This is a genomic window from Shimia sp. R9_2, assembly GCF_017743735.1.
In the GTDB taxonomy this organism is placed as follows: Bacteria; Pseudomonadota; Alphaproteobacteria; order Rhodobacterales; family Rhodobacteraceae; genus Shimia.
In genome coordinates this window covers 55923-166427 of sequence record NZ_JAGHRO010000004.1, presented here as the reverse complement: position 1 = coordinate 166427, position 110505 = coordinate 55923, and the positions used below count along the sequence as shown (strand labels likewise).

114 protein-coding genes, 1 tRNA gene, 1 pseudogene and 1 riboswitch (1 of these 117 cut by a window edge) are annotated in these 110505 nt (G+C 58.8%); of the genes and pseudogenes, 61 read left to right on the top strand and 55 right to left on the bottom strand.

Annotated elements, in window-relative coordinates; genetic code table 11:
- Window positions 1-163: 163 nt before the first annotated feature.
- The gene (locus J7400_RS11745; RefSeq protein ID WP_209063380.1) at window positions 164-2614 is read left to right on the top strand and encodes a heavy metal translocating P-type ATPase; all 2451 of its coding nucleotides are present in this window, start codon (window positions 164-166) and stop codon (window positions 2612-2614) included.
- Window positions 2611-2997, top strand: a complete 387-nt coding sequence (gene cueR / locus J7400_RS11740; RefSeq protein WP_209063378.1) for a Cu(I)-responsive transcriptional regulator — start codon at window positions 2611-2613, stop codon at window positions 2995-2997. The genes J7400_RS11745 and cueR overlap by 4 nt, the downstream gene beginning before the upstream one ends.
- Window positions 2998-3059: 62 nt before the next feature.
- Here cueR and J7400_RS11735 read toward each other — a convergent pair whose 3' ends face one another.
- Window positions 3060-4628 carry a 2-isopropylmalate synthase gene (locus J7400_RS11735; protein ID WP_209063375.1) on the bottom strand — a complete coding sequence of 523 codons (1569 nt, stop codon included), beginning with the start codon at window positions 4626-4628 and terminating at the stop codon, window positions 3060-3062.
- Window positions 4629-5228: 600 nt separating this feature from the next.
- Here J7400_RS11735 and J7400_RS11730 point away from each other — a divergent pair.
- Entirely contained in the window at window positions 5229-5915 is a 687-nt protein-coding gene (locus J7400_RS11730; protein WP_209063373.1) for an SDR family oxidoreductase, read from the top strand.
- A gap of 74 nt (window positions 5916-5989) precedes the next feature.
- On the opposite strand, the gene J7400_RS11725 is transcribed toward J7400_RS11730, so the two are convergent.
- Window positions 5990-7399, bottom strand: coding sequence for a 2-isopropylmalate synthase (locus tag J7400_RS11725; protein WP_209063372.1), 1410 nt, complete (start codon window positions 7397-7399; stop codon window positions 5990-5992).
- 236 nt (window positions 7400-7635) lie between these two features.
- Between J7400_RS11725 and J7400_RS11720 the strand changes: the two genes are divergently transcribed.
- The 3 genes and pseudogenes from J7400_RS11720 (at window position 7636) to J7400_RS11710 (ending at window position 10322) form a co-directional block, all read left to right on the top strand.
- Window positions 7636-9294: an NAD+ synthase gene (locus J7400_RS11720; protein WP_209063369.1), complete on the top strand. Its 1659-nt coding sequence runs from the start codon at window positions 7636-7638 to the stop codon at window positions 9292-9294.
- 39 nt (window positions 9295-9333) lie between these two features.
- Window positions 9334-9681: pseudogene (locus J7400_RS11715) on the top strand (RidA family protein).
- Window positions 9682-9803: 122 nt separating this feature from the next.
- Entirely contained in the window at window positions 9804-10322 is a 519-nt protein-coding gene (locus J7400_RS11710) for a hypothetical protein (protein ID WP_209063368.1), read from the top strand.
- A 116-nt stretch (window positions 10323-10438) separates the two neighbouring features.
- Here the strand turns inward: J7400_RS11710 and gltX are convergent, their stop codons facing one another.
- On the bottom strand, window positions 10439-11764 hold the full coding sequence (gltX, locus tag J7400_RS11705) for a glutamate--tRNA ligase (protein ID WP_209063365.1): 1326 nt from the start codon (window positions 11762-11764) through the stop codon (window positions 10439-10441).
- A gap of 229 nt (window positions 11765-11993) precedes the next feature.
- Here gltX and J7400_RS11700 point away from each other — a divergent pair, with 229 nt between their 5' ends.
- Window positions 11994-12926, top strand: a complete 933-nt coding sequence (locus tag J7400_RS11700; protein ID WP_209063364.1) for an MBL fold metallo-hydrolase — start codon at window positions 11994-11996, stop codon at window positions 12924-12926.
- Window positions 12927-12992: 66 nt separating this feature from the next.
- Here the strand turns inward: J7400_RS11700 and J7400_RS11695 are convergent, their stop codons facing one another.
- Window positions 12993-13556 (bottom strand): gamma-glutamylcyclotransferase family protein, encoded by a 564-nt coding sequence (locus J7400_RS11695; protein ID WP_209063362.1) that lies wholly within the window; start codon window positions 13554-13556, stop codon window positions 12993-12995.
- 108 nt (window positions 13557-13664) lie between these two features.
- On the opposite strand from J7400_RS11695, the gene J7400_RS11690 reads away from it, so the two are divergent.
- The 4 genes from J7400_RS11690 (at window position 13665) to gcvP (ending at window position 19006) form a co-directional block, all read left to right on the top strand.
- On the top strand, window positions 13665-14126 hold the full coding sequence (locus tag J7400_RS11690; protein ID WP_209063360.1) for an Rrf2 family transcriptional regulator: 462 nt from the start codon (window positions 13665-13667) through the stop codon (window positions 14124-14126).
- Between the two features lie 93 nt (window positions 14127-14219).
- Window positions 14220-14307, top strand: a riboswitch (glycine riboswitch).
- A 164-nt stretch (window positions 14308-14471) separates the two neighbouring features.
- Window positions 14472-15608, top strand: a complete 1137-nt coding sequence (gene gcvT, locus J7400_RS11685) for a glycine cleavage system aminomethyltransferase GcvT (RefSeq protein WP_209063358.1) — start codon at window positions 14472-14474, stop codon at window positions 15606-15608.
- A gap of 18 nt (window positions 15609-15626) precedes the next feature.
- Complete coding sequence (gcvH, locus tag J7400_RS11680; RefSeq protein WP_209063356.1) at window positions 15627-15986, top strand: glycine cleavage system protein GcvH; 360 nt, start codon at window positions 15627-15629, stop codon at window positions 15984-15986.
- 170 nt (window positions 15987-16156) lie between these two features.
- Window positions 16157-19006, top strand: coding sequence for an aminomethyl-transferring glycine dehydrogenase (gene gcvP, locus J7400_RS11675; RefSeq protein WP_209063354.1), 2850 nt, complete (start codon window positions 16157-16159; stop codon window positions 19004-19006).
- 93 nt (window positions 19007-19099) lie between these two features.
- Here gcvP and J7400_RS11670 read toward each other — a convergent pair whose 3' ends face one another.
- The gene (locus J7400_RS11670) at window positions 19100-21625 is read right to left on the bottom strand and encodes an FtsX-like permease family protein (protein WP_209063352.1); all 2526 of its coding nucleotides are present in this window, start codon (window positions 21623-21625) and stop codon (window positions 19100-19102) included.
- Window positions 21622-22329 carry an ABC transporter ATP-binding protein gene (locus J7400_RS11665; RefSeq protein WP_209063350.1) on the bottom strand — a complete coding sequence of 236 codons (708 nt, stop codon included), beginning with the start codon at window positions 22327-22329 and terminating at the stop codon, window positions 21622-21624. Before J7400_RS11665 ends, J7400_RS11670 begins: the two co-directional genes overlap by 4 nt.
- Before the next feature lie 15 nt (window positions 22330-22344).
- On the opposite strand from J7400_RS11665, the gene J7400_RS11660 reads away from it, so the two are divergent.
- Both J7400_RS11660 and J7400_RS11655 read left to right on the top strand, forming a co-directional pair.
- Window positions 22345-23022, top strand: a complete 678-nt coding sequence (locus J7400_RS11660) for an arylesterase (RefSeq protein WP_247738768.1) — start codon at window positions 22345-22347, stop codon at window positions 23020-23022.
- Between the two features lie 3 nt (window positions 23023-23025).
- Complete coding sequence (locus J7400_RS11655; RefSeq protein ID WP_209063348.1) at window positions 23026-23637, top strand: SOS response-associated peptidase; 612 nt, start codon at window positions 23026-23028, stop codon at window positions 23635-23637.
- Here J7400_RS11655 and xth read toward each other — a convergent pair.
- Window positions 23634-24413 (bottom strand): exodeoxyribonuclease III, encoded by a 780-nt coding sequence (gene xth, locus J7400_RS11650; protein WP_209063346.1) that lies wholly within the window; start codon window positions 24411-24413, stop codon window positions 23634-23636. The genes J7400_RS11655 and xth overlap by 4 nt on opposite strands.
- 78 nt (window positions 24414-24491) lie before the next feature.
- Window positions 24492-24815, bottom strand: coding sequence for an iron-sulfur cluster assembly accessory protein (locus tag J7400_RS11645; protein ID WP_209063344.1), 324 nt, complete (start codon window positions 24813-24815; stop codon window positions 24492-24494).
- Between the two features lie 93 nt (window positions 24816-24908).
- On the opposite strand from J7400_RS11645, the gene J7400_RS11640 reads away from it, so the two are divergent.
- The 7 genes from J7400_RS11640 to J7400_RS11610 all read left to right on the top strand — a co-directional run bounded on the left by J7400_RS11640 (window position 24909) and on the right by J7400_RS11610 (window position 31813).
- The gene (locus J7400_RS11640; protein WP_209063342.1) at window positions 24909-26048 is read left to right on the top strand and encodes a deoxyguanosinetriphosphate triphosphohydrolase; all 1140 of its coding nucleotides are present in this window, start codon (window positions 24909-24911) and stop codon (window positions 26046-26048) included.
- A 73-nt stretch (window positions 26049-26121) separates the two neighbouring features.
- Window positions 26122-27867, top strand: coding sequence for an arginine--tRNA ligase (gene argS / locus J7400_RS11635; protein WP_209063340.1), 1746 nt, complete (start codon window positions 26122-26124; stop codon window positions 27865-27867).
- Window positions 27868-27958: 91 nt separating this feature from the next.
- Complete coding sequence (locus J7400_RS11630; RefSeq protein ID WP_209063338.1) at window positions 27959-28993, top strand: SPOR domain-containing protein; 1035 nt, start codon at window positions 27959-27961, stop codon at window positions 28991-28993.
- A complete protein-coding gene (gene nagZ, locus J7400_RS11625; RefSeq protein ID WP_209063336.1) occupies window positions 28990-29973 on the top strand; it encodes a beta-N-acetylhexosaminidase in 984 nt (327 codons plus the stop codon). Before J7400_RS11630 ends, nagZ begins: the two co-directional genes overlap by 4 nt.
- Before the next feature lie 12 nt (window positions 29974-29985).
- A complete protein-coding gene (locus J7400_RS11620; RefSeq protein ID WP_209063334.1) occupies window positions 29986-30798 on the top strand; it encodes a ScpA family protein in 813 nt (270 codons plus the stop codon).
- Window positions 30791-31501: an SMC-Scp complex subunit ScpB gene (gene scpB / locus J7400_RS11615; RefSeq protein WP_209063332.1), complete on the top strand. Its 711-nt coding sequence runs from the start codon at window positions 30791-30793 to the stop codon at window positions 31499-31501. Before J7400_RS11620 ends, scpB begins: the two co-directional genes overlap by 8 nt.
- An 87-nt stretch (window positions 31502-31588) precedes the next feature.
- The gene (locus J7400_RS11610) at window positions 31589-31813 is read left to right on the top strand and encodes a hypothetical protein (protein ID WP_209063330.1); all 225 of its coding nucleotides are present in this window, start codon (window positions 31589-31591) and stop codon (window positions 31811-31813) included.
- Between the two features lie 21 nt (window positions 31814-31834).
- Here the strand turns inward: J7400_RS11610 and J7400_RS11605 are convergent, their stop codons facing one another.
- The 8 genes from J7400_RS11605 to J7400_RS11570 all read right to left on the bottom strand — a co-directional run bounded on the left by J7400_RS11605 (window position 31835) and on the right by J7400_RS11570 (window position 37877).
- On the bottom strand, window positions 31835-32911 hold the full coding sequence (locus J7400_RS11605; RefSeq protein ID WP_209063328.1) for a 2'-deoxycytidine 5'-triphosphate deaminase: 1077 nt from the start codon (window positions 32909-32911) through the stop codon (window positions 31835-31837).
- A 58-nt stretch (window positions 32912-32969) separates the two neighbouring features.
- A tRNA-Pro gene (locus J7400_RS11600) sits at window positions 32970-33046 on the bottom strand.
- Between the two features lie 72 nt (window positions 33047-33118).
- On the bottom strand, window positions 33119-34423 hold the full coding sequence (locus J7400_RS21195; RefSeq protein ID WP_247738767.1) for a MerR family transcriptional regulator: 1305 nt from the start codon (window positions 34421-34423) through the stop codon (window positions 33119-33121).
- 15 nt (window positions 34424-34438) lie between these two features.
- A complete protein-coding gene (gene ihfA, locus J7400_RS11590; RefSeq protein ID WP_209063326.1) occupies window positions 34439-34741 on the bottom strand; it encodes an integration host factor subunit alpha in 303 nt (100 codons plus the stop codon).
- A 123-nt stretch (window positions 34742-34864) separates the two neighbouring features.
- Window positions 34865-35839, bottom strand: a complete 975-nt coding sequence (locus J7400_RS11585; protein WP_209063324.1) for a beta-ketoacyl-ACP synthase III — start codon at window positions 35837-35839, stop codon at window positions 34865-34867.
- Between the two features lie 23 nt (window positions 35840-35862).
- Window positions 35863-36951, bottom strand: a complete 1089-nt coding sequence (plsX, locus tag J7400_RS11580; protein WP_209063322.1) for a phosphate acyltransferase PlsX — start codon at window positions 36949-36951, stop codon at window positions 35863-35865.
- A 20-nt stretch (window positions 36952-36971) separates the two neighbouring features.
- Window positions 36972-37178 (bottom strand): 50S ribosomal protein L32, encoded by a 207-nt coding sequence (rpmF, locus tag J7400_RS11575; RefSeq protein ID WP_058311355.1) that lies wholly within the window; start codon window positions 37176-37178, stop codon window positions 36972-36974.
- Window positions 37179-37316: 138 nt separating this feature from the next.
- Entirely contained in the window at window positions 37317-37877 is a 561-nt protein-coding gene (locus J7400_RS11570) for a DUF177 domain-containing protein (protein ID WP_247738766.1), read from the bottom strand.
- 110 nt (window positions 37878-37987) lie between these two features.
- On the opposite strand from J7400_RS11570, the gene bamE reads away from it, so the two are divergent.
- The 3 genes from bamE to J7400_RS11555 all read left to right on the top strand — a co-directional run bounded on the left by bamE (window position 37988) and on the right by J7400_RS11555 (window position 41156).
- A complete protein-coding gene (gene bamE / locus J7400_RS11565; protein WP_209063320.1) occupies window positions 37988-38461 on the top strand; it encodes an outer membrane protein assembly factor BamE in 474 nt (157 codons plus the stop codon).
- 94 nt (window positions 38462-38555) lie between these two features.
- Window positions 38556-39284: a GNAT family N-acetyltransferase gene (locus J7400_RS11560; RefSeq protein WP_209063318.1), complete on the top strand. Its 729-nt coding sequence runs from the start codon at window positions 38556-38558 to the stop codon at window positions 39282-39284.
- A 60-nt stretch (window positions 39285-39344) separates the two neighbouring features.
- The gene (locus tag J7400_RS11555; protein ID WP_209063311.1) at window positions 39345-41156 is read left to right on the top strand and encodes an ATP-binding cassette domain-containing protein; all 1812 of its coding nucleotides are present in this window, start codon (window positions 39345-39347) and stop codon (window positions 41154-41156) included.
- A gap of 199 nt (window positions 41157-41355) precedes the next feature.
- Here J7400_RS11555 and J7400_RS11550 read toward each other — a convergent pair whose 3' ends face one another.
- Together J7400_RS11550 and J7400_RS11545 are read right to left on the bottom strand one after the other, a co-directional pair.
- The gene (locus J7400_RS11550; protein WP_209063309.1) at window positions 41356-42876 is read right to left on the bottom strand and encodes a TIR domain-containing anti-phage reverse transcriptase; all 1521 of its coding nucleotides are present in this window, start codon (window positions 42874-42876) and stop codon (window positions 41356-41358) included.
- Window positions 42877-43148: 272 nt separating this feature from the next.
- Window positions 43149-44165 (bottom strand): ribose-phosphate pyrophosphokinase, encoded by a 1017-nt coding sequence (locus J7400_RS11545; RefSeq protein ID WP_209063307.1) that lies wholly within the window; start codon window positions 44163-44165, stop codon window positions 43149-43151.
- Window positions 44166-44272: 107 nt separating this feature from the next.
- On the opposite strand from J7400_RS11545, the gene J7400_RS11540 reads away from it, so the two are divergent.
- Complete coding sequence (locus J7400_RS11540) at window positions 44273-44872, top strand: 2-hydroxychromene-2-carboxylate isomerase (protein ID WP_209063305.1); 600 nt, start codon at window positions 44273-44275, stop codon at window positions 44870-44872.
- A gap of 3 nt (window positions 44873-44875) precedes the next feature.
- Window positions 44876-45688 carry an alpha/beta hydrolase gene (locus J7400_RS11535; RefSeq protein WP_209063303.1) on the top strand — a complete coding sequence of 271 codons (813 nt, stop codon included), beginning with the start codon at window positions 44876-44878 and terminating at the stop codon, window positions 45686-45688.
- Window positions 45689-45761: 73 nt separating this feature from the next.
- Here J7400_RS11535 and J7400_RS11530 read toward each other — a convergent pair whose 3' ends face one another.
- Window positions 45762-46244 carry an ester cyclase gene (locus tag J7400_RS11530; protein WP_209063301.1) on the bottom strand — a complete coding sequence of 161 codons (483 nt, stop codon included), beginning with the start codon at window positions 46242-46244 and terminating at the stop codon, window positions 45762-45764.
- 85 nt (window positions 46245-46329) lie between these two features.
- On the opposite strand from J7400_RS11530, the gene J7400_RS11525 reads away from it, so the two are divergent.
- Window positions 46330-46689 (top strand): helix-turn-helix domain-containing protein, encoded by a 360-nt coding sequence (locus tag J7400_RS11525; protein WP_209063299.1) that lies wholly within the window; start codon window positions 46330-46332, stop codon window positions 46687-46689.
- 34 nt (window positions 46690-46723) lie between these two features.
- Here the strand turns inward: J7400_RS11525 and J7400_RS11520 are convergent, their stop codons facing one another.
- From J7400_RS11520 to tyrS, 12 genes are all read right to left on the bottom strand, one after another.
- Complete coding sequence (locus J7400_RS11520) at window positions 46724-47356, bottom strand: Fic family protein (RefSeq protein WP_209063297.1); 633 nt, start codon at window positions 47354-47356, stop codon at window positions 46724-46726.
- Window positions 47349-47678, bottom strand: coding sequence for a hypothetical protein (locus tag J7400_RS11515; RefSeq protein ID WP_209063295.1), 330 nt, complete (start codon window positions 47676-47678; stop codon window positions 47349-47351). The genes J7400_RS11520 and J7400_RS11515 overlap by 8 nt, the downstream gene beginning before the upstream one ends.
- A gap of 157 nt (window positions 47679-47835) precedes the next feature.
- Window positions 47836-48456 carry an RNA ligase family protein gene (locus J7400_RS11510; RefSeq protein WP_209063294.1) on the bottom strand — a complete coding sequence of 207 codons (621 nt, stop codon included), beginning with the start codon at window positions 48454-48456 and terminating at the stop codon, window positions 47836-47838.
- 78 nt (window positions 48457-48534) lie between these two features.
- Window positions 48535-48753, bottom strand: a complete 219-nt coding sequence (locus J7400_RS11505; protein WP_209063291.1) for a DUF6500 family protein — start codon at window positions 48751-48753, stop codon at window positions 48535-48537.
- 7 nt (window positions 48754-48760) lie between these two features.
- A complete protein-coding gene (locus tag J7400_RS11500; protein WP_209063289.1) occupies window positions 48761-49813 on the bottom strand; it encodes a beta-eliminating lyase-related protein in 1053 nt (350 codons plus the stop codon).
- On the bottom strand, window positions 49813-50289 hold the full coding sequence (locus J7400_RS11495) for a YcgN family cysteine cluster protein (RefSeq protein ID WP_209063287.1): 477 nt from the start codon (window positions 50287-50289) through the stop codon (window positions 49813-49815). Before J7400_RS11495 ends, J7400_RS11500 begins: the two co-directional genes overlap by 1 nt.
- Entirely contained in the window at window positions 50286-51218 is a 933-nt protein-coding gene (locus J7400_RS11490) for a bifunctional riboflavin kinase/FAD synthetase (RefSeq protein ID WP_209063285.1), read from the bottom strand. Before J7400_RS11490 ends, J7400_RS11495 begins: the two co-directional genes overlap by 4 nt.
- A 256-nt stretch (window positions 51219-51474) precedes the next feature.
- Window positions 51475-51918, bottom strand: coding sequence for a MaoC family dehydratase (locus J7400_RS11485; RefSeq protein ID WP_209063283.1), 444 nt, complete (start codon window positions 51916-51918; stop codon window positions 51475-51477).
- A gap of 111 nt (window positions 51919-52029) precedes the next feature.
- Complete coding sequence (locus J7400_RS11480) at window positions 52030-52905, bottom strand: TIGR01459 family HAD-type hydrolase (RefSeq protein ID WP_209063281.1); 876 nt, start codon at window positions 52903-52905, stop codon at window positions 52030-52032.
- 100 nt (window positions 52906-53005) lie between these two features.
- Window positions 53006-53623 carry a hypothetical protein gene (locus J7400_RS11475; protein WP_209063279.1) on the bottom strand — a complete coding sequence of 206 codons (618 nt, stop codon included), beginning with the start codon at window positions 53621-53623 and terminating at the stop codon, window positions 53006-53008.
- Window positions 53624-53693: 70 nt separating this feature from the next.
- Window positions 53694-54449 (bottom strand): SDR family oxidoreductase, encoded by a 756-nt coding sequence (locus J7400_RS11470; protein WP_209063277.1) that lies wholly within the window; start codon window positions 54447-54449, stop codon window positions 53694-53696.
- A 197-nt stretch (window positions 54450-54646) separates the two neighbouring features.
- The gene (gene tyrS, locus J7400_RS11465) at window positions 54647-55900 is read right to left on the bottom strand and encodes a tyrosine--tRNA ligase (protein WP_209063276.1); all 1254 of its coding nucleotides are present in this window, start codon (window positions 55898-55900) and stop codon (window positions 54647-54649) included.
- 63 nt (window positions 55901-55963) lie between these two features.
- On the opposite strand from tyrS, the gene J7400_RS11460 reads away from it, so the two are divergent.
- On the top strand, window positions 55964-57097 hold the full coding sequence (locus J7400_RS11460) for an anhydro-N-acetylmuramic acid kinase (RefSeq protein WP_209063274.1): 1134 nt from the start codon (window positions 55964-55966) through the stop codon (window positions 57095-57097).
- Between the two features lie 146 nt (window positions 57098-57243).
- Here J7400_RS11460 and J7400_RS11455 read toward each other — a convergent pair whose 3' ends face one another.
- The 5 genes from J7400_RS11455 to J7400_RS11435 form a co-directional block, all read right to left on the bottom strand.
- Window positions 57244-58152 carry a fatty acid desaturase gene (locus J7400_RS11455; protein ID WP_209063272.1) on the bottom strand — a complete coding sequence of 303 codons (909 nt, stop codon included), beginning with the start codon at window positions 58150-58152 and terminating at the stop codon, window positions 57244-57246.
- The gene (locus J7400_RS11450; protein WP_209063270.1) at window positions 58149-58574 is read right to left on the bottom strand and encodes a cupin domain-containing protein; all 426 of its coding nucleotides are present in this window, start codon (window positions 58572-58574) and stop codon (window positions 58149-58151) included. Before J7400_RS11450 ends, J7400_RS11455 begins: the two co-directional genes overlap by 4 nt.
- 125 nt (window positions 58575-58699) lie before the next feature.
- Window positions 58700-59974: a phosphopyruvate hydratase gene (gene eno, locus J7400_RS11445; protein WP_209063267.1), complete on the bottom strand. Its 1275-nt coding sequence runs from the start codon at window positions 59972-59974 to the stop codon at window positions 58700-58702.
- A 130-nt stretch (window positions 59975-60104) separates the two neighbouring features.
- Window positions 60105-60974: a DMT family transporter gene (locus tag J7400_RS11440; RefSeq protein WP_209063265.1), complete on the bottom strand. Its 870-nt coding sequence runs from the start codon at window positions 60972-60974 to the stop codon at window positions 60105-60107.
- Between the two features lie 37 nt (window positions 60975-61011).
- Window positions 61012-62316, bottom strand: a complete 1305-nt coding sequence (locus J7400_RS11435) for an HlyC/CorC family transporter (protein WP_209063263.1) — start codon at window positions 62314-62316, stop codon at window positions 61012-61014.
- Between the two features lie 138 nt (window positions 62317-62454).
- Between J7400_RS11435 and J7400_RS11430 the strand changes: the two genes are divergently transcribed.
- Window positions 62455-63159, top strand: coding sequence for a transporter substrate-binding domain-containing protein (locus J7400_RS11430; RefSeq protein ID WP_209063261.1), 705 nt, complete (start codon window positions 62455-62457; stop codon window positions 63157-63159).
- 159 nt (window positions 63160-63318) lie between these two features.
- The gene (locus J7400_RS11425) at window positions 63319-64152 is read left to right on the top strand and encodes a metallophosphoesterase family protein (protein WP_209063259.1); all 834 of its coding nucleotides are present in this window, start codon (window positions 63319-63321) and stop codon (window positions 64150-64152) included.
- Here J7400_RS11425 and J7400_RS11420 read toward each other — a convergent pair.
- The 3 genes from J7400_RS11420 to J7400_RS11410 are packed head-to-tail and all read right to left on the bottom strand — an operon-like array spanning window position 64068 to window position 66746.
- Complete coding sequence (locus J7400_RS11420; RefSeq protein ID WP_209063257.1) at window positions 64068-65066, bottom strand: site-specific tyrosine recombinase XerD; 999 nt, start codon at window positions 65064-65066, stop codon at window positions 64068-64070. The two genes, J7400_RS11425 and J7400_RS11420, sit on opposite strands and share 85 nt — an antisense overlap.
- Window positions 65067-65073: 7 nt before the next feature.
- Window positions 65074-66597 (bottom strand): hypothetical protein, encoded by a 1524-nt coding sequence (locus J7400_RS11415; protein ID WP_209063255.1) that lies wholly within the window; start codon window positions 66595-66597, stop codon window positions 65074-65076.
- Complete coding sequence (locus J7400_RS11410; protein WP_209063253.1) at window positions 66594-66746, bottom strand: hypothetical protein; 153 nt, start codon at window positions 66744-66746, stop codon at window positions 66594-66596. Before J7400_RS11410 ends, J7400_RS11415 begins: the two co-directional genes overlap by 4 nt.
- A 120-nt stretch (window positions 66747-66866) precedes the next feature.
- Here J7400_RS11410 and J7400_RS11405 point away from each other — a divergent pair, with 120 nt between their 5' ends.
- Entirely contained in the window at window positions 66867-67421 is a 555-nt protein-coding gene (locus tag J7400_RS11405) for a shikimate kinase (protein ID WP_209063251.1), read from the top strand.
- Window positions 67418-68530: a 3-dehydroquinate synthase gene (gene aroB, locus J7400_RS11400; protein WP_209063249.1), complete on the top strand. Its 1113-nt coding sequence runs from the start codon at window positions 67418-67420 to the stop codon at window positions 68528-68530. The genes J7400_RS11405 and aroB overlap by 4 nt, the downstream gene beginning before the upstream one ends.
- Window positions 68531-68588: 58 nt before the next feature.
- On the opposite strand, the gene J7400_RS11395 is transcribed toward aroB, so the two are convergent.
- The 4 genes from J7400_RS11395 to ssb all read right to left on the bottom strand — a co-directional run bounded on the left by J7400_RS11395 (window position 68589) and on the right by ssb (window position 74156).
- Window positions 68589-70214, bottom strand: coding sequence for a fasciclin domain-containing protein (locus J7400_RS11395; RefSeq protein ID WP_209063247.1), 1626 nt, complete (start codon window positions 70212-70214; stop codon window positions 68589-68591).
- 137 nt (window positions 70215-70351) lie between these two features.
- Window positions 70352-71593, bottom strand: a complete 1242-nt coding sequence (gene pepT / locus J7400_RS11390; protein ID WP_209063246.1) for a peptidase T — start codon at window positions 71591-71593, stop codon at window positions 70352-70354.
- Between the two features lie 157 nt (window positions 71594-71750).
- Window positions 71751-73373, bottom strand: coding sequence for a peptidoglycan-binding domain-containing protein (locus J7400_RS11385; RefSeq protein ID WP_209063244.1), 1623 nt, complete (start codon window positions 73371-73373; stop codon window positions 71751-71753).
- 261 nt (window positions 73374-73634) lie between these two features.
- Window positions 73635-74156, bottom strand: coding sequence for a single-stranded DNA-binding protein (gene ssb / locus J7400_RS11380; RefSeq protein WP_209063242.1), 522 nt, complete (start codon window positions 74154-74156; stop codon window positions 73635-73637).
- A gap of 216 nt (window positions 74157-74372) precedes the next feature.
- Between ssb and J7400_RS11375 the strand changes: the two genes are divergently transcribed.
- A complete protein-coding gene (locus J7400_RS11375) occupies window positions 74373-74966 on the top strand; it encodes a lytic transglycosylase domain-containing protein (RefSeq protein WP_209063240.1) in 594 nt (197 codons plus the stop codon).
- A gap of 9 nt (window positions 74967-74975) precedes the next feature.
- Here the strand turns inward: J7400_RS11375 and J7400_RS21405 are convergent, their stop codons facing one another.
- The gene (locus J7400_RS21405) at window positions 74976-75929 is read right to left on the bottom strand and encodes an AraC family transcriptional regulator (protein ID WP_209063237.1); all 954 of its coding nucleotides are present in this window, start codon (window positions 75927-75929) and stop codon (window positions 74976-74978) included.
- Window positions 75930-76061: 132 nt separating this feature from the next.
- Entirely contained in the window at window positions 76062-76940 is an 879-nt protein-coding gene (gene miaA, locus J7400_RS11365) for a tRNA (adenosine(37)-N6)-dimethylallyltransferase MiaA (RefSeq protein WP_209063235.1), read from the bottom strand.
- A gap of 117 nt (window positions 76941-77057) precedes the next feature.
- Between miaA and pyrH the strand changes: the two genes are divergently transcribed.
- Entirely contained in the window at window positions 77058-77792 is a 735-nt protein-coding gene (pyrH, locus tag J7400_RS11360; RefSeq protein ID WP_247738765.1) for a UMP kinase, read from the top strand.
- Between the two features lie 74 nt (window positions 77793-77866).
- Here the strand turns inward: pyrH and J7400_RS11355 are convergent, their stop codons facing one another.
- Window positions 77867-78691, bottom strand: a complete 825-nt coding sequence (locus J7400_RS11355; RefSeq protein WP_247738764.1) for a formate/nitrite transporter family protein — start codon at window positions 78689-78691, stop codon at window positions 77867-77869.
- A 117-nt stretch (window positions 78692-78808) separates the two neighbouring features.
- Between J7400_RS11355 and J7400_RS11350 the strand changes: the two genes are divergently transcribed.
- The 14 genes from J7400_RS11350 (at window position 78809) to J7400_RS11290 (ending at window position 90980) form a co-directional block, all read left to right on the top strand.
- Window positions 78809-78976 carry a hypothetical protein gene (locus tag J7400_RS11350; protein ID WP_209063231.1) on the top strand — a complete coding sequence of 56 codons (168 nt, stop codon included), beginning with the start codon at window positions 78809-78811 and terminating at the stop codon, window positions 78974-78976.
- Entirely contained in the window at window positions 78969-79535 is a 567-nt protein-coding gene (frr, locus tag J7400_RS11345; RefSeq protein ID WP_209063229.1) for a ribosome recycling factor, read from the top strand. The genes J7400_RS11350 and frr overlap by 8 nt, the downstream gene beginning before the upstream one ends.
- A gap of 4 nt (window positions 79536-79539) precedes the next feature.
- Window positions 79540-80274 carry an isoprenyl transferase gene (locus tag J7400_RS11340; protein WP_209063227.1) on the top strand — a complete coding sequence of 245 codons (735 nt, stop codon included), beginning with the start codon at window positions 79540-79542 and terminating at the stop codon, window positions 80272-80274.
- Window positions 80271-81053, top strand: a complete 783-nt coding sequence (locus J7400_RS11335; protein WP_348540175.1) for a phosphatidate cytidylyltransferase — start codon at window positions 80271-80273, stop codon at window positions 81051-81053. Before J7400_RS11340 ends, J7400_RS11335 begins: the two co-directional genes overlap by 4 nt.
- 24 nt (window positions 81054-81077) lie before the next feature.
- Window positions 81078-82247 carry a 1-deoxy-D-xylulose-5-phosphate reductoisomerase gene (dxr, locus tag J7400_RS11330; RefSeq protein WP_209063226.1) on the top strand — a complete coding sequence of 390 codons (1170 nt, stop codon included), beginning with the start codon at window positions 81078-81080 and terminating at the stop codon, window positions 82245-82247.
- Window positions 82248-82280: 33 nt separating this feature from the next.
- Window positions 82281-83627, top strand: a complete 1347-nt coding sequence (gene rseP / locus J7400_RS11325) for an RIP metalloprotease RseP (protein ID WP_209063224.1) — start codon at window positions 82281-82283, stop codon at window positions 83625-83627.
- Window positions 83628-83760: 133 nt separating this feature from the next.
- The gene (locus tag J7400_RS21335) at window positions 83761-83892 is read left to right on the top strand and encodes a hypothetical protein (RefSeq protein ID WP_280637737.1); all 132 of its coding nucleotides are present in this window, start codon (window positions 83761-83763) and stop codon (window positions 83890-83892) included.
- A 213-nt stretch (window positions 83893-84105) separates the two neighbouring features.
- The gene (gene bamA / locus J7400_RS11320; RefSeq protein ID WP_209063222.1) at window positions 84106-86451 is read left to right on the top strand and encodes an outer membrane protein assembly factor BamA; all 2346 of its coding nucleotides are present in this window, start codon (window positions 84106-84108) and stop codon (window positions 86449-86451) included.
- Between the two features lie 6 nt (window positions 86452-86457).
- Window positions 86458-87039 carry an OmpH family outer membrane protein gene (locus J7400_RS11315; protein ID WP_209063220.1) on the top strand — a complete coding sequence of 194 codons (582 nt, stop codon included), beginning with the start codon at window positions 86458-86460 and terminating at the stop codon, window positions 87037-87039.
- A 116-nt stretch (window positions 87040-87155) separates the two neighbouring features.
- Complete coding sequence (gene fabZ, locus J7400_RS11310; protein WP_209063218.1) at window positions 87156-87620, top strand: 3-hydroxyacyl-ACP dehydratase FabZ; 465 nt, start codon at window positions 87156-87158, stop codon at window positions 87618-87620.
- A 5-nt stretch (window positions 87621-87625) separates the two neighbouring features.
- On the top strand, window positions 87626-88423 hold the full coding sequence (lpxA, locus tag J7400_RS11305; protein WP_209063216.1) for an acyl-ACP--UDP-N-acetylglucosamine O-acyltransferase: 798 nt from the start codon (window positions 87626-87628) through the stop codon (window positions 88421-88423).
- A gap of 24 nt (window positions 88424-88447) precedes the next feature.
- The gene (lpxI, locus tag J7400_RS11300) at window positions 88448-89248 is read left to right on the top strand and encodes a UDP-2,3-diacylglucosamine diphosphatase LpxI (protein ID WP_209063213.1); all 801 of its coding nucleotides are present in this window, start codon (window positions 88448-88450) and stop codon (window positions 89246-89248) included.
- Entirely contained in the window at window positions 89248-90405 is a 1158-nt protein-coding gene (lpxB, locus tag J7400_RS11295; RefSeq protein WP_209063211.1) for a lipid-A-disaccharide synthase, read from the top strand. Before lpxI ends, lpxB begins: the two co-directional genes overlap by 1 nt.
- Entirely contained in the window at window positions 90402-90980 is a 579-nt protein-coding gene (locus tag J7400_RS11290) for a cadmium resistance transporter (RefSeq protein ID WP_209063209.1), read from the top strand. The genes lpxB and J7400_RS11290 overlap by 4 nt, the downstream gene beginning before the upstream one ends.
- Window positions 90981-91025: 45 nt before the next feature.
- On the opposite strand, the gene mnmA is transcribed toward J7400_RS11290, so the two are convergent.
- A complete protein-coding gene (gene mnmA / locus J7400_RS11285) occupies window positions 91026-92171 on the bottom strand; it encodes a tRNA 2-thiouridine(34) synthase MnmA (RefSeq protein ID WP_209063207.1) in 1146 nt (381 codons plus the stop codon).
- Window positions 92172-92295: 124 nt separating this feature from the next.
- Here mnmA and J7400_RS11280 point away from each other — a divergent pair, with 124 nt between their 5' ends.
- From J7400_RS11280 to J7400_RS21330, 5 genes are all read left to right on the top strand, one after another.
- The gene (locus tag J7400_RS11280; RefSeq protein WP_209063205.1) at window positions 92296-92574 is read left to right on the top strand and encodes a DUF1153 domain-containing protein; all 279 of its coding nucleotides are present in this window, start codon (window positions 92296-92298) and stop codon (window positions 92572-92574) included.
- Window positions 92575-92674: 100 nt separating this feature from the next.
- On the top strand, window positions 92675-93391 hold the full coding sequence (locus tag J7400_RS11275) for a response regulator transcription factor CtrA (protein ID WP_209063203.1): 717 nt from the start codon (window positions 92675-92677) through the stop codon (window positions 93389-93391).
- A 106-nt stretch (window positions 93392-93497) separates the two neighbouring features.
- Complete coding sequence (ligA, locus tag J7400_RS11270) at window positions 93498-95744, top strand: NAD-dependent DNA ligase LigA (protein WP_247738783.1); 2247 nt, start codon at window positions 93498-93500, stop codon at window positions 95742-95744.
- Window positions 95741-97831: an ATP-dependent DNA helicase RecG gene (gene recG / locus J7400_RS11265; RefSeq protein ID WP_209063199.1), complete on the top strand. Its 2091-nt coding sequence runs from the start codon at window positions 95741-95743 to the stop codon at window positions 97829-97831. Before ligA ends, recG begins: the two co-directional genes overlap by 4 nt.
- Before the next feature lie 107 nt (window positions 97832-97938).
- The gene (locus J7400_RS21330; RefSeq protein ID WP_271308124.1) at window positions 97939-98061 is read left to right on the top strand and encodes a hypothetical protein; all 123 of its coding nucleotides are present in this window, start codon (window positions 97939-97941) and stop codon (window positions 98059-98061) included.
- 409 nt (window positions 98062-98470) lie between these two features.
- Here J7400_RS21330 and J7400_RS11260 read toward each other — a convergent pair whose 3' ends face one another.
- A complete protein-coding gene (locus J7400_RS11260; RefSeq protein WP_209063197.1) occupies window positions 98471-98923 on the bottom strand; it encodes an iron-sulfur cluster assembly scaffold protein in 453 nt (150 codons plus the stop codon).
- Window positions 98924-98990: 67 nt separating this feature from the next.
- Here J7400_RS11260 and hisI point away from each other — a divergent pair, with 67 nt between their 5' ends.
- Window positions 98991-99353, top strand: a complete 363-nt coding sequence (gene hisI, locus J7400_RS11255; RefSeq protein ID WP_209063195.1) for a phosphoribosyl-AMP cyclohydrolase — start codon at window positions 98991-98993, stop codon at window positions 99351-99353.
- Window positions 99354-99385: 32 nt separating this feature from the next.
- Here the strand turns inward: hisI and gluQRS are convergent, their stop codons facing one another.
- Genes gluQRS through J7400_RS11240 form a run of 3 tightly spaced genes read right to left on the bottom strand, consistent with a single transcriptional unit; the run spans window position 99386 to window position 102486 of the window.
- Window positions 99386-100246: a tRNA glutamyl-Q(34) synthetase GluQRS gene (gluQRS, locus tag J7400_RS11250; protein WP_209063192.1), complete on the bottom strand. Its 861-nt coding sequence runs from the start codon at window positions 100244-100246 to the stop codon at window positions 99386-99388.
- Between the two features lie 47 nt (window positions 100247-100293).
- Window positions 100294-101649 (bottom strand): methylenetetrahydrofolate--tRNA-(uracil(54)-C(5))-methyltransferase (FADH(2)-oxidizing) TrmFO, encoded by a 1356-nt coding sequence (gene trmFO / locus J7400_RS11245; RefSeq protein WP_209063190.1) that lies wholly within the window; start codon window positions 101647-101649, stop codon window positions 100294-100296.
- A 51-nt stretch (window positions 101650-101700) separates the two neighbouring features.
- Window positions 101701-102486, bottom strand: coding sequence for an enoyl-CoA hydratase (locus J7400_RS11240; RefSeq protein ID WP_209063188.1), 786 nt, complete (start codon window positions 102484-102486; stop codon window positions 101701-101703).
- A 56-nt stretch (window positions 102487-102542) separates the two neighbouring features.
- On the opposite strand from J7400_RS11240, the gene J7400_RS11235 reads away from it, so the two are divergent.
- The gene (locus tag J7400_RS11235; protein ID WP_209063186.1) at window positions 102543-102965 is read left to right on the top strand and encodes a PaaI family thioesterase; all 423 of its coding nucleotides are present in this window, start codon (window positions 102543-102545) and stop codon (window positions 102963-102965) included.
- 38 nt (window positions 102966-103003) lie between these two features.
- Entirely contained in the window at window positions 103004-103612 is a 609-nt protein-coding gene (locus tag J7400_RS11230) for a DUF2459 domain-containing protein (protein ID WP_209063184.1), read from the top strand.
- 53 nt (window positions 103613-103665) lie between these two features.
- Here the strand turns inward: J7400_RS11230 and J7400_RS11225 are convergent, their stop codons facing one another.
- Window positions 103666-103896: a DUF1127 domain-containing protein gene (locus J7400_RS11225; RefSeq protein WP_247738763.1), complete on the bottom strand. Its 231-nt coding sequence runs from the start codon at window positions 103894-103896 to the stop codon at window positions 103666-103668.
- 89 nt (window positions 103897-103985) lie between these two features.
- Here J7400_RS11225 and J7400_RS11220 point away from each other — a divergent pair, with 89 nt between their 5' ends.
- From J7400_RS11220 to rpsI, 3 genes are all read left to right on the top strand, one after another.
- Window positions 103986-105377, top strand: coding sequence for a PLP-dependent aminotransferase family protein (locus J7400_RS11220; protein WP_209063182.1), 1392 nt, complete (start codon window positions 103986-103988; stop codon window positions 105375-105377).
- A 168-nt stretch (window positions 105378-105545) separates the two neighbouring features.
- The gene (rplM, locus tag J7400_RS11215) at window positions 105546-106007 is read left to right on the top strand and encodes a 50S ribosomal protein L13 (protein ID WP_209063180.1); all 462 of its coding nucleotides are present in this window, start codon (window positions 105546-105548) and stop codon (window positions 106005-106007) included.
- 3 nt (window positions 106008-106010) lie between these two features.
- Window positions 106011-106496: a 30S ribosomal protein S9 gene (rpsI, locus tag J7400_RS11210; RefSeq protein WP_058240297.1), complete on the top strand. Its 486-nt coding sequence runs from the start codon at window positions 106011-106013 to the stop codon at window positions 106494-106496.
- 152 nt (window positions 106497-106648) lie between these two features.
- On the opposite strand, the gene J7400_RS11205 is transcribed toward rpsI, so the two are convergent.
- Window positions 106649-107134, bottom strand: coding sequence for a pseudoazurin (locus J7400_RS11205; protein ID WP_209063178.1), 486 nt, complete (start codon window positions 107132-107134; stop codon window positions 106649-106651).
- A gap of 303 nt (window positions 107135-107437) precedes the next feature.
- Here J7400_RS11205 and J7400_RS11200 point away from each other — a divergent pair, with 303 nt between their 5' ends.
- Genes J7400_RS11200 through J7400_RS11190 form a run of 3 tightly spaced genes read left to right on the top strand, consistent with a single transcriptional unit; the run spans window position 107438 to window position 109475 of the window.
- Window positions 107438-108112 (top strand): hypothetical protein, encoded by a 675-nt coding sequence (locus J7400_RS11200; protein WP_209063176.1) that lies wholly within the window; start codon window positions 107438-107440, stop codon window positions 108110-108112.
- Window positions 108109-108996 carry a DUF3365 domain-containing protein gene (locus tag J7400_RS11195; RefSeq protein ID WP_209063173.1) on the top strand — a complete coding sequence of 296 codons (888 nt, stop codon included), beginning with the start codon at window positions 108109-108111 and terminating at the stop codon, window positions 108994-108996. The genes J7400_RS11200 and J7400_RS11195 overlap by 4 nt, the downstream gene beginning before the upstream one ends.
- Window positions 108984-109475 (top strand): hypothetical protein, encoded by a 492-nt coding sequence (locus J7400_RS11190; RefSeq protein ID WP_209063171.1) that lies wholly within the window; start codon window positions 108984-108986, stop codon window positions 109473-109475. The genes J7400_RS11195 and J7400_RS11190 overlap by 13 nt, the downstream gene beginning before the upstream one ends.
- A 25-nt stretch (window positions 109476-109500) precedes the next feature.
- On the opposite strand, the gene J7400_RS11185 is transcribed toward J7400_RS11190, so the two are convergent.
- Together J7400_RS11185 and J7400_RS11180 are read right to left on the bottom strand one after the other, a co-directional pair.
- On the bottom strand, window positions 109501-110262 hold the full coding sequence (locus tag J7400_RS11185; RefSeq protein ID WP_209063169.1) for a hypothetical protein: 762 nt from the start codon (window positions 110260-110262) through the stop codon (window positions 109501-109503).
- 6 nt (window positions 110263-110268) lie between these two features.
- A protein-coding gene (locus tag J7400_RS11180; protein WP_209063167.1) for a TetR/AcrR family transcriptional regulator crosses the window boundary here: on the bottom strand, window positions 110269-110505 show its 3' end. It continues 381 nt past the right edge of the window; only the last 237 of its 618 coding nucleotides appear in the window; its start codon lies beyond the right edge, outside the window — the gene reads right to left on this strand; the stop codon is at window positions 110269-110271.

Genomic DNA, 110505 nt, shown 5'->3' with positions numbered 1-110505 from the left:
TGCCAAAAATCAACGGGTTGTTGATCAATATCAATGTGTTGGGGGCTCTTAGGCGCAATTCGTGGGCAAACGACATGCTCTGCTAAGTGGCCTTGACCTTCCACTTACTGGAACCTTTATATCCCTTAGTGGCGGGTGACGCCGACTCAGAAAAGACAGATCCATGCAAACACTGACCTTTCATCTTGACGGCCTGAACTGTGCCGCATGCGTTTCACGTGCTGAAAAAGCCTTGGCGAAGACTGAAGGGGTGCAATCTGCAGAGGTCAATTTGGCCAATGAGAGCGCACGTGTGGTGGTGATGGAAGGCGGCACCGAAGCGGTTTTGGGGGCCTTGAAGGACGCGGGATATCCAGCGCGTGTTCGGTCGGTGACCTATGATGTGGCGGGTATGAGCTGCGCAGGCTGTGTGCGCCGGGCTGAGGCGGCTCTGTCCGAAACGCCGGGCGTGGTGGCGGCCAACGTGAACTTTGCCAGCGAAACTGCGACCGTTGAATATCTCGAAGGTGAGGCCACGCCGAGCGAGATTGCGGCACGCAGCACCAAGGCGGGCTACCCTGCGCGGCTGCAGGAAGAGGGTGCCGAGGAGGTCGATCACAAGGCTGACGAGGCGGCGAAACTGAAGCGCGATGTGCTGATCGCTGCGGCGCTGGCGTTACCGGTGTTTGTGACCGAAATGGGCGGGCATTTGGTTCCGGCGCTGCATCATTGGTTGATGGCCCAAGTGGGGATGCAGGCGCTCTATCTGATGCAGTTTGCGCTGACGTCGGCTTTGCTGATCGGGCCGGGGCGACAGTTCTACGCCAAAGGGTTTCCGGCGCTGATCAAAGGTGCGCCAGAGATGAATTCGCTGGTCGCTTTGGGCACCAGCGCGGCCTATTTTTTTTCTGTGGTCTCAACCTTTGCCCCCGGCTTGCTGCCTGCGGGCACCGCGCATGTCTATTATGAGGCGGCAGCGGTGATTGTGGTGCTAATCCTTACTGGGCGCTGGATGGAAGCACGCGCCAAGGGGCGAACGGGGGAGGCGATCCGGCAGTTGATGGGGCTTCAGCCGCGGGTGGCGCGAGTGGAGCGCAAGGGCGCGGTGCAGGAGATTTCCATTGATGCCGTGGCTGTGGGGGACGTTTTGCATTTGCGGCCCGGCGAGCGTGTGGCCGTGGATGGGCGCGTGATTGACGGGCAATCCTTTGTGGATGAGAGCATGTTGTCAGGTGAGCCGGTCCCGGTGGCGAAAGCTGCAGGGGATGCGGTGATTGGTGGCACGATCAACGGGCAGGGCGCGTTGCGCTATGAGGCCGAGAAGGTCGGGCGGGACACCATGCTGTCGCGGATCGTTGCGATGGTGCGCGAGGCGCAGGGTGCGAAGTTGCCGATTCAGGCGCGGGTGGATCGCGTGACAGCGGTGTTTGTGCCGGCTGTGATGGCTGTGGCGGCACTGACCTTTGGGATCTGGATGGTGTTGGGGCCGAGCCCGGCGTTCGGCCATGCGATTGTGGCGGCTGTGGCGGTGCTGATCATTGCTTGTCCTTGCGCCATGGGGCTGGCGACGCCGACCTCGATCATGGTGGGCACGGGCCGCGCAGCACAGCTGGGCGTGCTGTTTCGCAAAGGGGATGCGTTGCAGAGCCTTCGTGATTGCAATGTGGTGGCCTTTGACAAAACTGGCACGCTGACGATGGGCCAGCCGGAACTGACGGATGTGGCGCTGGCTGAAGGGTTTGAAGAAGCAGATGTGCTGGCACTTGTTGCGGCGGCAGAGGCCTCCTCGGAACATCCTTTGGCGCAGGCTTTGGTGCGTGCGGCAGAGACGCGCGGGCTGGATGTGCCACGTGCCACGCGATTTGAAGCGCAGGTTGGCATGGGGATTTCTGCTGAGGTGTCTGGACGGTCTGTGTTGGTCGGTGCGGCGCGGTACATGGCGCAGGAAGCGGTTTCCTGTGCGGCGTTTGAGACGCAGATTGAGGATCTTGCATCAGGTGGGAAAACACCGATCTGTGTGGCGATCGACGGGCGGGCTGCGGCGGTGCTGGCTGTGTCTGATCCGATCAAACCCGGCTCGGCAGCAGCTGTTCATGCGCTGCATGACATGGGCTTGAAGGTGGCGATGATCAGCGGCGACGCGCGTGGCACAGCGGAGGCTTTGGCCGCGCACTTGGGGATTGATCATGTGGTGGCCGAAGTTCTTCCGGATGGGAAAGTGGCCGCGCTGGAAGAGCTGCGCGCGCGCTTTGGCAGCCTGGCCTTTGTTGGGGATGGCATCAATGATGCACCTGCATTGGCCAGCGCGGATGTCGGACTGGCGATTGGCACGGGCACGGACGTGGCAATAGAGGCGGCAGATGTGGTGCTGATGTCCGGCGACGTGGGCGGTGTGATCAACGCCTTTGAAGTGAGCCGTCGCGTGATCCGCAATATCGGGCAGAACCTGTTTTGGGCCTTTGGCTACAACGTTGCGCTGATCCCGGTGGCCGCAGGCATTCTGGTGCCCTTTGGTGGGCCTGCTTTGTCGCCTATGCTGGGGGCAGGGGCCATGGCGCTGTCCAGTGTGTTTGTACTGTCAAATGCGCTGCGCTTGCGCCGTGTTGCGCCGGTTTTGCGGGAGGAGGGCGCATGAACATCGGAGAAGTTTCCAAACGCTCCGGGCTGCCCGCGAAGACGATCCGTTATTATGAGGACATCGGCTTTGTGACGCCCGCGCGCGGAGAGAATGGATACCGCAGCTTTTCAGAAACGGACCTGCATAAACTGGCGTTTCTGGGCCGGGCGCGGGGGCTTGGGTTTTCTATTGAAGACTGCCGGACGCTTTTGGCGCTCTATGAAGATCAAGGGCGGGCGAGTGCCGATGTGAAGCGTGTTGCGGAGCGGAATTTGATGGAAATTGACGCGAAGATCGCCGATTTGCAGGCGATGCGGGCGACGTTGAGCCATCTGGTGGAGAGCTGTGCAGGGGATGCACGACCGGATTGCCCGATCCTGGAAGATTTGGGGAGATCTTAGATCACCCCGGAAATAAGGCCGCCCTGTTTGGCGGCCTTTTTTATTGATAATAAGATGAGTGCTTACGCCAGATCTTTGTAAGACACCTCTTTGGCGTCCACACCTTCGCCGACTTTGTCGCGGCGCACGAGCAGGCGGTTCAGCGCATGGATGTAGGCTTTGGCGGAGGCCACAACCGTGTCGGTATTGGCTGACTGGCCGGTTGCGATCACGCCGTCTTCTTCCAGACGCACAGAGACCGTGGCCTGCGCGTCGGTGCCTTCTGTCACGGCGCTTACTTGATAAAGCTGCAGGCGGGCGGTGTTGGGGTGGATTTTGCGGATCGCTTTGAAGGTCGCATCCACCGGGCCGTCGCCTTCGCAGGTCGCGGTCACGTCTTCGCCGTCCACTTCCATCTCGACAGTGGATTCTGCCGGGCCGCCGGTGCCGCAGACCACTTTCATGGAGACGAGCTGTAGATGATCGTTTTCGGCATCTTCGCCGCCACCCGCCCGGACGAGGGCCACGATGTCGTCGTCAAACACTTCTTTCTTGCGGTCGGCCAGCTCTTTGAAACGCACAAAGATGTCTTTGAGCTGGTTGTCGCCCACTTCAAAGCCGAGCTGTTCCAGCTTGTCGCGCAGTGCGGCGCGGCCGGAGTGTTTGCCCAGAGGCAGGGAGGTGCCGGAGAGGCCCACGTCTTCCGGGCGCATGATTTCGAAGGTCTCTTTGTTCTTCAGCATGCCATCCTGGTGAATGCCAGACTCATGTGCGAAGGCGTTTTTCCCGACGATGGCTTTGTTGAACTGCACCGGGAAACCGGAAACGGTCGCCACGCGGCGAGAGATGTTCATGAGCTTGGTGGTGTCGATGCCTGTGGTCCAAGGCATGATGTCATTGCGCACCTTCAGCGCCATCACGACTTCTTCAAGCGCGGTGTTGCCCGCGCGCTCGCCCAGACCGTTGATGGTGCATTCGATCTGACGCGCACCACCGGCCACAGCGGCCAGCGAGTTGGCGGTCGCCATGCCGAGGTCGTTGTGGCAGTGGGTTGCGAAGATCACATCATCTGCGCCGGGCACGGTTTCGATCAGTTTCTTGATCAGATCAGCGCTTTCCATTGGGGCGGTGTAGCCCACGGTATCTGGGATATTGATGGTGGTGGCACCGGCTTTGATGGCAATTTCGATCACGCGGCAGAGATAGTCCCACTCGGTCCGGGTAGCATCCATCGGGGACCACTGCACGTTCTCACAGAGATTGCGGGCGTGGCTGACAGTCTCGTGGATCTTGTCGGCCATCTCATCCATGGTGAGGTTTGGAATGGCGCGGTGCAGAGGCGAGGTGCCGATAAAGGTGTGGATGCGGTTTTTCTCCGCATGTTTCACCGCTTCCCAGCAGCGGTCGATGTCTGCGATGTTGGCGCGTGCAAGACCGCAGATGCGGGAGTTTTTGGCGCGCTTGGCGATCTCGGAAACAGCGGCGAAATCGCCTTCAGAAGCGATCGGGAAACCGGCTTCGATGATGTCCACCCCCATGTCATCCAGCATCTCAGCGATTTCGAGCTTTTCGTCATGGGTCATGGTGGCGCCGGGGCTTTGCTCGCCGTCGCGCAGGGTGGTGTCAAAAATAACAACGCGGTTGTCGGACATGGGTTTGGTTCCTGTTTAGATATGCGGGGGGAAGATCGCGGTATTGGTGCGGTCTCCGAAATTGGGAATGCCTTGCGGCGCAACAGTGCTTGGGCCCCAAGAATTTGAAAAATATGGCTGTTTTTCAAAGAAACTGGATGTTTGCATAGGGTTCCCTAGAGGCCTGTCAGTGTCGGGGTGCCGTTGGGCGGTTCAGGGCACTTTGCGTTTGGTTTGAATCTCTTGCTTGCGGCTTATTCCATAGGGGAAACGCAAAAGTCGATTCTGTTTGAACTTATAAAAACGCGAGGTGCTTTATACATTCGGCGCGGACATCTCTCCTCTGAGCACGCGCGCCGACACGGTCACGCTCAGAGGCGGACTAGGAGTAGGTCTAGGCCACGCGCAAACGGCGCCGGAAGGCGTGCGGATGTTGCGATATGGGCCAAACGTGTCATGACGCAGAGTTATACATGCCGAAGGGTAAATGAAAAGAGCAAAAGTGGCCTGCTTTGTAAGCGAGGATGGCGCGGGACGTCGGGACGGTGCCGGTCTCACAGCAAAGCGGGAACATCTAAAGCGCTTTTGACCAAAATGAAGCTATGGGCGGGGCTGCGCCGTATGCTCTTGAAAAGAAGGAAATTGAATGTGCGGGCCTTGGTGATTGGCGACAGCGGCGGCATTGGTGCGGCGATAGCGGATAGCTTGAGAGAGCGTGGCGCCGAGGTGGTGGGGCTTTCCCGCGCGCGTAACGGGTTTGACATAACAGACCCTGAGACTGTTGAGGCGTCATTGAATGCAGTTGAGGGTGTGTTTCAGCTTGCCTTTGTGGCGACGGGTGCCTTGGTGGTGACCCGACAGGGGCCAGAGAAAACGCTGCGGGAGGTGACTGCTGAGGAGATGGCCGCTCAATTCGCGGTCAATACAATTGGGCCGGCTTTGGTGATGCGCCACGCCGCGCGGTTATTGCCGCGCAAAGAGCGAAGCATTTTTGCGGCCTTGTCGGCGCGGGTCGGGGCAATCGGCGACAATCGCGCAGGGGGGTGGTACTCTTATCGCGCCTCCAAAGCGGCACTCAATCAGGTGATCCGAACCGGTGCGATTGAGTTGGGCCGTAGCCACAAACAGTCCATTTGTGTGGCGCTGCATCCGGGCACTGTGGAGACATCTTTTACTGCCAATTACCCGGCCCATAAGAAGCACAGCGCGACGGTGGCTGCGCAGGCTTTGCTGGATGTGTTGGACGGTTTGTCACCCAAGGAAAGCGGGAGCTTTTATGACTATGCGGGCGCGCCTGTGCCCTGGTAGCGGAGGAGACCTTCTCCCACAAAACAGAAAAGCCGTGCTCAGGGCGCGGCTTTGTAGATGTTTGATTCGGTATCTCAGCCGTCGGTCTGAGCGGCAGCGTTTTCGGCGAGCGAGCCATTGTTCCAGTTGCCGCTGCGTTCCTCGCCTGAGGCATAGCGCATCGTGCCTTCGCCCTGACGTTTGCCAGCCTTGAATGTGCCTTCGTAGATGTCGCCATTTGCGTAGGTCGCTACGCCAATGCCGTTGATCTCGCCAGCTTGCCATTGGCCGGAATATTTGAAGCCGTCGGGCATGATAATTTCGCCGCTGCCTTCGCGCTGACCATTGGCGAATTGTCCGGTGTAGACGGTGCCGTCAGCGTAGGTTGCAGTACCGGTGCCGTGGCGCTGACCGTTTTGCCATTCGCCTTCATAGCGGTAGCCATCCGCATATGTCATCACGCCACGGCCGTGATTGCGCGCGCTTTTGAATTCACCCTCATAGACCAGACCGTTGGCATAGGTTGCCTTGCCCGCGCCGTCGATCACGCCAGCCTTCCAATCGCCTTCATAGGTTGATCCGTCGGTGTAGGTGATTTTGCCCTGACCGTCGGCAAGATCATCCTGAAATTGACCCACATAGACAGACCCATCCGGGTAGGTGACCTGACCTTGGCCTGCGATGTGGCCTTCGACCCATGCGCCGATATAGACATAGCCATCGGTGCCGGTGAATGTGCCCTGACCATCGCGTTGATCGGCGCTGAAGTCTCCTTCGTAAGTGTCTCCATTGGCGTAGGTGACAAAGCCTTTGCCTTGGCGTTTGCCGCCAACGAGTTGCCCCACATAGACGTCGCCGTTGGGTTGGGTCAGGGTGCCGTCGCCTTCGATCTGGCCTGCAACCCAATTGCCTTCATAGACCAACCCACCGGGCATGGTGAGGCGGCCTTGGCCTGCGCGTTCGCCGCCTTTGATTTCACCGTCATAGATGGTGCCGTCATTATAGGTGATTTTACCAAGGCCTTCTTTGACGCCATTGATCCAATCGCCTTCATAGCGATAGCCTGCGGGGCTTATCATCACGCCTTTGCCGTGGTGGTTGGCATTCTGGAAGCTGCCTTCGTAGCGCACGCCATTGGCGTAGCTGGCGACACCTGTACCGGTGATTTTGCCGTCGACCCATTCGCCTTCATATGTGCCGCCGTCGGTGAAGGTGATTTTGCCAAACCCATGCGGTTTGCCTTTGGCAAAAGCCCCCTCATAAACAGAGCCGTTGGGGAAGCGGGCAATGCCCTGACCGCGGATCTCTCCGTCAGCCCATTCGCCCTCATATTCATAGCCGTTGGGCAAGCGATAACTGCCGGTTCCGTGCTGCAAACCGCCCTTAAAGGTGCCTTCATACACACCGCCGTCGTCATATTGTTTTGTCAGAACCTGGCTGTCCTGTGCAAAGGCTGCTGTGCCCGCGAGCAGGATGGCTAATGTAAGTGCCTGAGTTCCGCGCATATTTTTGGCCTCGACTTTTCCCCAAATCGCTCCTCATGGACGCGAGAAGCATTAACCTGATTTTAGGACATGGGGTTCGGCGGGGCAAACTGTTTTGCGCTTTTTCGCGTGTAAGTCCTGAGCAGAGTGAGGAGACAGGGGTTAAATTGCTGTGCTTTGCGCTTTTCCTTGGCGCTGTGTCTGCTACATCTCTGGCAAGACCCGCAGAACAAGACCTGCAGCATAGGAGAACACCCATGGCCGATACATTCCGTTTGACATTGGCACAGGCCAATCCGGTCATGGGGGATTTGTCTGGGAATGCGGACAAAGTGCGCGCTGTTTGGCAGGAAGCCAAAGCGGCGGGTGCGGATATGGTGGCTTTCCCGGAGATGTTCATCGTCGGCTACAACGCGCAGGATTTGATCCTGAAACCTGCGCTGCAGGCGGCCGCGCTGGCAGAGATTGGGCAACTGGCCAAAGACTGCGCCGACGGGCCGGTGGTGGCCGTTGGCGGACCGTTGAAAGAGGGCGACGCGCTTTACAACGCTTACTTCATTCTGCGGGATGGCAAGATTGCGCATATTCAACGCAAACACAATTTGCCGAACTACACCGTGTTTGACGAAGAGCGCCTCTTCACAAGCGGGCCGATGGGAGGGCCTTACAGTGTGAACGGCGTTCGGGTTGGCTCGCCCGTCTGTGAGGATGCGTGGTTTGAGGATGTGCCGGAGACGCTGGAGGAAACCGGTGCGGAGTTCCTCGTGGTGCCCAATGGATCGCCTTATTATCGTGACAAGTTTGATCGTCGCATGAACCATATGGTGGCGCGGGTGATCGAGACCGGATTGCCGTTGGTCTACCTCAACATGGTGGGTGGCCAAGACGATCAGATGTTTGATGGCGGCTCCTTTGTGCTGAACCCGGGCGGGCAATTGGCGGTGCAGCTGCCGGTGTTTGACGAGGTTGTGGCCCATGTGGATTTTGAGCGCACCGCTGAGGGCTGGCACTGCAAAGAGGGGCCAAAAGCCGTTTTGCCTGCGGGCGAGGAACAGGATTACCGCGTCTGCGTAGAAGCTCTGCGCGATTACATGGGCAAGAGTGGATTTTCCAAAGTTTTGCTGGGCTTGTCAGGCGGCATTGACAGCGCGCTGGTGGCGACTATTGCCGTGGATGCGCTAGGCGCGGAGAATGTGCGCTGTGTGATGCTGCCAAGTGAATATACGTCGCAAGGCTCACTGGATGACGCGAAAGACATCGCTGAACGGCTTGGCGTGCGCTATGACTATGTGCCCATCTCAGAGGGGCGGGATGCAATCACCAATACTTTGGCGCCGCTGTTTGAGGGGCTTGAGACCGGGCTTGCCGAAGAGAACATTCAGAGCCGTCTTCGCGGGCTGCTGCTCATGGCGATGTCCAACAAGTTTGGGGAAATGCTGCTGACCACAGGCAATAAATCTGAGGTCGCGGTGGGCTATGCCACGATCTATGGCGATATGGCGGGCGGCTATAACCCGATCAAAGACATGTATAAGACCCGCGTGTTTGAGACCTCGCGCTGGCGCAATGAGGTACATCGGGACTGGATGATGGGGCCGGAAGGCGAGGTTATCCCACCTGCGATCATCGACAAACCGCCCTCAGCGGAGCTGCGTCCGGATCAGAAAGACGAGGACAGCCTGCCGCCTTATGATGTGTTGGACGCGATCCTCTACATGTTGGTGGATGAAGACAAATCCGTCGCGGAGTGTGTGGCTGCGGGCTATGATCGAGAGACGGTCAAACGTGTGGAGCATCTGGTTTACATCAGCGAATACAAGCGGTTTCAGTCCGCCCCCGGTGCGAGATTGAGCAAGAAAGCGTTTTGGCTCGATCGGCGCTATCCGATTGTGAACCGGTTCCGCGATCCGAGCTGAATGATATCGTCAAAGTACAAAACAACAGAGGCTTGAACCATGATAGAGCGCATCCATACCGGCACCCGCATGTCCAAAATCGTGATCCACAATCAGGTGGCCTAACTGTGTGGTCAGGTTGGCGCGGGAGAGACCGTGGCGGAGCAAACCCGTGATTGTCTATCGCGCGTGGATGCTCTGCTGGAAGAGGCGGGCTCTGATCGTGAGCACATTTTGCAGGCCATTGTCTGGCTGTCTGATATGAGTGATTTTTCCGAGATGAACGCGGTCTGGGACACCTGGGTGCCTGAGGGCCATGCCCCGGCGCGGGCCTGCGGCGAGGCGAAGCTGGCGCGGGATGTGCTCAAGGTTGAGGTGATTGTGACGGCTGCGGTAAAGAGTGGTTGAGGGAACATAGTTGGGTAGGGCGGATTAGCGTGGTGCTTGTCTGTCCTAGCCGGTAGTGGTTAGGGCGAGCCCACATTGACTATACTACTCTTTCGTTGTCGAAACGCTCGTCGAGGTCATTTATGCCTGCATTTTTTCGCTCGGTGCTGTTCTTTTTCGTTTTTACGGCCTGCAATGACGAACACAATGAAACAGCTACCATCGAAGAAGGACGTAGGGTCGAGATTTCTTTGGTTGGATTGTTCAGCTTGCAATCGGACTGGGATCGCTACCTGACGATTTTGGATGGAGAAAACAGTATTCAGGTTGAGCTTTTGTCCGACACTGGCTGGTGGAGAGGTTCAAGTCTATACCACTACAAGTCTGACATTTACGTTTTGAATGAAGGACAAGGAGGATGCGTGGTTTTCCAGTTCGATCCTCCTAAGATATTGTCAGGCTATTCGAACTTGTGTACTCGAGTTCCCAGAAATAAAGCGACTAAAGCTACCAGTTTCGCGCAAGAGACTTGCAAGCCTTCACGTTACTATGCTGATTTGTGTTTTATCGGACTATTTTTTGAAGCGGATGGTGCAGAAGACGCATTGCAGTTCAATCGGTTTACGACCCAAAGCGAAAAGCTACTTCCTGAGCAAATGTGACCTACAACATAGACTTTGTATTTAGAGCTGACATTTATTCTCAAGGTGCCGTGTTATCCCAACCCGACAATTTTCGGCGCGCCTCTTTAAGACGCGCCGTTTTTCTTGTCGATTGATCAGCCGCGGGCTTTGATCACTTGCAAAAGCGGCATCACGGATGACATGTCCGGGCCGTGGCTTTGGCCGGTGAGGGCTTTGCGTAGAGGCATGAACAGGCCGCGGCCTTTGCGGCCGGTGGCTTCTTTCACGGCTGAGGTCCAGTTGCCCCAGGTGCTGTCGTCAAACGGGCCTTCGGGCAGGAGCGCCATGGCTTCTTTGATGAAGTCCTGATCTTCGTCTTCAATCGCAGGCTCAGCACCGTTGGCGAAGAGATCCCACCATGGCGCGATGTCTTTGCGGGTGGTGATGTTTTCGCGGGTCACATTCCAGAAACGCTCGGCCAGATCAGCAGGCACGCCCGCGGCGGCGATGTCGTCGGCCATTTCGGAGAGCGGTTTGTCGTGCAGCACTTTGGCGGTGAGCGGGTAGAGATCCTGCTCGTCAAATTTGGTGGGCGCTGCGCCGAATTTGTTGACGTCAAAGCCTTCGGCGATCTCCTCGATGGAGCCGCGCAGCTCAACCGGGTCTGAGCTGCCAAGGCGCGCCATCAAACTCAGGAGCGCCATCGGCTCCACGCCCGCTTCGCGCAGATCGCGCAAGGCCAAGGTGCCGAGGCGTTTGGAGAGCGCTTCGCCCTGCGGGCCGGTCAGCAGGGAGTGGTGCGCGAAGTTTGGCACGCCGCCGCCCAGAGCCTCGATGATCTGAATTTGGGTTGCGGTGTTGGTCACGTGATCCGAGCCGCGCACAACATCGGTGATGCCAAAATCGATGTCATCACAGACAGAGGCCAGCGTGTAGAGGAACTGACCATCCGCACGGATCAGGACCGGATCAGAGACAGAAGCGGCGTCAATCGAGCGATCGCCCAGGATGCCATCGGTCCATTCGATGCGGGCGTGGTCGAGCTTAAAGCGCCAGTGACCATTGCCACGCTCCGCGCGCAGAGCGGCTTTCTCGTCTTCCGACAGTGCAAGCGCGGCGCGGTCATAAACCGGCGGTTTGCCCATGTTGAGCTGTTTCTTGCGCTTGAGGTCCAACTCGGTTGGCGTTTCAAAGCATTCATAGAAGCGGCCCATATCGCGTAGTTGCTGCGCGGCGTCTTCATAGCGCTCCAGACGGGTGGATTGACGCTCCATTCGGTCCCAGGTCAGGCCGAGCCATTCCAGATCTTCCTGGATGGCATCCACATATTCCTGTTTGGACCGCTCAGGGTCGGTGTCGTCAATGCGCAGGATGAAGGTGCCGCCCGATTTGCGAGCGATCAGGTAGTTCATCAGCGCGGTGCGCAGGTTGCCAACGTGGATATAGCCGGTTGGCGAAGGGGCGAAACGGGTCGTCGTCATGGGAATCTCCTGTTGGGGCCTCCCTTCCCACATGAATGTCATTTTGTCCAGAAATCCGGCTTAGATCCGCGCAACAAGGGCGGTTGAGCCCGATTTCTTAATATTCACGTAAGGAAAGTGGGCTGGTTCCTCCTCCTCAAGGGACCGTGAATTGCAATCCAAACGCATAAATCTATCGTAGCCCCAACAATATCAAAAAATAGATATTTTTCCGCAGGAGGATTGGACCATGACCAAACGAGCCAAATTGACCCGCCGCAGTATGTTGGCAGGCGCAGCCGCTGCCCCGGTTGCGGCAACTTTGCTGCCAAGCCAGAGTTTAGCAAAGGCTGAGATGAAGGGCGTGGGCACCACGCGGTTTAACCGGATGAAACTGGGCCAGTTTGAAGTGACCACGCTTTTGGTGGGGACACGTACTGTTGAAGGTCCACAGAACATCTTTGGTATGAATGTGAGCGCCGAAGAGTTTGCCAAAGCCTCCGAGGCAGCCAACATCCCGACCAATGCGGCACAGTTTTTCTTTACGCCCACCATTGTGAACACCGGCGACGAGCTTGTGCTGTTTGATGCGGGCTTGAGCCCCGAGGCAATCACTGGGGCACTGGCTGCGGCGGGTTACACACCGGATCAGGTGGATAAGGTTGTGATCACGCATATGCATGGCGACCACATCGGCGGTGTTGCGGGCGAGGGCGGTGTGACCTTTGGCAATGCGCAGCATTTGACCGGCCGCGTGGAGTTTGACGCTTGGGCGAAAACCGATGGCAACAAAGCGTTTGAGGGCAAGATACGCCCAAATGCAGAGCGTTTTGATATGATTGAGGATGGTGCCTCGGTGGCAAGTGGCATCACCGCCGTTGGCACCTTTGGCCACACGCCCGGTCATATGGCCTATATGATCGAAAGCGATGGCAAACAGATCATGCTTTGTGCGGATTTTGCCAACCACTACGTCTGGTCGCTGGCCTATCCGGACTGGGAAGTGAAATTTGACATGGATAAAGCCGCAGCCGCCGCGACCCGTCGCAAAGTGCTTGATATGCTGGCGGCGGATAAGGTGCCGTTTGTCGGCTATCACATGCCATGGCCTGCTGTGGGCTATGTCGAAAGCCACGACGGCGCCTATAAATATGCGCCGGCAAGCTATCAGTTGATGCTCTGAAAATCCGGATAGAGAGCTTGCGAGAGGCGGTCAGGCATGGCCGCCTTTTTTTGTGTTTACAAAGGTCTATGTGATGATCTTTGCACCGACTACGCGGAGATGCATATCCACCAGCGCCGTTTCATCTGCGCTCAGATCTTGCTTGCGCGGATAGTTTGGGGCGGCTCTGTCGTTTAGAATTGGCGCGTCCCATCCGGCCGTTGTTTCAAAGAAACGGGCGACACCGGCCTCGCCAAAATGTCTCAGGTATCCCTGGACCACCACGTCGAGATAGCTGAGCCAGATCGGGTGGCGGACGTCCGGTGACAGGCCTTGTTCTGCAGGGACATGGTAGACTGCGATGTCAATTTCGGCAGGTTTTGCGTGACGGATGGCCGAGGTCGCGCCCACTCTGTCGTAGGCGAATTCCCGTTCATCCAGCGCAGCCCAATCGTCGTTTGGCACATGCGCGATGATGCCTTCGATTTCGCAGGTTTCATCAGGCTCAGCGGTCAAGAATGCAATCGGGCGCAGGTTTGTATGTCGCCATGCGCGGCGCCAGCCTTGCAGGGTTGCTTTGTGCAAGTCCTCGTAATCGTGTGTTTTTTCGTTCACGAGGCTGCCGTAGCCGAAGAAGTAGGACGCGGTCATGAAATGTAGGGATCACGCAGCTTGATCCATGTCAATGCTTTCCTATGCGCATTCTGTCACACCGGCTAACGGGGAGTTAAAAGGCAAGGGTAAAGCGGGAACTTTCATATGCGCATCACCAAACGGACCAATATTGCGATGCGTGTGCTGATGTATTGCGCGGCGAACCCTGATCGTCTTGTCACCAAACATGAGATCGCTGGGGTCTGTGCGGCTTCTGAAAACCATCTCGCGCAGGTGATTCACAAGCTCGCTTTGTTGGGGGTTTTGGACACCCATCGTGGACGCAGCGGAGGGGTTAGGCTGGCGCATGACACAAAGGACATCTGTGTCGGAGATGTTTTCCGGGCCATGGAAGGGCCGGTGCCTTTGGCGGAGTGTTTTGCGGATGTGGATACCACTTGCCCTATGGTAAGCGCTTGTCGTCTGAAACCCATTTTGACCGAAGCCGCAGAGGCCTTTTATGCGCGCCTTGATCAGGTCACGCTGGACACTTTGATGTGTGAAAACAACGCCTTGCTCAATATCTTGACGCCTGAGCCGTGCCACAAAGGTCCGGCGCGTCGGTAAGCCAAGTGCCTGTAGATTAATCAAAATTGATTGCGCGATAAATAACACGATAACGTGGCTTGTCTCACTGCGTTCGGTATACTACCGTGCACCCAAGGTGAATCGGGAGAACCGGAGTAGTCCGGTGCCGAAGGAGCAACCGCCCCGGAAACTCTCAGGCCACAGGGACCGACACACCGACATAAAGACTCTGGAGAGTGGCGCCTATGGGCGTCCGCCGAAGGGATAACGATCTCAGGCTGAAGGACAGAGGGGGCATCGCACGTGCAGATTTGCTGCGCGGTTATGGGATGCCGGATGTGACCATCAAACATGGATGCGCCCGGGTAGATAAGGGCAAAGCCTATGGGAGAGTCGGTCGCAGAGCTGAAGCGCACGCCGCTATATGATCTGCATATTGAGCTGGGCGCCAAGATGGTTGGGTTTGCGGGCTATGACATGCCGGTGCAATACCCGATGGGCGTGATGAAGGAACACTTGCACACACGTGCGGCGGCAGGTCTGTTTGACGTCAGCCATATGGGGCAGGTGGTGCTGAAAGCCGAGAATTATGGCGCCGCTGCCAAGGCTTTTGAGACTTTGGTGCCAATGGATGTGCTCGGTCTGGGCGCGGGGCGGCAACGCTACGGGTTCTTCACCAACGACGCCGGTGGCATCGAGGACGACCTGATGTTTGCCAATCGGGGTGATCATCTGTTCGTTGTGGTGAATGCGGCCTGTAAGGAAGCTGACATCGCGCGGATGATCGGGGCTTTGACGCCGGACGTTTCGGTGACGGAGATCACCGATCGCGCATTGGTGGCGCTGCAGGGGCCAGCGGCTGAGGCCGCTTTGGCACGTCTGAACCCGGCTGTGGCCGATATGGCGTTTATGGACTTTGCGGATGTAGAGCTTGATGGGGTGGCCTGTTGGGTCAGCCGGTCGGGCTACACCGGTGAAGACGGCTATGAGATCTCCATTCCTGCCGACGCGGCAGAGGGCCTGTGCCGCAAACTTCTGGCGATGGAAGAGGTAGAGCCGATTGGGCTAGGCGCACGTGACAGTCTGCGCCTTGAGGGCGGGCTGTGTCTTTATGGCAATGACATTGATGTGGCGACCTCCCCGATTGAAGCGGCGCTGACCTGGGCCATCCAGAAAGTGCGCCGCGCAGATGGCGAACGGGCAGGCGGCTTCCCCGGTGCCGACCGGATCTATGGAGATCTGGCCGAGGGTGTGGCGCGCAAGCGCGTGGGGCTTGCGCCACAGGGGCGTGCTCCTATGCGTGCTGGCACACAGCTTTTTGCCGAAGCAGAGGGCGGTGACCCGATTGGCGAGGTCACCTCTGGCGGTTTTGGCCCCACGCTGAATGGCCCTGTGGCCATGGGATATGTCGGCAGCGCGCAGGCGTCGCCGGGCACAGAAATCTTTGGCGAAGTGCGTGGCAAGCGCATGCCGGTGACAGTGGCGAAGATGCCGCTGGTGCCTGCCAATTTCAAACGTTGAGCAACAGGAGAGCAAGCAATGAAATTCACAGAAGAGCACGAATGGCTGCGCGAAGAAAGTGACCTGATCGTGGTGGGCATCACAGAGCACGCCAGCGAGCAGCTGGGCGATGTGGTGTTTGTGGAGCTGCCAGAGGCAGGCACCGAAGTGACCAAAGACGAAGAAGTCTGTGTGATTGAGTCCGTGAAAGCGGCCAGCGACATCCTTGCGCCGCTGGATGGGGAAATCGTTGAGGTCAACGAACCGCTGGTGGATGAGCCGGGCAAAGTGAACGAAGACCCAATGGAAGGCGCTTGGTTCTTCAAGATCAAGCCGTCCGATCTGAGCCAGATGGACGACTATATGGACGAGGCCGCTTACAAAGATTTCATTGGGTGAGCACCGTCTTGAAAACGGCCCTGAGGACCGTTTCAGGTGCGAACGGGCGGAGCCCGGCCGTTTATACCCCGATGATCACACATGAAATTTGATTGGTTCGGCCTCTGTGGTCGAGCCGACGCCCAGCTTTTTTCCCGCACCTGCGGCTGCGGATCGTTGAGGAGACACCGATGACCTTCACCCCAACTGAATATCTACCCTATGATTTTGCCAACCGCCGCCACATCGGCCCGTCTCCTGAGGAGATGGCAGCGATGTTGCAGGTGATCGGCGCAGACAGCCTTGATGCGCTGATTGATGACACCGTGCCGGACAGCATTCGTCAGAAAGAGCCGCTGGATTTTGGCCGCCCAATGTCTGAGCGGGAAGTGCTGCGACACATGCGCGAAACCGCCGGTAAGAACAAAGTGCTGACCAGCCTGATCGGGCAAGGGTATTATGGCACGGTCACGCCACCTGCGATCCAGCGCAACATTTTGGAGAACCCGGCGTGGTATACAGCCTATACGCCTTATCAGCCCGAGATTTCGCAGGGCCGCCTTGAGGCGCTTTTGAACTATCAGACCATGGTCAGCGATCTGACCGGGCTTGAGGTTGCAAACGCTTCGCTGCTGGATGAGGCCACCGCCTGTGCCGAAGCGATGACCATGGCGCAGCGGGTCTCAAAATCCAAAGCCAAGGCCTTTTTTGTGGATGAAAACTGCCATCCGCAGAACATCGCCGTGATGCAAACCCGCGCCGCGCCCTTGGATATCGAGATTATCATCGGTCATCCGGATGATCTGGACGCGGAAAAGGTCTTTGGCGCGATCTTCCAATATCCGGGCACCCATGGCCATGTGCGCGATTTCTCCAAGGAAATGGAGGCGCTGCATGCCACCAAGGCGATTGGTGTTGTGGCGGCCGATATTCTGGCGCTGACCCTGCTCAAAGAACCGGGTGCGATGGGGGCGGATATTGCCGTGGGCAGCACGCAGCGCTTTGGCGTGCCGGTGGGCTATGGCGGCCCGCACGCCGCTTACATGAGCTGCCGCGATGCCTTTAAGCGGGCGATGCCGGGCCGCATTATCGGGGTGTCTATCGACAGCCACGGCAACCGTGCCTACCGCCTGTCTTTGCAGACACGGGAGCAGCACATTCGCCGTGAGAAAGCCAACTCCAACGTCTGTACGGCGCAGGCGCTGTTGGCGGTGATGGCCTCGATGTATGCGGTGTTTCATGGCCCCAAGGGCCTGAAGGCCATCGCGCAGCGCATTCATCGCAAGACCGTACGATTGGCGCGCGGGCTTGAAGCGGCGGGCTTCACGGTGGAGCCGACCGATTTCTTTGACACGATCACGGTGGATGTGGGCCTACTGCAACGTGGTGTGCTGCAACATGCGGTGCAAGAGGGCATCAACCTGCGCAAAGTGGGCAAAACCAAAGTGGGCATTTCGCTCGATGAGATGACCCGCCCGCAGACGATTGAAGCGGTTTGGCGTGCCTTTGGCATTGTGCAGGATGACGACGACTTTGAGCCTGAGTACCGCCTGCCAGAGGCGCTGTTGCGCAGCTCGGGCTATCTGGATCACCCGATTTTCCACATGAACCGGGCAGAGACTGAAATGATGCGCTACATGCGCCGTCTGGCGGATCGGGACTTGGCGCTTGATCGCGCGATGATCCCGCTTGGGTCGTGCACCATGAAGCTCAATGCCGCCGTGGAAATGATGCCGGTGAGCTGGCGGGAGTTTTCTCTGATGCACCCCTATGCGCCAAAAGATCAGGCGCAGGGCTACACGCAGCTGATTGATGATCTGAACGACAAGCTGTGCCAGATCACCGGTTATGATGCGATTTCCATGCAGCCCAATTCTGGCGCGCAAGGCGAATATGCAGGGCTCTTGACCATTGCAGCCTATCACCGGGCGCGCGGGGAAGCACATCGTAACGTCTGCCTGATCCCGATGAGCGCGCATGGCACCAACCCGGCGTCGGCGCAGATGGTGGGCTGGAAAGTGGTTCCGGTGAAATCTGCCGAAAACGGTGACATTGATCTGGAAGACTTCCGCGCGAAGGCTGAAAAACATGCCGATGAGCTGGCTGGGTGTATGATCACTTATCCGTCCACGCATGGTGTGTTTGAGGACACGGTGCATGAGGTTTGTGGCATCACGCACCAGCATGGGGGGCAAGTGTATATCGATGGGGCGAACCTCAATGCGATGGTTGGGCTGAGCCGTCCTGGCGATATTGGTGGCGATGTAAGCCACCTGAACCTGCACAAGACCTTCTGCATTCCTCATGGTGGAGGTGGCCCCGGCATGGGGCCGATTGGTGTGAAAGCGCATCTGGTGGAACACCTTCCGGGGCATCCGGAGACAGGTGGCTCTGAGGGGCCTGTTTCGGCGGCGCCGTTTGGCTCACCCAGCCTTTTGCCGATCAGCTGGGCCTATGTGCTCTTGATGGGCGGGGAAGGTCTGACACAGGCGACCCGTGTGGCGATCCTGAACGGGAACTACATCGCGAAGCGGCTCGAAGGCGCGTTTGATGTGCTTTATAAGGGTCCATCCGGACGTGTGGCGCATGAATGTATCATCGACACGCGCCCGTTTGCTGAGAGCGCTGGGATCACGGTGGATGACATTGCCAAACGCCTGATGGATGCTGGGTTCCACGCACCGACCATGAGCTGGCCGGTCGCTGGCACGCTGATGATTGAGCCGACCGAGTCCGAGAACAAAGCCGAGATTGATCGGTTCTGTGAGGCGATGCTGGCCATCCGCGAGGAGATCCGTGACATCGAAGAAGGGCGGATTGATGCGGAAAACAATCCGCTGAAAAACGCGCCGCATACGATGGAAGACCTCGTGAAAGAATGGGATCGCCCCTACAGCCGTGAGCAAGGCTGCTTCCCGCCGGGCGCATTCCGTGTCGATAAGTATTGGCCACCTGTGAACAGGGTCGACAACGCCTTTGGCGACCGCAATCTGGTCTGCACCTGTCCTCCAATGGATGATTACGCTGAAGCGGCGGAATAAGGCGAGGGGGGCAGCCCCCTCACTTGTGTGACCACAAGCTTACCCCCGGGATACTTCTTGAATGAGAAGATTTTGGGGGTGGGCTTTTTTTCTTTAGTCTCTGGCGCGCAGAATACGGGCCGGGCGCGTTGCCAGCGAAGGCCAGGCAAAGACAAGACCGGCCAAGAGGTTGGCGAGGATGCCGGCGCTGAGGATCCATAAAGCGTTGGGCCAAATGACGATAAAATCGCTCTCCATCACAAAGGTCATCACGGCCCAGCCTCCAAGCAGGCCAACCGCGAGAGCGACACCACCCGCAGCACCGCCCAGAAGGGCTGCGCGCCAAGCGAAGCTTTTGAGGATCTGGCCGCGTGTTGCGCCGAGGGTTTTCAAAACGGCGGCTTCATAGGTGCGCGCGGACTGGCCCGCGGCGGCGGCGCCAAAAATCACCAGAAGACCTGTGAGCAGGATGGTGGAAGCGCCGTAAGTTGTGGCATTGGCCAGCTGCGCCACCAGGTCTGAAACCTGTTGGGCGGCGTCGCGCACATGGATCGCGGTGACATTGGGGTAGGTTTCAGACACCTCTTTCAACAGGGTCGCTTCGCTCTCAGCCTCCGCATAGACAGTTGCGATGAAGCTGTGGGGCGCGCCTGCGAGGGCGGCTTCGTTCATGATGATGACAAAGCCCATGCCCGCGTTGGAGAAATCCACCTCACGGAAGCTGGTGACTATACCGGTGATATCTCGCCCGAGGATGTTGATCGTCATGCTGTCGCCCAGTGAGAGGCCCATCTCTTCGGCTTCTTCATCGGCAAAGCTGATCTGGGGCGTGCCTGCATGCTTGGGATCCCACCATGTGCCAGCGGTGAGTTTGGTGCCTTCGGGCATGTCGCTGGCATAGCTCACGCCACGGTCGCCGCGAATGACCCAGTGGTCGCCGGCCACGTCTTTGGCGGGGCGGTCGTTGATCCGGGTGATCACGCCGCGCAGCATGGGGGCGTTTTCGACATCTTGGATGGTTGGCGTGTCTGCCCAGTCAGCTTCCAGAAGCGGCATCTGATCGCGCTGGATGTCGACAAAAAAGAAGGAGGGCGCGACTTCGGGCAGATCACTGGCAATGGCGTTGCGCAGATTGCCGTCCACCTGGCCAACGGTGGCAAGCACGCTCAGGCCCAAGCCGAGGGATAGCACGACCGGGGTTGTCGCTTCTGAGGCGCGGCCCACGGATTGCAGCGCCCAGCGGACTTGCGGGGATTGGCGCAGACGTTGGGAGAGGCTGTTGAGCAATGCGCGCAGTCCGGCCGAGGCGACAGTCAGCGCGAACATGGCGATGGCGACGCCCGCCGCGAACCAGATCGTGAGGCGCGCTGAGCCTGAAAGCCAGCTTGCGAGGGCGATCAGCAAAGCGATTAGGCCCACAACTGTGAGCATATAGCGCAGGGCTGGCCAGTGGCGGGTTTGACCAAGCTGGTCGCGAAAGAGTGCGCTTGGGCGCACGTTTTCCACGCGCGCCAGCGGCCAGAGGGTGAAGATGGCGGCGGCCAATGTGCCGTAGAGTGCGGCTTCGATCAGCGGGAGCGGATAGATCGCAAAACTTGCCGGAAAAGGCAGTACAGCGGTGATCAGCGGAGCGAGCAGGATAGGCAGCAACGCGCCAAGGATCAGGCCTGAGGTGACACCGATGAGGGCCACAAAGCCGATTTGCAGGAAATAGCTGAGAAAGATCGTGCGGCGCTCGGCACCAAGGCTGCGCAGGGTGGCGATGGTTTCGGTCTTACGCGCGAGATAGGCGCGGATCGCGGTGGAAATGCCAACGCCGCCCACGGCAAGGCCGGCAAGACCCAAGAGGATCAGGAAAGCGCCGAAGCGTTCGACAAACCGGGTGATGCCGGGCGCGCCATTGCGGCTGTCGCGCCACCGCAGGCCGGTGGTTTCAAAGGCGGCGCGGGCGTCTGCCTCAAGCGTGGCGAGGTCGGCTTGCGCAGGCAGGTTGAGGCGATAGTGAGAGGTGAAAAGCGTGCCGGGGGCAAGCAGGCCGCTTTCAGACAGATCATTTGTGCGCACAAGCGCGCGGGGGGCGAAGGAGAAACCATCGCCGGTGTCGGGCTCCCGTAGAAGACGGGCCATGTAGACGAAGGTTTGAGACCCCAGTTGGAAGGTGTCGCCGGGAGAAAGGTCAAGACGATCAGCCAAAAGCCCGTGGAGTACCGCGCCGGGTAAGTTGTTCTGGCCGTTCAGCGCGTCCTCCAAGGAGCTGTCTGGCGACAAAGAGACCGCGCCCACCAGCGGATAGGCAGTGTCCACCGATTTGACCTGCGCCAATGCGCGTTCGGTCTCGGCCTCCCCCGGGACAACCACCATGGAGCGGAAATCAATGATTTCGGAGCTTCCCGTGGTGTTGGTGGCCATCCATGCGCGCTCTTCCTCGGTGGCGCGGCGGTAGGTGAAGCTCATTTCCGCATCCCCTCCCAAGAGCGTCGCGCCCTCGGAGCTGAGGCCGGTTTGGATGGCACTGCGTACAGAGCCGATGGCTGCGATGGTGGCGACGCCAAGGATTAGGCAAGCGAGAAAGACGGTGAAGCCGCGCAACCCGCCCCGGATTTCCCGGCGCGCGATGCGCGTTGCGGCTGACAGGCTCATGCGAGCGCCTCGGATGCAACAGGTGCAAGATGGGTTTCATCATCCAAGCGACCGTCACGCAGGCGCACCACCCGTTCACAACGAGCGGCGAGGCTGTTGGAATGGGTCACCATGATCAGGGTCGTGTCGCGTTTGGCGTGCAGATCAAAGAGCAGATCCATGATGGTTTCGCCGGTTACCTGATCAAGGTTGCCGGTAGGCTCATCTGCCAGAAGCAGTCGCGGTGATGGGGCGCAGGCGCGGGCCAGCGCAACGCGTTGCTGCTCCCCGCCGGACATCTGACTTGGGTAATGATCGGCGCGGTGTGCGAGGCCGACGGCCTCAAGCTCGGCACGGGCGCGCTCTTGGGCATCGCTGCGACCCGCCAGCTCCAGAGGGGTGGCGACGTTTTCCAGCGCGGTCATGGTGGGGATCAGGTGGAAATTTTGAAACACCACGCCCATGTTTTCTCGGCGGAAGCGCGCAAGGGCATCCTCATCCATGGCCGAAAGATCGTGATCCAGCGCCATGATCTGACCAGAGGTTGCGCGCTCAAGCCCGCCCATGAGCATCAGGAGTGAGGATTTGCCGGAACCCGAAGGCCCAACAAGCGCCAAAGTTTCACGTGCGGCTACATCAAGCGAGATCCCATGCAGAATTTCTATCCGTCCGGCATTGCTATCCAGCGCTAAAGTCGCATCTTTGAGAGAGAGTATGGATGACATGTCGGAGGTCGCCTGTTGAAACTTCATTCCTCTCTATATGGGGCCGTGTCGCGTTGCGGCAAGGCATTGGCATTTGGCATTTTAAGCGTCCCATTAAGCGTTTCTGCGGCCAAGGCGGAGACCGTTGTCATTGCCGCTTTGGGGGACAGTCTGACCCACGGCTATGGCGTTGCGCAGGGCGCCGGGTTTGTGCCGCAGCTTGAAGCCTGGCTGATTGCGCAAGGCCATGATGTGAAGCTGCAAAATGCTGGCGTGTCCGGTGACACGACGCAGGGTGGCTTGTCACGTGTGGGCTGGACGCTGGGGCCGGATGTGGATGCGATGATTGTGTCTCTGGGCGGCAATGACGCGCTGCGCGGGATTGATCCGGCGGTGAGCAAAGCCAATCTTGCGGGCATCGTGGAGGCCGGACAGGCAGCGGACGTGGACGTGATGCTGGTCGGAGTGCAAGCGCCGATGAATTTTGGTGCGGGCTACAAGCAGGACTTTGATGGCATGTATGGAGCCTTGGCGGAGGACTACAACCTGACGCTTGCGCCGGATTTCTTTGCCGCCATCCGGGATTTGCCGGAAGATCAGCTTCGGGCGCTGATGCAGCCAGATGGCATTCATCCAAATGCGGACGGGGTGGCGGCGATTGTCCCTGTTCTGGGGCCTTATGTGGTCGAGATGCTGGAGCAGATGCAGGAGTAGGCGATGCCCGGGCGGTTCTTTCTGACCACGACGATGCGCGATGTTGGCCAATGGGTCAGCGCAGATGCATCGGCGGTCGAAGATGAGCCGCCGCGCCGAAATATTGCGCCGGGGCAGGAGGTTGTCTGTCTCACCTCAAGTGGCTTTCAGCGTATGCGCTGGGGGATCATCCCTGTGGGGCGCGTGAATGCGCGTGGGCGGCCTGTGATGGAAACGATCATAAATGCACGCTCTGAAACCGTGTTTGACAAGTCAGCCTTTGAGGGCACGGGGCGCGCCGTGATCATTGTCGATGGCTGGTATGAATGGACGGGTGAGGCGCGGCGCAAGACGGCTTGGCTGATCTCTGGCGACGAACCGCTGATCTTTGCCGCGATCACAGATGTCTGGAAAGCGCCGGGTGGGCGCGAGGTACGTCAGGTGGCGGCAGTGACTTGCGCGCCAAACGCCGATGTTGCGCCGATCCATCACAGGATGGGCGTGTTGCTTGAAAAACAGGATGTGCCGCTTTGGCTGGAAGGCTCACCGGAAGAAGTGGGCCCGCTGATGGTGCCTTGGCCCGATGGTCGGCTAAAGATTGAAGAGGCATCGGATGTGGATTGGGACGCGCCTTAGGCCGTCAAGTCGATCCACACCGGCACGTGATCTGAGGGCTTGGAGCGGCCGCGCTCTTCTTTGTCGATTTGGCAATCCTGCAAGAGGTCCGCACATTGCGGGCTAAGCAGGAAGTGGTCGATGCGGATGCCGTTGTTGCGGTTCCATGCGCCGGCTTGGTAGTCCCAGAAGGAATACATGCCTGATGCAGAATTGCGGGCGCGGAAAGCCTCTGTCAGGCCGAGGTTCACAAGGCGGCGATAGGCGGCGCGGCTTTCTGGGCGGGCGAGGGCGTCTTCTTGCCAGTCTTCGGGTTTGGCGGCGTCTTCATCCTGGGGGATGATGTTGTAGTCGCCCGCCATGAGGAAAGGCTCTTCCGCTGCGAGGAGCGCTTCGGCACGGGCGTGGAGACGCTCCATCCATGCGAGTTTGTAGTCGTACTTAGGCCCGGGAGTCGGGTTGCCGTTGGGCAAATAGAGGCCACAAATGCGGATCGGCGTGTCGCCCATCACCGTTGCTTCGATATAGCGGGCCTGTTCGTCGCTGTCGTCACCGGGTAGACCGCGTGTCACGTCTTCCAGTGGAAGCTTGGATAGGATCGCCACGCCATTGAAGCTCTTCTGGCCGTGGGTTTCGACCTGATAGCCGCGCTCTTCAAAAATCTCGCGCGGAAAGGCCTCATCAACGGATTTGATTTCCTGCAGGATCGCCACATCGGGCTGCGCCTCATCCAGCCAGCGGGGCAGGGTTTCGATGCGCGCCTTGATGCCATTGATGTTGAACGTGGCGATTTTCATGAGGCTGTCCTTTGTCCGCTGGGTCTTTGTATCTACCCAGCAAACATCGGTGGCGGCAAGATGAGAAACGCCGCGTGCTTACATCGAAAAGCTGGTGCCGCAGCCGCAGGAGCTGGTGGCATTGGGGTTGTTGATCACAAACCGCGCGCCAATGAGCTCTTCAGAAAAGTCGATGACTGCATCTGCCAAGAATGGCAGAGAAACGCTGTCCACCAGAACTTTCTCCCCAGCACCTTCAAGCACAAGGTCATCATCCTTGGGCGTATCCAGCTTGATCTCATACTGAAAGCCTGAGCATCCGCCGCCTTCAACGGCCACGCGCAGGGCCTGACCCTGACCGGCGGCACCGATCTCTGCGAGACGTTCGAAGGCTCTTTCGGTTACTTTGGGCGGCAACTGCATGATTTTTTGTCCTATTCGCGCGATTTGCCCGGTTCAAAGCGGGCGCAAAACTCAATATAGAAAAGCCAAGGACAGGCTACAAGGACCACGCACATGTATGCGCCCTACGCCTCAGATCCGGCACATGCGCGGGGACGGCGCATTCCGGAGGAGGAGAGCAGCTTTCGATCATGCTTTCAGCGGGATCGGGACAGGATCATTCACGCCAGCGCCTTTCGGCGGCTCAAGCACAAAACGCAGGTGTTTGTGGAGCATGAAGGGGATTATTTCCGCACGCGGCTGACCCACTCTATTGAGGTCGCGCAGGTGGCGCGGACCATCGCAGGGGCTCTGGGCCTCAATCAGGAAATCACTGAGGCCATCGCTTTGGCCCATGATCTGGGGCACACCCCTTTTGGTCACACGGGTGAAGATGCGCTGGACGCGCTGATGCAGCCCTACGGCGGCTTTGATCACAACGCCCAAGCGGTGCGGATCGTGACCTCACTTGAGCGGCACTATGCGGATTTTGACGGGTTGAACCTGACTTGGGAAACCCTTGAAGGCATTGCCAAACACAATGGTCCTGTTGTTGGCGATCTGCCTTATGCTCTGGCTGATTACAACGCGGTGCATGATCTGGAGCTTCACACCCATGCGAGTGCAGAGGCACAGGTGGCGGCCTTGGCCGATGATGTGGCGTACAACAATCACGACTTGCATGATGGCCTGCGCGCTGGGCTCTTCACCGAGGAAGAAATCTGCGCGCTGCCGATTGTCGGGGATGCTTTTGCAGATGTGGACAGGAGCTATCCCGGTCTTGAAGCGATCCGCCGGCGGCATGAGGCGTTGCGCCGTGTGTTTGGCGTGATGGTGAGCGATGTGATTGCAACCTCGCGCGCGGCGCTTGAGGAGGTGGGGGCGCAATCCGTGGAGGAGTTGCGGGGATGCGGAAGGCCGGTGGTGCAATTCTCCAGCGCATTGTGGGCAGACCTCAAAGAAATCCGCGCCTTCCTGTTTAGCCGCATGTATCGGGCCCCTTCTGTTGTGAAAATGCGCAAAGAAGTGACAATTGTGGTGGAGGAGCTATTTCCGCTGTTCCTCAAGCAACCTGATTTGCTGCCTGCACGTTGGCATGATGATCTGCGACGATGTGGTGATGAAACCGCTGTGGCGCGCATGGTGTCGGACTATATTTCCGGTATGACCGACCGCTATGCATTGCAGCAGCACGCGCGCCTAATTGGCAAGTGACGTTGACGTGACAGCCTGTGGTGATAAACCCACCGCAATCTGACAAGACCAAAGACATGTATAGGACGGTCTGATGAACCTGTTTTCCGAGATCCGCGCGCTGGTGATTGACGCGCTGGAAGCGATGCAAGCCGAGGGCGCACTGCCTGAAGGGCTGGACTTTAAAAACGTGGCCGTTGAGCCACCGCGCGATGCGCTGCATGGCGATATGGCCACCAACGCAGCGATGGTGCTGGCCAAACCTGCCAAAATGAAACCGCGCGACATCGCCGACACGCTCGCGGGTAAGCTGGCGGAAGATGCACGTGTCGACGTGGCGGAAGTTGCCGGCCCTGGCTTTTTGAACCTGCGCCTTGCACCAGTTCTTTGGCAGAATGTTGTGAAAGCCGCGCTGGAAGGCGGCAATGACTTTGGCCGCTCCACCATGGGTGCGGGCAAGAAGGTCAACGTAGAGTATGTCTCTGCAAACCCGACAGGGCCACTGCACGTGGGGCACACCCGCGGCGCGGTCTTTGGTGACGCACTTGCGAGCCTTCTGGATTTTGTCGGCTTTGACGTCACGCGCGAATATTACATCAACGACGGCGGCGCGCAGGTCGATGTGCTCGCGCGCTCTGTGTACCTGCGCTATCAGGAAGCGCACGGGCAAGAGGTGGCGTTTGAAGATGGAACCTATCCCGGTGACTATCTGATCCCGGTTGGTGAAGCGCTGAAAGAAAGGGTGGGCGACGCCTATCTCGACAAAGGCGAAGACGTTTGGCTTGCCGAAATCCGTGAGTATGCCACGGAAGCCATGATGGATTTGATCCGCGCTGACCTGAAGGCGCTGGGCGTGACCATGGATGAGTTTTACTCAGAAAAATCCCTGTATGGCACCGGCCGGATTGAGAGCGCTTTGGCGGAGCTTGAGGGCAAAGGCCTGATCTATGAAGGTGTGCTGGAGCCACCAAAGGGCAAAAAACCCGAAGACTGGGAGCCACGTGAGCAGACCCTGTTCCGCTCCACCGACCATGGCGACGATGTCGACCGTCCGGTGAAGAAATCGGACGGCAGCTGGACCTATTTCGCGCCCGATATCGCCTATCACTATGACAAGGTCACCCGTGGCTTTGACGCGTTGATCGATGTCTTTGGCGCGGACCATGGCGGCTATGTCAAGCGCATGAAGGCTGCGGTTTCGGCTCTGTCGGACGGCAATGTACCTCTCGATATCAAGTTGACCCAGCTGGTGAAGCTCTTCAAAAACGGTGAGCCGTTCAAGATGTCCAAGCGCGCAGGGACGTTCATCACCCTGCGCGACGTTGTGGATCAGGTTGGGCCTGATGTGACGCGTTTTGTTATGCTGACCCGCAAGAACGATGCGCCGCTGGACTTTGACTTTGATAAGGTGCTGGAGCAGTCCAAGGACAATCCGGTGTTCTATGTGCAATACGCACACGCACGGGTGTGTTCGGTTCTGAAGAATGCCGCATCTGCCGGCATTACAGCAGACGATGCCACGCTTGCTGGCGCAGATCTGAGCAAGCTCAGCCATGATGCAGAGATTGGTGTGGCCAAAAAGATTGCCGAATGGCCGCGTCTGGTAGAGATTGCAGGGCGCACAAATGAGCCGCACCGCATTGCCTTCTATCTCTATGAATTGGCTGGAGAACTCCACGCGCTCTACTACAAAGGCAATGAGGATACCTCGCTGCGTTTCGTGCAAGAGGGCGATGCGGCCACAAGCCAAGCAAAAATTGCACTGGCACGTGCCGTGGCCGTTGTTATTTCCGCCGGTCTTGGTATTCTTGGCGTAACTCCGGCGCAAGAGATGCGCTGAAACTGCACGTTCGTCGGGGTTGAGGACTAGGCAAGACGACCCCGGCGACACCGTATCGCTTACGAGAGCGCGCGCGGGCAGTGAGGCGAAAATGGCAGAAATTCCAATGGGTGCGCCTGGCGCGCCCAACGGCGACTCCCCGAATGCGGCCCTTTTGGTCAACCGCGCGGGTATGTTTGTTTCGGCAGCGCTTGTGCTTGGCACCTGCGTCTGGGGCTACCAAATTCTTTCACGGGATGTGAGCGGCGTGCCTGTGGTGCGCGCGCTGGAAGGACCGATGCGTATTCAGCCCGAGGATCCGGGCGGACGACAGGCGGGTCATCAGGGTTTGATGGTCAATGAGGTTGCGGCTGATGGCGGCGCGGCTGGTCCCGCCGATCAGGTGATTGTTGCGCCCCCGCCGATTGCATTGACCGAAAGAGACCGGGTGGTGTCTGGTGCTGCCAATGCGGCTGCGCCCGCCACAGAGCAACCGGTCACGCGTGTGTCACCGCCAGCGGTGGAAACGGACACGCTGACGCTCACTGATACCACTCCAATCGTCGCCCCTGCGGCTTTGGACGTGAGCAAACCTTTGTCGGTTGAAGAGCTTGCTGCACAGCTCTCTGCCGGAGCAACACCTTTGAGCGGCACTGAAGCGGCCGGGGCAGAGGCACAGGCCATCCCTGCGTCGCTGAATGTGATCGAAGCCGAGAACGAGATCGCGCCAGAAACCGAGACGCCCAAACCCGAGATCCAAGGGGGTATCAAGCGCTCCTTGCGGCCCGTGTTGCGTCCAGCAGGCTTGTCAGCCTCTCCGCGACAACAGCAGATTGCCGCGATTGATGCCGCTGTGGGCAGCGTGCTGAAATCTATCGACCCGGAAGATATTCCTGCGGGGACACGTCTGGTCCAACTTGGTGCTTATGAAACTGCAGAAATTGCGAGCGCTGAATGGGCCCGCCTTCAGAGCCGTTTTGAGCCGTATCTGGGTGGCAAGACCCGCGTGATCCAGAAAGCCAGCAGCGGAGGCCGCGTTTTTTACCGGCTGCGCGCCATGGGTTTTGAAAACGTTAGTGATGCACGTCGTCTGTGTTCCGCTCTGAAAGCTGAGAACGCGGACTGTATTCCGGTGACCACCCGGTGAGCCGGTTTGGTGCGGTCATTTCCGGCTGTGAAGGGCTGCGCGTAACGGCGGAGGAGAAAGCGCTCTTTCGCGAGACGCGGCCTTTTGGCTTTATTCTGTTTGCGCGTAATATCGACACTGCGGATCAAGTGCGGGCGCTGTGTGATGATCTACGCGCCTGTGTCGATCATGATGCGCCGATCACCATTGATCAGGAGGGCGGGCGCGTGCAGCGCATTCGTGCGCCTATGGCAACGGAATGGCTGCCGCCTTTGGAGCAAGTGGCACAGGTCGGTGAGAATGCGGCCCGTGCGATGTATCTGCGCTACCGCATGATTGCGCATGAACTGCGGGGCCTTGGTATTGATAGCAACTGCGCCCCCATGTTGGATGTCGCACGCCCCGAAACCCATAAATTCCTGCAGAACCGCTGTTATGGCGATGACAGCGCGAAAGTTGCTGAGATCGGACGCGCGGTTGCCGATGGCTTGCTGGATGGCGGTGTCTTGCCGGTGATCAAACATATGCCGGGCCATGGCCGCGCCTTTGTGGACAGCCACTTGGACCTTCCCCGCGTGACAGCTCCGCGCAAAGAGCTTGAGGCCGATTTCGCCCCCTTTCGGGCGCTGAATGACCTGCCGATGGGCATGACAGCGCATATCGTGTTTGATGCGGTTGATGATGCCCCTGCAACCACCTCTGCCAAGGCAATGCAGATGATCCGTGAGGACATCGGCTTTGGTGGTCTGATCATGACCGATGACATCGGCATGGAAGCCTTGAGCGGCACGGTCACCGCGCGGTCTATTGCTTCGCTGGCGGCTGGCTGTGACGCGGTTCTACACTGTAACGGCAGCTTTGCGGATCGACAGGCCGTTGCAGAAGCTTGCGGAGAGATGAGTGATGCGGCGCAGGCGCGGGCCGAGGCCGTTCTGGCGATCAAGCGCGTGCCACAACCTGTTGACATTGAAGCGCTTGCCGAGGAACTTAAAGCGTTCTGAACGGGCAAGTGAATGGCCGACACTGACATCGAAGACACCGGACCCGATGACACGGGGGAGATGACTGTCGCTGAGCGTATGGCGGCTGAGGCTCTGATTGTGGATGTCGATGGTTTTGAAGGGCCATTGGACCTTTTGTTGACGCTGTCGCGCACGCAGAAGGTGGATCTGCGCAAGATCTCTATTCTGGAGCTGGCGCAGCAATATCTTGATTTTGTGGAGCGGGCCAAGCGTTTGCGGTTGGAGCTCGCCGCAGATTATCTGGTGATGGCGGCCTGGCTCGCCTTTCTGAAGTCGCGGTTGCTGCTTCCCCCTGATCCCACGGAAGAGGGCCCTTCGGGCGAAGAACTCGCCGCGCACCTGGCGTTTCAGCTGGAACGCCTGCAAGCGATGCGTGATGCGGCGGCCAAGCTCATGGCGCGTGACAGATTGGGCCGGGACTTCTTTGCGCGCGGCATTCCAGAGAGCGTGGAGCGCGTGCGCAAAGTGACATTCACGGCCACGCTGCTTGATCTCATGCAGGGATATGCGCGGCTTAAGACCAAAGATGAATTCCGCCCATTTGTGATGGATCGCGAATCCGTCTTTACGATGGAAGAAGCTCTGGAGCGGATGCGCGGGTTGATCGGCTTTGCTGGCGCTTGGACGGATATTCTGAGCTACTTGCCAACTGGGTGGGAGAACGATCCGAAGAAACGGCGTTCGGCCACGGCAGCGACATTTGCGGCCTCTTTGGAGCTGGCCAAGGAGGGTAAGGTGTTTATCCGGCAAAGCGAGACCTTTGCGCCCATAGAAGTGCGCAGGAGAGACGACAGGGATGACTGAGACCGACAACGCCGCCAATATTGATGCCGGGGCAGAGGCTGCACACGCAGAGCGGCCCGCGCAGGAGGAAAGCCTGTTTGAGGCGCCGCCCATTGCGGAGCAGGAGCGCATGTGTGAAGCGATCCTCTTTGCCAGCACAGAGCCTGTGAGCGTCAAGGAAATGAACGATCGCATGCCGCATGGTTGTGATGCGGCGGAGGCGGTGGTGCACCTGCGCAAGCGCTATGAGGGGCGCGGCGTGCGTGTGGTCAAGGTGGGCGACGCTTGGGCCATGCGGACCGCTCCTGATCTGAGCTTTTTGCTGCAAAAAGAAACCGTTGAGACGCGCAAACTGTCTCGCGCAGCGATCGAAACACTTGCCATTATCGCCTACCATCAGCCGGTGACCCGTGCCGAGATCGAAGAGATCCGGGGCGTGAGCGTGAGCCGGGGCACGGTCGATCAGTTGCTGGAAATGGAGTGGATCCGTTTGGGGCGTCGTAAGATGACACCGGGACGTCCGGTGACGTTTGTGGTGACGCCTGAGTTTCTGGATCATTTTGGCCTCTCCAGTGCGCGCGATCTGCCTGGGTTGAAAGAACTGCGTGCCGCGGGGCTTTTGGAGAACCGTCCGCCGCCGGGCACCATTCCGCTGGGTGTATCCACAGGTGACGATGAGGACGAAGAGGCCGTCACAGGGCAATCCGAACTCTTTGAGGATTAAACACAATCCCGACAACAGGGAGCGCGGGCCTTAAATTCGGCGCAATCTTGGTATACATTCCGCATGAGGCAGCAGGGAGCGCGCAAAATGAACGCGAACCAACTTATCAATATGGTCATCCGTCAGGTTGTGCGGCGGCTGGTGAATGGCGGGATCAACGCAGGCTTTGACGCCATGTCCAAATCGCGTGGCAAGTCCCAGAAACATGCGCGCGCGGATGGTGACGAAGGGCACGGGCCACAGGTGAACCCTCAAGGGAACAAACAGGCGAAACAAGCCATGCGCGCGATGCGCCGGCTGAACCGCTTCTAAGTCCCAATGGCAGCGTCTGTGTTACGCTGCCTTAAAATGTTTACTGAGTTTCAGGCCTTGACCCTGATAGTTGGACGCAATGCCAGCGCCATATAGCTGTTCTGGCACGTCCGCCATACGCTCATAGACCAAGCGCCCGACCACTTGGCCGTGTTCCAGCACAAAGGGGGCCTCGTGGCAGCGTACTTCCAACACGCCCCGTGACCCTGTTCCGCCAGCTTCAGCGTGGCCAAAGCCCGGATCAAAGAAGCCCGCGTAGTGCACGCGGAATTCACCCACCATTGCCAGGAACGGAGCCATCTCCGCGGCATAAGCGGGCGGGATATGCACGGCTTCACGGCTCACCAGAATGTAGAACGCGCCGGGATCGAGAATGATCTTTCCGTCAGAGCTGTGCAGCTCTTCCCAATATTCGGACGGGTCGTAATGCCCAATATTTTCCAGATCAATCACGCCGGTGTGCGGCTTGGCACGATAGCCAACAAGGGTGCCGTCTGCGGGTTTGAGATCGACAGAAAAACCAAGCCCGTCGTCAATTACAGCCTCGCCGTCCACCAGCGGGCTGCGCTCATGCAAGACACGCAGATCGACGTCGCTTAGCAGGCTTTGTCCAGCTCGGAAGCGGATCTGGTTGAGGCGCATTCCGGGGCGGACAAGCACCGAAAAGCTGCGCGGGCAGATCTCTGCATAAAGCGGGCCGTTGTAACCGGCAGCGATGCGGTCAAACTCTGTGCCGCCATCCGTGATGGTGCGGGTCAACAAGTCCAGTCGGCCGGTTGAGCTTTTGGCATTGGCAACAGCTTGAACAACTTCGGGGAGGTTGAGTGCTTCCATCAGGGGAACGACATAAACGCAGCCCTTTTCCAACACCGCGCCATCTGAGAGGTCGATACGGTGCATCTCAAATTCGCTGAGGCGTTCGGCCACCGTGCGGCCCTGTCCGGCCAAGAATGACGCGCGGACGCGGTGGGCAACATTGCCAAGACGCAGATCAAGCGATGCAGGTTGGACCTGGCCTTCAACAACCGGTTCTGACACGCGAATTTCGCCGTTTGTCAGCATGGTTTCAATGGTTTGGCTGGGCAATACGCCGGTCATAATGGTCCTTCCGGATATACAAAACGCCCGGGCCTTGCGGCACACGGGCGGTTTTGAATGGTCGGGCTAGCAGGACTCGAACCTGCGACCTTCCGTCCCCCAGACGGACGCGCTACCAGGCTGCGCCATAGCCCGACGATGGGCTGTTCATAACGGAATTGCGGGCGGGAGCAAGTCAAAAATTGCAACTTTTCGCACCCTTCCGGATTAGCTTGCTTTGGCGTGCAATGCCTCAAGGCGCGCTAAAAGCTCAGCGGCGCGGCTTTGATTTTCTGGAGCCACACGCACCTGTTTGGTGATCACGGAAAGGAAGGCATCTTGGCTTTCCTCCTGTTCTATTGTCATGCCGGTTGTTTCTGCCTCGACAGGCTGGCCTTCCTCGGCACTTACGGGCTGAACTGCGTCTACTGAAGGCATATCTTCAGGCGTCGCAGGTGCTGTCTGTTCAGGTGCGGAAGGCTCATTCTCGACAGACGCTTCAACAGCCTGAGCTGTGTCCGAAGCAACCGGAGCAGCCTCTTCCGGCGAGAAGGCGGCAGGGGCAGTCGTTTCTGGCGCTTCGCTAACTGCCGGTTCAAACGCCGGTTCCGGCATGTCGGTCGGGCTTGTTTCAAGCGTGAACTCACCAGCGCTATCCGCCTCTGTCAACGCAGGCGTTTCATCGATCTCAGGAGTGAAATCAGAATCAAGCGTGTCCTCGACAGTGAAATCCGCTTCTACATCCGTTGGCGCAGAGGAGTCTGTCGTAGGCTCATGCGTTTCGGTCTCTAAGACAGAGTCGAGCTCTTGTTTTGCCGATGCAGCGTCCAAAGACGCAAAGAGATCGCCAATGGTGGCGGTGTCCGCGCCACCTATTGTGTTGTTGGCAGCTGGGGCTGAGGCCGACGTGTCGTCGCTGGCACTTGGCATTGGCTCAAAGCTCATCTCCGCGTCAGCGGTGTCCGTTCCGACCGTGTTTGGAAGCTCTTCTGGCTCAAAGAGAGGCGGGGTTTCCAGATCATCGGTGCCTGCAGCCACAGGAGCAGCGATCGGATCTTGCGAAATCTCTTGGCCTTCTGTTTCAGAAGCTTCTGGCAGCGGCGCTTCTTCGAGCTCTTCTTGGGGCTCAAAGGCTGGCGCTTCGGCTGTTTCAGATGGGGTAAACTCCATCTCAGGAGATGGCGCGACCTCCGTCTCAGTCGCCACCGGTTCCGGCGTCGCTTCGATTTCTGCCTTAGCAGGGGACTTGCTGGGCTCGTCGATGGGCTGAGACAGCGAAGAAACGTGTTTGACACCCATTTCGCGAATGAGCTTCTGCGCGTCTTTGATGGGCATGCCATCTTCGTGCAAAAGCTTTTTGATACCGCCCAGCAACTCCATATCCTGCGGTCGATAATAGCGTCGACCACCGGCACGTTTGACAGGTTTCACCTGCGAGAATTTGCTTTCCCAGAACCGAAGAACATGGGTTTGGACATCAAGCCAATCGGCCACTTCGCTGATTGTGCGAAAGGCCTCCCGGGATTTCGCCATGGGATGTAACTCGCTTTATTTCTTATTGCCTGCCGCGACGCGGTCTTTCATCAGGTGAGACGGGCGGAAGGTCAGCACGCGACGCGGGTTGATCGGCACTTCCTCACCGGTTTTGGGGTTGCGGCCAACGCGGGCGGCCTTGTCGCGGACGCTGAAGGTGCCGAACGAAGAGATCTTCACCTGTTCGCCGCGGACCAGTGCATCGGACATATGTGCCAGAACACTCTCTACGAGTTGCGCGGAATCATTTCGGGAAAGGCCCACTTCGCGAAACACGGCTTCGCTCAGGTCCATCCGGGTCAATGTCTTTCCAGTCATGCAGTCCCCCCTGTGAATAACGCTCTCAAAAAACATAGAGGCATGGGAATTTATAAGTCAATGATTTGGGCTGTGCCAGCCCCGTTTAACTTTGATGCGCACCAAAGGCTTAGGCGGCAATGCTTACCAACGAAGCGCCACCGATCCCCAAGCCAAACCACCGCCAATAGCTTCGGTTACGAGCAGGTCGCCGGGTTTGATTTTGCCGTCGGCAACACCAACGGAAAGCGCAAGCGGAATGGAGGCTGCAGACGTGTTGCCATGGTCCTGAACGGTGACAATCACGCGCTCCATCGGGATGCCGAGCTTTTTTGCGGTGCCTTGAATGATCCGGATATTGGCTTGATGCGGCACGATCCAGGCGACGTCATCATGGCCCAGATTGATCTTGTCGAGCGCGGTTTGTGCCGTAAAGGCAAGCTTCTCGACCGCCTGACGGAAGAGCGCGTTGCCCTGCATGCGCAGTTTTCCGGAGTCACCAGAGGTGGAGACCCCGCCGTCGACAAACAGCATATCGCGATAGCGGCCATCAGAATTTAGGTCAGCGCTCAGAATGCCGCGATCAGAGGAGGTGCCTTCGCCTTCTTGCGCTTCGAGAATAAGTGCGCCTGCGCCGTCCCCAAAAAGCACGCAAGTGGCGCGGTCTGTCCAATCCATGATCCGGCTGAAAGTTTCGGCACCGATCACCATCACACGTTTGGCCTGGCCAGAAACGATCAGCGCATTGGCGTTTGTCAGCGCATAGACAAATCCGGCGCAAACCGCCTGAACGTCAAACCCAAAGCCGCGGGTCATGCCAATTTTCTGCTGCACCATGGTGGCAACAGATGGAAATGTCAGATCCGGTGTCGAGGTGGCCACAACAATCGCGTCAAGGTCATCGGCCTCAAGTCCGGCATTTTGCAGTGCGGCTTTAGCTGCGAGGCTGCCAAGATCAGAGGTGGTTTGATCATCTGCGGCAAAATGGCGGCGCTCAATGCCTGAGCGCGTGCGAATCCATTCGTCGGTCGTATCGAGGGTTTTTTCAAACTCGGCGTTTGGAACGACCCGTTCGGGCAAGTAGTGGCCTATACCCAAAACCACGGCGCGTGTCGTCATCTGTGAGCCTTGCTATATTATAGTTATTCGCTTGAGTTCTCGGCATCTTGCGGCAGGGAAACCGCAGATGCAACCCGCGCGGCGAGCTTTTCAGAGAAGCCTGATTGCGCAAGTTTGAACGCCAGCTTTACCGCGGAAGAAACACCGGTGGCATCAGAGGAGCCATGTGATTTCACGACGGTTCCGTTGAGGCCAAGGAAAACACCTCCGTTCACGCGACGCGGGTCGATGCGTTTGTTGAGGCGGTTCAGGGAAGTGTAGGCCATCAGAGCCGCGAGACGCGACAGGGGCGAATACTTGAACGCCTCACGCAAACGGGCGCCAATCAGCCCCGCGGTGCCTTCGCCAGTTTTAAGCGCCACATTGCCTGTGAAGCCATCTGTGACAATCACGTCAGCCTTATCTGCCGGGATGTCATTGCCTTCTACAAAGCCGACAAAATCATAGTTCGCGATCTCAGCGTTGCGCGCGATCAGGTCGTGCGCGAGCTTGAGCTCGTTGCGACCCTTGTGTTCTTCGGTGCCGACATTCAGCAGGCCAACACGGGGGCGTTGCAGCTCCATGCCGTTGCGCGCGTAAGAAGCTCCCATCAGGGCATATTGCAGCAGGTCGTGTTCATCCGCGCTGATATCCGCACCAGCGTCGAGCATAATGTTGAAGCCTTGGGGCGCGCGGGACGGCCAAAGTATGGCGATGGCCGGACGGTCCACCCCGAGAATTTTACGCAGGCGGACAACGGAGAGCATCATAAGTGCGCCGGTGTTGCCGCAGCTGACCACGGCATCGGCTTCGCCGGAGCGCACCGATTCGATGGCGGACCACATGGAGGTGGATTTCCCGCGCCGGATCACGTCGCGCGGCTTGTCTTCCATTGCAACCGCACCGGAGACATCGCGAATCTCCACGCGCCCTTCGAGATTGCGTTTGCGCGCAACCAAAGGTTTCAGCTCGGCTTCAGGGCCGTGCAGAATGAAAGCAATATCTGGGTTTTTGTTCGCAGACAGCGAAATGCCGGCAACAACAGCTGCCGGCCCGCGATCGCCACCCATGGCGTCAACTGAGATCACCGTGCGCCCGCCAACGGGGTTTGCTGATGTAGTCAAACCGGCCATGAGGACGCAGATCCTGTTGTCTATGCTGCGTCTTCGTCCAGATCGACGTCTTCAACCATCGCAACGACTTCACGGTCGTCGTAGTGGCCGCAGGATGCGCACACGTGGTGAGGGCGCTTCAGCTCGCCGCAGTTTGGGCATTCGTTAGGGTTCGCTGCAACCAGGGCGTCGTGTGCACGGCGGTTGTTGCGGCGCGATTTAGATACTTTGTTCTGCTGGACAGCCATGTCGCAACCTTTGATTTACTGGGGCAAGTTGCCCGTTTTCCTGAGCGTCCTGAGCCTCTACGCAATAAGCGCGCCCGAGTCCAACGCTAAATTCCAATGAGCGCGCGAAAATACTGCGATTTTCCCACAACGCAAGCCCTATTCGTCGTCTTTTGCCGACAGTTGGTCCCGCAGGGCCGCCAAGCCAGCAAAGGGGCGCGCATCTTCGTCTGTCATCGCCTTTTTTCCGGCTTCGGTAAAGACGGCATCTTGCAGTTCTGCGCCGGCAGCGCGCGGAAATTGCGGGACATTCAGCGCCAAGGCTTCCTGCATGACCGCAAAGACATCTATGGCGCTGCCAAGCGGTTCGGCGTCTTCGTCCTCAGGCATCTCAACTTCTTCGTCTTCAGCAACCAATTCGGGCATCTGGACTAGGAAGCGGCGTTCGATCTCTTCATCTATTCGTGAAGTCACCGGATCCAGAGACACTACGCAGGGCTGAACGACAGTTGCACCAAGGTCGGCCACAAGCTCCCAGTCGTTTTCGCCAAAGGCATGGATCTCGCCTTTAAAGACCAGCTTTTTGAGCCCTATCAGATCAAGCTCTTTGGCAATGGCCTCAAGTGTTTGCGGATCGGGGCGCAGCTCGAACGGCGTGGCGCGATTTTGCGGGAGGTCCGCCACACGAAATGTGGTGGAAGAGGGCACGGTTTGTGACATGGTTTCTGACTTTGGTCTGGAGTGATCCAACGCGCTTACATTCTTGAACCGCGCGCATTCCTTCTATAAGCGAGATAAAAGGCAAGGCGAGCCAACACAAGAGGACAAAGATGAACACGCGCAAGACGATGATCAAAGTGACGGTCATGGGGGCGGTGATTTTGTCTCTGGCCTCCTGTGCGACGCGATACAGAAATCACGGCTATGTGCCTTCTGATGAAGAGCTGGCTTCGATCACGCTGGGTGTGGATACCCGCGATTCCATCGCAGAGACCTTTGGCCCGCCTTCTGCCTCCGGTGTTTTGAACGACAGCGGCTATCTCTATGTGCGCAGCCGTGTAAAGCACTTTGGCCCGCGCCGGCCTGAAGTGGTGGATCGCCAGATCGTCGCCATCGGTTTTGACGGCAACGGAATCGCGCGCAACATAGAGCAATACGCTTTAGAAGACGGTCAGGTCGTGCCGCTGTCACGCCGGATCACCGACAATAACATCCAGTCCGGTGGTCTGTTGCGACAGCTGGGGACAAACCTCGGAAACTTCTCGCCAATTGGCGCGCCGGCTCCGGGTTCGGGTGACTTCTAAGCCGTTGAGACAAAACCGCCGGGCGTATGTCATTTGGCTGTCACCGGCGGTCTGCTAAACACATCGCATTCGGGACCAGCCCATAGGCAAGAAGATGCTGCAACAAGGCCGTTATCAGGTACGGATCGCCGTAGGCGAAAAGGATTTGCAGGCGGCGCAGCGGCTGAGGCATCTGGCGTTTCACGGAACTGCCGATGCTCTGGATTGCGACGATTTTGATCCAATCTGCACACACTACTTGATTGAGGAGTGCGCGAGCAGGCGTTTGGTCTGTGTTTTCAGGATGTTGCCGCTCACCGATGGGGCCGATATCGGGCAGAGTTATGCCGCGCAGTATTATGAGCTGAGCGCCCTGCAAGAATATCAAGGCCGCATGGTAGAAATGGGGCGGTTCTGTATGCACCCTGAGGTGCATGACCCTGATGTGCTGCGCCTCGCTTGGGCGGCGATGACTGCCTATGTCGATGAAAACAGTGTTGAACTTCTCTTTGGTTGTGCGTCTTTCTCAGGTACGGATGCCAACAATTACCTCGACAGCTTCGCCATGCTCAGGGACCGGCATCTTGCCCCCAAAAGGTGGCTTCCCAAGGTCAAGGCACCCAGCGTGTTTCGATTTGCCGCGCGATTGCGCCACAGGCCGAATCTCAAGCTCGCCCAGCGGCACATGCCACCCATGTTGCGCAGCTATCTGATGATGGGGGGCTGGGTCAGCGATCATGCGGTTGTGGATGAAAAAATGAATACGCTCCATGTGTTTACCGGCGTTGAGATCAAGGCGATTCCGCCGGCGCGCAAACGGTTGCTGCGGGCGCTGACGGCATAATTTCGAACTCGGTTTGGTGAAGGTTGACGGGGTTTCATTTGCGGGCTAGGCGCTTTTGTCATGGCACGTATACCTCTTTTGCAGATGAGCGATATCTCCCTGACCTTTGGCGGAGATCCGGTTTTTGATCAGCTGAGCCTTGTGGTGCAGCCCGGAGATCGGGTGGCACTGGTCGGGCGCAACGGGTCGGGCAAATCCACCTTGATGAAGGTGATGGCCGGGCTGGTTGAAGCGGACCGCGGAGAGATCGTTGTGCCGCTAGGCATCAGCGTGGGCTACATGGAGCAAGACCCTGATATGAAAGGGTTTGCGACGCTTGGGGATTTCGCTTCGGCAAGTCTTGATCCGGGGGAGATGTACAAGGTTGAGCGGGCCGGTGAAGGTCTCAAGTTTGATCCGGCGCGCGCGGTCGAAACTGCCTCTGGCGGGGAGCGGCGGCGGGCGGCTTTGGCGCGACTGATGGCTGAGGCCCCGGAGTTGATGCTGTTGGACGAGCCGACAAACCACCTTGATATCGAGGCGATTGCCTGGCTTGAGGCGGAGCTGAAGGCGACGCGCGCGGGCTATGTTCTGATCAGCCACGACCGCGCGTTTCTGCGTGCTCTGACCCGTGCAACCCTTTGGATTGACAGGGGAATGGTGCGACGTCAGGAGAAAGGCTTTGAGGCGTTTGAGGCTTGGCGCGACAAGGTTTGGGAAGAAGAAGACATCCAGCGCCACAAAATGGATCGCAAGATCAAAGCCGAGGCGCGTTGGGCGGTGGAAGGCATCAGTGCGCGGCGTAAACGCAATCAGGGCCGTGTGCGGGCGCTGAAGGATCTGCGGGCAGAGCGTGCCTCGATGATCTCGCGGCAGGGCTCTGCGGCGATGGAGCTGTCGGCGGCACCAAAGTCTGGAAAAAAGGTGATTGATGCCAAGGGCTTGTCCAAAGGATTTGGCGACAAAGCCATTGTGTCGGACTTCTCTCTGACGGTGCAGCGCGGGGATCGGGTGGCCTTTGTGGGGCCCAATGGCGTGGGCAAAACCACGCTGATCAAGATGCTGATGGGGGAGCTGGAACCGGATGCCGGGACGGTGACTTTGGGCACCAATCTGCTGCCTGCGGTGTTTGATCAGGCGCGCGCGAAATTGGACCCTGAAATGACCCTCTGGGACAGTCTCACGGGCGACCCTGAGATGCGGGTTTCGGGAAAGGCGGATCAGGTGATGGTGCGCGGTAACCCCAAGCATGTTGTTGGATACCTTAAAGAATTTCTGTTTGATGACCGCCAGGCCAGAGCGCCGGTGCGGTCTCTTTCCGGCGGTGAGAAGGCGCGGTTGCTACTCGCAAAACTGATGGCCAAAGAGAGCAATCTTCTGGTCATGGACGAGCCGACAAATGACCTTGATGTGGAGACCTTGGATCTTCTGCAGGAGCTGCTGGATGACTATGACGGCACCGTGCTTTTGGTCAGCCACGACCGGGATTTTCTGGACCGCGTGGCCACCACAACCATCGCCATGGAAGGCAATGGCCGGGCTGTAACCTATGCCGGGGGCTGGTCGGATTACCGAGCGCAGCGGCAGGAAGATGCGCCGAAAAAGGCTGAGAAAACAAAAGCTAAAGCGGAGAAGGTGAAGCAGGAAAAAGCGCCCGCAGCAGGGCTGAGCTTTACCGAAAAGCACCGCCTTGAGGCGCTGCCAGGGATCATGGAACGGCTGGAAGCGGAGATCGCGAAGCTGGAAGAATTCATGGCAGATCCGGAGCTTTTCACCAAAGAACCGGTGAAATTCCAGAAGGCGACAGAGGCGCTGGTGGAGCGTCAAACGGCGCTTGCGGAGGCCGAGGAAGAGTGGCTGACGCTTGAGGAAAAGGCCGAACGCAACACCTGAATCGCACGTCGGTATCGCGTCTGTATTGCGTCGTTATCGCGGAGGTTTGCGATTCTTGAATATGTTGCTTTGGGACGGTGGGGTAGGGAATTGGTAAAGGGAGTGTTGCTAGAGCTCCAATTCCCTGACTTTTGTGTGCGTTTAAATCTCGTCTGTGTACATTGCTTTTGTGCCTCGCTTTATGCTTTGGCAGAGCATTTTAAACGCTGGACTTTTCCATTTCGATCAAGGCAACAAGTTCGTCCGAAATTTCGGAAATAAAGGCGGCTTCATCTGCCGGATCTCTTGGCCACGTTTTATAAAGCGTGTCGTTGAGCAGCGGGTACTTACTATCAACATCAAAGTCTGGCGACTTGATTGGAAGAATTCGGCGCTTGCGCGTCATGTTCATCTGAATAGCAGAGTTTAGCTCTCTATTTGTCCATCCTTTTTTTGAAAAAGTTTCGGTCAAAAACGGGATGAAAAAGGTGGACTTGAGCAATCCATGATTCACTTTCTCAACGATAGAATCGCCCCATTTGATTGTGCTCTCATCGAAGAAAACTGACACCTTTCGTTCTTCCAACTCGGCTTGGAGTCTTCTTACTCTTTCTTTGTCTTCGCTTGCGTGAGAAAGAAAGACGTCAAATTCTTTGCTCATATCTGCCAATTCTTCTATCCATTTAATTTCTGTTAATCCTGCCTCGTGAGCTTGCAGGCAGAGCTTCGCCAATACAGGGTCAGAGGGGCCGCGAACTTGTCGAATGTGCGCGAGCCACCCGACGAGGTGGTTCTTTAGTTGAGCTTCATTACCGTCGACCCAAACTTTTGCGGCCTCGCTAAATCCGACTTTCTTTACGGAGTGTATTTTCATTCGAAGCTTTGCGATGTCTGTTCTACGGACATTGACCCGCTTGTTTACCACTAAGCCAGTTACTTCCTGGCGGTTATTGGGCATCATCAGACGTGTTTTAGACGCGTTTATGAAAAAACCGGAACTTCGAACGGCGTTTTTGAGACCGTCTCCAAGTATGACGTCTCTGCCATCGGGGTTATCGTGAAAATTTTTCACAACCAAGGTTGGGATCACCTTCTTGGAGGAAGATAAAGATATGTCGTCGGAGTAGCGAGTGTACTTTAACTGATGGCTTTTCGCGATCTCCAATATCTTTTTGTCCAGAGATTTGGCGATGATATTGGCGAGTCTTGGAGATGTACTGGCTCCTTGGGGCAGAGAACCTTTGTAGGTACATATTCTTGCCAAAATTGTCGCAACTCTTTCATTGAAACCGAAGAGCGTTGACAAAAACAGTCCACGGACTCTCGGGAACGAAATCGAAGGGAAAAAGTCTTTCAGGTCAATGTTGAGTATCCATCGTTGTGCCTTGTGATATCTTGCGTTCTCGACGAACGAAGTTTTTTTCACAAAAGCCTTAACGTATGAGCCGGGGTTATAGACGTGATCAAGGATCGTAGAGAGGCGATCCTGTGCTAGGGCCAGACCTTTTACGGGCTTAGAAATTTGGCGGTATCCACCAGTCTTTTTTGGGATTTCAAAGTCTCGGTAGTATCGGCCGTCATCAGTGTGCTTTAACACATGAAAGAATTTTTTAGGGTCTAAGCCAAGGGCAAGTGCGACATCTCTTACGGAATGTGCTGCACGTAGTTGGATGAGCCTAAAATCGGTATGAAAGACAATAGAAGCCTTCACTTGGCTCGACCCTCGCTCTTTACTTTTCATCGGTGACTCTCACATTGCACAGGAGTCAACCAACTGTGTACTGACTTTACAATAAGCAGCCGTGGATTCTACAGCCCCAAGTAGAGGGTCGAGCACTCTGTTTCTACTAAATGCATTTCCATTAGAAGTGAAGAGCTAGCTAAAAAAATGATGGTGCGACGAGTACAATAGGAGGCCCCGAATTTGGAGTTCCGTTCTATTCAATTTGCCCAATAGAGAAAGCCCCGACCTTCCAGTCGGGGCTTTCTCTATTCTAGCATTTTCGTCTCAAATCAGGCCTTAAACAGACCTTCATAGGCAGGCTCCAGAGTCTCGGTCTCAAAGAGCGAGCTCACCGAGGTGCCTGCGGCGGTGTTCATGATGGCTTGGGCGAACATCGGTGCGGTGGGTACGATGCGGATGTTGCTGGCGCCGAGCACGGCTTCGGTGGGCTCGATGCTGTCGGTGATCACCAGAGATTTCATCACGGAGTTGGTGATGCGCTCGATCGCGGGGCCGGACAGAACACCGTGGGAGATGTAGCTGTGGACCTCGGTGGCGCCGTGCTCCATCAGCACTTCGGCGGCTTTGCAGAGCGTGCCTGCGGTGTCGCAGATGTCGTCCACGATGATACATTTCTTGCCTTCGACATTGCCGATCACGGTCATCTCGGCAACTTCGCCCGGCTTCTCGCGGCGCTTGTCCACGATGGCGAGCGGGGCGTTGATGCGCTTGGCCAGCTCACGGGCGCGGGCCACACCGCCCACGTCAGGGGAGATGATCATCACGTCAGAGAGCGTGTCTTTGAACTGGGATTTGATGTCGAGCGCAAAGATCGGGGAGGCGTAGAGGTTGTCCACCGGGATGTCAAAGAAGCCCTGAATCTGCGCGGCGTGCAGATCCATGGTGAGCACGCGCTCGATGCCCGCTTCGACCATCATGTTGGCCACAAGCTTGGCGGTGATCGGGGTGCGTGCCTTGGTGCGGCGGTCCTGACGGGCGTAACCGAAGTAAGGGATCACTGCGGTGATGCGGGCCGCGGAGGAGCGGCGCAGCGCATCGGCCATGATCAGGAGTTCCATCAGGTTGTCGTTGGCCGGGTTGGACGTAGACTGGATGATGAACATGTCTTCGCCGCGCACGTTGTCGTAGACCTCGACAAAGATTTCGGCGTCGTTGAAACGCTCAACGCGGGCGTTGACCAGATCGGTGGAGACCCCACGGTGCATGGACATGCGGCGGGCAATGGATTTGGCCAAAGGTTTGTTGGCGTTGCCCGTGATCAGTTTGGGTTCAAGAATGGTGGCCATAGCGCGGTAATCCCCAGGTGGCTTTGGTGACAGATTCGTGACATTGCACTCCGCTTAACATGGCCCTAACGTCTCGCAAAGCGATGCAGATGGATAGAGGGGCGCAAATGGCCACGATCACCTATTATTTCTCGACAATTTCTCCTTATACCTATTTGGCGGGCACCCGTCTGGAAGAGGTTGCGGCCAAACACGGGGCGGAAATTGTCTATAAGCCGCTGGATATTATGGCGCTGTTTGCGCGCACCGGGGGCACTGCGCCCAAGGATCGGCACGCCAGCCGTCAGGAGTACCGCGCGCAGGAGCTGGTGCGTCAGGGCAAGAAGCTGGGCATGGATTTCAACCTCAAGCCCGCGCATTGGCCAACCAATATGGCGCCGTCCTCTTATGCGTTCATCGCGGCGCAGAATGCCGGTGGCGGTGATTTGGGCGCGCTGGCGCATGGCTTCACCCGGGCCTGCTGGGCGGAGGAGAAAGACATCGCAAAGGATGACGTGATCCGCGATTGTCTGAGCGCGGCAGGCTTTGATCCGGCGCTGGCGGACAGCGGCATGCTGATCGGGGCTGAGACCTATGCGCGCAATCTGGAAGAGGCGGTTGAGGCCGGAGCCTTTGGCGCGCCGTTCTACATCACCGACGATGGTGCGCGGTTCTGGGGGCAGGACCGGATTGAGGAGCTTGATATGCATCTGGCCGGTAAGCTCTGACAAATGGCACTGGACGGGAAAGCAGAGGCCGCAGATCACGGCCTCTATTGGCGTGTGCTGGGGCAGGGGCCGAGGAAAGCGCTGGCGCTGCATTGCAACCTTGGGCATTCCGGCGCGTTTCGCGGTATTGCCGAGGTACTGGGGGATGTGCTGACGCTTGAGGCTCCGGATATGCCCGGGCACGGGCGCAGTGTGGCCTACCGCGAGGAGATCCCGGCCGGGCAATGGATGCTGGATGCGATCCTTGATCAGATCACCGAGCCGGTGGATGTGATCGGGCACAGCTATGGCGGGCTGCTGGGCCTGCGGCTGGCGCTTTTGCGCCCGGATCTGGTACGCTCGCTGTCGCTTTATGAGCCGGTGACCATGCTGGGCGCGCAGGCCGAGGCTCCTGAGGCGGTGGCTGAGAACTATGCCCATATGGAGCGGGTCATTGCACTTTATGAGGCCGGGGACTCAGAGGGCGCGGTGCGGCTGTTTGTGGAGGAATGGGGCGATGGACGCCCCTGGGCGGCCCTGCCGGAGGCCACGCGCGCGCAGTTTGCCGGGCTGATGTCCTTTGTGGTCGCCAGTCAGCTTGATGTGCTGCATGACGTGGGCGATATCATGCCGCGCCTTGGGCAGATCGAGGTGCCGGTTGTGGTGATGGACGGTGCGCTGTCGCCGGCGATTATGAAACCGGCCTGCGATTATGTCGCGGCGCAAGTGCAGAACGGGCGGCGAGCGACTGTTGCTGGCGCGGGGCATATGGGGGCGATTACCCATGCGGCGGAAGTTGCGGCTGAGGTGCGGCGGACGGTGGAGGCCGCTGGCTGACACAAGGGCCCGTTTGAAAGGAAACACCCGCAGTGCCGAGGCGTTGCGGGTGTTTTTGTTTGGCGGGTGTGGATCAATGGCCCAATGCGCCGATCTGTGCCAGCACCGCGATCCAGTCTTCGAGGTGATAGGTGTGGGTAACCATGCCCTCGTCGTTGAAGTGGTGTACGTCGATTGCTTTGGCGGTGAAGGATTTGCCGGTTGCAGCGTGGCCCATGAAGTCGCCCGCGTGGGTGCCGGAGAAGGTGGAGCGCGCCACGATCACATTGCCTTCTTCGACCAGTTCTTCGACTTTCCACTCAAAATCAGAGAAAGAGGCGGCGATCACCGGAATGAAATCTTTCAGACCCTGGCGACCCGCACCTTGGCCAGGGTTGGCGTCATAGGTGACCCAATCTTCGATTAGCACTTTGTCCAGAGCGTCCAGATCGCCTTCGGAAAAGGCGGCGTAGAAGTTCATCAGGTTTTTCTTGTTTTGAGACATGTCGTCAGCTCCTGCAGTTGTAGAAAAGAGCGCCAGTGTGAGTGCGGCGATGAAAGAGGACAGCAGTTTCATGAAGCGATTCCCGTGTTTGTTGCTTGCTGGTTTTAGGTGTCAATTGTATACCAAGGCGCAAGAACGCACTTTTAGGAGCTTAGGTATGGTCAGAGTAACCGTGCTGGAGAAGAAAGATGCAGAGAATTGTCCCATACGGGATGTGCTTGATCGGGTGGGGGATAAGTGGTCGATCCTGATTTTCTGTGTTCTGGAGGATGGCGATAAACGCTTTAATGAGATCAAGCGCGTGCTTGGCGACATCACGCAGCGCGTTTTGACGAGCACACTTCGCAAACTTGAGACAGAGGGATATCTTACGCGTGAAGTGTTCCCGACATCGCCACCGAAAGTGAGTTACGGGCTGACCGAGCGAGGGCGGACCTTGCTAGAGTTGATGAAGCCGGTGATCGAATGGGCCAGCAGCGCGCATCCGGACATCAGGGCAGATCGCGCGCAGGCATGATCCTTGGAGGCGGGGCTCCTGTGTCCCTGGCCGCTCAGGAAATCGCGCTCAGATACATGCGTCGGAAGACCTGGGCCGTTGGGGTCCAGTCGCCGGTCATGGCGGCGTCACATGCGGCGCCATAGCCGTCATCTGGCCGGGGCCTGAGCCGGACGAAGGGTGGCAGGCCATAACGCATGGCGATGAACCCGCTCCAGATCCGTGCGGTGCGGCCGTTGCCATTTGCAAAGGGATGAATGCGCACCCATTCGGCATGCACCCAAGCGCAGAGCTCGAGAACGGCGTTAAGCAGGTCGCCTGTGTTGGGCGCATCGCCCTGGGGAATGAGCGCGTCCAGTGCCGTAGTGGCGCTTTGAATGCGCTCTTCAAAGCGCGCCAGCTCCTCACTCACCAAAAAGGCCGGTGTTCCCCTGTGACCGCCAATGCCGACCTCACAGTGCGTCAGCCCAGTCTCGCCTCGAAAACGTCCGGAGAGCGCCTCTGCTGTAACCGAGAGTTGTGAGAGAACCACGTCAGGGACAGTGAGGCCCTCCAGAGTTCTGGCATGCCAATCTCTGGCCATTTGCAGGGTCGGCTGCTTGCGCGCAAAGGCGGCATCGCGTGATGCGCGGTAGGCATGTTTCAGGTTTTTAGTCAGTTGGTCGCTGTCAGCGTCCCAATCAGGCACTGAGCAGTCCGCGCACAAGGGACGTGGCCTCTTGCGGCTCATCCGTCAGGAGTTCCCCTTGGGCGGGGTCCTCCTCGGTGGAACGTTCGGCGGCGACCACCGCTTCGATGGCCTGTTCAAAATCCGGGTCGGCGGTGCGGTACTGGCGCAACTGCGCAAGGGAGGCCTCAAGCTCAGCCTCCAAGGCGTGGGATTCCTTTGTGACAAACTGGTCCAGCGCCTGCACGATGAGCTTATTGACCGTCATCTTCCGCAGCTCTGCCAGTTTGGCGAGATGGGCCTTGAGGTTCGGATCAACACGCAGAGACATTTGTACAGACATGGGGATGCTCCTATCAGGAATGAATTCAAAATAGTATTTTGATGTCATTTTGTCAAGATGGGGTCACTTTTGGCACTTTTAGAGCGGGCGATCGGCTGCTGAGAAAAGCAAACGGATGAGCCGCTTAGGAACGTCTAGGTAGATAATTTGAGAGAAATTAGTTCTTCAAGCTGTTCGGAACCAACTCTGTTTTGGTCCAATGAACTTCACTTTGGACATGCCCCGCCCTGACGTATTTGCCGATGTGTGTTGGCATTTGGCTTTCTAGAAATGCGTTGGCGGAACGAACCACAAACCCTTCTTGCGTATTCTGGTCTAGGTTTCGGGCAATCTCTTCAAATAGACCGTCATAAAAAGCACCGCGATAAAGCGTTTTAACAGGGGCGATGCCTAAGTCCGAGAACCGGCTAAGCGTTTCGCTCCAGCTTTGAATTTCGTTATCAACAATGAGCGCAAACCCTAGAAAGTAAGATGGTAGTTCCGTGTAGGCGATAGAGTGCCTTGCATACAGGTTCTCGCCAACGATGCGTTCGTTTGGTGCCAAATTGAATGAGATCCCTGCGGCAAAAGCTTGCAGCCAATCGCGCGAAGGGTGGTACTTGCTGTCTGGGCTTCGTGCATGGGTGCCATTGCGATGGATTGTCGTGTTTTCGCCATCCATCTTTTCGGTGATCACGAGATCTGAGACCTGCAAGTGCTCTATCGACGACATGATTTTGTCGTCACTGGTCGCACCGGGCGAAATAGGTAGATGATAGGTGCGACCGTACTTTTTCATAGGTTTGACATATCAAATCACATGGCCTGATGCGATGGTCTTTCTATCTCCGGTTTCTATCGTCTGATTTGATGTGCACTAGGCACCAGAAAGGATCAAGTCGCGCACCTTCACGGCTTTCTCGAAGTGGTCGAGTTCATGCGTTTTGATCCACCAGGTGGCAGCTTCCATCAGGAGGTCCAGATCGTCGTTTTTGTTTGCGAAAAACGCATAAAAAGACAGCCCAACGGTTTCGCCTTTCTTGGCGATCTTGTCGTTGCAGATGGTGACGGCTTTGGCGCGCAGGCTGTCTCTCATGAGCGGCTTACCCAGCCGCCAAATCCAAGAACTTGTGGATCTGGTCCTGCTCAATCGACCAGTCGCAGACAAACCGTGCAGGCAGCATTTCGGTGTCGTCTTCGCCTTCCAGCTCGCCGCCCCACAGGTGATAGACTGCGCCTGCGTCAAAGAGGCGTTTGTGGGTGGCGCGGGGGAGGTAGACAAACAGCATGTTGGCTTGCGGCGGGTGCATGAATTCGACGCCCTCGATCTGGCGCAGGCCACCTGCGAGATGGGCCGCGCTGGCGTTGGCTTTGGTGGCGGCGGTGATCCAGGCGTCGTCTTTCAGATAGCCGAGCATCTGGGCCGACAGGTAGCGGTGTTTGGAGAAGAGGTGTCCGCCGCGTTTGCGGCGCAGCTCAAATTCGCGGGCGTGTTTGGGATCAAAGAAGATCACCGCCTCAACGCCCATGCAGCCATTTTTGGTGCCGCCAAAACTGACCGCATCCACACCGGCCTTCCAGGTCATCTCGGCAGGGGTGCAGCCCAGAGCCACCATGGCGTTGGCAAAACGTGCGCCATCCAGATGCACAGGGCAGTCAAAGGATTTGGCCACGTCACAAAGCGCCTTGAGCTCGGCCAGCGTGTAGACCGTGCCACGCTCTGTCACCTGCGTGATGGAGACCGGGCCGCGCTGGGGGCCATGCACGCCACGGGTCTCTTCGCCCTCGATGGCGGCGCGCAAGCTGTCTGGGGTCATCTTGTCGACATCCTTGGGGCTGGCCATGGTGAGCTTGGCCCCGCCGGTGTAGAATTCCGGCGCGTTGCATTCGTCCTCATGGATGTGGGCGACATGGGAGCAGAAGATGGTTTCCCAAGGTTTGCAAAGGGTTGCCAGCGCCAGTGAATTTGCCGTGGTGCCGGTGGAGACCAGATAGACCGCCGCCTCAGGGGCCTCAAAAACCTTGCGGATCGTCTCGACGACCTCTGCCATTTCCGCATCCGCCCCATAACCCATGGCGTAGCCTTCGTTGGCTGCGGTCAGCGCGGAGAGGACTTCGGGAAGGGCGGGGCCGGAGTTGTCGGAGGCAAAGTGCATCAGAGAGGTTCCTCGATTATATGGTCTTCCCACTGCTCCAGCGGGGTTTCAAATTCGGAGACGGTTTTGAGCTGCACCGACACGCCAGCGTCATGCACCGTGTCGGCGGTGCCGGAGATCAGCGGGTGCCAGTCATAGAGCGGTTTGCCTTCCCAGAGCAGGCGGTAGGCGCAGGTCTGGGGCAGCCAATAGGCGTGCTCGTGGATGTTCTTGGGCGTCATCACGATGCATTCGGGCACAAACTGATGACGGATGTCATATTGGGTGCAGCGGCAGGTCTCATCGTCCAGCAGACGGCAGGCGACACAGGTGAGGGCGACCTCTCCGGTGTCCTCATCCTCAAGCTTGTTGAGGCAACATTTGCCGCAGCCGTCACAAAGCGCTTCCCACTCACGGTCGTTGAGTTTGGTAAGCGGCTTTTTTTCCCAGAAACGTTTGGCGAGCCCTTGGCGTGCTATGGGATCTTGGGTGCTCATAAGGCGCAGAGGATCTCCCGGGCTTGGTCGCAGTCTTTGCCCATCTGCGCAATCAGGGCGTCAAGGCCGTCAAATTTCAGCTCCGGGCGGAGATAGTCGACCAGCCCCACGGAAAGCGTGTGGCCATAGAGGTCGCCTGAGAAATCAAAAAGGAAGGTTTCGATATTGGCTTTGTTTTCGCCAAACATTGGGCGGGTGCCAATCGAGGAGGCGCCAAAGTAGCTGCCCTGATGGGGGCCATCGCGCACATCCACCAGCACGGCGTAGACGCCGTATTTGGGTTGGTGCAGATCATCGATGGACATATTGGCGGTGGGAAAGCCCAGATCGCGGCCCCGTTGTTCGCCACCAATCACCGGCCCGTCGATACGGTGCCAATGGCCCAGCATGGCGGCCGCATCACGGGGGCGGCCGTCGCTCAATGCGGCGCGGATGGAGGTGGAGGAGACCTGACCGTCACCGCCCTGCACCAGAGGCGCAATGGTCACGCCAAAGCCCATCTTTTTGCCAAAGGCGGCGAGGTCTTCTGCGGTGCCTGCGCGGCCCTTTCCAAAGCAGAAGTCGGCCCCGACAACCACATGGGCGAGGCCAAGGCCGTCGGCGATCACTTCACGGGCGAAGGCCTCGGGGGTGAGGCTGGACAGAGCGGCGTTGAACGGCAGCTCATAAAGTCTTTCCACGCCAAGCTTTTCCAGCCTGTGGGCGCGGGTCTCCGCAGAGGTGAGGCGGAAGGTGGGCGCATGGGGCGCAAAATATTCGCGCGGATGGGGCTCAAAGGTCATGATGCCCAGCGGGGCATCCGGCGCGGCGTTGCGCGCCAGGTCGATGACCGCCTGATGGCCCAGATGCACCCCGTCAAAATTGCCAATCGCGACGCTGGCGCCGCGATGCTCGGAGGAGAGGAATTGGTAGTCGCGAATAATTTGCATGCGGCAGGGTTAGCTTTTGCGCGGGCGGGGCGCAAGAGAGGAGCTGACCTCAGGCAGATCGGTTGCGGATCATCGGTGACAAGGGCTGGGGCTTTGCCCCCGACGCCGCAAGCGGCATCTCCCCCAGGATACTGGAAGAATGAGAAGCCGGGGCGGCGGATTTCCCTGTCTGACGCGGGGAATGTGTCCTGTGATGGCAGAGACAAAAAAGGCGGCACCGTTCAGTGCCGCCCGATAGGGATGAAGCGTGTTGGCCTCAGTCGAGTTTGCGCGACGGCGCGAGGACGGTGGCCTCACCGGCGAGGACCTTCTTGCCCTCAACGGTGCAGCTGCAGTCAAGCTTCACGCGGCGTTTGGCGATGTCGATGTCGGTCACGGTGACCGTGGCCAGCACCGTGTCATCGGGGCGCACCGGGGCGAGGAACTTCAGCGACTGGCCCATGTAGATGGTGCCATGGCCGGGAAGTTGCTCGCCGATCACGGCTGAGATCAGCCCGGCGGTCAGCATGCCATGGGCAATGCGCCCGCCAAACATGGTGTCTCTGGCGTAGTCCTCATCCAGATGCACAGGATTGTGGTCTGTGGAGACGGCGGCGAACATCTCGATGTCATGATCGGTCACGGTTTTGCGCACATAGCGGGACATGCCGATTTCGAGGTCTTCGATAAAGATGGTGCCGCGGGGCAGATTGTCCAACATGAGGCCTCCACACAGATGGTCTGAGGTTTTCGTTAGGTAACTTAATGGCGCGTGATGCGCATGATTTGCAACTTTATTACTTCGCAGTCGCAGAAAATCAAGTGTTTTCTGTTAACGGAGCTTGCCAATGGCGTATTGCGGGGTGACTTGCTCTGCCGCGAGATAGGCGGCGAGGGCTTCTGCGTCGGGCTGATGCGCGGTTTTGGTCTCTTTTTCCGCCAGGCCGCCGGTGATGAAGAGCGAATCGATGTTTTCGCCCATGCCGCCGGCAATATCGGTGTGGGGCCCATCCCCGATGGCGAGGATCTCGCTGTCTGACACCGAGACACCCAGGGCTGCGAGACGGCGGCGGGCGAGATCATAGATCGGCGGATGGGGTTTGCCGAAATAGAGGCTTTCCCCGCCCATGTCGGTGTAGAGCTTGGCCAGAGCACCGGCGCACCATTCGCGGATTTCGCCGCGGTCGACCACAATGTCGGGGTTGGCGCAGAGCAGTTTCATGCCTTTTTGCTTGGCAAAGAGGAAGTCGGGGCGGTTGATCTCGACCTCGGCCATCGGATCAAACGGGCCGCAGCAGACAATGCCTTCGGCCTCAGCCAGCGGTACGCGCTGGATGTTGACCGGGTTGTCCAGAATTTCAAGCGGCTGGAAGAAGCCTTCGTCACGCGCGGGTTCGCCCATGAAGTAGACCTTTTCGCCAACCGAGCCCTGAAACATCGCGGAGCGCGCGCTGTCTCCGGAGGTGGCGATGGTGTCATAGGCATCAGCAGGCACGCCAAAGTTGCCCAATTGCTCGGCCACACCGGCGCGCGGTTTGGGAGAGTTGGTGACCAGCACCACAATGCCGCCTTTGGCGCGATAGGCCTGCAGCGCTGCCACAGCCTCAGGGTAGGCGGTGACGCCATTGTGCACACAGCCCCAGAGGTCGACAAACAGAGCTTTGTAGCGGTCGGAAACCTCGGCAAGGGAAGCGATAATTTGGGTCATGATGCGGTCCTGATCGGCTGTTTGGCGCAAGGTATGGCAAATAGCTTGTCAAAGGGCCAGTGATTTCGAAGTGGCGGTGAATTGGGGCTGTGGACCGGGGTCAGGTGAGGCTGTCTGGCAGGTGCAGCTGGGGGGCAAAGCCGCCGCGCAGCGCGCGGATACTGGGGGCCGGTGTGAGCACAGGCAATGTGCCTTGCGGGCGTTTTATGGGGGTGCTGTAGCCGTCGGGCGTAAACGGCAGGGCCATGTCTGCCATGAGCATCAGGGGGCGTTCGCCGTCCAACACAAAAGTGGCGTCTGGCAGATCTGCGACCGCCATAAGAGGGCGTTTTTGCAGAAACTTGCGGGGGATGGCGCGCGCGGTGTGCAGGTGCTGGTCAAAGGCGGGGGCGGAGCCTGTGTGGCCAGCGGCGGCGAAGTAGGCCTTGTGATCGGCGCGGCGGCATTCGGCGCAGGGGCGGTGACCGGCGGCCAGTGCAACGGCTTCGTCGTGAAAGAAAAGCTCGGTGTAGCGGTGGGGCGCCATGAGGGTGCGGCGGCGGTTTTTGAAGGAGAGCACGCAGCAGACCCAGGCTTTGTGTTGCCAGCGCCGGTGGGTGAGTGCGCCGTGATCATGCGCCCCGGTGTCATGCAAGATGCCGCGATTGCCCATGAGGTTGCCCCGCGCAGGATGGCGCAGGATGTCTCCGGTGGGCAGAATGCGGTTTTGGCGGGGCATGGGGGGCTCCTTTTAAGGAGAGCCTAGCATGGGGGGAGGGGAGGTGCGCAGTGAATGCGCACCCTACGGGTTATTGCATTCTGAGGGCGCCGTCGATGCGGATGACTTCGCCGTTGAGATAGCCGTTTTCCACGATGAAGCCGGCGAGGCGGGCGTATTCAGACGGATCGCCCAGCCGTTTGGGGCAGGTCACATCGGCGGCGAGCTGATCCTGCACCTCTTGCGGGAGGCCCTGCAGCATGGGCGTGAGGAAGATACCCGGGGCGATCGCCATGACGCGGATGCCGGAGCGGGCCAAATCGCGCGCCATGGGCAGGGACAGGCCGACGATGCCGCCTTTGGAGGCCGCGTAGGCCGCTTGGCCGCGCTGACCGTCTATGGCCGCAATAGAGGCGGTGTTGATGATCACGCCGCGTGCGCCGTCTGCTTCCGCCGCGTTTTCAGCAATCACCTCAGCGGCCAGACGGGCGACGTTAAAAGAGCCGACAAGGTTGATGTCGATGGTCTGCTGGAAGACATGCAGCGGGTGCGGGCCTTTTTTGCCAATGGTGGTTGCCGCGGGCGCGATGCCTGCGCAGTTGACCGCAGCGGTGATGGTGCCCATGGCAGCTTTGGCGGCGGCGATGGCGGCGGCCACGCTGTCTTCATCGGTGACGTCTGTTTTGTGGAAGGTGCCGCCCAGCTCTTCGGCGACTGCTTGGCCGCGCTTCTCATTGAGGTCAAAGAGGGCCACTTTGGCACCATTGGCAGCAAAATGGCGGGCGGTTGCTTCGCCGAGGCCGGAAGCGCCACCGGTGATCACGGCGCAGGTTTGATCAAGTTTCATGGGCGGGCTCCTCCGGGTGGTAAATGAACGTATGTTCAAATAAACGGATCAGCGCGTATCTGTCCAGAGGCATGAGGGGCCAGCCCCTCTTGGCCCGAGGGGCCAATTTACCCCGGGATATTTTCCGAATGAGAAGCCCAAAGAAAAAGGCCCGCGCAAGGGGCGGGCCTCTTTTTTGAAGTGGTTTTTGCTGTGGATCAGCTGTCGAGCTGTACCAGCGCGTGGCGCTTTTTGCCTGCGGAGAGCTTGATCGGGGAAGACAGCGCGGCGGCGTCGATCATCAGCCCTGCGTCGGTCAGCGGTGCATCATCCAGTTTGGCGCCGTTTTCCTTGATCAGGCGCTTGGCGTCTTTGCCGGATTTTGCGAGGCCGGATTTCACGATCAGCTGCACGATGGAGATGCCGTCACCGAGGTCCTCGGAAGTGAGTGTCACGGTGGGCAGATCATCGCCCACGCCGCCTTTTTCAAAGACTTCGCGTGCGGTGGCTTCGGCTGTGGCAGCGGCCTCGGCACCGTGGCAGAGTGTGGTGACCGCATTGGCGAGGATGATTTTTGCTTCGTTGATCTCGCTGCCGGCCAGCGCGCCGAGGCGGGCACATTCATCAAGCGGCATTTCGGTGTAAAGGCGCAGGAAGCGGCCCACATCGGCGTCGGTGGTGTTGCGCCAGAACTGCCAGAACTCGTAAGGAGAGCGCATGTCGGCATTGAGCCAGACCGCGCCATCGGCGGATTTGCCCATTTTCTTGCCGTCAGAGGTGGTCAGCAACGGGGAGGTCAGGCCAAAGAGGCCGCCATCATCCACGCGGCGGGTGAGGTCGATGCCGTTGACGATGTTGCCCCATTGATCGGAGCCGCCGAACTGCACCAGACAGCCGTAGCGGCGGTTGAGCTCCAGGAAATCATAGGCCTGCAGGATCATGTAGTTGAATTCGAGGAAGGAGAGGGACTGTTCCCGATCCAGACGTGACTTCACGCTCTCAAAGGACAACATGCGGTTCACCGAGAAGTGGCGGCCGATGTCGCGCAGGAATTCGAGATAGTTCAGATCGTCGAGCCATTCGGCGTTGTTGAGCATCAGCGCATCGGTTTTGCCATCGCCGTAGTCGAGGTATTTGGCGAAGACCTTTTTGATGCCTGCGATGTTGTCGTCGATCTGATCATTGGTCAGCAGCGGGCGCTCATCGGCGCGGAAGGACGGATCGCCCACTTTGGTGGTGCCGCCGCCCATCAGGGTGATCGGTTTGTGGCCGGTCTTTTGCAGCCAGCGCAGCATCATGATTTGGATGAGCGAGCCCACGTGCAGGGACTTGGCGGTGGCGTCAAAACCGATATAGCCGGGCACCACACCTTCACAGAGGGCTTTGTCAAAGCCTTCATAATCCGTGCAATCGGCCACAAAGCCGCGCTCTAGCATCACGGTGAGGAAATCCGATTTGGGCTGGTAGGTCATGGTGTCGATCCCGTATGATTTGCGAGCCTGTGTATAGGCGGGGAAGAGCAGAAGGAAAAGGCCATGTTGAAGGGCCAGAAAGCCGCGCAAAACGGCGGTGCGCAGAAAGCCACGGTTCAGCGGGCCTTGGGGGCGATGTCAGGCACGTCTTTGGACGGGGTGGATGCTGCAGTGGTGGAGACCGATGGCGTGGGGATCCATGGCTTTGGGGCCAGTGATTATCGCGCCTATTCTGCGGAGGAACAGGCTGTTTTGACCAAGGCGCTCGGCCAGTGGGCGGGGCCTGAGGCTGAGGCCGCTGCCAAAGTGATTGAGGCGGCGCATGCAGAGGTGTTGGGGCGGTTTGAGGATATTGATCTGATCGGCTTTCACGGTCAGACGCTGGCGCATGAGCCGCGCGGGCGGGGTACCTGTCAGGTGGGAGACGGGCAGGCGCTTTCAGAAGCGCTGGATGTGCCGGTGGTTTGGGATTTTCGCAGCGCGGATGTGGAGCTGGGTGGCGAGGGGGCGCCGTTGGCGCCGTTCTTCCATTTTGCCTGCGCCAAGTGGTTTGGCGCCAAAGAGCCGGTGGCGTTTCTGAATTTGGGTGGTGTTGGCAACATCACATGGGTGGACCCGCGCAAAGAGGGGCCGGAAGCGGACGGTGCTTTGCTGGCCTTTGATACTGGTCCCGCGAATGCGCCGCTTAACGATTTGCTGCGCGCGCGCCGTGGGCTGGCGTTTGACGAAGGTGGGAAGATCGCCGCGCAGGGCACTGTGGCCACGGGCGCGCTGGAGCTGTTTTTGCAGGAGGCCTATTTCTCGCGTATGCCACCCAAATCTCTGGACCGGAACGACTTTCCGGAAATGATGGATCTGGTGCGGGAGCTCTCTGATGAGGATGCGGCGGCAACCATGACGGCGATGTGTGCCGCCAGTGTGGCGCAGGGCATGGGGCATTGTCCGGTGCCGCCAAGCCGTGTGTTGGTGACCGGAGGCGGGCGGCATAATCCGGTGCTGATGGAGATGCTGCGCGTGTCGCTGGATTGTCCGGTGGCGCCTGTCGAAGCGGTGGGGCTGGATGGTGATATGCTGGAAGCGCAGGCCTTTGCCTATCTGGCGGTGCGTGTTGCGCGGGGCTTGCCGACATCTGCGCCAAGCACCACGGGTGTGATGGCGATGGTGGGCGGTGGCACGGTGAGTATGCCGCAGGGGTGATTGTTTTCAGAAGGGCCTTGCCCGACCTCGGGTGGGCGACCTTTGATCTGAAATCTGCGAATACATCCCGACGCATGTAGCGGTTTGGGAATGTTTTGGGCTATAAGTCTCGCCCTCCCGTGGGGGGCAGGCAGGCGCAGCCCGGCCTAACGTCCGGGCGTCAGGTCTGATTGGTAGTCGCTATGAAAGGCTGCGTAGCCATCTGAGGTGCTTTGAAGGTGCGGCTTCAGGTCTTCATGCAGTGTGGGGAGCTGGTGGAAGGGCACGTTGGGGAAGGCATGATGCTCCGCGTGATAGGGCATGTTCCAGGCCAGAAAGCGCACCAGACGGTTGGTGAAGGTGGTGCGGGAGTTTTCCAGCATATTGGCCACCGGCGGGCAGCGGCCGTGCTCTGCCAGAAGATAGGCGCGCAGGAAGGGCTGGCCGGTCAGGCTGGGCAAAATCCAAACCCAGAAGAGGAGCGGCGTCACCAGCAGGCTGGCTATGATGAGGCTGTAGAGACCGAGCAGAATGCGGGCTTCGGTGCGCATGGCGGCGTGTTTGCGGGTTGGCAGATAGGGGGCATCCAATGTGCCAGCGGCGTTCTGAAGAAGCGTTTTTACGGCAGCCTGCCAATAGCTTAGGCCGGAGAGGTAAAGCAGGTAGCTGCGCCACGTGTCCGGGCGTGGGCCGCCTGCCAGCTCCGGGTCGCGCTCGGGATCATTGGTGAATTTGTGATGCGCCATGTGAAAGGCGCGAAACCATGTGAAAGGCAGTATCAGCGGCAGCGCGCAGGCGTGACCCACCGCGCGGTTGATCCAGCGGGTGGCGAAGGGCGTGTCGTGGGTGCATTCGTGGCTGAGCGTGAAGAGAAACACCCAAAGCACACCGAGCGGTAGGAGCATCAGCGGCCAGATCGGGGCGCGCAGACCGACCCAGAGCGCGCAGAACAGGAGTGCGCCGAGATAAAGCGCGAGGTGGCGCAGGCCTGCGGCGTCAGAGCGGCTTTGCAGCAAGCTGCGGCGGTCCGGCGTAAGACGCGCAAGGGCTTCCTTGTGGCTCAGTGGTGCGCTCATCGCGGGATGTCAAATCCTGGGGCGGCGAGCTCGAAGCCTTCGAATTGGAAGGCAGGGGAGACGGTGCAGCCGACAAGCGTCCAGTCGCCCGTGCTGCGTGCGGCCTGCCAGTGGTGGGGCGGCACGATGTGCTGGGGGAGCTGGCCTGCGGCGAGATCCGGGCCGAGGGTCAGGTCTTGCGCCGGGCCAGCGTCGGTTTCTGCAAGCGACAGGATCAGCGGCGCGCCCGCATAATAGTGCCAGATTTCGGCGGCATCGACGCGGTGCCAATGGGAGACCTCACCCGCCTTCAGCAGGAAATAGATCGCGGTGCCGGCGGGGCGCGTGCCCTCCGGCGCATCAGCGATCCATGTCTGGCGGTAGTGGCCACCTTCCGGGTGCGGAGTGAGGTTGAGCTGGGCGATGATTTGATCGGCGGTCATTTAGGCAAGTCCAATTTCTTTTGGCTACATAGGGCCATATGCAGCGGGAAGCGCAAGAAAAAAGGCGGCTCATGGAGCCGCCTTTCATCGTTCGTGACGGTGCGCAGTGAATGCGCACCCTACGGTTATTTCAGGATCGAGCGGCCTGCGTATTCGGCGGTTTCGCCCAGCGCTTCTTCGATGCGGATCAGCTGGTTGTATTTCGCCAGACGGTCAGAGCGCGAAAGGGAGCCGGTTTTGATCTGGCCGCAGTTGGTGGCCACGGCGAGGTCGGCGATGGTGGCGTCCTCGGTCTCACCGGAGCGGTGGGACATCACGTTGGTGTAACGCGCGCGGTGGGCCATATCGACGGCTTTGAGCGTCTCGGTCAGGGAGCCGATCTGGTTCACTTTCACCAGCATGGAGTTGGCCACGCCCTGCGAAATGCCGTCTGCCAGACGGGTCGGGTTGGTCACAAAGAGATCGTCACCCACCAGCTGCACCTTGTCGCCGATCTTGTCGGTCAGCAGTTTCCAGCCGTCCCAATCGTCTTCGGCCATGCCGTCCTCGATAGAGATGATCGGGTAGTCGTTGCAGAGCTCGGCCAAATAGTCGGCGTTTTCCGCAGAGGTCAGGGATTTGCCTTCGCCCTTCATCTCGTATTTGCCGCCCTCGTAATATTCGGTGGAGGCACAGTCGAGCGCGAGGTAGATGTCTTCGCCCGGCTTGTAGCCCGCTTTCTCGATGGCGCTCATGCAGAAGTCCAGCGCCTTACGGGTGCTTTCCAGAGCCGGAGCAAAGCCGCCCTCATCGCCGATGCCGGTGTTGTAGCCTGCCGCAGACAGCTCTTTCTTCAGCACATGGAAGACTTCGGCGCCCATGCGGATGGCTTCGCGAATGTTCGCAGCGCTCACCGGCATGATCATGAATTCCTGAATGTCGATCGGGTTGTCGGCGTGCTCGCCGCCGTTGATGATGTTCATCATCGGCACAGGCAGAACGCGCGCGGATGTGCCGCCCACATAACGGAACAGCGGTTGTGCGGTGTGGTCTGCCGCAGCTTTGGCAGCAGCCAGAGACACGCCGAGGATGGCGTTGGCACCAAGGCGGCCTTTGTTTGGGGTACCGTCCAGTTCAATCATGGCGGCGTCGATGGCAACTTGCTCGGTCACGTCCATGCCCACCAGAGCTTCGGCGATTTCGCCGTTCACGGCGTTGACCGCTTCCAGCACGCCTTTGCCCAAGTAGCGGGATTTGTCGCCGTCGCGCTTTTCGACTGCTTCATGTGCGCCAGTGGAGGCACCTGACGGTACGGCGGCGCGGCCCATGGTGCCGTCTTCAAGGATCACGTCGACTTCGACGGTTGGGTTGCCGCGGCTGTCGAGAATTTCACGGGCGAAGATATCAATGATGGTGCTCATCCTGGGGGTCCCTGCACTGGTCAATTGTTGAGGCAGCTATAGCAGGGCGGAGGCAAAAGTAAACGGCATTTGGTAGCGCTAACGGTGGTTTTTATCAAGGTTAGGGCTAACAGTTACGGGGCGTTGCGCATTATCCGCTACGGGCGAGGGCGCGTTCGCGCAGGAAGGTGTAAAGACCTGCGGCAACGATGAGGGTCGAGCCTGCGAAGGTGGGCCAATCCGGGCGTTCGCCAAGGATGAAGATGCCAAGCAGCATGGCAAAGACAAGGCGGGTGTAGCGGAAGGGGGCGACGGCTGAGGCCTCACCCACCCGCATGGCGATGACGATGGCCCAATAGCCTGCTGCACCAAAGAGAGCAGCTCCTAAAAACCGCGCAAATTCATCGGATGTCACCGTTCTAATCGTGTCACCCATTTGAAATGAGAGCAACAAGCCCGCCACAAAGAAACTGGAGCACCCCTGAAGAGCCACAACATGAGAGGACACATTGTCGGCTATGCGGCGGGTCAGGATATCCCGGATGGCGATCCCCAATGCGGCCCCCAGCACAAGGAGGGAATTGGCGTTGAAACTCCCGAAGCCGGGGCGAATTATCAGAAACACTCCTAGAAATCCGATGACCAGAGCGCTCCAGCGGCGCCAACCGACGGTTTCCTTGAGAAATACTGCGGCGAGCAGTGTGAGCATCAGTGGCATGGCTTGAAAGATTGCTGCCGCGCTCGACAAGTCAATGCGCGACAGTGCCATGGTGAACATGATACCGCTGATTGCTTCGAGGGCGGCGCGCAGCAGCAAGAGCGGGCTCCAGTGATGAGGCGCAAAAAGAGGCAGTCGATTATAGATAATAATCGCCAAGAATATGGCCCCGGAGCCCAAGCCGACGCCCATCAACACCTGACTGGGCGGCAGAAACCCGGTCAGCTGTTTCATAAACATGTCGGCGGTGGCAAAGCCCAGCATGGAGGCGATGACAAGCAGGCTGCCTTTGATGTTGTTCATTTGTGGTGCCGCCCTAAGTGCAGAGTGGTCCTCTGCATCAGAGAGGTCGTATCTTCAGGTCGGTGATCCGGTTGGCCTCGCGCCCGGTGACTTCGAAACGGAAGCCGTGGAAGGAGAAGACCTGCCCCACGGTGGGGATCATCTGTGCCTCATGGATCACCAGACCCGCAACGGTGTTGGCCTCGTCATCAGGCAGGTTCCAATCGGTGGCGCGGTTGAGATCGCGGATCGTCATGGCGCCTTCGATCAGGAACTGGCCATCCTCGGATTTGCCAATTTTGTGGTCGCCGTCCTCGTCAAATTCATCTGTGATCTCACCCACGATTTCCTCAAGGATGTCTTCGAGCGTGATCAGGCCCTGCAGCGAGCCATATTCATCCACCACCAGCGCAAAATGGGCGTGGCGGCGCAGGAATTCGCGCATCTGATCATCAAGTGCGGTGGTTTCCGGCACGAAGTAAGGCTCTTTGGCCACCTCATCGAGCACAATGTCTGTCATGCGCTCAGGCGAGGTGCCCGCCTCACGCACGCGGCGGTACATGGCGCGGAAGAGGTCTTTGGCGTGCACGACACCAATGATGTTTTCCGGCTCATCCTTAAAGACAGGCAGGCGTGTGTGATTGCTTTCCAGACATTGGTTGAGGATGTCGGCGGGGCTGTCATCGGCGTTGATCATCTCAATGCCGGAGCGGTGCAACATGATTTCCTCAACCGTGCGGTCAGAGAGATCGAGCGCGCCCAAGATGCGGTCGCGGTCTTCTTTTTCGACGATGCCTTCGGAGTGGCCAAGCTGAATGGCACCCGCGATTTCTTCGCGCACAGCGAGGATCTGGCTGTCCGGGTCGATCTCCACCCCAAAGAGGCGCAGCACGGTGCGTACCAAGATACGCACAGCGGCCACCACGGGGGAGAAGACGGTGACCACTAGGCTGATCGGACCAGCGACGGTGGAAGCGGCATCTTCGGGCCGCGTGATGGCGTAGGTTTTGGGCAGCACCTCGGCAAAGATCAACACCAGCAGGGTCATGACCAAAGTGGCCATGGCCACGCCGCTTTCGCCAAACGCGCGGGTGAAAAGCGCGGTGGCCAGAGAGGTGGCGAGAATGTTGACGAGGTTGTTGCCCAAGAGCACGGAGCCGATCAGGCGTTCGCTGTCTTCGGTGACGGCAAGGGCGCGCTGTGCGCCGCGGCTGCCTTTGTCGGCCTGCGTGCGCAGCTTGCCGCGCGAGGCAGCAGTGAGCGCGGTTTCAGAGCCCGAAAAGAAGCCCGAGAGCATGAGCAAAAAGAGGATTACCCCGGCGGTGATCCAAAATGCGGTGTCGATGGACGATGCGGGCTCCATAAGATCCTCGTTTGACTGGTCAAATTGGTTATGGGTGCAGGGGCAGGGCGGATCAAGGGGGCGCGGCGCGGTTAAGAGTTATTTTATACCGCGCGCTTATATGGGCGCCTCAGAGTTAGAAGTGGGAGACACAGGCTTATGAAAGCCCTTATTTTCTGCGCGATGGCTGTGCCGGCCGTTGCGCTGGCAGGTGATGCCGATGTGGCATTTTTGACCGAAGACTATGCGCCTTATTCCTGGATGGAAAACGGCGAGGCGGTTGGTCATGGTATTGATCTGATCCATGAGGTGGCGAACCGTGCGGCACTGTCCTCTTCGGTGGAGATCACAAAATGGACCCGCGCCATTGTGCTGGCGGAAAAGAATGAAAACACCTGTGTGTTTTCGACCGCGCGCACCGAAGAACGGGAACCCAAGTTTCAATGGGCTGGTCCGATGTATGTCGAGAGCACCTATCTGGTGCAGCGCGCCGGTGAAAACGCGGATGTAACGACATTGGACGTGGCGTTGACCAAAGCCATTGGCACGCAGGTCGGAGATTTTACCGTTGAATTGCTAAACGGGCTTGGGGCAGCAAAAGTGGACACAGCGCCAGATCTGGAAAAAACGCTGAAGAAACTGCGCGCTGGGCGTCTTGATTACGTCATCCTTGGCGAAGATGGCGCGAAGTCTATTACCGCGCAAAATGCCGATCTTGAGATGGCGTTGGAAGTGTCCCGCGATGAGTTCTTTATTGCCTGCTCCAAGAGCACACCAGCGGAGACCGTTGCAAAGATTGATGCAGCCATGGCGTCCATGATGGCAGATGGCACTCAGGCGCAGATGGTGGCAAAATACAAATAACGCTCTGCAATCGTGGCGCATTTGAAAGGCCGGGGCGTTTGCTTCGGCCTTTTGTTTTGGCTGTCCGTGGGGGGCGCATTTTGTTGGCGGATTTGTGATTGGGGTCGGCGCGCGCTATTGCGCTAGAGCAGGGTCACGAACTGAGGGAAGGCGCAGCGGATGCAGGATTTGGGCAGGCTTGATGGACCGGTGCTGGTGTTTGGTGGGCCGTATTCGAATTTGCAGGCCACAGAGGCGGTTTTGGAAGAAGCCAAGGCGCGGGGTATTTCGGGGCGCAATCTGATTTGCACCGGGGATGTGGTGGCCTACTGTGGCCAGCCTGCGGAAACGGTGGCCGCGGTGCGGGCGAGCGGTGCGGTTGTCGTGGCGGGGAACTGTGAGCTGCAGTTGGCCAGCGGCGCGGCGGATTGTGGCTGCGGCTTTGAAGAGGGCACGGTCTGTGATCTGCTGTCCGCCGGGTGGTATGGCTTTGCCGCCCAACAAGTAGACGATGCAGCGCGGGACTGGATGGCGGGTCTGCCGAAGATTGTCTGTTTTGAGCTTGCGGGGCAACGGGTGGCGGTGATCCACGGCGGTGTCACGGATGTGGCGCGCTTCCTCTGGTCAACATCTCCGGAGGCTGCTTTCGCCGAGGAGATCGCAGCGCTGACGGATACGGTTGGCACGGTGGATGTGGTGCTGGCGGGACATTGCGGTATTCCCTTTGAACGCCAGATCGGCGCGGTGCGCTGGATCAATGCCGGGGTGGTCGGGATGCCGCCGCATGATGGCGGGCAGCGCACGCGCTTTGCGATTTTTGACGGGCAGGCGCTGGAAGTTCTCGATTTGGCTTATGATGCCGGGCAAGCTTTGGCAAAAATGCAAGAGGTTGGGCTGACCCAAGGCTACCACGAAGGGCTTGTGAGCGGCTATTGGCCGTCTGAAGATGTGCTGCCGGAAGATTTGCGGGTGCCACTGTCTGAGCGGCTTTCGCCCTCACGCGCCAGCGGGTGATGGGTGGTCACCAGTTCGTGCAGGCGTTCATCGAGCACATGGGTGTAGATTTCTGTTGTTGAGAGATCGGCGTGCCCCAGAAGAGTCTGGATCACGCGCAGATCGGCGCCATTGGCCAGCAGATGGGTGGCAAAGGCGTGGCGCAGCGTGTGTGGCGTGACCTTTTCAGGCGGCACGCCTGCGGTGATGGCAAGATCTTTGATCAGCGTGTGAAACCAGTTGCGGGTGACATGTCCGAGTGCGCCGCGTGAGGGAAAGAGAAACAGCGAGGCATGTTTGCCTTTGGTGCGTTTTTCTTCCTCGGCTTTGTCGCGGACCGACAGCCAGACAGCGAGCGCTTCGCGCGCGGGCGGGGAAAGAGGGACCATGCGTTCCTTATCCCCTTTGCCGCGCACAAGCAGCATTTGCGGATTCCCGCGTGCGGCAGAGACCGGCAGGCTGACCAGCTCGGTCACGCGCATGCCGGTGGCATAAAGCAGCTCCATCAGGCAGGTGTTGCGCAGGCGGTCCTGTGGGGTGCGCCCCGTTTCTCGCGCCGCCGCCAATAGAGCGTCGACCTCAGTCACCTCAAGGGTTTTGGGCAGGCGTTTGGAGCGACCAGGGCCGCGGATTTGGACGGCCGGGTTGCTGTCGCGCCAGCCCTCTTCAAAGGCAAAGCGAAACAGTTGTTTGAGGGCGGAGAGACGTCGCGCGCGGGTGGCCTGTGCAAGGCCTTCGGCGTCACAAAACAGCAGGAAGTCCTCGATTTGCGCCTGTGTGGCGGTTTCAAAGGTGACGTGCTTGCGTTTGGCCCAATCGGTAAAGGCGCTGAGGTCGCGCATATAGGCGGCCAGCGTGTTGGGAGAGGCGCCAAGCTCTGCGGCTTGGGCTTCCAGAAAGGTTTCGATCCAGAGGCTTTGGGAGCTAGGAGCCATGCGCCTGCTAGCCCCGCGTGTCTAGAAGTGCGACCTGGAGGGCGGCGCGGCGCGCGGTGTCCTCGAGGCCGACGGCGCGGAAAGTAGCCAAAGCTTCGGTCAGCGCTCCAAGGTTGCCTGCGGCCCCGTCGTCCATCAGCGACATCGCGGTGAGGATGCTTTCACCCAGTTGGCCGCGCGCCAGCATGGTGGAGATTTCCTGCGGCACCCCCGCGCCATGGAAGGCATCAGAGATCGCGCGGTGCACGGGGTCTGTGGTGATGCGTGGCGGTGCGCCCAGCGCAAGACCGGCAAGAAAATCACGCGGACCGCTGCGGGCGGCGCGCTCATAGTCTGACGACAAGAGCGCAATGTCGCGGGCCTGACGGGCGGACACGCCTTGCAGCGGGAGCTTCAGAAGCAGAGGGCCATAGATGCGGGCAAAGGGCACTTCGAGGTGGACCTGCTGCATGGCGGCCCAAACCGAGGGCAAAGTGTCGGCCACTTTGGCGGTGTCATTGCTGCTGATCGCCGCGTCAAAGGCCTGCAGGGCGGCGACGCGATCCCAGATCATGCCGGAGGCGGCGGGTTTGCGCTCTGAGTAGATGCCAAGTAGGCGGTTTTCATGGAGCGCGGAGGTGCGCGCCAGACGCTCGGAGGCCTCAAGCTGCGCTTTCCAGCCTGCGGTGTCGCGCAGATCCGCATGGGCATAGGCGCGGGGCAGGCCGGTGGTGGATTGGGTCTCGCCGATTGCCTCATAAAGGCGGAACTTGAGCGGGGTCACCGGCCCTGCGGCGACCAGAAGTGGCTCGCCTTCAAAGAGGTCAGGATCCAAGAAGCGTAGAAGGAGAGCGTCCATCTCCTCAGAGATCAGGCCCAGCGCCTTGGCGGAATCCAGTGTTAGCGCTGCGGCGCGCCAGTCTCCGGAGCGGGCAGTGCAGAAGATGCGGGCGGCGTAATCCGGGGCCAGATGCGGGGCTTGCATGAGGGCGTCACAGGCGCGCTGCTCCTCGCCCATCAAGAGGGTCACATCAAACCAGCGGGCAAATAGCGCGGGCGTGTCTGCACCTGCGCGTTCAATGAGGGCTCCGGCCTGTTCCAGCGCGCCCATCTCGATCAGTTTGTCGATTCGCGCGATCAGCAGCTCGTTGGCGACACCGGCATCACGGGGCGCGTCGGCCTCTGCCAAGAGGAGCGTGTAAAGAAGCGCCTGCATCGCCGGAAGCACATCAGGGCGCTGGGCGCTGACAAGATCGCTGAGTTTGGAGGCGCGGGAGGCTGACCAGAGCGAGGCGGGCAGGCCGGTGACTGAGGAGGGCAGAAGGCCGGTGGCGTCGTGGCCGTTGTCATCCAGTGAGGTGACTTTGATGTTGGGGGTGCTGAGGCCTTGCGAGACAGGTGGTTCACCTTGCGGCAGACCGATGTCCAGCGTCACGGTGGGGGTCGGGTTCAGCCATTCGATGGCTGACAGCGGTGCCTCCTGCGCCACGCCAGGCGCGGCGGCGAGGCCGATCAGAAAGGGCCACGTGCCCAAAGCCCGCAGAACGCTCATTCTTCGCCTTGCAGCTCGACTGGGATGCGGATTTCGTTTTGTTGAGCGGAAAAATCAGCCCCAAAGATTGGTCCGACGTAGGCATATGCAACCAATGCCAGCGCCGCCAAGACGAATAGAACCAATAAGGCCCGAATGACTTTGCCCATGAGTCCTCTCAAATTTCCTGCCCGTTTTTTTCAACTTATAACTGGCCTTTTGCACAAGATCACGTCATTCAATGCCGAAATCTTAATTTTGGGCAAGGCTTGGCCGATTGTGGGCGTTTCATGGGCTATGAACTGAAAAAAACCGTCGTGCTGGTGGGCATGATGGGGGCGGGAAAAACCGCCGTTGGACGGGCTTTGGCAGCGAAACTTGATGTGCCGTTCATCGACTCGGATGCGGAGATCGAAAAGGCAGCCAACATGAGCATTGCCGAGATTTTTGCCCGCGACGGAGAGGCGTTTTTCCGCGAGAAAGAGAGCCAGGTGATTGCGCGCCTGCTGGATGAGGAACGTTGCATTCTGTCCACCGGTGGCGGGGCCTATCTGGCTGAAGCCAACCGAGAGGTGATTTCCGAGCGCGGCGTGGCCGTGTGGCTGAATGCGGATGTGGATCTGTTGTGGTCGCGCGTAAAACACAAGGACACGCGGCCTTTGTTGCGCACCGAAAATCCACGCAAGACGCTGGAAGAGATCTATGCGGCGCGGGTGCCGCTTTACAGCCTTGCCGATCTGCCGGTGGCAGCAGAGGCAGGCTTGAGTATTGAGGAAATGGCGGCGCGGGTGGCTGACGCTTTGACAGGTCTGCGCCCTGACGTTTTGGAAGGGGCAGAGGGATGATGGAAACGGTGCATGTTGGCCTTGAGGGGCGCGCGTATGACATACACATCGGCCCCGGATTGCTCGCACAGGCAGGGGCGCTGATCGGGCCAATGCTGGCGCGCAAACAGGTCTGTGTTGTGACCGACGAAAACGTCGCGGAGCTGCATCTGGAAACCCTTCGGGCTGGCCTGGCAACTGACGGGATCAGCATGGAAGCGCTGGTGCTGCCGGCGGGCGAAAGCACCAAGAGCTGGGCGCATCTGGAGCAAACCGTGGAGTGGCTCTTGGCGCAGCGCGTGGAGCGGCGCGATCTGGTTGTGGCGCTGGGCGGCGGCGTGATCGGGGATCTGACCGGCTTTGCCGCAGCGATCCTGCGCCGCGGCGTGGGCTTTGTGCAGATTCCGACCAGCCTTTTGGCGCAGGTCGACAGCTCAGTTGGTGGTAAGACCGGGATCAACAGCCCCTTGGGCAAGAACCTTGTGGGCGCGTTTCATCAGCCCAAGCTGGTGCTGGCAGATATTGATGTGCTGGGCACGCTGACGCCGCGCGATTTCCTCGCCGGTTATGGCGAGGTTGTGAAATACGGCCTGCTTGGCGATGCGGCATTTTTTGAATGGCTGGAAAAGCTTGGGCCGAAGCTTGCGGCAGGTGACGTGGAGGCGCGGATTGCTGCGGTGAGACGCTCCTGTGAGATGAAAGCCGAGATTGTGATGCGCGATGAGACCGAGCAGGGGGATCGCGCGCTTCTGAACCTTGGGCATACATTCTGTCATGCGCTGGAGGCGGCGACGGGCTATGGCGACCGCCTGCTGCATGGGGAAGGCGTTGCGGTGGGCTGTGCGCTGGCGTTTGAGCTGAGCGCACGTCTGGGCCTGTGTTCTCAGGAAGATCCGAGCCGCGTGCGTCAGCATCTGCGTGAGATGGGCATGAAGGTGGACCTGAAGGACATCGAAGGCGAGTTGCCGGATGCGGATGTGCTTTTGGATCTGATGGGGCAGGACAAGAAGGTTGTCGATGGTCAGCTGCGCTTCATTCTGGCGCGGGGGATCGGCAATGCCTTTGTGACGGCGGATGTGCCACGGGATGTGGTGCGCGCGTTGTTGGTGCAAGAGCTGGCGAACCGCTAAGACCTACCTATGCGCCGCTATGTGAGCCGGACGGTGCCGGCTCACACGGGGTTTTCTATCAGATGAAGACAAAGTCGCTTTCGTCCAGATAGCGCGAATGCAGCGTGATGGAGCCGTTGTCGCCTTCAATTGTGGCGATGCGGCCGCTGAACGCGGTGTTGTCCATGACGGCGGCGTAATCGGCGAAGTCAGATGTGCTCACCACGATAGTGTCATGCCAGCCAAAATCGCTGATGGTGTCATCGCCGCTGAGCGTGGTGAAGTTGAACTCATCCGCGCCCCAGCCGCCGTGCAGCTTGTCGTCGCCTTCGCCGCCAATCAGCGTGTCGTGGCCGCTGCCGCCGCGCAGGACGTCATTGCCATCGCCGCCATCAAGCAGATCATTGCCGCGACCACCTTTCATGTAGTCGTTGCCATCATCGCCTTCCATGCGGTCGTCACCCCAGCCGCCGAACATGCGATCATTGCCGCTGCCGCCAAACTGGATGTCGTCACCGAGCCTGCCATACATGCGGTCATTGCCTGCACCGCCGATCTGGATGTCGTCGCCTTTGAAGCCACCGCTGAGATAGTCATCCGCCGCGCCGCCAATTTGCACGTCATCGCCAAAGGAGCCGCGATCCCAGACAGGGGAGACATCGGCAATGTCGATGGGCAGGAGCACGGAGTCGATCACATGGATTTCGCCGTTTGAGGCTTCGATGTCGGTGAGGCCTTCGACAAAGTTGGGGTTGGCGCGACCGGGATCAGCGTCGTTGAGGCTGTTGCCGTCAACCACAAAGCGGCCGCCCTCAAGAGCTGTTTCCACAAGGCGACCTTCCTGAATGTCGGCAAGGGATTTGCCGCCTGCCTGCACGTGATAGAGCAGCACGTCGCGCACCAGATCGATGCCAACGGCGCCCACAATCGCGCCGGGCAAATCGGCGTCAGCGATGCCTGTGGTGTCAACGCCCAACTCTTCGGCCAATGCGCGGAAGGCATCATCGGTGGGGGCAAAAACGGTGAAGTCGTTGTTGGGATCGGTGAAGAGGTCGACCAAACCTGTGGCAACAAGCGCGCCGACAAGTGCCTCAAAGGCGGGGTTGCCGGAGGCGATGTCCGCTATGGTGGGCTGTGCGTTGGCTTCGGCCACGTCGATGGGCAGCAGCACGCGGTCGATCACATGGATCACGCCATTGGTGGCTTGAATGTCGGTGAGACCATCGACAAATTCCGGGTCTTCCACATCGGGGTCAGCGTCATTGAGCGTGTCGCCGTCCACGCCAAAGCTTGCGTCGCTCAGCAGCGTGTCCACTGAGCCGCTGTTTTGCACGTCCTCAAGGGAGCTGCTGCCAGCCTGCACGTGATAGAAGAGAATATTGGTGAGCGTCGGAACACCCACAGCGTTGACGATTTCTGTTGCGATTTGGGTTTCTGAGAGGCCGGTGGTGTCGATGCCCAGCGTGTCACGTGCCAGGATTTCGAAGGCTTCATCGGTTGGGGCAAAGACGGTGAAATCGCCGGGGTCGAGGAATGTCTGGGTCAGACCAGCTGCGTTCAGCGCGGCGACGAGGATATCAAAGTTTCCGTTGGTCGAGGCGATCTCTGCAATGGATTGCGTGGGCGCGGGGGGCGGTGCGGGCTCGGGGTTATGGAGATTGAGACGCTCCAGCAACCGCTTCAAGAAGGCTTCGAAAAAGTTCATTGTCTTCTCCCATTTGTTTTCAATGGGAGGGTTACGTAAGCGACAATTTCACGGATGTTCACGAAGCTGTGAGGTGTTGTGGCCTCGGCAAAGACCCGCCAGAAGGTACTGGCGGGTCGTATGGGTTGAATGGCGCGTTAGGCGCTGCGCCGCACCAAATTGAGGATCACGCGGGTGGCACTGGCCATGTCCTGCACCGAAATCCATTCCAGAGGGCCGTGGATTTCCATCATGCCGGTGAATATATTGGGGCAGGGCACGCCTTTCTCAGTGAGCTGAGAGCCGTCTGTGCCGCCGCGGATGGGCACGGATTTTGGCTCAAGACCCTCTGCGCGAATGGCGTCGCGGGCGAGCTCCACCGGGGTCATGTCTTTCTCCAGCCAATAGCGCATGTTGCGGTATTGTTTGGTGATGTCGCAGGTCACTGTGGCGCCGGGGAAGGCGGCCTCGGCCTTGCTGCAGGCGGCTTTGAGGCGGGTGGTCTGGGCTTCCAGATCGTCCATCTCAAAGGCGCGCAGGATAAAGCGGAGCGTGGTTTGCGAGCTGCCACCTTCCTGAGCGTAGATATGGGTGAAGCTTTCGCGCCCATCGGTGGTTTCCGGCGTGGTGCCGACCTCATCGAGCTCAGAGATGATCTGTGCCGCCACATGCAGCGCGTTGGTCATCTTGTCCTTGGCATAGCCCGGATGGGCAGAGGTGCCGGTGACGGTCACCACCGCGCCATCTGCGGAGAAAGTTTCATACTCCATGGTGCCGCGCTGGGCGCCGTCGAGCGTGTAAGCGAAATCCACGCCGAAGTCGGCGGGCAGGTCAGGATGCACGCCGCGCCCGATTTCCTCATCCGGCGTGAATGCGAGGCGCACCTTGCCGTGTTTGAGGCCCGGCGTGGTCAGCAGGTGTTCGGCCATGGTCATGATGATCGCGACGCCCGCCTTGTCATCAGCGCCCAGCAGAGAGAGGCCGGAGGCGGTGATGATGTCTTCGCCGTCTTTGCCGGACAGATAGGCCGAGGTTTCGGGGGAGAGGATCAGATCAGGATTGTCTGGATAGGTGATGGGGCTGCCGTCCCAGCCATGGATCACGCGGGGTTTGACGCCGGTGGCGTTGAACTGCGGGGCGGTGTCCACATGGGCGCAAAAGCCAATGGTTGGCGCGTCAGGGTTTGTTGCTGGGACAGTGGCGAGCACGGCACCATAAGAGGTGAGGGTCACTTCCGATGCGCCAATGCGCTCAAGCTCGGCCACCAGATGGCGGGAGACATCGAGCTGGATTTCGGTGGATGGCGTGGTTTCTGAGTGTTCGTTGCTTTGGCTGTCGATGGCGCAATAGGCGACCAGACGCGCCTCAAGCGCGCGGTCAAAATTGGGATAGTCAGACACGCTTTGTCCTCACGTTGATGCTGTTTTTCTTAACATAGGCAGCATTTGCGCGAGGGGGTAGGGGCTTGGGGCAATCCTGTGCATTTGGCAGAAATAAGCCCCGGCTGCGAGAGGCGGGCCGGGGCTTTGAGCGGGTTTATTGGGGGAGGCGTTTGCCTCAGTCGCCAAGCGAGATTGTGGGCAATGCGGCTGCGGGCTGCACCTGGGGCGCGCCACCAGAGTCGGCCAGCACTGCGGCCTGCAGAAGCGCGGTGCGCTCGGTCTGACCCGGGGCAAAGACCGGCTCAGCCCCGTTGTTCAGCGCGTCAATCGCGGAGATGTACCACGCCTGCGCCTGATCGGTGTTGGTCGCAACTCCAAAGCCATGTTGCAGGTGATGGGCAATCAGCTCGCCATAAGGCTTCTGACCAATGGCGGACATGATCAAGGCAGAGCCAAGAGCCACCTGCATGTCATCGCGGCGATAGGCCGAGAAGAGGCAGATTTGCGCGGTGTCCTGCAATTGCTCCAGCGACATATTGGAGTTCAACACAAAGCTCTGCACCTCTGACTGCAGTTGCGCAGGGGCGGCGGTGGAGAGTTTGCCCACATAAGGCGCAAGCACGGGGCCGAAAGCGTCACATTGTTGATCGACCTGCGCCTGAGTGGCACCCTGCACCGATTGCATGAGCTTTTCGCCATTGGCCACCGTGTAGGTGCGCGCGAGGCAGAATTGTTCGCTCAGCACAAAATCGGGGTCGGTGATCTTGGAGACCGTGGTGAAACCGCCATTGGAGCTGGTGAGCAGACCGACCTTGCCGCAATAGCCTGCGAGGGATTTTTCCGGCGCGGCGGGTTGCGCAGTTTGGAACAGAGTGAGGCTCTGGGCCGCGGGCTCCTGCACAGCCACGGGCACCGTTGCGGGGGCCGTTGCCGGGACAGTCACTGGCGCTGCTGGGGCTGGAACCACCGGCACTTCAGGTGCGGCGGCAACCTGGGTTGTGGCTGAGTCGTTCAGGCGGCAGGTGGACTGATGACAAGAGAAGCTTGTCGGAGTGGCTACATGGCTGAGGAAGTCGTTTCGGGTGAAGCCGCTGGGGCCTGAGGCAAAGACCATCACGGTACAGTCCTTGGCCCCGCACCAATAGGCGCTGCCGGAAACAGAGGTGTCCAGTATGTAGTCGGTTTTGCCGTCGCCATTGAGATCTGCAAGCTGGATGAAGCCAGAGCGCTGCAGAAGTTGCTCAGCACTTGGATCGGAGCTTTGTGCCACCTCGTCGATGGCGTTTGAGACCTCAACCGGCATTCCGCCATAGATCGTGCCGGAGGGGCCGCCATGGACTTCGGCATACCATGTGGTGAGCAGGCTGCGCACGCCGTGCTGGTGGGTCTGCATGGCTTTCACCACCTGCGGGCCGCCAACTTGTGCGCGGTTGTAGGAGGATACGAGGAAATCACGCTCATATGGCGAGAGGCGGCCGGTGGCCGGAAAGCCGACGTAGCTTTGATATTGAATGATTGCGGAACGGGAGCGCGCGCCAAGCACACCATCCGGCGTGCCAGCCGGGAAGCCAAAATAGTTGAGCGCGCTCTGGGTTTCGCGGTTTTGGGCGCGGGTGGCGGAATAATAAGCAGCGCTGGAGCGTTGTCTGGCTTTGTTCTTTTGGGCGCTCGAAACGATGGCACCGCCGACAATGGCACCTGCAATGGCGGCGCCGAGATCACTGGCCATGGCCGGCGCGGTTGCAGACGTCGCCAATAGCGCCGCTGCGGCGGTTGTTTTGATAGATTTAGAAAACACGTCTATCTCCCTGATACGTAAGTATGACTTTGCAGAGAGACCACGCGCTCGTCGGTGCTTTTGAGGATATGTCCTCTTGGTGCACCACCCAACTCAACCATGAACTCTCTAACAGAAATGAGTGCGTACTGACATTGAGTGTCCCTTAGTTTTAAGTCTCTGGCAAGTCCGCATTTCCGGATGTGACAGGCCGTGGGGGCAACAAAAAAGGGCCGGCGTATGCCGACCCTCTCTGAATATCTGCCCGTCTGCCGCTGAAGCTTAGAACGGGATTTCGTCGTCCATGTCACGGCTTGGGGCGCCGCCGCCCTGATTGCCGCCGCCAAAGCCGCCACCGCCGCCTTGATCATAGCCACCGCCGTAACCGCCGCCCTGATCGTAGCCGCCACCGCCGCCACCAAAGCCGCCGCCACCGCCGCCTTCGCCACCGGAGCGGCCGTCGAGCATGGTCAGAACGCCGTCAAAGCCCTGCAGCACCACTTCGGTGGAGTAGCGATCCTGACCGGATTGATCCTGCCATTTACGGGTTTGCAGCTTGCCCTCGACATAGACTTTGGAGCCTTTGCGCAGGTATTGCTCTGCAATGCGCACCAGACCTTCCTGGAAGATTGCGACGGAGTGCCATTCGGTGCGCTCGCGGCGCTCACCGGTGTTGCGGTCTTTCCAGGTCTCAGAGGTGGCGATGCGCAGGTTGCAGACCTTGCCGCCATTCTGGAACGAGCGCACCTCTGGGTCGCGGCCCAGGTTGCCAATGAGAATTACTTTGTTCACCGATCCGGCCATACGCCTATCACTCCCACGGATTCTATCAGTCGATTTGGATCACCATACACCACCGCAAGTCGCGAATGGGAAGCAGTTTCTTGTGGAAAAGCTGGGTTTGCGGGTCACTCCGGGCGATCGAATTTCCAGATGACGGGGCTGTGTCTGGAAAAAATTTCACGATTTGATATAGAAAAGTTCGGAATCATGGTGGAGCGGGCGCACATGCGCAGGATCATGGCACGGAGTTTGGGGGCGCTTGTGGGCGCGGTGGTGGTTGCTGGTCTGACGGTCGGCACGGCAGCGGCGCAATCTGTTTCAAGCAAGTCTCAGGCCCGGTTGTTTAAAAATCAGACACGGGTGCTGGATGGTCGGGCAGCGGAGCAATACCGCAATTCGGTGCGCCTTAAGCCAAAGCCGGTCTACACGCCCTCCAAGTGGGGGGATGGCAGCTACAACGGCAAATACCGTGGGCCTTATCTCGCCATGGCGCGGGAGGCGGCCTTGCTGCATGGGGTGCCGGTTGATCTGTTCCTGAAGCTGGTGCAGCAGGAAAGCAACTGGAACGCCAAGGCGAAATCCCACAAAGGGGCGTTGGGGTTGGCGCAGTTGATGCCCGGCACCGCGCGGGCGTTGCGGGTGGATCCGCTGGATCCTCAGCAGAACCTTGAAGGGGGCGCGCGCTATCTCAAGCAGCAGTATCTGAAGTTTGGCAGTTGGCGGTTGGCGCTGGCGGCCTATAACGCAGGTCCGCATGCGGTGGAGAAATACGGCGGCGTGCCACCATTCAAAGAGACTCGCAACTACGTGCGCAAGATTTTGGGCGGCTGAGGGCGTCGACTAGACGCCACGTGCCTGTTTGCGCAGCTTGCTAGGCGCGGCGCCGAAGTGTTGCTGGCAAAACCGCGTGAAATAGGCGGCGCTGCCAAAGCCAAGGGCGCCTGAGATGCGGTTGATCGGCAGATCACTTTCCATGAGCAGGCTGCGGGCCCGGTGTTGCACCATTTGTGAGAGCATTTCTGCGGCGGTGATGCCGGCGGATTGGCGGCAGACGCGGGTGAGATGTGTCGGCGTGATGTCGAGCTGCTCTGCATACCAAGCCATGGGATTGCCCGAGGTGAACTCCTGCGCGAGAAGATCGCAGAATTGACGCACCAGCCGCTCGGTGGCGCGGGCGCGCGGGGGCGGGCCTTCGCGGTCGATGGCGCGCCGGAGTGTGACAGAGAGCAGCTGTGCATGGGCGTTTAAGGCGTCATTCATCAAGGGGCGCAGGTCGGCACATTCGCGGCGCATGGCATCAAGAATAGCCGTAAATTCAATCTGTTCGGCGCTGTCGTTTAAGCGGATCAGATGCGCCTGATCGGGCAGCGGGATGCGCCCGTCGTTTGGCAGCAGCGTTGCCAACCCTTGCACTTGCGGGCCAAGTTCGATGGAGAACAAGTGTCCCGCAGGCACAAAGATCACATTATAGGCGCTAAAGCCGCGACGGCGGCCATGCAAGAGGGCGCGGCCCTGTCCGCGGGTGGTCCAGAGCACCATGTGATGATCGCGTTGATGCAGCTGTTCAAGCTTCCAGCGCGCGGTCTGGCTGGCGCCCACCAAACTGGTGACGGTGATGTCGGAGACTGGCTGATCCGGTCGGCGCAAGGCCGCGCGTTTGGAACGCGGCGCGCGTGGTTTGATGGTTTTCGGCAGGGCTTTGGACGGGGCTTTGGGCGCGGCGTCTTGCGTCGGTTTGGACCCCATGCCGGGCCGCGTCATGAACGACGGGATATTGATCGTCTTCTCAGTCACCTTGGCGGGGACTTAAGCGCGGCGGAATAGATTCGGGCAAGCTTTTGGTTAACGCAGACCGATCTGTGCCAAAATCTGCCATCAGAATAGGCGCTTCAGTGGAGAACCGCTTGCACGGGCTGATGGGCAGTTTCAATCGGTTGGATTGTAGTGATGCCATTTGGACATTTTGGAGCGAAACCATGTGCGCTGGCGTTTGGCGAATTGACGCGTGGCGATGGTGGCGCGCTCGCGGGCCTCATCCAAAGTGAGGGTTCCGCGCAGATGGGCGATGAGCTCGGGGGCGCCGATGGCCTTGGCAGAAAGCTGCGTCGGGTCAAAAGTGGCAAGGTTTGACTGGGCCTCTTCCAACGCGCCTTCCTGCAACATGAGATCAAAGCGGCGGGCAATGCGGGAGTTGAGCCAGTTTTTGTCCACGTCAAAGACAATCGGCATTGTGTCCGGCAGCGGCAGAAGGGGCGGGGGCGTGTCGTCTTGCCACTCCGCCAGCGGACGGCCTGTCGCGGTGAGCACTTCCCAGGCCCGCTGTACGCGCATCGGGTTTTGTATGTCGATGCGGGCGCGGGTTTCAGAATCAAGCTCTGACAACAACACCTCGAATCCCTCCGAAGCGACGCGCGCGTTGGCGGCAAGGCGCAGATCAGGCGGCGTGGCGGGGATATCGGCCAATCCTTGGGTGAGCGCTGTAAAATAAAGGCCGGTGCCGCCAACAATGATCGGGCGCGGGCCCTCCTTTAAAAGAGGAGCGACATCGCGCAGCCAATGGCCAACAGAATATTCTGCGGATCCCGGAACATGACCGTAAAGGCGGTGCGGCGCCCGTGCTTCATCCTCGACAGAGGGGCGAGCGGTCAGGACGCGCCAATTGCCAAACACTTGAATTGCATCAGCATTTACGATCACGCCGCCCTGCGTTTCGGCGATTTCCAGCGCGAGGGCGCTTTTGCCGCTGGCAGTGGGGCCTGCGATCAGGACCGGCTGATCCGGCGCGATGGATGGCAAAGATGGCATGAAGTGGCCCGGCTTTTGAGAGTTTGTGTGGAAAGCAGGCAACTCTCGCATTGAACCCGCGCCCGTTTTCCGACATTTTGCGCGCAATCCTAAAACGATGCGCAGATGGAGTGCAACATGAGCGACGCCGCCGTTCCCGCCGAGGTGACCTTTAACCGTGTGATGTTGAAGATTTCGGGGGAGGCGTTGATGGGAGATCAGGGCTTTGGCCTGCATCCGCCCACGATTGAACGCATCGCCAAGGAAGTGAAATCCGTTCATGACATGGGCGTTGAGATCTGCATGGTGATTGGCGGCGGCAATGTGTTCCGCGGCCTGTCCGGTGCGGCCCAAGGGATGGAGCGAACAACTGCGGACTATATGGGGATGCTGGCCACTGTGATGAACGCGCTGGCGATGCAGAGCGCGCTGGAAGGGCTTGGTGTCTTCACCCGAGTGATCAGCGCGATCCGCATGGATGAGGTGGCAGAGCCTTACATCCGCCGCCGCGCCGTGCGCCACCTTGAGAAAAAGCGGGTCTGCATTTTTGCAGCAGGCACCGGCAACCCATATTTCACCACCGACACGGCGGCGACGCTGCGTGCCAATGAGATGGCTTGTGAAGCGATCTTTATGGGCAAGAACGGTGTGGACGGGATCTATGACAAAGACCCGGCGGAACATGACGATGCGGTGCGCTTTGACGCGATCAGCTATGATGACGTGCTGACCAAACGCCTGAAGGTGATGGACGCAAGCGCGATTGCCTTGGCGCGTGACAACAACCTGCCTTTGATCGTGTTCCCGCTGGATGAGCCGGGCGGGTTCCGCGGCATTCTTGGCGGCAAGGGCACCTACACAAAGGTGAGCTGAGCCTAGGCCTTTATCAGATGTTTTTGGAGCGCAGCAGGTTTCGGCCCGCTGCGCTTTTTCTTTGCCAGTTGGGGTTACTCCGCAGGCACAGGGTGCTCGTCGGCGAGGTTGCGGCCGTAGGCCAGACGGTAGGCAAGCGCCACGATCCCGGCACCGCCGATGATATTGCCAATCAGAACAGGCACCAAGTTGCCCATGAGCGCGGCGAAGCTGACTTCTACACCTGAGAGAGCGCCTGCGGGGATCAGGTACATATTGGCGATGGAGTGCTCCAGACCGATGGCCACAAAGGCGGAGACCGGCCACACGATGGATAGGATCATGCCAAGTGTGGAGCGCGCAGACACCGCGAGCCAGACCGCCAGACACACCAGCGCATTACACAGAATGCCACGGCAGAAAGCTTCCAGCGGTGTGAGGGCAATTTTGGCCTCGGCAATGGCTGCAGCGCGGGTGCCGTGGGAGCCATCCAACAGGCCCGATCCCTGCACCAGAAGCAGCACAGCGATACAGCCAAGCGCATTGCCGACCAGCACAACCGCCCAATTGCGCAAGAGCGCTTTGGTGGTGATGCGTTTGTCCACATAGGCCATCACGATCATGGTGTTGCCGGTGAAGAGCTCTGCGCCGCCGATGACCACCAGAATGAGGCCGAGGGAAAACGCAATGCCGCCCATCAGTTTGAGGGCGCCATTGATGTCGGCAAATCCGGATGTTGTCTGAGTGAAGAAGAGCGCACCAAAAGAGATAAATGCGCCGCCAAGGATCGAGAGGGTGATGAGCGGGAGAAGCGGCATTTCCGCTTTGGTCACGCCGGACAGTCTGACCAGACGGGTGATTTCGGCTGGTTTGTGGGCGTCCAGTCCGCCGGCGCTCATGTTGGGAATCATTCTGCTCATGGGAGGTATCCTGAGATAGGGGTCTTTCGAATCCCTATAAAAACTATCAGGTACTATCGCGATGAGAAAAACGACCTTTCAGAGCGGCTTTGCGCAGGCCTCATAGCAGCTTGCGCAATGGCGACAGAAAGCGCGCGCGAGAAAGAGGCGGCAAAACTGCAGCGTTTGGCAGAGGTAGGGGAGAGGGGACTTCACCGTCCCTGTGCGGTGCTATACAAAGAATGGACAATAGCCTATGAGCGTTACCAGCAGAACATGAAAGACTGGAAGAGCAGCAATGTCTGACCAAGAATTTGAACTTGATACCGATGACCTGACGCGCCGCATGGATGGTGCAATGGGGGCTCTCAAAACCGAATTTGCCTCGCTGCGGACCGGCCGCGCCTCGGCCACGATGCTGGAGCCGGTGATGGTGGATGCCTATGGCTCCAAGACGCCAATCAACCAGGTGGGCACCGTGAACGTGCCGGAGCCACGTATGGTGACCGTGAACGTCTGGGACAAATCGCTGGTGAGCGCGGTTGAGAAGGCGATCATGAACTCCGGCCTTGGCATCAACCCGCAGACCAACGGCACCATCGTGATGCTGCCGATCCCTGAGCTGAACGAAGAGCGCCGCACCGAGCTGGCGCGTGTGGCGGCGCAATATGCCGAGCACGCCCGTGTGGCGATCCGCAACATCCGTCGTGACGGCATGGACCAGATCAAGAAAGCCAAGGGCGACGGCATGTCTGAGGACGACCAGAAGCTCTGGGAAGGCGAAGTGCAGGAGTTGACCGACAGCTACATCAAACAGGTCGACAGCGCGCTGGAAAACAAACAGTCCGAAATCATGCAGGTATAAGCACATGGCTGAGGACCTTCCCGCGACCGCTACACGTTCCGGCCCGCGACATGTGGCCATCATTATGGATGGCAATGGCCGTTGGGCACAGGCGCGCGGGCGGCCTCGGCTGTTTGGGCACCATGCAGGCGCCAAGCGTGTCAAAGAGATTGTACGCGCTTGCTCGCCGCTGGGTGTTGAGTATCTGACGATTTTTGGGTTTTCGACGGAGAACTGGAAGCGGACACAGGCCGAAGTGGCCGGGCTCATGAGCCTGTTCCGCCAGTATATTCGCAAAGAGGCGCGCTCTCTGAAAGCAGAGGGCGTGCGGGTGCGCTTTATTGGCGACCGCCCCGGTCTGGACGTGAAACTGCAGGCCCTGATGGATGAGCTTGAAGAGCTGACCGCAGAGAACACCGGCGTCAACCTGACCATTGCCCTGAACTATGGCGGGCGGGATGAAGTCGCGCGTGCCACGCAGCGGCTGGCGCAGGATGTGGCGGCCGGCAATCTGAAACCGGAAGATGTGAACGAAGAGACCTTGCCCAAGTACCTGGACACCTGCGTGCTTCCCGATCCGGATCTGGTGGTGCGCACCAGCGGTGAGGCGCGGATCTCCAACTTCCTGCTGTGGCAGTCCGCCTATGCAGAATATGAATTTATCGACACGCTGTGGCCGGATTTCTCCAAAGAGGAGTTCAGCAAGCTGGTGGAAGCCTATTCGACCCGTGATCGCCGCTTTGGAGCCGTGAGCGCGTGAGCAGCGCCGGTAAGGACAGCGGGATCTGGGGGGATCTGCCGGCGCGGGTCGCATCTGCGCTGGTGATGCTTCTGGTTGGTGGTGTGGCCATCTGGCAGGGCGGTGTGCTGTTCCATGAATTGGTCGTCGTGATCTGTACCGGGATGATCTGGGAACTGACCCGGATGCTGAACGGCGGCGACGGGCGCAGCGCCATCGTGGTTGCGGTGATTGCCGCAGCGGCGCTATTGGCGACCTATGTGCTGCCGGGGCAGGCGATTGGGCCGGTGCTGGCGGCAGTTGGCTTTGTCGGCGCAGGTCAGGCGAAGAAATATCGTTTGGTTTACGGCGCTTACGCGATTGGCCTGATGTTTGCCTGCTATGGGCTGATTGTGCTGCGTGATGTGCGCGGGGCCTATTGGCTGTTGTGGCTTGTCTCTGTGGTGGTGGCGACGGATATCGCGGGTTACTTCGCAGGGCGCATGATCGGCGGGCCGAAATTCTGGCCGAAGGTGAGCCCCAAAAAGACCTGGTCCGGCACGATTGCGGGCTGGGTTGCGGCGGCCTGTGTGGGCTTGGCCTTTGGCGGCACGACCCTGATTGTTCTGAGCATTCTGACCTCCTTTGCCTCACAGATGGGCGACGCGGCGGAGAGCGCGCTGAAACGCAAGACCGGGATCAAGGACAGCTCCAATCTGATCCCCGGACATGGCGGCCTGCTTGATCGCTTTGACGGGATGATGGGCGGCGCGCTGCTTGTGTTGTTGATGGGCGTCGTTCTCGGGCTGCCTGCAACGTAAAACCGGTGATAAGAGACTGGTAAGATGAGAAAAGTTTCCATTTTTGGCGCCACCGGATCGATTGGTCAGAACACCATTGATCTGATCCGGCGCGATCCTGCGGCTTATGATGTTGTGGCGCTGACAGGCGGGCAGAACATTGCGCAGCTGGCAGAGGATGCGATTGCGTTAAAGGCCGATGTGGCGATAACCGCCAATGAGGCGCTGCTTGATGATCTGCGGGCTGCGCTTGCAGGCAGCGGGATTGAGGCGGCGGCAGGGGCAAAGGCGATTGCAGAGGCTGCGGCACGGCCTGCAGATTGGGTGATGAGCGCGATTGTTGGCGCTGCGGGCCTGGCGCCGGGGCTGGTGGCGTTGCAGCAGGGGGCGACCCTCGCGCTGGCCAACAAGGAGTCTCTGGTCACAGCAGGCCACCTGATTATGGGCACCGCTGAGAAACACGGCGGTCGTATCCTGCCGGTGGACAGCGAGCATTCCGCGGTGTTTCAGGGTCTTGTCGGCGAAGACATGGACGCGGTGGAGCGCCTCATCATCACCGCCAGCGGCGGGGCGTTCCGGGATTGGATCCTGGAAGATATGGCGCGCGCCACGCCGGAGCAGGCCAGCAGCCACCCGAATTGGAACATGGGGCAGCGGATCACCGTGGACAGTGCCTCGATGTTCAATAAGGCGCTGGAGGTCATTGAGACCAAAGAGTTTTTCGGCTGCGCGCATGAGCAGATCGAAGTGCTTGTACATCCGGAATCTCTGGTGCACGCGCTGGTGGGCTTCAAGGACGGCGCGCTGATGGCCCATGTGGGGCCGCCGGACATGCGCCATGCGATTGGCTATGCGTTGCATTGGCCGGAGCGTAAGGATCTGCCGGTATCACGGCTGGATCTGGCGCAAATCGGCTCATTGCATTTCCGCGCGCCGGATCTGGAGCGCTACCCCGCGCTGCGACTGGCGCATGAGGTGCTAGAGATCGGTGGACATGCCGGGGCGATGTTCAATGCCGCCAAAGAGCGGGCGCTGGATGCCTTCTTAGATCACCGTATTGGCTTTCTGCAGATGGCCGAAGTGGTGGAGGAGGTGCTTGCGCAGCTTTCTCCCTCACATTGCCTCAAGAATGCCGAAATGAGCCTTGATACGGTGATGGAAACTGACCATCTCGCCCGCAAGACTGCGGATGAGATCATGCAAAAAATGGCTTAAGGCCGCCAGAAGCGCCAAAAAGAGGACGTGCATTTGGATATTTCGACGCTAATCCCGAGTTTCGGCAGCGGCGCCCTAACAGTTGTTTGGTTTGTTGTGGCTTTGTCGATCATCGTGGCGATCCACGAATACGGCCATTACATCGTTGGCCGCTGGAGCGGTATCGGCGCGGATGTGTTCAGCATCGGGTTTGGCCCTGTGCTGTGGTCGCGCGTGGACAAACGCGGCACGCAATGGCAACTCGCCGCGATCCCGCTGGGCGGATATGTGAAATTCAAAGGTGACGCCAATGCCGCAAGTGGCAAGGATGGCGAGGCCATGGCGGAGATGAGCGACGCCGAGCGCCGGGCCACCATGCATGGCGCGCCGCTTTGGGCGCGGGCTGCCACTGTTCTGGCCGGGCCGGTGTTCAACTTCATTCTGTCGCTGATCATTTTTGCCGCGGTGATGATGTCCAACGGGCAGGTGGGCGACAAGCTTATTGTTGGTGACATGCGCGATCTGCCCAATGCCCCCTATACCTTGCAGGAAGGTGATGTGGTGCGCGCGATCAATGGCGAGACGCTGCCTTCTTTTGATGAACCCGGCGCATTTGATGACTTCTGGGACGAGATGGCAAAGCAGGACCCGCTGCCCTATGTGGTGAGCCGCGCGGGGGAAGAGATTGAGGTTTCCGGGCCATATCTCTATCCGCCACTGGTCCTTTCGCTGGCACCACGCTCTGCGGCGTATAATGCGGGGCTTGAGGTCGGCGATGTGTTCACGGCAATCGACGGCACCCCGATTGTTGCGTTCTCCGAGCTGAAAGAGGCGGTGGAATCCGGGGAAGGGCGCACATTGCTGCTGACCGTTCAGCGGGACGGCGAGGCGCAGGAATTTGCCCTGACACCCCGCCGTGTGGATGAGCCGCAGGCGGATGGTGGCTTTGTCACCAATTGGCGGATCGGAATTGGGGGCGGCCTGGCCTTTGAGCCTGCCACAGAAGCCCTGCCATTTGGCGACGCTGTTGTGGCCGGCGCGCTCCAGACCGTGCGGATCATGGAAGGCTCGTTGAGCGGGCTTTATCATATGGTCACCGGTGCGATCAGCAGCTGTAACCTGTCTGGTCCGGTTGGGATTGCGCAGACCTCAGCCGCGATGGCGAGCCAGGGCACCCAGAGCTTCATCTGGTTCATTGCGGTGCTGTCCACCGCAATTGGATTGCTGAACTTGTTTCCGATTCCAATGCTGGATGGTGGCCACCTTGTGTTTTACGCCTATGAGGCGGTTGCAGGGCGTCCTCCAGCGGACGGTGTGCTGCGCGTGCTGATGATGGGCGGTTTGATGATCGTGCTGGGCATGATGCTGTTTGGCCTGACAAACGATCTTTTCTGTCCCTGATCACAGGGTTTTTGATACCCGCTTTCTGGCGGGGCTGAGTTAACCATATGGGCGCGCAGATCATCTGTGCGCCCAAATTTTGCCCTATTCTAAGGTTACTATTGTTTAACGATACTGCGTTGGGATGTGGGAAATGCAAACGATTACAAGTGGATATCGCGCAATCGGCCTGTTGATTGATGTCAACTGGGAGAGATTCCTTTTTCCGTCTGCGGTTGTGGTGGGCCTGTTGATCGGGGCTTACATCAGCAGCCTGATCCACTGATCGCCGGGATGTGACAGGGGCAGACCACCCGGTTTGGTGTGCGCCCTTTGATCTCAATGAGTTACAAGATGATGTGGCGTCGCGGTCTGCGTGCGCCACAATTTGCTATGTTGGCTATAGGAAACAATGGCGGTTTTCGTGCCATTGCAGTTTTGACAACGCCGGGTATTCCCGTTACTCACATGCTATACAGGGATACTTCGGAGTTTGGGAATGACCAAACAAGCATGTGCTTTGGTAACAACCAAAGACCGTGACGAGGCGCAGAGCAGGCGTTTTGTGACAGGAATTTATGGTCTGGCTTTTGCGGCAGCGATGACACTGCCGACGCTTGGCTATGCCCAGAACTACAATTTTGGCGCCATTCGCGTGGATGGGAACCAGCGGATCGAGTCTTCTGCGATCACTAATTATGCGGGATTGCAAACCGGCACGCCGGTGACCGGTGGCCAGTTGAACGCGGCCTATCAACGGGTGCTGGAAAGCGGCCTGTTTGAGACCGTCGAGCTGGTGCCGAGTGGCAATACGCTGACGATCAAGGTGACCGAATACCCAACCATCAACCGCATCAGCTTTGAAGGCAACCAACGCCTGAAAGACGATGCGCTTGAGGGGTTGGTTGAGTCCGAGCCGCGCCGCGTTTTGAACCCGACGGTTGCGGAACGCGATGCCGCGCGCATCACGCAGGCCTATGCGGAATCCGGTCGTCTGGCGGCCCGTGTGACCCCGCGGATCATTCGCCGCAGCGAGAACCGCGCTGATCTGGTGTTTGAAGTCTTTGAAGGCGGGATCGTCGAGATCGAGCGCATCGGCTTTGTAGGTAACCAGAACTTCGGTGACAGCCGTCTGCGCCGCGTCTTGGGTACGAAGCAGGCGGGACTGTTGCGTGCGTTCTTCCAGCAAGACACCTTTGTGAATGATCGCATCGAATTTGATAAGCAGGTTCTGCGCGATTTCTACCTGTCCCGCGGTTATGTGGATTTCCGTACCCTCAGTGTGAATGCCGAGCTTTCCCGTGAACGCGACAGCTATTTTGTCACGTTTAACGTTGAAGAGGGGCAGCAGTTCAAATTTGGCCAGATCACCGCATCAAGCGATATCGAAGGGCTGGATCCGCAAGAGTATCTGGAAACCCTGCGTCTGAAGCCGGGGGTGGTTTACACGCCGAGCCTGGTTGAAAGCTCGATTGCACGCATGGAACGCTTTGCGCTGAAGCAGGGGCAAGATTTCCTCCGTGTGGAGCCGCGCATCACGCGCAACGATCGTGATCTGACGCTGGATGTGGATTTTGTCATCACCCGTGGCCCGAAGATCTTTGTCGAGCGTATCGACATTGAGGGCAACACCACCACACTGGACAAGGTGATCCGTCAACAGTTCCGTATTGTGGAAGGCGATCCGTTCAACCCGCGTGAAATCCGTGAGAGTGCTGAGCGCATTCGTGCGCTGGGGTTCTTCTCTTCTGCGGAAGTGAATGCACGTGAGGGCAGCAGTCCAAGCCAGGTGATTGTGGATGTGGATGTCGAAGAGCAGCCAACCGGCTCGCTGTCTTTGGGTGGCACATACTCCACCAACGACGGTATCGGTCTTGCAATCCGCTTTAATGAATCCAACTTCCTCGGGCGCGGTCAGAACCTCGGCGTGTCGTTCTCGACCTCCTCGGACATCGTGGACTACGGGCTTTCGTTCCAGGAGCCGGCCTTCCTTGGGCGAGATTTGAGCGCAGGGTTCAATCTGTCATATCGCGAGTTTGAACCAAGCGATGCGCGTTTCACCAACACGGTTGGTGATTTTACGCCGGCCATCGGTTTCCAGCTGGGCGAAAATTCCCGGATGCAGCTGCGCTATTCGCTTGTGAACTCCGATTTGAGCGTCCCGGTTGATGCCGCTCTGAACGGTACGCTGATCAACCAGGAAGCGGCGCGGGGTGACATCTGGAAGAGCGCGCTGGGATATACCTATCGCTATGACACACGCCGGTCGGGTCTTGATCCGACACGTGGTGTGCTGCTTGAGTTCAGCCAGGATTTTGGCGGCATCGGCGGAGACTACACCTATATCGAAACCACCGGCCGTGCCGTTGCGGAGACGCTGGCCTGGAACGAAGAAGTTACATTGCGGGCCACATTTGAAGGGGGGGCACTGTATTCTCCTGATGATGACAGCCGTGTCGATGACCGCTTTATCGTAACAGCACGTAACATCCGTGGTTTTGAACCTTATGGCGTTGGTCCGCGTGAACAGGGTGCAGGTTTTGACGACGCTTTGGGCGGCAACTTCTACGCCGTGGCGCGATTTGAAGCGGAATTCCCGCTTGGTTTGCCTGAGGAACTGGGGCTGCGCGGTGGTCTCTTCTATGACGTCGGTTCGCTCTGGGGGCTGGATCAAACCTCCAACAATGTGGTGGGCGAAGACTTCTCGCTGCGCCATGTGATCGGGGCGTCGATCTTTTGGACCACGCCAATTGGACCGCTGCGCTTTAACTTTACCAAAGCGCTGCAGAAAGAAGACTTTGACCGCGAGCAGACGTTTGACTTCACGATCAGCGCTCAGTTCTGATTTGTGATGCGGCGACTGGCAGCAGGTTTTGCAATTGTGGTGGCGGGGCTTTTTCAAGCGCCCGCCACTTTCGCGCAGGAGGAGGCGCGCGCGCCGCAAGAGGTGCCGACCGCAGCCGTTTTGACCGTGGACAGCGATTTGATGTTCTCCCAATCGCTGTTTGGCCTGCGGGTGACTCAGGAATTGGCAGCGGAAGAGGCGGTGCTTCTGGCAGAAAACCGGCGCATTCAGGCCGAGTTGACGGCAGAAGAACGAGAGCTGACCAATCAGCGCGAAGGGATGGATCCCAAGGCGTTTCGCGCCGTTGCCGATGCCTTTGACGCGCGTGTTGTGCAGATACGGAATGAACAGGAACAAAAGTCGCGCAATATCGAGGTACAGCGACAGCGGGAAGAAGAGGCCTTTATCCGCGCAGCCAGCCCGATTTTGACGGATCTGATGCGAGAGGCGGGCGCCAGTGTGATCCTGGAGCGGCGTGAGGTGCTGTTGTCGGATCCGGCGATAGATATCACGCCGATGGCGATCAAACGGCTCAACCAAATTCTGGGAGATGGCCTTCCATCCGCGACAGACACGCCTGAAGAATGAATAAGCCGCACCCTTCAGGCTTGGCCTAGGGGGCTGCCAAATCGGTCGTATGCTTGCCCCCGGCGGCTGGGATTGCTAGGGCTACTTCAACAAACAAGACGCAGCAGGAGCGCAAGATGTCTCAAGAGCTTAAGAGTGCCGATATTGGCCTGATCCAGCGGATCATTCCGCATCGCTACCCGTTTCTGCTGGTGGATAAGGTGGTTGATATTGACGGTTATGCCTCTGCGACGGGTATCAAGAACGTCACCATGAACGAGCCCCATTTTCAGGGCCATTTCCCGTCCAAGCCGATCATGCCGGGCGTCACCATCGTAGAGGCGATGGCGCAGACCTCTGCGGTGATGGTTGGCGTTTCCCTGGGCATGGAAGACAAAGAGCTGCTGGTCTACTTCATGGGCATCGACAAATGTAAATTCCGTCGCATGGTGGTGCCAGGAGATGTGCTGGAAATGCGCGTGGCCACAACGCGCGGCAAGCCGGGCGGCAAAGTCTGGAAGTTTGCGGGCACCGCAACGGTTGACGGAGAAGTGGCCTGTGAAGTTGAATTCACAGCCATGATGGATTTGCCCAAGGAGTGAGCCTCATGGGAATTTCTGAAACCGCTCAGATCCACGCATCTGCGGTCATTGAAGAAGGTGCGCGCATCGCGGAGGGCTGTGTTGTTGGTCCGTTCTGCGTGGTGGGCCCAAATGTCGTGCTGCACAAAGGTGTGGTGCTGAAAAGCCATGTGGTGGTGACCGGCAACACAGAGATCGGCGCGGAAACTGAGGTTTTCAGCTTTTCGGTGATTGGCGAAGTGCCACAGGACCTGAAATTTGATGGCGAGGCCAGCAAACTGATCATCGGTGAGCGCAACCGCATCCGTGAGCATGTCACGATGAACAGCGGCACCGAAGGCGGTGGCGGCGTGACCCGCGTGGGCGATGACGGCTTGTTCATGGCTGGCTGTCACATCGCACATGACGCGCAGATCGGCGATCGTGTGATCGTGGTGAATTCTGCCGCTGTGGCAGGCCACTGTATCATCGAAGATGACGTGATCATCGGCGGTCTGTGTGGCATCCATCAATGGGTGCGCATTGGACGTGGCGCGATCATTGGCGCGGTCACAATGGTGACCAATGATGTGATCCCATACGGTCTTGTACAAGGCCCGCGTGGCGAGCTCGACGGGTTGAACCTTGTCGGGCTGAAGCGTCGTGGTGTAGCGCGCGCGGACATCACGGCGCTGCGTGCGGCCTTTCAGATGCTTGCGCAGGGTGAGGGTGCTTTTCTTGAGCGTGCGAGACGTCTGGGGGACGAATCTGACAGCAACTATGTGCAGGAAATTGTGGCCTTTGCGCTGGGCGAGACCGATCGCTCCTTCCTGACACCACGGTAAGCCCTAACTTCCGGCGAGGCTGAAATGAGCAAACTGGCGATCCTATGTGGCGGGGGCAATCTGCCGCTTGCATTGGCGGCTGCCAACCCTGAGGCCTATTGTGTGGTCTTTGAGGGTGTCGAGCACGCCATGACCGGGCAGGTACACACCCACCGGTTTGAGGAAATGGGCGGGCTGTTTGCTGCGCTGCATGACGCCGGTGTGACCCAGCTGGTGATGGCAGGCGGCCTTGGCCGGCCTGCGCTTGATCCGACACGGTTCGATGCCGGTATGATGGCTATTGCGCCGCGTTTGCTGCCTGCGTTGCAGGGCGGGGACGATGCGATTTTGCGGCTGATCATTGCGGTTTTTGAAGAGCAGGGATTTGAAGTTGTTGGGGCGCATACATTGCTGCCGGAACTGTGCATCGAAGACGGGCTGGTTGCCGGGGTAGCGCCCTCAACGCAGTCGCTGGCCGATGCGGATCGCGCCTATGATATTCTGTCGGCGCTTTCACCGCTGGATGTGGGGCAGGGTGCTGTTGTGGCGGCCGGTCTGTGTCTGGGGATTGAGACGTTGCAGGGTACAGACGCTTTGTTGCGCTTTGTCAGCGAAACTCCGCAGCATTTGCGCCGAGGCAAAGGCGTGTTTGTGAAGGCACCAAAACGCGGGCAGGATCTGCGTGTGGACATGCCCGCCATTGGGCCGGGCACAATTGCCGCGGCGGCGGCAGCCGGTGTGGAAGGTATCGTTGTGGAGGCAGGCAAGGTGATGATCATTGATCGCGCCGAAACCCTCGCAGCGCTAAAAGACAGCGGGTTGTTTCTAATGGGGCGGACGCTCTGATGAAGGTGTTTCTGGTCGCTGGAGAACTGTCGGGCGACCGGTTGGGCGGGGCCTTGATGGAGGGCATGCGGCAGTTGATGCCCAATGTCGAATTTGCGGGTGTTGGCGGGCCTTTGATGGGCGCGCAGGGGCTTGAGAGCCTGTTTCCCATGGATGAGTTGAGCGTGATGGGCATTGCAGAGGTGCTGCCCAAATACCGCCACCTCGTAAAAAGGATGCACCAAACGGCGAAAGCGGTGCTCGACTGGCAGCCGGATGTTCTGATCACGATTGACAGCCCGGATTTCTGCCTGCGTGTGGCACGCGAAGTCAAAGCCGTCAGCACCATCCGTTGTGTGCATTATGTGGCGCCGTCGGTCTGGGCCTGGCGCCCAAAGCGCGCGCAGAAAATGGCGCGGTCCGTTGATCATGTGCTCGCGCTTTTGCCGTTTGAGCCGCCCTATATGGAAGCTGTGGGGCTGCGGTGTGATTTTGTTGGGCATCCGGTGGTCACAGAGCCTGTTGCGAGCGCTGAAGAGGTTGCCGCCTTTCGGGCGCAGCATCGCATTGATGATGCGCCCCTGTTGGTGGCGTTGCCGGGATCGCGTCGGGGCGAAGTTGGACGGCTGACGCCTGCGTTTGGCGAAGTGGTTGCACGGCTAAAGCAGAAAAAGCCAGATTTGCGGGTGGTTGTGCCTGCGGCTGCGCCAGTGGCGGATGCGGTGAAAGAGGCGGTGGCCGGGTGGCCGCATGCGCCGATCGTGCTGGATCCCAACCTGATGGGGCCAGAGGAAGGGCTTGCGCAGAAACGCGCGGCTTTTGCCGCCGCGGATGTGGCATTGGCGGCCTCAGGCACTGTATCGCTGGAGCTGGCGGCAAGCGCGACGCCGATGGTTGTGGCCTACGACATGAGCTGGCTAAGCTGGCAAATCATGAGCCGCATGGCGCTGATTGATACGGTGACGTTGGTTAATCTGGTGTCAGAAACACGCACGGTGGAAGAGTTCCTTGGCCCGGCGTTTCAGCCGGAAGACATTGCGCCGGCCCTTTTGCGCATATTGGATAACCCTGAGGCACAACAGGCGGCCATGGCGTTGACCATGGAGCGTCTCGGAAAAGGGCATGAAGCGCCGGGGCTGCGCGCCGCGCGCGCTGTGTTGGACGGCCTGGGCGCATGATGGAGACCGTCGCGCTGGCGGTTTCTTCTTGCCTGACCCATCTGGCGACCAATCTCGACAATCTGGTGGTGATGCTTGGACTGATCCTGACGATGGCGCGGTTTCAAGTAATTGCGGGCTATATGCTGGCGCAAGTGCTTGTGCTCGCAATTGCGTTTCTGGTTGCTGAACATATGGACACAGAACTGCCGCTGCCCGTGGGCTATCTGGGGCTGGTGCCAATCGGGCTTGGCCTCTGGGGAATCTGGCAGCATCGCAGCGCGTCCGACGCCGAGGGGCAAGCGCCAGAGGTGAGGGCAAACACTGTGGCGTTGACAGTGCTGTTTCTGAGCCTGTCGTTTGACACTTTTGCGGTGTTCACGCCGCTGCTTGCGGACTCCCGTGCTGTCTATTCAGCTCCGGTTTTGGGAGGCGCGCTGATTTCAGCGCTTGTGGTTGCGGCCATCGGTGCCGCCAGCGCAGGTATCGCTCCAGACCGGATCGCCAGTGTGCAAAAGCTCGAACGCTTTGCGCCTTATGTGATGATTGCCGTCGGCCTCTATGTTGTTTTGAACACAGCGACCGACGCAATTTAGAGCGGGCAGGTGACCTAACAGAGGTTCCGCAGAAAGCTTGGCGGCTTAGTAGCCGCGCCAGATCCAGCCGCCGCCAAAGATGCGCGAGCTTTCATTGTCATAAAAGACGCAGGCCTGACCGGGGGAAACGCCTTCTTCCGGTGTCAGCAATTCCACCTCTGCTGTGGTGGGCCCGGTGGGCCGGATGATGGCATCGCGCGGCGGGCGTGTGGAGCGGACTTTAACGGCCACATGCCATTCCGGTTTGGAGTCAAAAGGTTCGTCACCAAGCCAGTTGATCTCGCGCACAGGAATGATGCGGGTGGCCAGCATCTCTTTGGGGCCGACCACTACCTGCTTCTTCTCAACGTCCAGTTTCACCACATAAAGCGGCTCAGTGAGCCCGCCGATGCCAAGACCGCGACGCTGCCCGATGGTGTAGTGAATGACGCCATTGTGGGTGCCGCGCACATTGCCTTCGTGATCCACGATTTCGCCTGCGTCCGCCGCGCCGGGGCGCAGTTTTTCAATCACGCTGGCATAGTCGCCATTGGGCACAAAGCAAATGTCCTGACTGTCGGGCTTGTCGGCCACCGAGAGGCCGTACTCTGCCGCCAGCGCGCGCGTTGCGTCTTTGTTTGGCAGATGGCCCAGCGGGAAGCGCAGGTAGTCGAGCTGCTCCGGCGTGGTGGAGAACAGGAAATAGCTCTGATCGCGGCGGGCGTCTTCGGCGGAATGCAGCTCTGCACCTTTGCTGCCCATTTTGCGCTGGATGTAGTGGCCCGTGGCCATGCAATCCGCATCCAGATCCTTGGCAGTCTCCAGAAGATCCTTGAATTTCACCCGCTCATTGCAGCGGATACAGGGCACCGGAGTGGCGCCTGCGAGGTAGCTGTCGGCAAATTCGTCAATCACCGCGTCTTGGAAGATATTCTCGTAATCCAGGACATAATGCGGGAAGCCTTTTTCCTCGGCGACGCGGCGCGCATCGTGAATATCGATTCCCGCACAGCACGCACCATTCTTCGCCAAAGCCGCGCCATGGTCATAAAGTTGCAGGGTGACACCCACCACATCGTAGCCTTCGTCTGCCAATTGGGCTGCGACAACGGAGCTATCCACCCCGCCGGACATGGCAACGACCACGCGGGTTTCAGAAGGGGGCTTCGCAAAACCCAATGAATTAAGGGGTGTGTCGCTGTGAAGCGCCATGGTGAGTCTCTCCGGTCAGAAGTCGACGAGAATATAGGAAAATCTTAGATACTCTCAAGGGGCGCTTTAGGGCCTCGTTAAGTCCACTCGGAGAAAATTTTCCTCACGCGAGGAGATGGACGCAATGTTTTTGAAAAAAGTTGAGGGGCCAAGATGTGTTACCCTGTCAGACGGGCAGGTGATGACGCGGGCCGATTTGCCACCGGCCAACACCAAACGCTGGGTGGCATCACGCAAAGCCGCGGTTGTGCGCGGCGTGGCCTATGGGTTGATCACAAAGCGCGAAGCGCTTGAAACCTATGGATTAAGTGATGATGAGTTCAACGAATGGGTGACCGCTGTGTCGACCCATGGACAGGAGGCTTTGAAAGCGACAGCGGTGCAGAAATTTAGACAGAACTGATTTTGCCTCTTAACCTTCCTAAATTGGTAACGGCTCGTTAACCTTTAACCATTAAGGTTAATGTTAACGCATAAACCCTCCCAGTTGTAAGGAAGTCCAAATGAGAGTGCTGCTGGTCGAAGACGATCCCACCACATCTAAAAGCATCGAAATGATGCTGACCCACGCCAACCTGAATGTCTATGCCACAGATCTTGGCGAAGAGGGCATCGACCTGGCAAAGCTCTATGACTACGACCTGATCCTGCTGGATCTTGGCCTGCCAGACATGACAGGCCACGAAGTGCTGCGTCAGCTGCGCACATCGCGCATCGACACGCCGATCCTGATTCTGTCCGGCGCAGATGACACCGAAAGCAAGCTGAAGGGCTTTGGTTACGGCGCAGATGACTACCTGACCAAACCGTTCCATCGCGAAGAGCTGGTGGCGCGCATTCACGCGATCATTCGCCGCTCCAAAGGCCACTCTCAGTCCGTGATCAAAACCGGCCGCATCTCTGTGAATCTGGATGCCAAAACCGTTGAAGTTGAAGGCAAAACTGTTCACCTGACCGGCAAAGAGTATCAGATGCTGGAGCTTCTGAGCCTGCGCAAGGGCACCACGCTAACCAAAGAGATGTTCCTGAACCATCTTTACGGCGGCATGGACGAGCCGGAACTGAAAATCATCGACGTCTTCATCTGTAAGTTGCGCAAGAAACTCAGCGAAGCAACTGGCGGTGAGAACTATATCGAGACAGTCTGGGGCCGTGGCTATGTGCTGCGCGATCCTGAGCCAGTATCGGCAACCGACGATCCGGTGGCAATGCGCGCCTGATAAGCGCCGGGATCTACTGGACCTCGCCGCGTCTCAGCCCTATCACTTGGGAGGGTATGATAGGGAGACGCACGTGGCCAAAGAGATCGCCATTGCAGAATTGACTATGGAGCAGGCGCGCGAGGAACTCGGGCGCCTTTCCGCGTTGCTGGCTCAGGCGAATCGCGACTATCACGGCGCCGATGCGCCAAAGCTTTCGGATGCGGAATATGACCGGCTGAAGCGGCGCAATCAGGAGATTGAGGCGCGTTTCCCCGATCTCAAACGAGTAGACAGCCCCTCTGAGCAGGTGGGGGCGGCACCAGCCGAAGGTTTTGGCAAGATCACCCATGCGGTGCCGATGCTGAGCCTTGGCAATGCGTTTGAGGATCAGGATGTTCAGGATTTTGTCGACCGCATCGGCAAGTATCTGGGGCAGGGCACAGGATCGCTGGCGTTTACAGCAGAACCCAAGATCGACGGATTGAGCCTGTCGTTGCGCTATGAGCAGGGCAAGCTGGTCTATGCGGCGACCCGTGGCGATGGCGCGACGGGGGAGAATGTCACTGAGAATGCCAAGACCATTGCCGATATTCCCCATGAGATCGCAGGCGCGCCGGATGTGCTGGAGGTGCGCGGCGAAGTTTATATGAGCCATGCGGATTTCGCGGCCTTGAATGCGCGGATCACGGCAGAGAACGAGAAACGGGCAGAGGCCGGAAAGCGCGCGTTGACCGTGTTTGCCAACCCGCGCAACGCGGCGGCGGGCAGCTTGCGACAGCTGGATGCCAACGTCACCCGCGAGCGCCCCCTGAAGTTCTTTGCCTACGCCTGGGGAGAGCTGTCTGAGCCACTGGCAGAGACGCAGATGGAGGCCATCAAACGGCTTCAGTCCTTTGGGTTCGTGATCAATGATCTGACGGCACTCTGTGCAAATGCCGATGAGATGATCGCGCATTACCACAAGATCGAGGAAGGCCGCGCGGATCTTGGCTATGACATCGACGGCGTGGTTTACAAGGTCGACGAGCTGGCCCTGCAGGCGCGGCTGGGCTTTCGCTCAACCACTCCACGGTGGGCGGTGGCGCACAAGTTTCCGGCAGAGCTGGCCTGGACCTGGCTTGAGGCCATCGACATTCAGGTGGGCCGCACCGGGGCGCTGAGCCCGGTGGCGCGTCTTGCACCGGTGGCGGTGGGCGGCGTGGTGGTCTCCAACGCAACGCTGCACAATGAAGACTACATCGCTGGGCGGGACAGCAAAGGTGCTGAGATCCGCGGTGGCAAAGATATCCGCGAAGGCGACTGGGTGCAGGTTTACCGCGCGGGGGATGTGATCCCCAAAGTGGCGGATGTGGACCTGAGCAAGCGCAAAGGTGATGCTGAGCGTTATGCGTACCCCGAAAGTTGTCCGGTGTGTGGCTCCCCCGCGGTGCGTGAAGAAGGCGACGCGGTGCGCTATTGCACTGGCGGGATGATTTGTGCCGCGCAAGCCATTGAAAAGTTGCGTCATTTCGTAGCTCGCAAAGCCTTTGATATCGAAGGGCTGGGCGCAAAGCAGATCGAGATGTTCTTTGACGATCCGGATCTGCCCATCCGCGAACCAGCTCAGATTTTCACGTTGGAACGTCGGGATGCGGACAATCTGAACAAGCTCAAAAACCGGAAAGGCTGGGGCGATCAGAGCGCGGCCAATCTGTTTGCGGCCATCAACGATAAGCGCAAGATCGCCTTTGCGCGGGCGCTGTTCAGCCTTGGCATTCGCCATGTTGGCGAGAGCGCAGCCAAAGATCTGGCGCTGCATTTCATGAGTTGGGACAAGCTCGTGCATGCGGCAGAAGCGGCGCGACCAGCCGCGCTTGCTCATCGGGCGGCAGATCAGGCGGAAGAGGCCGAGCGGATCGCAGCGCAGCGCGAAGGTCGACGCGCACGTGTCAAGGAAAGCCGGGATGCGGTGATTGCAGAGTGCAAGGTGCCTGCGGGCGCAAAGGCGGTCTGGGCTGATTTGACCGGAATTGATGGTATTGGCGTCGCTGTGGGGCTGTCGCTCACGGATGCTTTTGCCAACGCCGAAGAACGCGCGGCCATTGACCGGTTGATGGATGAGCTGGACATCATCCCACCTGAAGCGCCGTCTCAGGAAAGCCCGGTGGCTGGCAAAACCGTGGTGTTTACCGGCTCGCTTGAGAAGATGACACGGGCAGAAGCCAAGGCGCGTGCGGAAAGTCTTGGGGCGAAAGTGTCCGGGTCTGTTTCCAAGAAAACCGACCTGCTTGTGGCGGGGCCGGGGGCAGGCAGCAAAGCGGCCAAAGCGCAGGAGCTGGGCATTGAAACCATCGACGAAGATGGCTGGCTGGCGATGATCGAGGGCCTATGAGCGGACGGCCGGAAAGCCTGTTTCCGCTTTTCGCGGATCTGACAAAACTGGACGGTGTTGGGCCCAAAACGGCGCAGCATCTGGGCCAAATTGATGTCACCAAACCGCGGGATCTGCTGTTTCTGCTGCCCTATGCGGGGATTGACCGTGCGCAGAAGCTTTCGGTGAATGAGGCGGAGCTGCCCGGTGTCGTGACCGTGCAGGTGCTGGTGGGCGCGCATCGCCCGCCGCGCAATCGGGGCGGTGCGTATCGCATCACGGTGCAGGACGCGATGACCTCATTTCAGATCGTGTTCTTTCATGCGCGCACAGATTATTTGCAGAAAATCCTGCCCGAAGGCGCGCGGCGTGTCGTGTCCGGCAAGGTTGAGCTGTTTGATGGCGTGGCCCAGATGGTGCACCCGGAGTATGTGGTTGCGCCAAATGAAGCCGAAGATATTCCCGCCTTTGAGCCTGTCTATCCGCTGACCCACGGGGTGTCGCAAAAGACCATGGTGAAGGCTGTGCGATCTGCTTTGTCCAAAGCGCCGGACTTTGCGGAGTGGATTGATCCTTCCCAAAAGGATCAGGCGAAATGGCCGTCGTGGTCTGAAGCCATGGCGCTGGTGCACCACCCGGAAGCGATGGAGCAGGTGTCCCCCAACCATCCGGCGCGGGAGCGGCTGGCCTATGATGAGTTTCTGGCGCATCAGATCACGTTGGCGCTGGCGCGGAGCCAGTTGCAGAAAGCCAAAGGCGTGATTTCGCAGCAAACCACTGTGTTGCAGGCGAAGGTACGCGCGGCGCTGCCGTACAAGCCCACAGGGGCGCAGGAGCGGGCCATCGAGGCAATTGCGCGCGATATGGCAGAGTCAAGCCGCATGAATCGCCTGCTACAAGGCGATGTCGGCGCGGGCAAAACGCTGGTGGCCTTTATGGCATTGCTGATCGCTGTGGAGGCGGGCGGGCAGGGCGTGATGATGGCCCCAACCGAGATTTTGGCACGTCAGCATATGGAGGGCTTGCGGCCAATGGCGGAAAGCGCTGGCGTGGTGTTGGAGATCCTCACCGGGCGCGACAAAGGCAAAGAGCGCAAAGCCAAGCTGGAGGCGCTGGCGCGGGGGGACATTCACATTCTGGTCGGCACCCATGCGGTTTTCCAGCAGGACGTTCATTTTGAAGATCTGCGGCTGGCCATTATTGACGAGCAACACCGCTTTGGTGTGCGCCAGCGGCTGGAGCTGGGCAAAAAGGGTGCCGGTGCCGATGTGTTGGTGATGACGGCCACGCCGATCCCGCGCAGTCTGGCGCTTGCGCAGTATGGCGACATGGATGTGTCGGTGCTGGATGAAAAGCCACCCGGACGTCAGCCAATCACCACCGCTTTGATCCCGACCACCCGCATGGATGAGGTTGTGGGGCATCTGCAAAAAGCGGTGGCGGAGGGCAAGCAGGCCTATTGGGTGTGCCCGCTGGTCGAGGAAAGCGAGCGGGTCGATTACACCGCCGCAGATGCACGTTTCAAAGCGCTCAGGGCCGCGCTTGGCGAAGGTGTTGTTGGGCTTGTGCATGGCCAGATGCCCCCAGAGGGGAAAGACGCGGCGATGGCGGCGTTTCAGGCCGGGGAGACACAGGTTCTGGTGGCAACAACCGTGATTGAGGTGGGCGTGGATGTGCCCAACGCCACGATCATGGTGATCGAGCGCGCGGAAGCCTTTGGCCTGGCACAGCTTCATCAGCTGCGCGGGCGTGTGGGGCGGGGCTCGCAAGCCTCAACCTGTTTGTTGATGTATCAGGCGCCGCTGACCGAAGGCGGGGAGAAGCGTCTGAAAGTGCTGCGCGAGAGCGAAGACGGCTTTGTGATTGCTGAAACTGATTTGCAAATGCGCGGAGCTGGCGATCTGATTGGCACCGCGCAGTCCGGTTTGCCGCGCTTTCGGATTGCGGATGTTGAAAGTCAGGCGAGCCTGATGGCGGTGGCACAAAGCGATGCACGCAAGCTTTTGCATGATGACCCAACCTTGGAAACAGAACGCGGGCAGGCGGCACGTGTTCTCCTGTGGCTGATGGAACAAGATCAGGCGATCCGTTTGATTTCAGTGGGTTAGCCCCGAAGGTCTCTTAATGTTCTCTTTTGTTCTCAAAAAGTTCTTTACTCGAATCGCACCACGTGAGAACAAATGGGAAACAAAACTTAGGGAGAAGGAGAGGCCCCATGATGCAGCAAATCAAATCGGTCGTGCGCAATTCAGGTGACACACTGTTGCAGGATGCTGTTGGCGGGGTGGCTCTGGTGATCATGCTGGTGCTTGCGCTGCATGTGCCTGGTTTTGTGTGACTTGATCGACTGAACTCTTTCTGTGCCACTGAGGCAGTTTCTGTCTCACCTCATTGCCTGCGGCTTTCACGCTGACCATCTGCGCATCTGTCCCCACGTGATGCGTTCTGACTGACACTGCCTGTTCCTAGTCCTCTTGGGGGTCTGCCTCCCCCTTTGTAGATGGCTCAGGTCCCACGTGATAACGCTTGGCCTTACCGCCGCCTTCTCCCCGGAAGTGCGGCGGTTTTTTTGTTCTGTAGGTCAAGGCGTTTGGATGGCAGCGCGCGGAAGAGGCACAGCGGCAATGCGGCTTCCTCTTGCCCGCAATATCCCGGGGGAGAGGCTGACGGCCGAGGGGGCTGGCCCCCTTTCATAGAGTGAAGGTCCGATCAAACAGGGTTTGACCTGTACCACCTGTGGTCGGGAATTAAGCGCAGTTGGCTTGTTCCGCGGCCTCAAAAGCTTCTGCTGTGGCCTCAAGGGCGAGCAGAATGGAGGCGTGGCGGTTTTTATAGTCGCGCGCGGGGCGCAGAACTTCGAGCCCGTCAAAGGGCGCCGGAGGTGTTGGGCCGTCCTGTTTCAACATGTCTTTGAGTGCATCGCGCGCGGCATCGATCTCTGCGCGGCTGCGGCCGATGACATTGGCACCGACGACGGAGGCGGCAGCCTGACCAAGCGCGCAGGCTTTCACATCCTGGCCAAATGCGCTGATCACACCATCGGCGACCGACACATCAACCGTCACTGTGGAGCCGCAGAGGGGCGAGCGCTTTTTGACGGTTGCGTGCGGATCAACAAGCCGGTCGGTGTGCGGAATGGATGCCGCCAATTGCAGGATCTGGCCAGAGTAAAGCTTGATCAGGTCGGTTTCGCCGGACATCGCTGTTTCCTTTGCTGCGTCATTCCTAGATAGAGAGGAAAACACGGGATGCAAAGGGGACGAAGGTATGGAATTTGATCCAAAATCACTGACCTACAATGAGGCGGGGCTGATCCCGGCGATTGCGCAGGATAGCGAAAGCGGTGAAGTGTTGATGATGGCCTGGATGAACGCCGAGGCGGTGGCCAAGACGTTGGAAACCAAGCGGGTGACCTATTGGAGCCGGTCACGCCAGTCGTTCTGGATCAAAGGGGAGACCTCTGGCCATACGCAGGAGCTTGTTGATTTCCGTTATGACTGTGATCAGGACTGCATCCTTGTGCTGATCAAGCAGGTTGGGGCGGCGTGCCATACCAACCGTCGCACATGCTTTTATACCGCTGTGCGGGATGGGCAGACCGTTGAGTTGATGAAACCGATGGATGAATGAGCTTCCAGCTCATGCCTCCGGCGAGAGTATTTTTAGCAGAATGAAGCTGGCGGCAGGCCAACCATGGCGCGGATGTCTGCGGGGGAGGCGCCGTCTTCTCTGAACTTGGCGATGGCGCGCGCATCGTCGCGTTTCGCGAGACGTTTGCCCGCTGCATCGCGGATCAGATCGTGGTGGTGATAAGTGGGCGTGGGCAGCTTGAACAGCGCCTGCAGGAGCACGTGGATTGCGGTGGCTTCAAAAAGATCCGCGCCGCGAATGACATGGCTGATATCGGTTGCCGCGTCATCCAGCACCACGGAGAGGTGGTAGGAGGCGGCCATGTTGCGGCGCGCAAGCACCACATCCCCCACGTGATTGATCAGCCTTTGGGCGACGAGCTGATGCGTGCCTGTGTGCAGCGGACCTTGCTCTTCAAAAGCGAAAGGGAGGGCCAAAGCGCAGGCCTTCTCCATATCAAGCCGTGTGCAAGTGGCATCTTGTGTGGCGTGATGGGCGTTGCGGCATGTTCCGGGATAGATGCGTCCGTCCGGGCCGAACTCCGGCACACCTTCCTGTGGCGCGCTGGCGGCGGCTTCAATATCTCGCCGTGTGCAGGTGCATTCATAGGTCAGCCCCATGTCGCGCAATTGGCTCAGCGCCAGCTCGTAGTCGGCAAAGTGGTCTGATTGCTTGCGCACCGGGCCATCCCAGGTGATCCCGAGCCAGTGCAGATCCTCATAGATCTGCTCTTCCCACGCGGGGCGGGCGCGGGATTGGTCGAGATCGTCGATGCGAAGCAAAAACTGGCCGCCCTTTGCGCGGGCTGTGTCATGGGCAAGCAGCGCGGAATAGGCATGGCCCAGATGCAAAGGGCCGGTGGGAGATGGCGCAAAGCGCGTGATGAATGTCACGTTGAGGAACCGCTTTTTGGTTTTGCGCCACCCTAGGATGATGAGATTTAGGCGTCTACCGTTGCCTGCGCATCGAGCCATGCCTGCCAGTCGGCTTTGGCGCGGTCGGTGTAGGCCTTGTAGCGGTCCTTGCGACCGCGGCGCCCCCCTTTGAGGCCATCTACCGGCTGGAACAGGCCAAAGTTCACATTCATCGGCTGGAAGGTTTTGGCCTCCGCGCCGCCGGTGATGTGATGCACCAATGCGCCCATTGCTGTGTTCAGCGGTGCGGTTGGCAGCGGTGCGCCGAGGATTTCAGCGGCCGCAAGACGCCCTGCGAGCAGACCCATGGCTGCGCTTTCCACATAGCCCTCAACGCCCGTAACTTGCCCGGCAAAGCGGATGTTGGGGCGGGATTTCAGGCGCATCTGATCGTCCAGAAGGGTGGGCGAATTGATAAAGGTGTTGCGGTGAATGCCGCCAAGGCGCGCAAAGGAGGCGTTCTCCAAACCGGGGATCATTTTGAACACATCGGTCTGCGCGCCGTACTTCATCTTGGTCTGAAATCCGACGATATTATAGAGCGTTCCCAATGCGTTATCACGGCGAAGTTGAACCACCGCATAGGGCTTATCATCCGGTTTGTGGATGTTGGTCAGGCCAACCGGCTTCATCGGCCCAAAGCGCAGGGTCTCGCGGCCACGTTCGGCCATCACCTCGATCGGCAGGCAGCCGTCAAAATATCCAGCGGTTTCGCCTTCGTGGAATTCGGTTTTGTCTGCCGCCAGCAGCGCGTCGATGAAAGCCTCATATTGCTCTTTGGTCATCGGGCAGTTGAGGTAGGCTTTGCGCTCTTCTTCGGTCTCGCCTTTGTCATAGCGCGACTGCAGCCAGGCCACATCCATGTCGATGCTTTCGGCATAGACAATCGGGGCGATAGCATCAAAGAACGCCAGACGGTCCGCGCCGGTTTCGGCCTGAATGGCCGCGCCAAGCGACGTGGAGGTCAGCGGACCGGTGGCGATGATCCAGTGGCCATCGCTGGGCAGTTCGGTGATTTCGCCGTACTCAACCGTGACATTGGGGTGCGCCATCAGCGCCTCTGTCACAGACTCGGCAAATGGGTCACGGTCCACCGCGAGTGCGCCACCTGCAGGCAGGCGGTGCTCATCAGCTTTCGACATGATCAAGCCGTTGGCCGCACGCATTTCCCAATGCAGGAGGCCCACAGCGTTTTGCTCATCATCGTCAGAGCGGAAAGAGTTGGAGCAGACCATCTCTGCCAGATGCCCGGTGCGATGGGCAAAGGTTTCCACCTTCGGGCGCATCTCGTGGATCACCACCTGAACGCCCATGTTCGCCGCTTGCCACGCAGCCTCGGAGCCGGCCATACCGCCGCCAATGATATGCAATGTCTGTGTCATGGGGGCGGACATAGGCGAGGACGCGCTCTTTGGGAAGGGGCAAGCGGCGCTCTATTGCTCCCATTTGGGCGTTTCTTTGTTGAGGAAAGCGTCTATCCCGGCCTCGGTTTCCCGCCAGAGCATATTTTGCACCATGACATCACCGGTATAGTCGTAGGCCTCAGAGAGCGGCATTTGCAGTTGTTCATAAAAAGCCTGTTTGCCGATCTTCACGGCCACACCAAGTTTGGCGGCGACGGTTTGGGCAAGCTCTTCGGTGGCAGACGCCAATTGGTCTTGCGGCACAACACGGTTGACCAGCCCAAGGGTTTCAGCGCGTGTGGCATCAATGAATTGGCCAGTGGTGAGCATTTCAAAGGCCTGTTTGCGCGGGATATTGCGGCTGAGCGCCACCATTGGGGTGGAGCAGAAGAGGCCGATGTTGACGCCGTTGACGCCAAAGCGTGTGCCTTCAGCCGCCACTGCCATATCGCAGCTTGCCACCAGCTGGCAGCCTGCGGCGGTGGCAATGCCATGCACCTGTGCAATCACCGGCTGGGGCAGGCGCTGAATGCTTTGCATCATGGTGGCGCAGCGGGTGAAGAGATCCTTGAAATAGTCTTTGCCACCATCCTCAGATTGCCGTCCGGCGGTCATTTGTTTGAGATCATGGCCGGCGCAAAAGGCCTTGCCGCTGCCTGAGAGGATCACGGCGCGGATGCTGCTGTCCCCGCTCAAGGCCTCAAATTCGGCCTGCAGGGCGGCCAGCATTTCGTCAGACAGTGCATTCAGCCGATCCGGCGCATTCATCGTGAGATGTGCCACCGCTTCCGTGTCGCGACGTTCCAGAATTGTCATCTTGCCCTCCCTGACGTTTGCGGCAACGGTAACCCCAGAGGGCAGGGAGGAAAAGTATGCAAGCAGTGATGAGTGCAGAAGAAATGACCGATTGGCTGCAGTCGGTCTTTCCGCAGGTCAAAGACGATTTTGTGGTGGAGCATATTGATGGCACCAACACGGTGATGCGTCTGATGGTGGCGGAGCGGCATCTGCGCCCGGGGGGCACGGTTTCGGGGCCGTCGATGTTCGCGCTGGCCGATGTGGCAGCCTATGTGGCGACCATGGCTTGCATTGGCAAAGAGGCGCTGACGGTAACCACCAATTGTTCGCTGGATTTCATGCGCAAACCGGCGTCTGGCAAAGACCTGATTGCGAAGGCGACGCTTTTGAAGCTTGGGCGCAGCCTGTCAGTGACAAGCATTCTGATCTATTCCGAGGGGGAAGAGATGCCGGTGGCGCGGGCCAATATGACCTATGCGATCCCGCCTAAATCGTGAGGTGGGTTTGGTACATCGTTCTGATTTTGTTGGTTGGGATGGTCAGCCGCTTTGTTGCGATTGAACGTGGTGATCCGATTGATACTGACAAGGGTACACGCATTTGGGTGTTCGATCACGGTTATCATACAGGGTTGGTATTGCCGCGTTCTGTGCTTGAGACCTTGGGAGATAGGAACTCCGTCGATTGGTTGAAGCAGTTTCCAGACGCCGAGTGGTTCGAATTTGGCTGGGGGGATGCGGGGTTCTATTTCGAAGTCCCAACATTTCGGGACGTCACACTTGCCATTGGCCTAAAGGCCTTGTTGGTACCGAGTAGAAGCGTTTTGCATATCGCGACAGGGCGGGGAAATCCGGAGATTGTTTTTCGCAGTTCCGAATACATAACTCTACATATTTCAGCCGACGCCCTGTCCGAAATGCTTCGCTTTGTTGAATCCGGAGCGGTATCGACGAACCAGCTAGGACCAGGTCTTTATGGCGTGGGGGCGTTTTATGAGGGCAGCGGACAGTATCATGCCTTCCAAACTTGCAACAGCTGGGTGTCGCAAGCGTTGCGTGCTGGCGGGGTTGCTTCAGCTCCCGGACCAGCTGTTTTGAGTTTTGGTTTGATCTGGGATTTGCACCGGCGCTATGGAGCAGAATAAAAAAAAGGGCCGGGATGAACCCGGCCCAGGGGGGAAGAGGCAACTGACGGGAGTCAGATTTGCCACATCTTCTTTTCGACTTCCGCGCGGGCGTCTGCGAGCGATACGCCGATGTCTTTGAGCTGCGCTGCGTCGAGTTTGGAGAGGGCACGGCGGGTGCGTGCGCGCTGATCCCATGCGGTGACCACAGCTGCGAAAGACAGCGCGAGGCGTGCCGCAACAGGAAGTTGCGCATTGGCGGCGTGGCTGGTCAGGCTTTCGAGGTGTGTCGTGGTCATTGTCATGGTCGTCTCCAATATTGTATTGATACAATCCTCAAGTTTGTTACACTGATTGTGTAGCTTTGGCGTGATACAATGGCGAGGAAAACATTGTGACTGGTACATTTTGGCCGCCTGTTTTTGAAAATTGTACCGATCCGAAGTATCTCGTGTTGGTACAATCACTTCGTTGTGCCGTGCATGGCGGGCAGCTGCCTGTGGGGGAAAAGTTGCCAACGGTGCGGGATCTGGCATGGGATCTTGGGATCACACCGGGAACGGTCGCCCGCGCTTACAAGCTCGCTGTGGAAGAGGGGTTGCTGGAAACCACTGTAGGACGCGGCACCTTTGTGGCCGAGGGTCGCGGTGCGCCTTTGGCAGGGCCGGATCCTTTGGTGACGGACAGTCAGAGCGGCGATATTGATCTGCGGGCTGTCCGTGTGCCGGATGTCGGGCAGGACGGCGCCATTCGCGCGGCCATGGCGCAGACCTTGAAGGAAGGGTCGCGCTATTTGCTATGCCCTGACTCAACAACAGATAAGGTCGCACGCGAAGCGGTTGTGCAGTGGATCGGACAGGACATAGCGGGCCGTATTTCAGCAGATGACGTGGTTCTGACGCTGGGGGCGCAGAGTGCCTCGATGATTGCCTTGCAATCCTGCCTGCATGGGGCGTCCCCCGTGGTGCTGACCGAAGAAATCACCTTCCCGGGGGTGCGCCACGCTTGTCGCCTGCTGCGTGCAGAGGTGATTGGCATTGGTCTGGATCAACATGGCATTCGCCCGGATCGGCTGGAAGAGGCGTTGCGGCGACATGGGGGGCAGGTTCTGATGACCTCTGCTCAAGCGCACAGCCCAACGGCCATTCACACGCCGCTGGAAAGGCGTCAGGAGATCGCGGCACTGGCGCGGCGATACAATGTGCAGATTGTTGAGGACGATTGTTATGCCATTTCCCCAACAGACGTGCCGTCTTACCGCGTTCTGTGCCCAGACCGCACTTGGTATCTTGGCTCGCTGACAAAGGCAGTCTCCTCTGCTTTGCGCTTCGGCTTTCTTGTGCCGCCGGAAGGGCGGGCGCAGCAGGCGCGGCATGTGGCGCAATCCAATTTTTACGGTGTGCCGCAGCCGATGTTGGACATCTGTGCAGAGCTGATCCTGAACGGGCAGGCGGATGGTATCAAGCGGCGTGTGTTGGCTGCGATTGATGAGCGTGTCCGAGTGGCCGTGAACATTCTGGGCAGCTGGAACATTCGCTGGCGACCGGATGTGCCGTTCATCTGGCTGCGTTTGCCACAGGGCTGGCGCGGGTCCACTTTTGTGCGGGCCTGTGATGCAGAAGGCATAAGGATCAAATCTGCGGATGAATACGCCCTGCCGGATGGGCAGGCGCCAAATGCCGTTCGGATTGCCCTCGCACCGGAATTGCCGGTGAGCGAATTGCAGGCCGCATTGGAAACTGTCTCGCGTTTGCTGGCGAAACCGCCTCTTTTGAATGAAAATTGATGGGGTAAAATAATACCTATTTTGCAAGCTATTGTTTTTGTGTACTTATTTTGGATTTACACCGCTTGACGTGACGCATAGCTGCTTTATAACCCGCCCATCATTTACTGGAGAGACCGGCGTGCCGGGATTCCCGGCCAACCCGTCAACCAATCTGGAAGACCTAATATGAAAACCTTCTCTGCTACTCCGGCAGACATCGAGAAGAAATGGATCATCATCGACGCCGAAGGCGTGGTGCTGGGCCGTCTTGCTTCGATCGTCGCCATGCGCCTGCGCGGCAAGCACAAGGCGTCCTTCACCCCGCACATGGACATGGGTGACAATGTCATCGTGATCAACGCGGACAAAATCCAGCTGACCGGTAAGAAGCGTTCTGACAAGAACTACTTCTGGCACACCGGCCACCCAGGCGGCATCAAATCCCGCACTGCAGGTCAGATCCTGGAAGGCGAGCACCCAGAGCGCGTGGTGACCAAAGCCGTTCAGCGCATGCTGCCTGGCAACCGCCTGTCCCGCAAGCAGATGACTAACCTGCGTGTATACGCTGGTGCCGAGCATCCGCATGAAGCACAAGCGCCTGAAGTCCTGGACGTTAAGTCCATGAACAGCAAGAACACCCGGAGCTAATCAATGGCTGATCAAATCAACTCGCTTGAAGAGCTGAACGCCGTAGCCGGTGAAGAAGCTGTTGTAGAAGTTGCGGCTCCTCGTGAGCCAGTGCGCGACGAACTGGGCCGCTCCTACGCGACCGGTAAACGTAAAGACGCTGTTGCCCGCGTTTGGATCAAGCCGGGCTCCGGCAAGGTCATCGTGAACGGCAAAGACCAGGACAAGTACTTTGCGCGTCCGGTTCTGCAGCTGATCCTGCGCCAGCCTTTCCAGGTTGCCGGCGTAGAAGGTGAATTCGACGTATATGCCACAGTGAAAGGTGGCGGTCTGACCGGTCAGGCCGGTGCGGTGAAGCACGGTATTTCTAAAGCTCTGCAGCTTTATGAACCCTCCCTGCGCGCACCTCTGAAAGCCGCTGGCTTCCTGACCCGCGACAGCCGCGTTGTGGAACGTAAGAAATACGGTAAGCGCAAAGCGCGTCGTTCGTTCCAGTTCTCCAAGCGTTAATCGCAGGACAACATGCAAAAAAGAAAGGGCTCGCAGATTTGCGGGCCCTTTTCTTTTGCGCGACTGGCGGGGCGATCGGTGGGTGACGCAGCAAAAAAAAGAAGGGGCGTGTTGGACGCCCCTTTTGATTTTCGTGTTTGATTTGCGGGACGTTAGGCCTGCGCCAGTCCTTCGGCCTCAACCTGTTCCCAGATCGCGTCCCAGGCTTTCTGCATCCGGCCTTTGTGCTTCACGCCTTTGGCCGCATCATAGTTGGCCATCATGCCGTCGCCCTGCACGATGATCAGGCCAGCCATCCCCATGCTGGCATGCGGGGTGCATTTGTAGCCATAGAAACCCGGCACATCGAGCGTGATCTCAAAATCTTTGCTGATCTTGCTTTTCCAGGTGTCGACGCCTTCGGGGAGCATGCCCTCTATGCTTTCGCTGTTGTGGCCTTTGTCCTCAGAGACAAAGCGCACCGTGTCTCCGGCTTGCGCAACCTGAATGAGCGGATGGAACACCATGCGGCGTTTCTTGTCTTCAGGGTGTTTGTTCAGCATCTGAATGTCGACGGTGGATTGTGCAAAGGCAGGGCGCGCCAGCATCAGGGCAGCACCTGCAAGCATCAGCTGGCGGCGATTGATCTCAAATTTCATAGCGATGTCTCATGTTTTTGGCTGGGTGCCATACTGGCAAGCGGCCCTAGTTCTAGCTGGCAGCGTCTCTAACGCTTGATGGCTATGTTTAACGAGTTAATTTTGTGCGGCAGGAGCTTCAACCCAAATGGGAGGCAGTTTTGGCGACATTTTGTCTCTGTCACGTTTCATAGGCGGCTGTGGAATACCTCTGCGCAACAGGGGAGTAAGTCACCGTTGTCGCTCAGGATTTTCACAATTAACGGTTGATTAACCATTTCTAACGACTCTTTAACCACGTTTGTTTGTGTTGCGGAGAGGGTTATGGTGTCTCCATCTGTGCGTGTTGTTCGCCTGTTGGCCTTGATGGCTGCGGTGCCAACCGTGGCGCTTGGCGGGTTGGCGATGCTGTCACAGGACAGCAAACATGTGCTGGCGCATGGGCCGTTGATCTCAGATCACGCGGAGGTTGCCTGCGACGCCTGCCATGTGGAAAGCGCGGGGAGTATCCGGCAACAGATTCAGGCGCAGTTACACTACGCATTTGGATCGCGCGCCACGGCTGTGGATTTTGGATATCAAGAGGTGACCTCAAAGGCGTGCTTGGCCTGTCATGCACGCCCCAATGAGCGCCATCCAATCTATCGTTTTCAGGAACCACGGTTTGCGCAAGCGGTGCAAATGGTGGATGCGCGCAGCTGTTTGGGCTGCCATTCCGAGCACAGTGAACAGGTTGTACACAGCGCTGTGGGTGTGTGTCGGGCCTGTCATGAGGGGATCAAGGTTAAGAATGATCCTATTGATATAAAACATGAAATACTCATCGAGCAGAAGAAGTGGGAGAGCTGTCTGGGCTGTCACGACTTCCATGGCAACCATGCGTTCAAGGCCCCTTTGCACATCGCGGAGGCCATACCAGCAGAGGTGATCAGGCAATATTTTCTGGGAGGGCCTGATCCTTATGGGGAGGAAAAACTCTATGAAGCGAGGACGGAATGACAACGCTACGTATCGTTTTGCTTGGCGGTTTTACCTGTCTGGCGATCTATCTCTTCGCCACGGCACCGCCACCTTTGAGGGACGGCGGCGAAAAGGTCAGCGACTGTCAGCACCCGGTCACCGACCTGTTTGCCGTTGCCAACCACATCAATGCGGCGGCGCGGGGCATTTACACCAAACGTATCGTGGGCGGGGGGATGGCCGCTGGTCTCAAGTTTGGTGAAGAGTGGCGGGAACCCGGTATGGAGCAAGGGCCATTGCCTGCTCTCTTCTTGCGGGAAACGGCGGCGCAACTGGAGGCGTTGCCACCGCGCCTGGGGCTGTATTTGGGGTCTGATGCGCCGATCAATCCGTCAAATCTCTTCTCCGATGCGCAGATGCGTGCGTTTGAGCAGCTCAAGCAGACGCGCGCACCGGTTTTTTCAGAAGACGATCTGGCCGGCCAAGTGGCGATGTATCCGGATTTGGCCTCGGTCGCGCCATGCGTCAGTTGCCACAATGAGCATAAGGACAGCCCCAAAACAGACTGGCAGCTCGATGATGTGATGGGGGCAACCACCTGGACCTATCCCTCCGCGCAGCTCTCTACAGAGGAGTTCTGGACCACCATCGAGGCGCTGTTTGTTGCGGTAGAGCGGACATATAGCGCCTATCTGGCCAAAACCGATGGCTTTGAGAAAGCGCCTGTTGTTGGAGCGCACTGGCCCGCGAAAGACAGCTATCAACTGCCGGAGACCAATGTGTTTGTCGGCGAGGTCCGATCGCAAGTCTCTGATGGCATTCTCAAAACCATGCTCCGCAGTCAGCGTAGCAAGGAGAGCGAAACCCAATTTGGCGCTGCAAATGCGGCTAGTATGGAAGGAGATCTCTCATGCGCATTTTGATCGCCACCATGCAACGTGTACCCTATGCGGCGATGGCTGTTTTGGGATTAAGCCTTGCTGCGACCATTCTGTTCTTTGAAATCAAGATGGGGTTGCTTGCGCCTCTCTCAGGCTTTGGCCAGCAAGTTCTGACAGGGTGTTTGCTGCTGGGGCTGCTGGGCTATCAATGGGTGCTGTTTGCCAAACGTGTGCGCAAAGACAACAGCCATATGCGGCAAAACCTGACCATCCACCGCTGGGTCGGTGTGGCGGCGACCTTTGTTTTTGCTTTGCACGCGGTGCGTTTCGGGCATGTCTGGATGACGGGGGTGAGCACGGTGTTCTTTTTGATCGCTGTGACCGGCGTGTTCAATCGCACGGTGCTTGGGTATCGCAAGAATTGGATGTATCTCGTTTGGCTGTTTTGCCATATCGGCCTGTCAGCCGCGCTTTTCCCACTGGTCGGGGTGCATATCTGGGTGGCGCTTGCGTATCAGTGACGCGGGCGAAGCGCCTTGGAGGGGGCTATTTCCGACGCCGCTTCAGCACGCGGCGCATCAGCCGTAGGCGCCTGAAGATATTGCGTTTATCGCGGTTTACTTCTGTAAGCAGATGACAGGCCAGCGGCGCGAGCACAGGGTCTTCTTCTGCAGAGAGCCACAGCATGCCCAGAAGATTGCGATCCAAATCTCCATGCACCAGCGAATAGGGCGTGAGTTTGAGAGGGAGCTTTTTACCTGTGCGATTTTTCGGGTCAAAAGCAGTCTCAGCGGAGGCGCCGCTATAGAGGCGTTCGGTTTCATAGAGCTTCATCATATTGAAAAATATGATGAGTTCTCCGGCGCATCGCCTCTGTGCCTCGGTTGTTCCCAGGTCGCGAAAGGTCTGGAGGGCAGAGAGCTTCCAACGCATGTCCAGCTCTTCCAAAAGGAATCTGGAGTGATCTTGCCAACACTTCTGAAACAGATCCTGCGCAATCTGCGGCGTGTTGCGGCGTCGAGAGCCCGCGATGACCAGCGCATGCAGAGCAAGCAGCTGGGGGCGCCCTGAGAATTCTGTTTGAATGTTCTGAAATTTCTCCGCTGCCGAAGCGAGGTTTTTGATATCCAGATTTTCGGTGGGCGGCACGGTTTGGTCTTTGAGCTGCTCAAGGCCACCGTGGCTGATCTCTTCCAGAAGCGCCTGCATCCCGTGGTATTCGGCACGTTGCTGGGGCGCGCGTTTCACCATGGAGGCGAAGCCATCCGGATAGGTTAACTCACCGCGAAATATGGTGAAAATATCCATTGCGGCTCATAGATCCTTGTCGATCAATCCCAGGCCGCGCAGGTAGACGCCGATGCCGCTTTCCAAAAGGTCTTCCGGCGCGAAGGGGCTCTGGGTGCCGGGGGAGTTGCGTGCGTAGAGTTCGACGACGCCGTGGCTCATGGCCCAGACATGGGCGGAGAACATGCTGGCCGGTGGGCGTTTTTCCGGTGGGATATGTTTGGAGAGCTCTGCGGCGGCGTGTTCCATAACGCCGCGGGCGCG

What these genes read in the sequence shown, in the direction of transcription:
- J7400_RS11745 (WP_209063380.1), top strand. Translation starts at nt 164, where the DNA reads ATGCAAACACTGACCTTTCATCTTGACGGCCTGAACTGTGCCGCATGC.
- cueR (WP_209063378.1), top strand. Translation starts at nt 2,611, where the DNA reads ATGAACATCGGAGAAGTTTCCAAACGCTCCGGGCTGCCCGCGAAGACG.
- J7400_RS11735 (WP_209063375.1), bottom strand. Translation starts at nt 4,628, where the DNA reads ATGTCCGACAACCGCGTTGTTATTTTTGACACCACCCTGCGCGACGGC.
- J7400_RS11730 (WP_209063373.1), top strand. Translation starts at nt 5,229, where the DNA reads ATGCTCTTGAAAAGAAGGAAATTGAATGTGCGGGCCTTGGTGATTGGC.
- J7400_RS11725 (WP_209063372.1), bottom strand. Translation starts at nt 7,399, where the DNA reads ATGCGCGGAACTCAGGCACTTACATTAGCCATCCTGCTCGCGGGCACA.
- J7400_RS11720 (WP_209063369.1), top strand. Translation starts at nt 7,636, where the DNA reads ATGGCCGATACATTCCGTTTGACATTGGCACAGGCCAATCCGGTCATG.
- J7400_RS11710 (WP_209063368.1), top strand. Translation starts at nt 9,804, where the DNA reads ATGCCTGCATTTTTTCGCTCGGTGCTGTTCTTTTTCGTTTTTACGGCC.
- gltX (WP_209063365.1), bottom strand. Translation starts at nt 11,764, where the DNA reads ATGACGACGACCCGTTTCGCCCCTTCGCCAACCGGCTATATCCACGTT.
- J7400_RS11700 (WP_209063364.1), top strand. Translation starts at nt 11,994, where the DNA reads ATGACCAAACGAGCCAAATTGACCCGCCGCAGTATGTTGGCAGGCGCA.
- J7400_RS11695 (WP_209063362.1), bottom strand. Translation starts at nt 13,556, where the DNA reads ATGACCGCGTCCTACTTCTTCGGCTACGGCAGCCTCGTGAACGAAAAA.
- J7400_RS11690 (WP_209063360.1), top strand. Translation starts at nt 13,665, where the DNA reads ATGCGCATCACCAAACGGACCAATATTGCGATGCGTGTGCTGATGTAT.
- gcvT (WP_209063358.1), top strand. Translation starts at nt 14,472, where the DNA reads ATGGGAGAGTCGGTCGCAGAGCTGAAGCGCACGCCGCTATATGATCTG.
- gcvH (WP_209063356.1), top strand. Translation starts at nt 15,627, where the DNA reads ATGAAATTCACAGAAGAGCACGAATGGCTGCGCGAAGAAAGTGACCTG.
- gcvP (WP_209063354.1), top strand. Translation starts at nt 16,157, where the DNA reads ATGACCTTCACCCCAACTGAATATCTACCCTATGATTTTGCCAACCGC.
- J7400_RS11670 (WP_209063352.1), bottom strand. Translation starts at nt 21,625, where the DNA reads ATGAGCCTGTCAGCCGCAACGCGCATCGCGCGCCGGGAAATCCGGGGC.
- J7400_RS11665 (WP_209063350.1), bottom strand. Translation starts at nt 22,329, where the DNA reads ATGTCATCCATACTCTCTCTCAAAGATGCGACTTTAGCGCTGGATAGC.
- J7400_RS11655 (WP_209063348.1), top strand. Translation starts at nt 23,026, where the DNA reads ATGCCCGGGCGGTTCTTTCTGACCACGACGATGCGCGATGTTGGCCAA.
- xth (WP_209063346.1), bottom strand. Translation starts at nt 24,413, where the DNA reads ATGAAAATCGCCACGTTCAACATCAATGGCATCAAGGCGCGCATCGAA.
- J7400_RS11645 (WP_209063344.1), bottom strand. Translation starts at nt 24,815, where the DNA reads ATGCAGTTGCCGCCCAAAGTAACCGAAAGAGCCTTCGAACGTCTCGCA.
- J7400_RS11640 (WP_209063342.1), top strand. Translation starts at nt 24,909, where the DNA reads ATGTATGCGCCCTACGCCTCAGATCCGGCACATGCGCGGGGACGGCGC.
- argS (WP_209063340.1), top strand. Translation starts at nt 26,122, where the DNA reads ATGAACCTGTTTTCCGAGATCCGCGCGCTGGTGATTGACGCGCTGGAA.
- J7400_RS11630 (WP_209063338.1), top strand. Translation starts at nt 27,959, where the DNA reads ATGGCAGAAATTCCAATGGGTGCGCCTGGCGCGCCCAACGGCGACTCC.
- J7400_RS11620 (WP_209063334.1), top strand. Translation starts at nt 29,986, where the DNA reads ATGGCCGACACTGACATCGAAGACACCGGACCCGATGACACGGGGGAG.
- scpB (WP_209063332.1), top strand. Translation starts at nt 30,791, where the DNA reads ATGACTGAGACCGACAACGCCGCCAATATTGATGCCGGGGCAGAGGCT.
- J7400_RS11610 (WP_209063330.1), top strand. Translation starts at nt 31,589, where the DNA reads ATGAACGCGAACCAACTTATCAATATGGTCATCCGTCAGGTTGTGCGG.
- J7400_RS11605 (WP_209063328.1), bottom strand. Translation starts at nt 32,911, where the DNA reads ATGACCGGCGTATTGCCCAGCCAAACCATTGAAACCATGCTGACAAAC.
- J7400_RS21195 (WP_247738767.1), bottom strand. Translation starts at nt 34,423, where the DNA reads ATGGCGAAATCCCGGGAGGCCTTTCGCACAATCAGCGAAGTGGCCGAT.
- ihfA (WP_209063326.1), bottom strand. Translation starts at nt 34,741, where the DNA reads ATGACTGGAAAGACATTGACCCGGATGGACCTGAGCGAAGCCGTGTTT.
- J7400_RS11585 (WP_209063324.1), bottom strand. Translation starts at nt 35,839, where the DNA reads ATGACGACACGCGCCGTGGTTTTGGGTATAGGCCACTACTTGCCCGAA.
- plsX (WP_209063322.1), bottom strand. Translation starts at nt 36,951, where the DNA reads ATGGCCGGTTTGACTACATCAGCAAACCCCGTTGGCGGGCGCACGGTG.
- rpmF (WP_058311355.1), bottom strand. Translation starts at nt 37,178, where the DNA reads ATGGCTGTCCAGCAGAACAAAGTATCTAAATCGCGCCGCAACAACCGC.
- J7400_RS11570 (WP_247738766.1), bottom strand. Translation starts at nt 37,877, where the DNA reads ATGTCACAAACCGTGCCCTCTTCCACCACATTTCGTGTGGCGGACCTC.
- bamE (WP_209063320.1), top strand. Translation starts at nt 37,988, where the DNA reads ATGAACACGCGCAAGACGATGATCAAAGTGACGGTCATGGGGGCGGTG.
- J7400_RS11560 (WP_209063318.1), top strand. Translation starts at nt 38,556, where the DNA reads ATGCTGCAACAAGGCCGTTATCAGGTACGGATCGCCGTAGGCGAAAAG.
- J7400_RS11555 (WP_209063311.1), top strand. Translation starts at nt 39,345, where the DNA reads ATGGCACGTATACCTCTTTTGCAGATGAGCGATATCTCCCTGACCTTT.
- J7400_RS11550 (WP_209063309.1), bottom strand. Translation starts at nt 42,876, where the DNA reads ATGAAAAGTAAAGAGCGAGGGTCGAGCCAAGTGAAGGCTTCTATTGTC.
- J7400_RS11545 (WP_209063307.1), bottom strand. Translation starts at nt 44,165, where the DNA reads ATGGCCACCATTCTTGAACCCAAACTGATCACGGGCAACGCCAACAAA.
- J7400_RS11540 (WP_209063305.1), top strand. Translation starts at nt 44,273, where the DNA reads ATGGCCACGATCACCTATTATTTCTCGACAATTTCTCCTTATACCTAT.
- J7400_RS11535 (WP_209063303.1), top strand. Translation starts at nt 44,876, where the DNA reads ATGGCACTGGACGGGAAAGCAGAGGCCGCAGATCACGGCCTCTATTGG.
- J7400_RS11530 (WP_209063301.1), bottom strand. Translation starts at nt 46,244, where the DNA reads ATGAAACTGCTGTCCTCTTTCATCGCCGCACTCACACTGGCGCTCTTT.
- J7400_RS11525 (WP_209063299.1), top strand. Translation starts at nt 46,330, where the DNA reads ATGGTCAGAGTAACCGTGCTGGAGAAGAAAGATGCAGAGAATTGTCCC.
- J7400_RS11515 (WP_209063295.1), bottom strand. Translation starts at nt 47,678, where the DNA reads ATGTCTGTACAAATGTCTCTGCGTGTTGATCCGAACCTCAAGGCCCAT.
- J7400_RS11510 (WP_209063294.1), bottom strand. Translation starts at nt 48,456, where the DNA reads ATGAAAAAGTACGGTCGCACCTATCATCTACCTATTTCGCCCGGTGCG.
- J7400_RS11505 (WP_209063291.1), bottom strand. Translation starts at nt 48,753, where the DNA reads ATGAGAGACAGCCTGCGCGCCAAAGCCGTCACCATCTGCAACGACAAG.
- J7400_RS11500 (WP_209063289.1), bottom strand. Translation starts at nt 49,813, where the DNA reads ATGCACTTTGCCTCCGACAACTCCGGCCCCGCCCTTCCCGAAGTCCTC.
- J7400_RS11495 (WP_209063287.1), bottom strand. Translation starts at nt 50,289, where the DNA reads ATGAGCACCCAAGATCCCATAGCACGCCAAGGGCTCGCCAAACGTTTC.
- J7400_RS11490 (WP_209063285.1), bottom strand. Translation starts at nt 51,218, where the DNA reads ATGCAAATTATTCGCGACTACCAATTCCTCTCCTCCGAGCATCGCGGC.
- J7400_RS11485 (WP_209063283.1), bottom strand. Translation starts at nt 51,918, where the DNA reads ATGTTGGACAATCTGCCCCGCGGCACCATCTTTATCGAAGACCTCGAA.
- J7400_RS11480 (WP_209063281.1), bottom strand. Translation starts at nt 52,905, where the DNA reads ATGACCCAAATTATCGCTTCCCTTGCCGAGGTTTCCGACCGCTACAAA.
- J7400_RS11475 (WP_209063279.1), bottom strand. Translation starts at nt 53,623, where the DNA reads ATGCCCCGCCAAAACCGCATTCTGCCCACCGGAGACATCCTGCGCCAT.
- J7400_RS11470 (WP_209063277.1), bottom strand. Translation starts at nt 54,449, where the DNA reads ATGAAACTTGATCAAACCTGCGCCGTGATCACCGGTGGCGCTTCCGGC.
- tyrS (WP_209063276.1), bottom strand. Translation starts at nt 55,900, where the DNA reads ATGACCTACCAGCCCAAATCGGATTTCCTCACCGTGATGCTAGAGCGC.
- J7400_RS11460 (WP_209063274.1), top strand. Translation starts at nt 55,964, where the DNA reads ATGTTGAAGGGCCAGAAAGCCGCGCAAAACGGCGGTGCGCAGAAAGCC.
- J7400_RS11455 (WP_209063272.1), bottom strand. Translation starts at nt 58,152, where the DNA reads ATGAGCGCACCACTGAGCCACAAGGAAGCCCTTGCGCGTCTTACGCCG.
- J7400_RS11450 (WP_209063270.1), bottom strand. Translation starts at nt 58,574, where the DNA reads ATGACCGCCGATCAAATCATCGCCCAGCTCAACCTCACTCCGCACCCG.
- eno (WP_209063267.1), bottom strand. Translation starts at nt 59,974, where the DNA reads ATGAGCACCATCATTGATATCTTCGCCCGTGAAATTCTCGACAGCCGC.
- J7400_RS11440 (WP_209063265.1), bottom strand. Translation starts at nt 60,974, where the DNA reads ATGAACAACATCAAAGGCAGCCTGCTTGTCATCGCCTCCATGCTGGGC.
- J7400_RS11435 (WP_209063263.1), bottom strand. Translation starts at nt 62,316, where the DNA reads ATGGAGCCCGCATCGTCCATCGACACCGCATTTTGGATCACCGCCGGG.
- J7400_RS11430 (WP_209063261.1), top strand. Translation starts at nt 62,455, where the DNA reads ATGAAAGCCCTTATTTTCTGCGCGATGGCTGTGCCGGCCGTTGCGCTG.
- J7400_RS11425 (WP_209063259.1), top strand. Translation starts at nt 63,319, where the DNA reads ATGCAGGATTTGGGCAGGCTTGATGGACCGGTGCTGGTGTTTGGTGGG.
- J7400_RS11420 (WP_209063257.1), bottom strand. Translation starts at nt 65,066, where the DNA reads ATGGCTCCTAGCTCCCAAAGCCTCTGGATCGAAACCTTTCTGGAAGCC.
- J7400_RS11415 (WP_209063255.1), bottom strand. Translation starts at nt 66,597, where the DNA reads ATGAGCGTTCTGCGGGCTTTGGGCACGTGGCCCTTTCTGATCGGCCTC.
- J7400_RS11410 (WP_209063253.1), bottom strand. Translation starts at nt 66,746, where the DNA reads ATGGGCAAAGTCATTCGGGCCTTATTGGTTCTATTCGTCTTGGCGGCG.
- J7400_RS11405 (WP_209063251.1), top strand. Translation starts at nt 66,867, where the DNA reads ATGGGCTATGAACTGAAAAAAACCGTCGTGCTGGTGGGCATGATGGGG.
- aroB (WP_209063249.1), top strand. Translation starts at nt 67,418, where the DNA reads ATGATGGAAACGGTGCATGTTGGCCTTGAGGGGCGCGCGTATGACATA.
- J7400_RS11395 (WP_209063247.1), bottom strand. Translation starts at nt 70,214, where the DNA reads ATGAACTTTTTCGAAGCCTTCTTGAAGCGGTTGCTGGAGCGTCTCAAT.
- ssb (WP_209063242.1), bottom strand. Translation starts at nt 74,156, where the DNA reads ATGGCCGGATCGGTGAACAAAGTAATTCTCATTGGCAACCTGGGCCGC.
- J7400_RS11375 (WP_209063240.1), top strand. Translation starts at nt 74,373, where the DNA reads ATGGCACGGAGTTTGGGGGCGCTTGTGGGCGCGGTGGTGGTTGCTGGT.
- miaA (WP_209063235.1), bottom strand. Translation starts at nt 76,940, where the DNA reads ATGCCATCTTTGCCATCCATCGCGCCGGATCAGCCGGTCCTGATCGCA.
- pyrH (WP_247738765.1), top strand. Translation starts at nt 77,058, where the DNA reads ATGAGCGACGCCGCCGTTCCCGCCGAGGTGACCTTTAACCGTGTGATG.
- J7400_RS11355 (WP_247738764.1), bottom strand. Translation starts at nt 78,691, where the DNA reads ATGAGCAGAATGATTCCCAACATGAGCGCCGGCGGACTGGACGCCCAC.
- J7400_RS11350 (WP_209063231.1), top strand. Translation starts at nt 78,809, where the DNA reads ATGGCGACAGAAAGCGCGCGCGAGAAAGAGGCGGCAAAACTGCAGCGT.
- frr (WP_209063229.1), top strand. Translation starts at nt 78,969, where the DNA reads ATGTCTGACCAAGAATTTGAACTTGATACCGATGACCTGACGCGCCGC.
- J7400_RS11340 (WP_209063227.1), top strand. Translation starts at nt 79,540, where the DNA reads ATGGCTGAGGACCTTCCCGCGACCGCTACACGTTCCGGCCCGCGACAT.
- dxr (WP_209063226.1), top strand. Translation starts at nt 81,078, where the DNA reads ATGAGAAAAGTTTCCATTTTTGGCGCCACCGGATCGATTGGTCAGAAC.
- J7400_RS21335 (WP_280637737.1), top strand. Translation starts at nt 83,761, where the DNA reads ATGCAAACGATTACAAGTGGATATCGCGCAATCGGCCTGTTGATTGAT.
- bamA (WP_209063222.1), top strand. Translation starts at nt 84,106, where the DNA reads ATGACCAAACAAGCATGTGCTTTGGTAACAACCAAAGACCGTGACGAG.
- J7400_RS11315 (WP_209063220.1), top strand. Translation starts at nt 86,458, where the DNA reads ATGCGGCGACTGGCAGCAGGTTTTGCAATTGTGGTGGCGGGGCTTTTT.
- fabZ (WP_209063218.1), top strand. Translation starts at nt 87,156, where the DNA reads ATGTCTCAAGAGCTTAAGAGTGCCGATATTGGCCTGATCCAGCGGATC.
- lpxA (WP_209063216.1), top strand. Translation starts at nt 87,626, where the DNA reads ATGGGAATTTCTGAAACCGCTCAGATCCACGCATCTGCGGTCATTGAA.
- lpxI (WP_209063213.1), top strand. Translation starts at nt 88,448, where the DNA reads ATGAGCAAACTGGCGATCCTATGTGGCGGGGGCAATCTGCCGCTTGCA.
- lpxB (WP_209063211.1), top strand. Translation starts at nt 89,248, where the DNA reads ATGAAGGTGTTTCTGGTCGCTGGAGAACTGTCGGGCGACCGGTTGGGC.
- J7400_RS11290 (WP_209063209.1), top strand. Translation starts at nt 90,402, where the DNA reads ATGATGGAGACCGTCGCGCTGGCGGTTTCTTCTTGCCTGACCCATCTG.
- mnmA (WP_209063207.1), bottom strand. Translation starts at nt 92,171, where the DNA reads ATGGCGCTTCACAGCGACACACCCCTTAATTCATTGGGTTTTGCGAAG.
- J7400_RS11280 (WP_209063205.1), top strand. Translation starts at nt 92,296, where the DNA reads ATGTTTTTGAAAAAAGTTGAGGGGCCAAGATGTGTTACCCTGTCAGAC.
- J7400_RS11275 (WP_209063203.1), top strand. Translation starts at nt 92,675, where the DNA reads ATGAGAGTGCTGCTGGTCGAAGACGATCCCACCACATCTAAAAGCATC.
- ligA (WP_247738783.1), top strand. Translation starts at nt 93,498, where the DNA reads ATGGAGCAGGCGCGCGAGGAACTCGGGCGCCTTTCCGCGTTGCTGGCT.
- recG (WP_209063199.1), top strand. Translation starts at nt 95,741, where the DNA reads ATGAGCGGACGGCCGGAAAGCCTGTTTCCGCTTTTCGCGGATCTGACA.
- J7400_RS21330 (WP_271308124.1), top strand. Translation starts at nt 97,939, where the DNA reads ATGATGCAGCAAATCAAATCGGTCGTGCGCAATTCAGGTGACACACTG.
- J7400_RS11260 (WP_209063197.1), bottom strand. Translation starts at nt 98,923, where the DNA reads ATGTCCGGCGAAACCGACCTGATCAAGCTTTACTCTGGCCAGATCCTG.
- hisI (WP_209063195.1), top strand. Translation starts at nt 98,991, where the DNA reads ATGGAATTTGATCCAAAATCACTGACCTACAATGAGGCGGGGCTGATC.
- trmFO (WP_209063190.1), bottom strand. Translation starts at nt 101,649, where the DNA reads ATGACACAGACATTGCATATCATTGGCGGCGGTATGGCCGGCTCCGAG.
- J7400_RS11240 (WP_209063188.1), bottom strand. Translation starts at nt 102,486, where the DNA reads ATGACAATTCTGGAACGTCGCGACACGGAAGCGGTGGCACATCTCACG.
- J7400_RS11235 (WP_209063186.1), top strand. Translation starts at nt 102,543, where the DNA reads ATGCAAGCAGTGATGAGTGCAGAAGAAATGACCGATTGGCTGCAGTCG.
- J7400_RS11230 (WP_209063184.1), top strand. Translation starts at nt 103,004, where the DNA reads ATGGTCAGCCGCTTTGTTGCGATTGAACGTGGTGATCCGATTGATACT.
- J7400_RS11225 (WP_247738763.1), bottom strand. Translation starts at nt 103,896, where the DNA reads ATGACAATGACCACGACACACCTCGAAAGCCTGACCAGCCACGCCGCC.
- rplM (WP_209063180.1), top strand. Translation starts at nt 105,546, where the DNA reads ATGAAAACCTTCTCTGCTACTCCGGCAGACATCGAGAAGAAATGGATC.
- rpsI (WP_058240297.1), top strand. Translation starts at nt 106,011, where the DNA reads ATGGCTGATCAAATCAACTCGCTTGAAGAGCTGAACGCCGTAGCCGGT.
- J7400_RS11205 (WP_209063178.1), bottom strand. Translation starts at nt 107,134, where the DNA reads ATGAAATTTGAGATCAATCGCCGCCAGCTGATGCTTGCAGGTGCTGCC.
- J7400_RS11200 (WP_209063176.1), top strand. Translation starts at nt 107,438, where the DNA reads ATGGTGTCTCCATCTGTGCGTGTTGTTCGCCTGTTGGCCTTGATGGCT.
- J7400_RS11195 (WP_209063173.1), top strand. Translation starts at nt 108,109, where the DNA reads ATGACAACGCTACGTATCGTTTTGCTTGGCGGTTTTACCTGTCTGGCG.
- J7400_RS11190 (WP_209063171.1), top strand. Translation starts at nt 108,984, where the DNA reads ATGCGCATTTTGATCGCCACCATGCAACGTGTACCCTATGCGGCGATG.
- J7400_RS11185 (WP_209063169.1), bottom strand. Translation starts at nt 110,262, where the DNA reads ATGGATATTTTCACCATATTTCGCGGTGAGTTAACCTATCCGGATGGC.